The sequence below is a fragment of the Bacillota bacterium genome (assembly GCA_030019365.1).
In the GTDB taxonomy this organism is placed as follows: domain Bacteria; phylum Bacillota; class Sulfobacillia; order JACIYH01; family JACIYH01; genus JACIYH01.
On sequence record JASEFA010000003.1, the window covers coordinates 57,672 to 173,014 of the forward strand.

General features: G+C 67.6%; 103 protein-coding genes, 1 pseudogene and 2 riboswitches. Of the genes and pseudogenes, 99 read left to right on the forward strand and 5 right to left on the reverse strand.

Features of this window, described 5'->3' with window-relative positions; translation table 11 throughout:
• Positions 1-39: 39 nt before the first annotated feature.
• The 63 genes and pseudogenes from QME70_06445 to rfbD all read left to right on the forward strand — a co-directional run bounded on the left by QME70_06445 (position 40) and on the right by rfbD (position 66,590).
• Positions 40-2,412 carry an S-layer homology domain-containing protein gene (locus tag QME70_06445; protein ID MDI6894232.1) on the forward strand — a complete coding sequence of 791 codons (2,373 nt, stop codon included), beginning with the start codon at positions 40-42 and terminating at the stop codon, positions 2,410-2,412.
• 64 nt (positions 2,413-2,476) lie between these two features.
• Positions 2,477-3,892 carry a S41 family peptidase gene (locus QME70_06450; GenBank protein ID MDI6894233.1) on the forward strand — a complete coding sequence of 472 codons (1,416 nt, stop codon included), beginning with the start codon at positions 2,477-2,479 and terminating at the stop codon, positions 3,890-3,892.
• A 30-nt stretch (positions 3,893-3,922) separates the two neighbouring features.
• The gene (locus QME70_06455; GenBank protein MDI6894234.1) at positions 3,923-4,606 is read left to right on the forward strand and encodes a S41 family peptidase; all 684 of its coding nucleotides are present in this window, start codon (positions 3,923-3,925) and stop codon (positions 4,604-4,606) included.
• The gene (locus QME70_06460; GenBank protein ID MDI6894235.1) at positions 4,515-5,846 is read left to right on the forward strand and encodes a S41 family peptidase; all 1,332 of its coding nucleotides are present in this window, start codon (positions 4,515-4,517) and stop codon (positions 5,844-5,846) included. Before QME70_06455 ends, QME70_06460 begins: the two co-directional genes overlap by 92 nt.
• Positions 5,847-5,998: 152 nt before the next feature.
• Entirely contained in the window at positions 5,999-6,748 is a 750-nt protein-coding gene (locus tag QME70_06465) for an ABC transporter ATP-binding protein (GenBank protein ID MDI6894236.1), read from the forward strand.
• 3 nt (positions 6,749-6,751) lie between these two features.
• The gene (locus QME70_06470) at positions 6,752-8,401 is read left to right on the forward strand and encodes an efflux RND transporter periplasmic adaptor subunit (GenBank protein MDI6894237.1); all 1,650 of its coding nucleotides are present in this window, start codon (positions 6,752-6,754) and stop codon (positions 8,399-8,401) included.
• A 1-nt stretch (position 8,402) separates the two neighbouring features.
• A complete protein-coding gene (locus tag QME70_06475; protein ID MDI6894238.1) occupies positions 8,403-9,854 on the forward strand; it encodes an ABC transporter permease in 1,452 nt (483 codons plus the stop codon).
• A gap of 414 nt (positions 9,855-10,268) precedes the next feature.
• Entirely contained in the window at positions 10,269-11,597 is a 1,329-nt protein-coding gene (locus QME70_06480; GenBank protein MDI6894239.1) for a hypothetical protein, read from the forward strand.
• Positions 11,598-11,879: 282 nt separating this feature from the next.
• Entirely contained in the window at positions 11,880-13,547 is a 1,668-nt protein-coding gene (locus tag QME70_06485; protein MDI6894240.1) for an ATP-binding protein, read from the forward strand.
• Positions 13,548-13,703: 156 nt separating this feature from the next.
• Complete coding sequence (locus QME70_06490) at positions 13,704-14,765, forward strand: DUF4065 domain-containing protein (GenBank protein ID MDI6894241.1); 1,062 nt, start codon at positions 13,704-13,706, stop codon at positions 14,763-14,765.
• Between the two features lie 152 nt (positions 14,766-14,917).
• Positions 14,918-17,428, forward strand: coding sequence for a S8 family serine peptidase (locus QME70_06495; protein ID MDI6894242.1), 2,511 nt, complete (start codon positions 14,918-14,920; stop codon positions 17,426-17,428).
• Positions 17,429-17,568: 140 nt separating this feature from the next.
• Positions 17,569-19,470, forward strand: coding sequence for an S-layer homology domain-containing protein (locus QME70_06500; GenBank protein MDI6894243.1), 1,902 nt, complete (start codon positions 17,569-17,571; stop codon positions 19,468-19,470).
• A 430-nt stretch (positions 19,471-19,900) separates the two neighbouring features.
• Positions 19,901-24,697 (forward strand): S8 family serine peptidase, encoded by a 4,797-nt coding sequence (locus QME70_06505; GenBank protein ID MDI6894244.1) that lies wholly within the window; start codon positions 19,901-19,903, stop codon positions 24,695-24,697.
• A 14-nt stretch (positions 24,698-24,711) separates the two neighbouring features.
• Positions 24,712-25,377, forward strand: a complete 666-nt coding sequence (fsa, locus tag QME70_06510) for a fructose-6-phosphate aldolase (protein MDI6894245.1) — start codon at positions 24,712-24,714, stop codon at positions 25,375-25,377.
• A 95-nt stretch (positions 25,378-25,472) separates the two neighbouring features.
• Positions 25,473-26,369, forward strand: a complete 897-nt coding sequence (locus QME70_06515) for a sugar diacid recognition domain-containing protein (GenBank protein MDI6894246.1) — start codon at positions 25,473-25,475, stop codon at positions 26,367-26,369.
• A 36-nt stretch (positions 26,370-26,405) separates the two neighbouring features.
• Positions 26,406-27,128, forward strand: a complete 723-nt coding sequence (locus QME70_06520; protein ID MDI6894247.1) for a hypothetical protein — start codon at positions 26,406-26,408, stop codon at positions 27,126-27,128.
• A gap of 86 nt (positions 27,129-27,214) precedes the next feature.
• Complete coding sequence (rpmE, locus tag QME70_06525; GenBank protein MDI6894248.1) at positions 27,215-27,457, forward strand: 50S ribosomal protein L31; 243 nt, start codon at positions 27,215-27,217, stop codon at positions 27,455-27,457.
• A 77-nt stretch (positions 27,458-27,534) separates the two neighbouring features.
• Complete coding sequence (locus QME70_06530) at positions 27,535-28,485, forward strand: DUF1385 domain-containing protein (protein ID MDI6894249.1); 951 nt, start codon at positions 27,535-27,537, stop codon at positions 28,483-28,485.
• On the forward strand, positions 28,466-29,587 hold the full coding sequence (gene prfA / locus QME70_06535; protein MDI6894250.1) for a peptide chain release factor 1: 1,122 nt from the start codon (positions 28,466-28,468) through the stop codon (positions 29,585-29,587). The genes QME70_06530 and prfA overlap by 20 nt, the downstream gene beginning before the upstream one ends.
• A gap of 39 nt (positions 29,588-29,626) precedes the next feature.
• Entirely contained in the window at positions 29,627-30,514 is an 888-nt protein-coding gene (gene prmC, locus QME70_06540) for a peptide chain release factor N(5)-glutamine methyltransferase (GenBank protein MDI6894251.1), read from the forward strand.
• Positions 30,496-31,557 (forward strand): L-threonylcarbamoyladenylate synthase, encoded by a 1,062-nt coding sequence (locus QME70_06545; protein ID MDI6894252.1) that lies wholly within the window; start codon positions 30,496-30,498, stop codon positions 31,555-31,557. Before prmC ends, QME70_06545 begins: the two co-directional genes overlap by 19 nt.
• A gap of 91 nt (positions 31,558-31,648) precedes the next feature.
• On the forward strand, positions 31,649-32,707 hold the full coding sequence (locus QME70_06550; protein MDI6894253.1) for a hypothetical protein: 1,059 nt from the start codon (positions 31,649-31,651) through the stop codon (positions 32,705-32,707).
• A 4-nt stretch (positions 32,708-32,711) separates the two neighbouring features.
• Entirely contained in the window at positions 32,712-33,206 is a 495-nt protein-coding gene (locus tag QME70_06555; GenBank protein ID MDI6894254.1) for a low molecular weight protein arginine phosphatase, read from the forward strand.
• 33 nt (positions 33,207-33,239) lie between these two features.
• A pseudogene (gene rpiB / locus QME70_06560) lies at positions 33,240-33,671 on the forward strand (ribose 5-phosphate isomerase B).
• Positions 33,672-33,777: 106 nt separating this feature from the next.
• Positions 33,778-34,353, forward strand: a complete 576-nt coding sequence (locus QME70_06565) for a TIGR01440 family protein (protein MDI6894255.1) — start codon at positions 33,778-33,780, stop codon at positions 34,351-34,353.
• A 102-nt stretch (positions 34,354-34,455) separates the two neighbouring features.
• A complete protein-coding gene (locus QME70_06570; protein ID MDI6894256.1) occupies positions 34,456-34,989 on the forward strand; it encodes a dCMP deaminase family protein in 534 nt (177 codons plus the stop codon).
• Positions 34,937-35,263: a MazG-like family protein gene (locus QME70_06575; GenBank protein ID MDI6894257.1), complete on the forward strand. Its 327-nt coding sequence runs from the start codon at positions 34,937-34,939 to the stop codon at positions 35,261-35,263. Before QME70_06570 ends, QME70_06575 begins: the two co-directional genes overlap by 53 nt.
• 13 nt (positions 35,264-35,276) lie before the next feature.
• The gene (locus QME70_06580) at positions 35,277-36,305 is read left to right on the forward strand and encodes an MraY family glycosyltransferase (protein ID MDI6894258.1); all 1,029 of its coding nucleotides are present in this window, start codon (positions 35,277-35,279) and stop codon (positions 36,303-36,305) included.
• A 17-nt stretch (positions 36,306-36,322) separates the two neighbouring features.
• Positions 36,323-37,450, forward strand: coding sequence for a UDP-N-acetylglucosamine 2-epimerase (non-hydrolyzing) (wecB, locus tag QME70_06585; protein ID MDI6894259.1), 1,128 nt, complete (start codon positions 36,323-36,325; stop codon positions 37,448-37,450).
• Positions 37,451-37,495: 45 nt separating this feature from the next.
• Positions 37,496-37,750 carry an AtpZ/AtpI family protein gene (locus QME70_06590; protein MDI6894260.1) on the forward strand — a complete coding sequence of 85 codons (255 nt, stop codon included), beginning with the start codon at positions 37,496-37,498 and terminating at the stop codon, positions 37,748-37,750.
• A complete protein-coding gene (locus QME70_06595; GenBank protein MDI6894261.1) occupies positions 37,751-38,188 on the forward strand; it encodes a hypothetical protein in 438 nt (145 codons plus the stop codon).
• Entirely contained in the window at positions 38,185-38,988 is an 804-nt protein-coding gene (atpB, locus tag QME70_06600; GenBank protein ID MDI6894262.1) for a F0F1 ATP synthase subunit A, read from the forward strand. The genes QME70_06595 and atpB overlap by 4 nt, the downstream gene beginning before the upstream one ends.
• Positions 38,985-39,224, forward strand: a complete 240-nt coding sequence (locus tag QME70_06605) for an ATP synthase F0 subunit C (protein MDI6894263.1) — start codon at positions 38,985-38,987, stop codon at positions 39,222-39,224. The genes atpB and QME70_06605 overlap by 4 nt, the downstream gene beginning before the upstream one ends.
• Before the next feature lie 60 nt (positions 39,225-39,284).
• Positions 39,285-39,773 (forward strand): F0F1 ATP synthase subunit B, encoded by a 489-nt coding sequence (gene atpF / locus QME70_06610; GenBank protein MDI6894264.1) that lies wholly within the window; start codon positions 39,285-39,287, stop codon positions 39,771-39,773.
• Positions 39,770-40,315: an ATP synthase F1 subunit delta gene (gene atpH / locus QME70_06615; GenBank protein ID MDI6894265.1), complete on the forward strand. Its 546-nt coding sequence runs from the start codon at positions 39,770-39,772 to the stop codon at positions 40,313-40,315. The genes atpF and atpH overlap by 4 nt, the downstream gene beginning before the upstream one ends.
• Positions 40,316-40,416: 101 nt before the next feature.
• Positions 40,417-42,000, forward strand: a complete 1,584-nt coding sequence (gene atpA / locus QME70_06620) for a F0F1 ATP synthase subunit alpha (GenBank protein MDI6894266.1) — start codon at positions 40,417-40,419, stop codon at positions 41,998-42,000.
• Positions 42,001-42,055: 55 nt separating this feature from the next.
• Positions 42,056-42,907: an ATP synthase F1 subunit gamma gene (gene atpG, locus QME70_06625; protein ID MDI6894267.1), complete on the forward strand. Its 852-nt coding sequence runs from the start codon at positions 42,056-42,058 to the stop codon at positions 42,905-42,907.
• Between the two features lie 116 nt (positions 42,908-43,023).
• Positions 43,024-44,433, forward strand: a complete 1,410-nt coding sequence (atpD, locus tag QME70_06630; protein MDI6894268.1) for a F0F1 ATP synthase subunit beta — start codon at positions 43,024-43,026, stop codon at positions 44,431-44,433.
• 57 nt (positions 44,434-44,490) lie between these two features.
• Positions 44,491-44,919, forward strand: a complete 429-nt coding sequence (locus tag QME70_06635) for a F0F1 ATP synthase subunit epsilon (protein MDI6894269.1) — start codon at positions 44,491-44,493, stop codon at positions 44,917-44,919.
• A 95-nt stretch (positions 44,920-45,014) separates the two neighbouring features.
• Positions 45,015-46,268, forward strand: a complete 1,254-nt coding sequence (gene murA, locus QME70_06640) for a UDP-N-acetylglucosamine 1-carboxyvinyltransferase (protein ID MDI6894270.1) — start codon at positions 45,015-45,017, stop codon at positions 46,266-46,268.
• A gap of 111 nt (positions 46,269-46,379) precedes the next feature.
• The gene (gene spoIID / locus QME70_06645; GenBank protein MDI6894271.1) at positions 46,380-47,351 is read left to right on the forward strand and encodes a stage II sporulation protein D; all 972 of its coding nucleotides are present in this window, start codon (positions 46,380-46,382) and stop codon (positions 47,349-47,351) included.
• Positions 47,352-48,105: 754 nt separating this feature from the next.
• Positions 48,106-48,534: a M23 family metallopeptidase gene (locus tag QME70_06650; GenBank protein ID MDI6894272.1), complete on the forward strand. Its 429-nt coding sequence runs from the start codon at positions 48,106-48,108 to the stop codon at positions 48,532-48,534.
• Between the two features lie 190 nt (positions 48,535-48,724).
• Positions 48,725-48,979, forward strand: a complete 255-nt coding sequence (gene spoIIID / locus QME70_06655) for a sporulation transcriptional regulator SpoIIID (GenBank protein MDI6894273.1) — start codon at positions 48,725-48,727, stop codon at positions 48,977-48,979.
• Positions 48,980-49,051: 72 nt separating this feature from the next.
• Positions 49,052-50,071: a rod shape-determining protein MreB gene (gene mreB / locus QME70_06660; GenBank protein ID MDI6894274.1), complete on the forward strand. Its 1,020-nt coding sequence runs from the start codon at positions 49,052-49,054 to the stop codon at positions 50,069-50,071.
• A gap of 156 nt (positions 50,072-50,227) precedes the next feature.
• Positions 50,228-50,313, forward strand: a riboswitch (cyclic di-GMP riboswitch).
• 73 nt (positions 50,314-50,386) lie between these two features.
• A complete protein-coding gene (locus QME70_06665; GenBank protein MDI6894275.1) occupies positions 50,387-51,127 on the forward strand; it encodes a flagellar hook-basal body protein in 741 nt (246 codons plus the stop codon).
• 116 nt (positions 51,128-51,243) lie between these two features.
• Positions 51,244-51,996 carry a flagellar hook-basal body complex protein gene (locus tag QME70_06670; protein MDI6894276.1) on the forward strand — a complete coding sequence of 251 codons (753 nt, stop codon included), beginning with the start codon at positions 51,244-51,246 and terminating at the stop codon, positions 51,994-51,996.
• 109 nt (positions 51,997-52,105) lie between these two features.
• The gene (locus QME70_06675) at positions 52,106-52,402 is read left to right on the forward strand and encodes a hypothetical protein (GenBank protein MDI6894277.1); all 297 of its coding nucleotides are present in this window, start codon (positions 52,106-52,108) and stop codon (positions 52,400-52,402) included.
• A gap of 224 nt (positions 52,403-52,626) precedes the next feature.
• Positions 52,627-52,729: riboswitch (SAM riboswitch) on the forward strand.
• A 47-nt stretch (positions 52,730-52,776) separates the two neighbouring features.
• Positions 52,777-53,823, forward strand: coding sequence for a hypothetical protein (locus tag QME70_06680; GenBank protein ID MDI6894278.1), 1,047 nt, complete (start codon positions 52,777-52,779; stop codon positions 53,821-53,823).
• A gap of 133 nt (positions 53,824-53,956) precedes the next feature.
• The gene (metK, locus tag QME70_06685) at positions 53,957-55,213 is read left to right on the forward strand and encodes a methionine adenosyltransferase (protein MDI6894279.1); all 1,257 of its coding nucleotides are present in this window, start codon (positions 53,957-53,959) and stop codon (positions 55,211-55,213) included.
• A 118-nt stretch (positions 55,214-55,331) separates the two neighbouring features.
• Positions 55,332-55,796: a hypothetical protein gene (locus QME70_06690; GenBank protein MDI6894280.1), complete on the forward strand. Its 465-nt coding sequence runs from the start codon at positions 55,332-55,334 to the stop codon at positions 55,794-55,796.
• A 23-nt stretch (positions 55,797-55,819) separates the two neighbouring features.
• On the forward strand, positions 55,820-57,499 hold the full coding sequence (locus QME70_06695) for a sensor domain-containing diguanylate cyclase (protein MDI6894281.1): 1,680 nt from the start codon (positions 55,820-55,822) through the stop codon (positions 57,497-57,499).
• Complete coding sequence (locus QME70_06700; protein MDI6894282.1) at positions 57,487-58,323, forward strand: ComF family protein; 837 nt, start codon at positions 57,487-57,489, stop codon at positions 58,321-58,323. Before QME70_06695 ends, QME70_06700 begins: the two co-directional genes overlap by 13 nt.
• On the forward strand, positions 58,307-58,762 hold the full coding sequence (locus QME70_06705) for a hypothetical protein (GenBank protein MDI6894283.1): 456 nt from the start codon (positions 58,307-58,309) through the stop codon (positions 58,760-58,762). The genes QME70_06700 and QME70_06705 overlap by 17 nt, the downstream gene beginning before the upstream one ends.
• A 27-nt stretch (positions 58,763-58,789) precedes the next feature.
• On the forward strand, positions 58,790-59,095 hold the full coding sequence (gene flgM, locus QME70_06710; protein MDI6894284.1) for a flagellar biosynthesis anti-sigma factor FlgM: 306 nt from the start codon (positions 58,790-58,792) through the stop codon (positions 59,093-59,095).
• A 108-nt stretch (positions 59,096-59,203) separates the two neighbouring features.
• Positions 59,204-59,707, forward strand: coding sequence for a flagellar protein FlgN (locus QME70_06715; protein MDI6894285.1), 504 nt, complete (start codon positions 59,204-59,206; stop codon positions 59,705-59,707).
• A gap of 15 nt (positions 59,708-59,722) precedes the next feature.
• Positions 59,723-61,147, forward strand: a complete 1,425-nt coding sequence (gene flgK, locus QME70_06720) for a flagellar hook-associated protein FlgK (GenBank protein MDI6894286.1) — start codon at positions 59,723-59,725, stop codon at positions 61,145-61,147.
• A 136-nt stretch (positions 61,148-61,283) separates the two neighbouring features.
• Entirely contained in the window at positions 61,284-62,174 is an 891-nt protein-coding gene (gene flgL / locus QME70_06725; GenBank protein ID MDI6894287.1) for a flagellar hook-associated protein FlgL, read from the forward strand.
• 172 nt (positions 62,175-62,346) lie between these two features.
• Entirely contained in the window at positions 62,347-62,889 is a 543-nt protein-coding gene (locus QME70_06730; GenBank protein MDI6894288.1) for a flagellar assembly protein FliW, read from the forward strand.
• A complete protein-coding gene (csrA, locus tag QME70_06735; protein MDI6894289.1) occupies positions 62,829-63,113 on the forward strand; it encodes a carbon storage regulator CsrA in 285 nt (94 codons plus the stop codon). Before QME70_06730 ends, csrA begins: the two co-directional genes overlap by 61 nt.
• On the forward strand, positions 63,110-64,135 hold the full coding sequence (rfbB, locus tag QME70_06740) for a dTDP-glucose 4,6-dehydratase (protein MDI6894290.1): 1,026 nt from the start codon (positions 63,110-63,112) through the stop codon (positions 64,133-64,135). The genes csrA and rfbB overlap by 4 nt, the downstream gene beginning before the upstream one ends.
• Positions 64,132-65,199 carry a glucose-1-phosphate thymidylyltransferase gene (locus QME70_06745; GenBank protein ID MDI6894291.1) on the forward strand — a complete coding sequence of 356 codons (1,068 nt, stop codon included), beginning with the start codon at positions 64,132-64,134 and terminating at the stop codon, positions 65,197-65,199. The genes rfbB and QME70_06745 overlap by 4 nt, the downstream gene beginning before the upstream one ends.
• Positions 65,200-65,258: 59 nt before the next feature.
• Positions 65,259-65,714: a dTDP-4-dehydrorhamnose 3,5-epimerase family protein gene (locus tag QME70_06750; GenBank protein MDI6894292.1), complete on the forward strand. Its 456-nt coding sequence runs from the start codon at positions 65,259-65,261 to the stop codon at positions 65,712-65,714.
• A gap of 9 nt (positions 65,715-65,723) precedes the next feature.
• Complete coding sequence (rfbD, locus tag QME70_06755) at positions 65,724-66,590, forward strand: dTDP-4-dehydrorhamnose reductase (GenBank protein ID MDI6894293.1); 867 nt, start codon at positions 65,724-65,726, stop codon at positions 66,588-66,590.
• Here the strand turns inward: rfbD and QME70_06760 are convergent.
• The gene (locus QME70_06760; protein ID MDI6894294.1) at positions 66,555-67,805 is read right to left on the reverse strand and encodes a glycosyltransferase family 2 protein; all 1,251 of its coding nucleotides are present in this window, start codon (positions 67,803-67,805) and stop codon (positions 66,555-66,557) included. The genes rfbD and QME70_06760 overlap by 36 nt on opposite strands.
• A gap of 60 nt (positions 67,806-67,865) precedes the next feature.
• On the opposite strand from QME70_06760, the gene QME70_06765 reads away from it, so the two are divergent.
• The 25 genes from QME70_06765 to uvrB all read left to right on the forward strand — a co-directional run bounded on the left by QME70_06765 (position 67,866) and on the right by uvrB (position 97,966).
• Positions 67,866-69,827, forward strand: a complete 1,962-nt coding sequence (locus QME70_06765; protein MDI6894295.1) for a glycosyltransferase — start codon at positions 67,866-67,868, stop codon at positions 69,825-69,827.
• Between the two features lie 139 nt (positions 69,828-69,966).
• Positions 69,967-70,785 (forward strand): flagellin, encoded by an 819-nt coding sequence (locus QME70_06770; GenBank protein MDI6894296.1) that lies wholly within the window; start codon positions 69,967-69,969, stop codon positions 70,783-70,785.
• 92 nt (positions 70,786-70,877) lie between these two features.
• Entirely contained in the window at positions 70,878-73,403 is a 2,526-nt protein-coding gene (locus QME70_06775) for a glycosyltransferase (GenBank protein MDI6894297.1), read from the forward strand.
• Positions 73,400-74,761 carry a flagellar filament capping protein FliD gene (fliD, locus tag QME70_06780; GenBank protein MDI6894298.1) on the forward strand — a complete coding sequence of 454 codons (1,362 nt, stop codon included), beginning with the start codon at positions 73,400-73,402 and terminating at the stop codon, positions 74,759-74,761. Before QME70_06775 ends, fliD begins: the two co-directional genes overlap by 4 nt.
• A 95-nt stretch (positions 74,762-74,856) precedes the next feature.
• A complete protein-coding gene (gene fliS, locus QME70_06785; protein MDI6894299.1) occupies positions 74,857-75,252 on the forward strand; it encodes a flagellar export chaperone FliS in 396 nt (131 codons plus the stop codon).
• 42 nt (positions 75,253-75,294) lie between these two features.
• The gene (locus QME70_06790) at positions 75,295-75,825 is read left to right on the forward strand and encodes a collagen-like protein (GenBank protein MDI6894300.1); all 531 of its coding nucleotides are present in this window, start codon (positions 75,295-75,297) and stop codon (positions 75,823-75,825) included.
• 98 nt (positions 75,826-75,923) lie between these two features.
• Positions 75,924-76,472: a ribosome-associated translation inhibitor RaiA gene (raiA, locus tag QME70_06795; GenBank protein ID MDI6894301.1), complete on the forward strand. Its 549-nt coding sequence runs from the start codon at positions 75,924-75,926 to the stop codon at positions 76,470-76,472.
• A 1-nt stretch (position 76,473) separates the two neighbouring features.
• Complete coding sequence (locus tag QME70_06800; protein MDI6894302.1) at positions 76,474-77,730, forward strand: hypothetical protein; 1,257 nt, start codon at positions 76,474-76,476, stop codon at positions 77,728-77,730.
• 33 nt (positions 77,731-77,763) lie between these two features.
• A complete protein-coding gene (locus QME70_06805) occupies positions 77,764-78,405 on the forward strand; it encodes a hypothetical protein (protein MDI6894303.1) in 642 nt (213 codons plus the stop codon).
• Between the two features lie 212 nt (positions 78,406-78,617).
• Positions 78,618-79,925 carry an HD-GYP domain-containing protein gene (locus QME70_06810; GenBank protein MDI6894304.1) on the forward strand — a complete coding sequence of 436 codons (1,308 nt, stop codon included), beginning with the start codon at positions 78,618-78,620 and terminating at the stop codon, positions 79,923-79,925.
• Entirely contained in the window at positions 79,922-81,250 is a 1,329-nt protein-coding gene (locus QME70_06815; protein ID MDI6894305.1) for an HD domain-containing phosphohydrolase, read from the forward strand. Before QME70_06810 ends, QME70_06815 begins: the two co-directional genes overlap by 4 nt.
• Positions 81,210-81,773, forward strand: coding sequence for a DUF5317 domain-containing protein (locus QME70_06820; protein MDI6894306.1), 564 nt, complete (start codon positions 81,210-81,212; stop codon positions 81,771-81,773). The genes QME70_06815 and QME70_06820 overlap by 41 nt, the downstream gene beginning before the upstream one ends.
• 301 nt (positions 81,774-82,074) lie before the next feature.
• Positions 82,075-84,738: a preprotein translocase subunit SecA gene (gene secA / locus QME70_06825; protein MDI6894307.1), complete on the forward strand. Its 2,664-nt coding sequence runs from the start codon at positions 82,075-82,077 to the stop codon at positions 84,736-84,738.
• 50 nt (positions 84,739-84,788) lie between these two features.
• Positions 84,789-85,917, forward strand: a protein-coding gene (prfB, locus tag QME70_06830) for a peptide chain release factor 2 (GenBank protein MDI6894308.1) whose coding sequence is annotated in 2 segments (ribosomal slippage) — positions 84,789-84,857 and positions 84,859-85,917 — 1,128 coding nt in all. Because the reading frame shifts where the segments join, the coding sequence is not laid out codon by codon here.
• 133 nt (positions 85,918-86,050) lie between these two features.
• Positions 86,051-86,752, forward strand: a complete 702-nt coding sequence (locus tag QME70_06835) for a DUF2993 domain-containing protein (GenBank protein ID MDI6894309.1) — start codon at positions 86,051-86,053, stop codon at positions 86,750-86,752.
• Positions 86,749-87,228, forward strand: a complete 480-nt coding sequence (locus QME70_06840; GenBank protein MDI6894310.1) for a hypothetical protein — start codon at positions 86,749-86,751, stop codon at positions 87,226-87,228. Before QME70_06835 ends, QME70_06840 begins: the two co-directional genes overlap by 4 nt.
• 139 nt (positions 87,229-87,367) lie before the next feature.
• Positions 87,368-88,174 (forward strand): WecB/TagA/CpsF family glycosyltransferase, encoded by an 807-nt coding sequence (locus QME70_06845; GenBank protein ID MDI6894311.1) that lies wholly within the window; start codon positions 87,368-87,370, stop codon positions 88,172-88,174.
• Complete coding sequence (locus tag QME70_06850) at positions 88,161-88,997, forward strand: transketolase (protein ID MDI6894312.1); 837 nt, start codon at positions 88,161-88,163, stop codon at positions 88,995-88,997. Before QME70_06845 ends, QME70_06850 begins: the two co-directional genes overlap by 14 nt.
• Positions 88,994-89,983 (forward strand): transketolase family protein, encoded by a 990-nt coding sequence (locus QME70_06855; protein MDI6894313.1) that lies wholly within the window; start codon positions 88,994-88,996, stop codon positions 89,981-89,983. Before QME70_06850 ends, QME70_06855 begins: the two co-directional genes overlap by 4 nt.
• Before the next feature lie 229 nt (positions 89,984-90,212).
• The gene (gene ftsE, locus QME70_06860) at positions 90,213-90,899 is read left to right on the forward strand and encodes a cell division ATP-binding protein FtsE (protein ID MDI6894314.1); all 687 of its coding nucleotides are present in this window, start codon (positions 90,213-90,215) and stop codon (positions 90,897-90,899) included.
• Positions 90,889-91,908, forward strand: a complete 1,020-nt coding sequence (ftsX, locus tag QME70_06865; GenBank protein MDI6894315.1) for a permease-like cell division protein FtsX — start codon at positions 90,889-90,891, stop codon at positions 91,906-91,908. Before ftsE ends, ftsX begins: the two co-directional genes overlap by 11 nt.
• 56 nt (positions 91,909-91,964) lie before the next feature.
• Entirely contained in the window at positions 91,965-93,197 is a 1,233-nt protein-coding gene (locus QME70_06870) for a peptidoglycan DD-metalloendopeptidase family protein (protein MDI6894316.1), read from the forward strand.
• A 107-nt stretch (positions 93,198-93,304) separates the two neighbouring features.
• The gene (locus QME70_06875) at positions 93,305-94,561 is read left to right on the forward strand and encodes a S41 family peptidase (GenBank protein ID MDI6894317.1); all 1,257 of its coding nucleotides are present in this window, start codon (positions 93,305-93,307) and stop codon (positions 94,559-94,561) included.
• Positions 94,562-94,565: 4 nt separating this feature from the next.
• Positions 94,566-95,828, forward strand: a complete 1,263-nt coding sequence (locus QME70_06880; GenBank protein ID MDI6894318.1) for a PDZ domain-containing protein — start codon at positions 94,566-94,568, stop codon at positions 95,826-95,828.
• A 32-nt stretch (positions 95,829-95,860) separates the two neighbouring features.
• Positions 95,861-97,966: an excinuclease ABC subunit UvrB gene (gene uvrB, locus QME70_06885; protein ID MDI6894319.1), complete on the forward strand. Its 2,106-nt coding sequence runs from the start codon at positions 95,861-95,863 to the stop codon at positions 97,964-97,966.
• A gap of 65 nt (positions 97,967-98,031) precedes the next feature.
• Here the strand turns inward: uvrB and QME70_06890 are convergent, their stop codons facing one another.
• The 4 genes from QME70_06890 to QME70_06905 all read right to left on the reverse strand — a co-directional run bounded on the left by QME70_06890 (position 98,032) and on the right by QME70_06905 (position 102,163).
• Positions 98,032-98,385, reverse strand: coding sequence for an aspartyl protease family protein (locus QME70_06890; GenBank protein ID MDI6894320.1), 354 nt, complete (start codon positions 98,383-98,385; stop codon positions 98,032-98,034).
• A gap of 192 nt (positions 98,386-98,577) precedes the next feature.
• Complete coding sequence (locus QME70_06895) at positions 98,578-99,555, reverse strand: ABC transporter permease (GenBank protein ID MDI6894321.1); 978 nt, start codon at positions 99,553-99,555, stop codon at positions 98,578-98,580.
• Positions 99,521-100,525: an ABC transporter permease gene (locus tag QME70_06900; protein MDI6894322.1), complete on the reverse strand. Its 1,005-nt coding sequence runs from the start codon at positions 100,523-100,525 to the stop codon at positions 99,521-99,523. Before QME70_06900 ends, QME70_06895 begins: the two co-directional genes overlap by 35 nt.
• A gap of 57 nt (positions 100,526-100,582) precedes the next feature.
• On the reverse strand, positions 100,583-102,163 hold the full coding sequence (locus QME70_06905) for an ABC transporter substrate-binding protein (protein MDI6894323.1): 1,581 nt from the start codon (positions 102,161-102,163) through the stop codon (positions 100,583-100,585).
• A 205-nt stretch (positions 102,164-102,368) separates the two neighbouring features.
• Between QME70_06905 and uvrA the strand changes: the two genes are divergently transcribed.
• The 11 genes from uvrA (at position 102,369) to QME70_06960 (ending at position 115,123) form a co-directional block, all read left to right on the forward strand.
• Positions 102,369-105,308 carry an excinuclease ABC subunit UvrA gene (uvrA, locus tag QME70_06910; GenBank protein MDI6894324.1) on the forward strand — a complete coding sequence of 980 codons (2,940 nt, stop codon included), beginning with the start codon at positions 102,369-102,371 and terminating at the stop codon, positions 105,306-105,308.
• Positions 105,309-105,326: 18 nt separating this feature from the next.
• On the forward strand, positions 105,327-107,234 hold the full coding sequence (uvrC, locus tag QME70_06915; GenBank protein ID MDI6894325.1) for an excinuclease ABC subunit UvrC: 1,908 nt from the start codon (positions 105,327-105,329) through the stop codon (positions 107,232-107,234).
• A gap of 193 nt (positions 107,235-107,427) precedes the next feature.
• Positions 107,428-107,820 carry a DUF2089 domain-containing protein gene (locus QME70_06920; protein ID MDI6894326.1) on the forward strand — a complete coding sequence of 131 codons (393 nt, stop codon included), beginning with the start codon at positions 107,428-107,430 and terminating at the stop codon, positions 107,818-107,820.
• A 180-nt stretch (positions 107,821-108,000) separates the two neighbouring features.
• A complete protein-coding gene (locus QME70_06925) occupies positions 108,001-109,221 on the forward strand; it encodes a DUF4097 family beta strand repeat-containing protein (GenBank protein ID MDI6894327.1) in 1,221 nt (406 codons plus the stop codon).
• A 4-nt stretch (positions 109,222-109,225) separates the two neighbouring features.
• Positions 109,226-110,530 (forward strand): MFS transporter, encoded by a 1,305-nt coding sequence (locus tag QME70_06930; protein MDI6894328.1) that lies wholly within the window; start codon positions 109,226-109,228, stop codon positions 110,528-110,530.
• Positions 110,527-110,916: a hypothetical protein gene (locus QME70_06935; protein ID MDI6894329.1), complete on the forward strand. Its 390-nt coding sequence runs from the start codon at positions 110,527-110,529 to the stop codon at positions 110,914-110,916. Before QME70_06930 ends, QME70_06935 begins: the two co-directional genes overlap by 4 nt.
• 96 nt (positions 110,917-111,012) lie before the next feature.
• Positions 111,013-111,354 carry a phage holin family protein gene (locus QME70_06940; GenBank protein MDI6894330.1) on the forward strand — a complete coding sequence of 114 codons (342 nt, stop codon included), beginning with the start codon at positions 111,013-111,015 and terminating at the stop codon, positions 111,352-111,354.
• 165 nt (positions 111,355-111,519) lie between these two features.
• Positions 111,520-112,320 (forward strand): glucose-6-phosphate isomerase family protein, encoded by an 801-nt coding sequence (locus QME70_06945; protein ID MDI6894331.1) that lies wholly within the window; start codon positions 111,520-111,522, stop codon positions 112,318-112,320.
• The gene (locus tag QME70_06950) at positions 112,317-113,177 is read left to right on the forward strand and encodes a PHP domain-containing protein (protein MDI6894332.1); all 861 of its coding nucleotides are present in this window, start codon (positions 112,317-112,319) and stop codon (positions 113,175-113,177) included. The genes QME70_06945 and QME70_06950 overlap by 4 nt, the downstream gene beginning before the upstream one ends.
• Before the next feature lie 113 nt (positions 113,178-113,290).
• The gene (rapZ, locus tag QME70_06955) at positions 113,291-114,127 is read left to right on the forward strand and encodes an RNase adapter RapZ (GenBank protein ID MDI6894333.1); all 837 of its coding nucleotides are present in this window, start codon (positions 113,291-113,293) and stop codon (positions 114,125-114,127) included.
• A 3-nt stretch (positions 114,128-114,130) separates the two neighbouring features.
• Positions 114,131-115,123 (forward strand): YvcK family protein, encoded by a 993-nt coding sequence (locus QME70_06960; GenBank protein ID MDI6894334.1) that lies wholly within the window; start codon positions 114,131-114,133, stop codon positions 115,121-115,123.
• The last annotated feature ends 220 nt before the right edge of the window (positions 115,124-115,343 follow it).

The window sequence follows — 115,343 nt, forward strand, 5'->3', positions numbered from 1 at the left end:
CAGAGGACTCTCAATGACGTGTAAAGGAGGTTAGAAGACGTGAGAAAAGCCTTAGTGGCAGCCCTGGTACTTACCTTCGTACTCTCCATCGCTGCCACTGCCAGCGCGGCGGTGCTTACGCCGGCCAGCTTCCCCGATGTGAAGGGGCAGGCCTGCGCCGACGCCGTCGCCAAGCTGGAAGCCCTCGGCGTCGGCAAGGGCATCGACGGCCAGTGGATGCCTGAACTCCCCGTGAACCGGGCTCAGTTCGCCACTTTCGCGGTGCGCATCATGGGCCTGGAGCGTGTTGCGGCTTACCTGAAGGGCGCCACCAAGTTCGCCGATGTGCCAGCGGACCACTGGGCCAGCGGCTACATTAACGTAGCCGTGGCAAAGAAGCTGGTCCTCGGCTATCCGGACGGGACCTTCCACCCCGACGAGACCATCACGTTCGCCCAGGCGGCCACCATGCTGGGGCGTGTGGTGGGATACGTCGATCTGCCTGGGGACTGGCCGGCCAACTACATGATCGTGGCCAGTGAAAAGAACCTGTTCAGCGGGGTTACCTTCGGGGCCGGTGACGTCGTGAATCGCGGGGACATGGCCATTCTCCTGGCCAACGCCCTAGGCGCCACCAAGGTTAAGCCCTCGGCTGACTTCCCGGGCGTGTACGATGAGACCTCCACTGCCCTCATGAAGGCGTCCTTCAACCTTGACCTGCCGGCTACTGCCATTCTCAACGCCAACGCCGACGTCGACGCCTCGTTGACCGGGCAGGAGGTCCTGCTTGGGAGCACCAAGTACACCATGCCCGCGGGGGTTAACACCGCGGCGCTGCTCGGGCACGAGGTCAAGTTCATAGCCGACACCACCAGCTACAAGGTGCTCTATGCTGAAGATGTCACTGCAGCAAGCAACATCGTTACCGGAACGCTGAACGGCGATGCCGCTTCGACGTCCTTCAAGATCGGTGACATCTCGTACAATCTGGGCGCAGCGACCGTCTTCGTGAACAAGGCCAAGGTCAGTGGAGACGTCTACCTGGCCCTGAAGAACGGCATGGACGTCACGGCCTTCCTGGGTGCTGACGGCACGGTGCGCTTCGTGGTCGGCTTTGCGTACGACGTCAGCGACGCTAAAGTAGCTGCCGTCGACACCACGAACAAGACGATTACCGTTGGCGGCACGGCTTATGCAGTTAAGGCCAACACGACCATCACCAAGAACGGCAGTCCGGCCACCTTGAGTGACGTGCAGGCGGGGCAGATCATCTACATCGCCTGCGCCCGTGGCGCTAACGGTGCGGTCACCACAGACGCGCTTTACGTGGCCGTGTTCGACAAGACCGTATCCGGTACCGTAACCGGAGTTCGGGTGGCATCTGATGCGACATACGTGAAGCTGGGCGGCACCGACTACAAGGTGAGCGCCAAAGCTGAGGGTACACTCGACGGTACCAACCTGGACACGAACGGTAACGCCGGCCTGCAAGTCGACGAGCTGAGCAAGCTCTTTAGCTTCGCGGTGACTGCTACGCTTAACAAGGACGGAGCACTCAGAATCCTGGCCGGAAGCACCGTGGGAACGGTTGGGCTGTACGCCGATAAGGAAACCACTGCCGACGGTAAGACGCTCGTCAAGGTGGATGTCAAGGGCAACATCGTGAAGATCGAGGATGCCCGTACGAGCCCCACCTACCCGACACTCGTCGGGACGCCTGTCCTCGCCAAGACCAACGCGTCGGGCAAGCTGACCGATCTGGAGACGTTGGTGCTGGTACCCGGTGGTGCCAGCAACATAACCGTGGACGCGGTGAGCAGCGCTGCCCGGCAGTTGACCGCGGCCGGGAACGTGCTATCTGTCTCCGCGGACGCCTTCTTCAAGAAGGGAACGAGCTACGTCGCGCTGGACGGGGTCAAGGTAGGGGACAAGGTATCGCTGTATGCCGAGACCTCCGCCGGTGCGGTACTCTACGGTGAGTTGTTCCCGGTGGTGGTAGTGGCCGGGAATGCGTACGGCAAGTACCTCGGGTACTCCGTGGATGAGTCCGGTGCGGTCACTGCCTATGTGGACGTCAAGGGCAGCACGGTGAGCTACGAGGTGTACCTGAACCAGGCTCCGGCTGTCAGCGTGGGCGACTTCGTCTACGGTGAGGTCCGCAGCGATGGTAAGATCCAGAACGTCGGCAAGTTCACCGTGCCTGATTACGATGACGCAGAGATCCTGGCGATCAACGACGACGGTAGCCTCACCATCACGGGTGGGGTAGTTATCAGCCTGGCGAACGCCAGCCTGTACGACACCGACGCTGCTGGCAAGGTCGCGATTCAGGCCAGCGCCCTGAAGGTCGGCGACAAGGTCGACGTCTACAAGGGTACCGGTGCTGACGCCAGCAAGTACGTCGTGGTGCAGAGGGTGGCGCTCGCTCCGTAGTGCGTGGTAGGCCCTGGGGGGCGCGATGAGCGCCCCCCAATTGCTTTATATGGGGGGTTTGACGGTGAGGAGCACGCGCGGTCGCGGGGTTGCACTTGCCCTTGTCCTATTAACGGTGGTGGCATCTCTTGGCCTGATAGTGCAGGGTTCGCGTGTTGCTTCGGGCCAGGGCGAGGTTGGCGGCGGGCCTGGCGAGGCGGCCTTCCGGCAGGCAGTGGCCCTGGTGCAGGGTCTTGCATTGCGGCCGGTTCCGGTGGAACGTCTGTGGCGCGGCGCCCTCGAGGGCATGGTCAGGGCATTGGGAGACCAGTATTCGGCGTACCTGTCTCCAGAGGCGGTTAAGGCTTTCGTGCAGGGGGTGGATAGGACGTTTGAGGGGATCGGGGTGACCATCGAAGTCCGGGACAGTTACGTGACGGTGGTGTCCCCCATCCCTGGCTCGCCCGCGGAGAGAGTCGGTCTGCGGTCGGGAGATCGTATCTTGAAGGTCGATGGCGAAAGCGTCAGTGGGCTGGTCCTGGAGGAGGTGGGGTCCAGGATCCGGGGACCTGCCGGGACCAAGGTGGTGCTGGAGGTTGCCCGGCCGGGGACAGAGGGTGCGTTCCAGGTGGTTGTGGAGAGGGCTCAGGTGTCGCTCCCTAGCGTGGAGTGGCGGCCCCTAGGGAACGGGGTGGGGTACATCCGTGTCGTACAGTTCAGTTCCGGTTCCGGTCGGGACTTCGGGGAAGCACTGGCTGCCTTGCGCCGTGACCACAGGGTGCGCGGGCTGGTGCTGGACTTGCGCGACAATGCCGGGGGCATCGTAGGCGAAGCTAGCGAAGTGGCGTCGCTGCTGGTGCCTTCGGGCCCGATCGCGTTGCTGGTCCAAAGAATCGAGGGAGATAGGGTGTTGCGCGTCGACGGGTCTGGGCCCTCCCTGCCTGTGGCCGTGCTGGTCAACGGGGGCACGGCCAGCGCAGCCGAGCTGTTGGCGGGCGCGATCCGGGATCGCGGGTTGGGGGTGCTTGTAGGCTCCCGTACTTTTGGTAAGGGAACCATGCAGGGCCTGTACCCGCTGCCCGACGGGGGGGCCCTCAGGCTGACAGTGGCGGCCTATCTCACTCCCGGGGGGCATTACATCGAAGGCCAGGGACTCCGGCCAGATATCGAGATCCCCGAGGAGTCCACGCGGTTTCCCCGGAATCAGGCCTTGAATTGGCAAAGGGTGCTGAAGAGAGGGGCCATCGGGCTTGATGTCCTTTCATTGCAAGAGGCGCTCGAGGAGCTGGGGTTTGATTGTGGTGAACCCGACGGCATATTTGGGCCCAGGACCGAGAGGGCTGTGCGCGCCTTTCAAGCGGGCAGGGGCATGAGGCCTACCGGGGTGGTCGATGAAGCCACGCTGCGCGAAATCGGTCGACCACCGGCGCCGAACGGTCCAGATGTTGCTCTCGCCCGAGCAAAGGAGTGGGTGTTGGACAGGCTTGGTGGCGCCCGCTGAGGTTGGGACACCTGTGGGGGGCGGGCGCTGGTGCTCGAGCTGCGTGATAACGGGGGCGGGCTGGTGGATGAGGCGGTGACGGTGGCGCGGCAGCTGGTGCCGACGGGGCCGGTGGCGCACATCATCGGTAAACAGTCGAGCCAGGTGGTGAAGGCGGAGGGGCCGGGGCTGGGGCTGCCCATCGTGGTGCTGGCGAACAAGGGGACGGCCAGCGCCTCGGAGATCCTGGCGGGGGCCCTGGTGGATCGGTGCAAGGCGGTGCTGGTGGGGTCGCCCACCTTTGGCAAGGGATCGGTACAGGCGGTGATCCCCCTGGGCGGAGGGAGTGCGGTGAGGCTGACCACCGCCAGGTACCTGACGCCCAACGGGCACGTGCTAGAGGGGAACCCCCTGAAGCCCCAAATTCTGGTGGAGGAGGAAGATAGGGGGCCGAAGCCGAAGTTCTCCTGGCGGAGACCTCTAAAAGTGCTCACCGTAGGGCTGGATGTGCTGGCGGCGCAGGAACTGCTGCGGTGGCTGGGCTACCCCGTGGCGTTGGGGGAATTCGGTCGGGATGCGGGTGAAGAGGCGGGTCAGTGTTGCTCTGGCTTGCGTGGTGGGGGTCAGCCTGCTGGGGCTGGCCATGCTGGGGCCGTCGGGGCCGGGCGGGGCGCAGAGCCCCGGTTCCGATGGCCTGGCTGCCTTCCTGACCGCGGTGCAGTTGATCAGAGATAAGGCGGTATCGCCCTTCAACGAGCGCACGGCCTGGGATGTGCTGCTTGAGGCGCTGGTGAGGGCGCTGGGTGACCCTTATGCCGAGTACATACCCGCAGGGGAATATGCCGGGTTGCGGGATGCGGGTACAAGCGGCATCGGCATCATGGTGGACGTGGTACGGGGCGAGCCCACCGTGGTGGCGGTGGCGGCGGGGTCCAGCGCCGAGAGGGCGGGGATCGTCCCCGGCGACGTGATCCTGGAGGTGGCGGGGTGGCCGGCGTACGGGCTGTCCGCGGGGGAGATCGAACGGCTCACGCGGGGAGCGGCGGGGTCGCAGGTTACGCTCCTCCTGCGGCGTTCGTCGGGGGCGCTCAGCCGGGTGACGTTGCGGCGGCAGGAGATGCCCGCGCAGAGCCTGCGGCTGCAGATCCTGCCCGGTGACGTGGCGTATTTGCGCGTCTCCCGCTTCGAGGAGGGGACGGGTCGCGACTTCCGCGGGCTGGTGGACGTGCTGCGCGACTGGGGCATCCGCCGCTACGTCCTGGACCTGCGCAACAACCCGGGCGGGCTGGTTTCCGAGGCGGTGGAGGCGGCGCAGGCCTTCGTCCCCGCCGGCGTGGTGGGGTTCGCCATGGACCGGCGTGGCAAGCTGGAGGTCCTGCGCTCTTACTCCTCCCGTTGGGACTTCAACCTGGTGGTCCTGGTGGACCAGGACACGGCCAGCGCGGCGGAGCTGGTGGCGGGGGCGATCCAGGACCGGGGCGTGGGCAGGGTGGTCGGGACCCGCACCACGGGCAAGGCGGCCGTCCAGAACGTGTTCCCCCTCCCCAACGGGGGAGCCCTGCGCATTTCCGTGGCGCGTTACCTGACGCCCAGCGCCCGCTCCATATATGGGACGGGGATCACGCCCGACGTGGTGGTGGCGGGGCGGCGGCCCCTGGGCGATGAGGTGGAGTTGCCGCTTCTCCCCACGGGGACGACCCTCAGGTACGGTTCCCGCGGCTCGGGCGTGCGGGCGCTGCAGCAGTACCTGGCGGCTTTGGGGTTCGATCCCGGTCCCATCGACGGGATCTTCGGGCCCCGCACCCAGGGCGCGGTGGTGAGATTCCAGCGCTGGGAGGGCCTGTCACCCTCGGGGGTGGCGGACGCTGCCACCCTGGCCGCCCTCAGGCGCGCTCCGTTCGACTGGCCGCGGGTCCGCCCCGCGGGACAGGATCCCCAGCTTGACCGGGCGCTGGAGCTCCTGGGTGCCCGCTGAGCGGGTGACGATGCAACATTTGGCTCGGGATTGGCGTCATATACCGGGAATGGGGGACCGCGCCTGCGCCCGTTGCGGTGGCGTCAGCGGGCGCGCGGTAAGCGCGGGAGGCGGGCGCGTGCGGGCTGGCGGTGCGGGAGGGGGTGGGCATCATTCCGCTTGTGGTATTGCGGGAGGTGGAGAAGAGCTACCGCATCGGCAAGGTGGAGGTGCCGGCCCTGCGGGGGATCACGCTGGAGGTGGAGGAAGGCGAGTTCACCTCGGTGATGGGTCCCTCCGGGTCGGGTAAGTCCACGCTGCTGAACATCATTGGGTGCCTGGACCATCCCGGTCGGGGCACTTACATACTGGGCGGCAGGGAGGTCAACGGCCTGGGGGATGCCGCCCTGGCCGCCATCCGCAACCGCATGCTGGGGTTCGTGTTCCAGAGCTTTCACCTGCTGCCCCGCATGACGGCGCGGCAGAACGTGGAGCTTCCCCTGGTGTACCGGGGGGTGCCGCCGCGGAAAAGGCGGCTTCTGGCCGACGAGGCGCTGGCGGCCGTGGGCCTGGAGGCGGAGGCCGGGCGGCGTCCCACCGAGCTTTCCGGGGGCCAGCAGCAGCGGGTGGCCATCGCCCGGGCCCTGGTGGGCGAGCCGGCACTCCTCCTGGCCGATGAGCCCACCGGTAACCTGGACAGTCGCACCGGGGACGAGTTGATGGATCTGTTCTCCCGGCTGAACCGGGAGCGGGGGATCACCATCCTGCAGGTGACCCACGACGAGCGCATGGCGCGCCACAGCCGGCGCGTCGTGCGCCTGCAGGACGGCCAGGTAGTGTCGGACGGGCCGCCCGACGGCCACCCGGCACCGGCGGCAGGGGCGAGCACCGACCGTACTCCGGGATCGGGGCAGGAGGGGTAGATAATGTGGCGGCAGGCTGTCGGTTGGATTATAGTAGCAGTCATCCTGGTAGGGGGCGGGACAGTCGCCTACAAGAAGCTCCTGCCCAAGCCGGAGGAAGCGGCGGGGCCGGTGTATGCCACCGCCAGGGTAAAGCGGGGGGACCTCAAGGTCACCGTGGAGGGGACGGGACAGCTGCAACCCATCTTCCTGAGCGAACTCACGGCGGCCGCTGACGGCACCCTGGTTTCTCTTGAGGTACAGCGCGGCCAGCAGGTGGAGGCCGGGCAGCTGGTGGCCACCCTGCGTAACGACCAGATCGGCTACGAGTTGCAGGAGCTCATGTTCCAGGTAGAGCAGGCCCGGCTCGAGCTGGCCAGCGTCCTGGGGGTACCGCCGGAACAGGTGACCAGGGTAGACCCCAACCGGGGCGTGCAGATCACAGCCCCCATCGCGGGGCGGGTCAGCGAGCTCGAGCTGAAGAGCGGCGACACTGTGGAGGAGGGCGCCCTGGTGGCGCGCATCGTGGACGACGCCGCCGTGGTGTCCATCGCCGAGGTGAACCCGGGTGACGTCAAGTACATCAGCGTGGGCCAGAAGGCACAGCTGTGGTTCGAGGAGTTCGCCACCCCGGTGGACGGGGTGGTGACGGCGGTGGACGACACCCCGGTGCCCAGGGACAACTACCTGGTGTGCCGTGTTACCATTGAGGCCGAGAACAAGGGCCTGCTCAAGCCGGGGATGAAGTTCCGCCTCACCATCCTGGCGCCGCGCGGCCCCATCGAGGTGGGCGAGCCTCAGACCATCGACCGCTACAAGGCCGAGGATGTGGCGCGCAGCTCCGCCAGGGGGACCGTCACCCGCGTGCACGTCAAGGACATGCAGCGCGTGGAGAAGGGCGATCCCATCGTCAGCCTGGGGGGCGAGAGCACCCGCCGCTACATCGAGGCCAAGCAGCTGGAGATCCGCCAGAAGGAACTGCAGATCGCCCAGAAGGAAGACGTCCGTAACAAGCTGGAGATCCGCTCCGGCATCGCGGGCACGGTGGCCTGGATCTGGGGTAATCCGGGGATGCAGGTGCGGGCCGGGCAGAGCATCGGTTCCATCTTCGACAACAGCCGCATGAACCTCAACATCATGATTGACGAGCTGGACGTGGTGAACGTGAAGGAGGGCCAGGAGGCCACCATCACGGTGGAGGCGCTGCCCGGTAAGAGCTGGAAGGCCAAGGTCCTGCGGGTGGACATGATGGGCCACACCGAGGGTGGCTTTGCCCAGTACGGCTGCTTCCTGGAGGTGGGGGGCACCGACGAACTGAAGCCGGGCATGACCGCCAACGTGAGCATCTTCGTGGACGAGAAGAAGGAGATACTGCTCATCCCCATCGAGGCCGTGTTCGAGGAGGACGGCGAGGCCAAGGTGGATGTGCTGACGGACAAGGGTCCCGAGACCGTGCCGGTGAAGATCGGCCTCTGCAACGACCGCTGGGCCGAGGTGGTGGCTGGCCTGGAGGAAGGTCAGCCGGTGATCACGGGCAGCTCGCTGGAGCGCCTGGGTCCCCAGAAACCCTCCGAAGAGAAGGAGGGCCTGGTTCTCCCCGGCACCGGCAAGACCCCCGGCGGCAAGACGCCCGGCACCAAGCCTGCTACCCCGCCGCCCGGAGGTGGCAGGTAGCATGTCGCTCCAGCACTCGCCACCTTCCCCGCAACCGCCCCGCACGTGGGCAGGCCTGCGCGCGCGTCTGTCGCCGCGGGCGGTGTGGGGGGCGCTGAGGACGGGGTGGATGCGGCTCGCCTTCGGAGTGGGCACCGCCGTGGACGGCCTGGCCAGCCACCGCCTGCGTTCCGCCATCACCATGGTGGGGGTCACCATCGGGGTGGCCTCGGTGGTGAGCCTGGTGGCCATCGGCGAGGGTGCGCGCCTGGTCATCGTCCGCCAGTTCCAGAGCCTGGGCACCAACCTCATCAAGATCGAGAGCCACCACTACCGGGCCCTGCTGCGTCCCGAAGACGCCGTCGAGCTGGAGGCGCGGGTGCCCACGATTTCGGTGGCCATGCCGGTGGTAAAGGCCGATGCGGACGTCAAGTGGCGCCGCGTGCGCTCCCAGGTGAAGCTGCTCGGCGTCACCGAAGATTTTCCCTACCTGCGCGAGCATCCCATGGCCGCCGGGCACTTCTTCACCCACCTGCACGTGACCAACCGCCTGCGGGTGGCCGTGGTCGGCTACAACCTGGTGGACGACCTGTTCCAGGGCCGCAATCCCGTGGGACAGCGCCTTTACATCGGGTACCAGCGCTTCACCGTGATCGGCGTGCTCGCACCCAAGGGGGCGGGGATGGCCGACGACATCGACAATAAGATCGTGATCCCGGTGACGGCCGCGCAGCGGCTCACGCGGCAGTACCGCGTCAACGAGATCTGGTGCAAGGCGGTCAACAGGGACACCGTGGACGCGGCGGTGGCGCAGATCAGCCGCATCTACCGTAAGAAGTTCGGCATCACCGACAAGCAGCCGGCGGAGGGCGAGGAGGGTGGCGGCACGCCGTCTGAGGTGGTTATGAAGGGCGGTCGCGTGGTGATCGGTCGCCCCGTGGGGCCCTATGCGCCGCCGGTGCGTATGGAGCAGCCCCGGCCGCCGGGAGCACCTGACCAAGACGAAGAACAGCCCCAGGAGGTGCCGCCCACCGCCATCATGTCGGTGACCAGCCTCAATGAGCTGGTGCAGGAGGCGTCCAAGGCCAACCGGGTGATGACGCTGATGCTGGGTGCCATCGCCGGCGTGTCGTTGCTGGTCGGGGGCCTGGGCATCATGAACATCATGCTGGTTTCGGTCACCGAGCGCACCGCCGAGATCGGGCTGCGCAAGGCCTTGGGCGCACGCCGCACCGACCTCATCCTGCAGTTCCTGCTGGAAGCGTTCCTCATCAGCGTGGTGGGCGGCCTGGTGGGGGTTGCGGGGGGATGGCTGGGAACCGGGGTGATCCAGCGGTACGGCATCGAGACGGCCATGACCTGGACCGGTTCCTGGGCCGCGCTGGGCGCCGCCCTGCTGGTCGGCCTCATCTTCGGTGTCTACCCCGCCTACCAGGCATCGGGTCTCTCCCCCGCCGAAGCCCTCCGCAAGTAGCGGACGGGCCGATTGGCGCCCGATTGGGGGTCGATTGGGGCTCACGAGTCCCACTTCGGTGGCTGCTTGGGGCTCAGAGGTCCCAATCCACCGCCCGATCGGGGCCCATAGGTCCCAATCCACCGGCCGACCGGGGCCCAGAGGCCCAATCCGCCGACCGATGGGGCCCCGGGGTCCCATTCCGTCGGTGCTGAGCGGCCTCGTGGGAGGCGCAGGGCGCCGAGGAGGCTGCACGGGCGGAGTGGGCAGGACAGGAGGTGTGGGTCGGTGAAGCGGCGATGCTGTACGCGGGCGCTCGGCCTCGTTCTCTGCGGGGTTCTATTGCTGTCGGGGCTGGCCGTGGCAGGGGCGGGATGCGGGTGACCGCCACCTTCAAGGCCTGGTTCAGGCCCCGCACCAGGTGAGCCGGGAGTCGTGGAAGGCGGGCAGAGTGGGGTCGACCCCGGTCAGCCCGCGGTGGGCGAGGGTGGCCTGGGGATTGCGGTCGAGCGCCTGGCTATGAAGGTTTTGCACGAGGCCCCCTTCCCGCCGACATCGTACGGCCTGGTGGTTTCCCCCGGCGGGGGGCAAGTGGTCTTCTATCAGGCGGCGCTCGGGAGAGTGCCTTCCCTCGCAACAGTTCCCGAGGGCACCGCGCGAAGGCTCCCCAACAAAGGGAATGCGGGGCAGGCGGCCTGGTCCCCTGACGGGGAATACCTCGCCTACCTCAGCACGGACGAAGCCCAGCCCGAACAGTGGATGGAGATGTGGCTCTACTCCGTCAGCGGGGGGAAGCTGGTCGGTACGGTGCAGTTGGGGCGGCAGGACATAGGGTCGAGCCAGCGGGGCAAGGTCCTCGCCGATGCCCACCCTACCTGGACTGAGGACGGCAAGGAGCTTCACTACCTGACCCTGGCGGGGGTCTACCGCGTCGATCGGCGGGAGGTCGACGCCGCCGCTGGGCGGCAGCGCGATGCCCCCACGCAGGCGGGTTCCGCTGCCCTGCGCGGCCGGCTGGTTGCGAAGGCGGATGCCTTCCCCGGCGAGATGCAGTGGTTGACCCGCGGCCCGGTTGCGTGGGCTGGCGGCGGGCGGCTACTTGCCTTCTACAGTGAAGACCGGCGTGGCGACGGCGCCACCGATCAAATCCTATGGGTGGTCGATGAGGGCGGTGAACTGGTGGCCAGGGTGCCCACCCGCATCTCTGGTGAGGGGTGGCCGGGCGGCGACCTGCTCAGTTGGTGCCCCGACGGGCGAAGGCTGGCCTGGGTGAGTACGCCTGATGCCCATCAGGATCCAGAGGCAGGGACTCAGCCAAATGCCTGCTCAGACGCCGGTGTACAGGCAGCCGCCGATCGGCTGTCTATTCTCGATGTGGGATCGGGGCGGGTCGCCGGGTTCCTGAGCGGCCTGGGAGACCGGCGGGTGAGGCTGCAGGGCTGGTCGCCCGACGGCAGCCGGCTGGCTCTGCTGGTCTCGCCAGGCACGGGCGGAGGCTGGAACCTATGGCTGGTACGGGTGCCAGGGGCTACCGCCCCAGGGAGTCTGGCCCCTGCACCCGGCGGCAACCCCAACCCGCTCCCTGCGCCCGGCGGCGCCAGCGTCCCCTCCCCACCGACCGGCAGTGCTAGCGGGCCGTTCGAACCAATTGTGGCCCAGGTGTGGGACGACGAAAAGCTCCGGGAAGCCCGTTGGCTCGCCCCCGACCGACTTCTCGCCCTGACGGCGGACGACCGTCTTTTGGTCCTGCAGGTCGGGCAGTAGGCGGGGCCTACGCCCGGCGCCACCAAGGACGCGGACGCCCACATTACCTGCCCAACGCGGACGCCCACGCCCACATCGCTACCCCCACACTGGTGCCCGCGCCGGGATTGTGGTGGGACTCTGGCGCCCACGCCAAGGTTGGGGCGGAACTCTGGCGCCCGCGCCAGGATGTCGACCTCACCAAGCAGTGCGCAGACCCCGCAACCCCCAACATCGTAGTTGACAGTGGAGCTACATCGTAGTATGATGCTTGATAAGATGGTAGGTTGTGGGAGGTGTGCTGTGACCACCGGCGATCTCCTGGTGCTGCTCGATTCCCTGCGGAAGCTGGGCGCCGAGATTGGCGCCGTTGAGGTGAAACGGGCGGAGACGGAGTTGCCTGCGCGGCTGTGGGAGACCCTGTCGGCCTTTGCCAACACCCCTGGCGGCGGCGTACTCTTGTTGGGTGTTAGGGAGGATGGGTTCATCCCCGTGGGGGTGAAGGATCCCGGCAAGATTCAGGCGGACCTGGCCGCGCTCTGCCGCCAGATGGAGCCGGCGCTCAGACCTCTCATCACCGTCTACTCCCTTGCTGGAGCCAGCGTGGTGTGCGCGGAGGTGCCGGAGGCGGACTTCCGGCAGAAGCCCTGCTACTACCGGGGTGCAGGGCTGCTGGGGGGCACTTTTGTGCGGGTGGCGAACACGAACCGGCGCGCCACCCAGTATGAGGTGCAGTTGTTCCTGGACGGGCGCGGACAGCCGGCCTACGACGCCGAGCCGGTACCGGAGGCGGGGATGGACGAACTCGACGAGGGCCTGCTTGCCGAGTTCCTGGCCAGGTTGAGGCGGAAGCCGGGCGCGGTCTACCGGGATTGGCGGGACGAGGAAATCCTGCGCGCCTTCCGCGTCATCACCGACCAGCCGGGGTCGGCACAGGATCGGCCCTCGGTCGCGGCCGGGGGATGGGGCTCCGCCGCCGCCGGGCGCGCCCCCTCGCGTCAGGCGGTGCTTCCTACGCTGGCGGGGTACCTGTGCTTTGGCGGGTATCCTCAGGAGCGGTTCCCCGCCCTGCGCGTGGACGTGGTGACATATCCCACCCCGCGTGCGGGGGAACCGGGCGTAGCGGGGGAGCGCCTGTTGGATAGCGTGAAGGTGGAGGGGCCCCTCGGGCGCATGGTGGTGGGGGCCCTGGAAGCCATCGAGAGGAATCTGCCCCACCGGGCGGTCGTGGAGGGCCCCGGGCGCGTGGACGAGCCGCTTTATCCGGCTGCCGTCCTGCGCGAGGCGGTGGTAAACGCGCTGGGTCACCGTGACTATTCCCCGCTGGCCCGGGGCTCTGCCGTGCAGGTGAGGATCTTCCCTGACCGGCTGGAGGTCGAGAACCCCGGAGGCCTGTTTGGACCCGTCACTGTGGACAGGCTGGGTGAGGCGGGCGTGCAGGCGTCGCGCAACGGTTTCCTCATGAAGGTGCTCGAGGACCTCCCTCTGCCGGGAGGCCTGGGGGTGGCCTCCGAGAACCGGGGCACGGGGATCGTTGCCATGGTGGCCGCTCTGCGCCGGGTGGGGATGGCCCCGCCCATCTTCGATGACCGCCGCACCACCTTCCGGGTCACCCTGTTGCGGTACTTCCCGGTGGGTGTGTCCCGCGCCGACCCGGCGGCCAGGGTGCCAGTGTCGGACCTTCCCGGGTGGCCAGGGACCGGTCGGGTGGGCCGTCGCACACCTCGCGGCGACGAGCGGGAGTACATCCCGCGGCGGATCCGTGGCGATAGGCGGGAGGAGATCCTGCATATGCTGCGCGATCAGGGTCCCCTGTCGTGTGAAGATATCGCGCGCAGGCTGGGGCTCACTGAGGCGGCGGTCCACCGCTGGTTGCGTATCCTGCGCCAGGAGGGTCGGGTGGCTCCCACCACAGCCAGGGTCAAGAGCCCACACACTCGCTACACTGCTACCGCTCCCGACGACAGCTGAGGTTCGCCCCTATCGCCTCCGCCGGGCCGCGCCTGGGGTTCCCCGTGCAGCCCCGGGCACATGCTTCGGTCCAGGTTCCTCGTCTGTTTGGCGCTGGCCGTATCACCGGGCCGCAGCAGTCATCCGCAGTCATCATCGGGTGCGGAGAAGTCAGTGATGGAGGTGGGGGCAGTGGTCACGCGTTACTGCCCGTTCTGTGAGGCTGACACGGTTGCGGACGAGCGTGTCCGTGACGAGGTGTACACCGTGCGCGGTGAGAAGATCGGTGTCCGCGCTAGGGTACTGGTTTGCCGCCGTTGCGGTAACGACCTGTTCGATCTCGAGAGCGAAGAAGAAACGGCTCGCATGGTGTACCAGGAGTACCGCAGGCGCCGGGGGTTGCTCTCGCCTGAGGAAATCCGTCGTTTACGGGGCAGGTATGGTTTGTCCCAGCGGCAACTGGCCAGGCTCCTCGGGTGGGGGCTGGTAACGGTCCAGCGCTACGAGAAGGGAGCCCTGCAGGATGCGGCCCACGACCTGCTGCTGAGGCAGCTCGAAGATCCGGAGTTCGTCCTGCAGTTGGTAGCCTCCCCCCGCGCTGACCTGTCGCCGCGGGAACGTGAAGCTCTGCGAGCGCGAATTGCCGACGCACTGCATGACAAGCCCGTCAGCGTTCTCGCCGCAACTGTCGAACGCATGGTGCGCGCCGAGGCCCAGAGTGACCCGGCGCGCTCAGGATTCCGGACCTTCAGCTTGGACCGTTTCGGCCAAGCGGCGCAGGTCATACTGTCGCTACTCGGCGGCGACGCATTCAAAACCAGGTTGGCCAAGCCTTTGTGGTTAAGCGATTTCCTCCATTTCGCCGAAAACACCGTATCAATAACCGGGGCCGTGTACGCCCGGCTTCCCTACGGGCCGGCCCCCCATCACTTCCCTGCCATCCTGGCCTCGCTGGAGGAGTTGGGCATGATCGAGAGCCGGCCGCAGGAGGTAGGCGACTACGTGGGGGATGTAATCCGGGCGATCAATGTGCCCGTGGACTGGCCTTTCGATCCGCGGGAGTACGCCACTATCGAACGGGTGATGCGACGGTACGGGCACTTCTCTGGGTCGGCGCTGTCGGCGCTTTCCCACCAGGAACCTGCCTGGGTGGGGCGTCAAGATGGCGACATCATCCCTTATTCCGCCGCCCCTGACATGCAGGTCATTCGCGAACTGCGCTCCGCTCCTCCCCTGTGATGCCAGGCGCCGTGACGATGGGGCCCCCCTAATTGCGGGGGGACCCTGCGATATGTATGCTGTGGAGGGAGCGTCCCGTTGCAACAGGGATCGTGTTGCGCTGTCGAGCTGGGAGAATGCGGGGAGGGACGCCGGCTCGGGGAGTGAGTGGCGTGAGAGTCGGTAGGAAAGGTTTGGTGACGACCCGGGTTCTGGTCCTCGCGCTGATCGTGGTGCTGGTGCTCGCGGCGGGGATGGCCGTATCCTGGGGCGGGCCGGTGTCGGTGGCAGCGGCAGGGGCGGTCATCGACCCCGGGCTGCAGGCGGAGCTGGCGCAGGCGACCGATCCCGTGGAGGTCGTGGTCACGTTCTGGGGGGACGGACCCCCGACAACCGCTCAGGTCGATTTGCTCCGGCAGGTGGGGATCACCCAGGGTGTGACGTTCCGCTCCCTGCCCATGGCGGGGGTGCTGGCCACAGCCCCCCAGGTGGAAGCCCTGGCCTCTCGCCCGGAGGTGCGGTCGCTCTACTTCAACGCGCCCCTCCGGTACTTCAACTACGATGCCACGGCTCTCACCGGCGTTGACCGGGTGCGGGAAGATGCCACCATGACCGCCCGTAACGGCGGCATGCCAGTTTCGGGCCGGGGCGTGGGTGTGGTGGTCCACGACAGCGGTGTGGACGGCACGCACCGGGACATCGAGTTCGGCCGGCATCTCGAGCAGAATGTGCTGGCGTCCATCAACCTGCACGCGGTGTCCGACCTGCTGCCGGTGACATACGTGGAGAACGTGCCCAACACGGACAGCAACTCGGGGCACGGCACCCACGTGGCCGGGATCGTGGGGGGCACGGGCGCCATGTCCAACGGCAAATACGAAGGTGTGGCACCCGGCGCCACCCTGGTGGGTTACGGCTCGGGCGCGGCGCTGTTCATCCTGGATGCCATCGGGGGATTCGACTACGCCCTCACCCACCAGTTCGAATACGGCATCCGGGTCATCACCAACTCCTGGGGTACTTCGGGTAAGTTCGACCCCGAGAATCCCGTGAACATCGCCAGCTATCACGCATACAGGCGGAACATCGTGGTCACATTTGCCGCCGGCAACGAGGGCCCCGGCGAGGGTACCATGAACCCGTATGCCCTGGCGCCGTGGGTGATCGCGGTGGCGGCGGGAGACAAGCAGGGCAGGCTGGCGGAGTTCTCCTCGCGGGGAGTCAGGGATGAAAAGGGTACCTTTACCTTCGACGGGCGCACCTGGACCTGGGAGAACCGGCCCACCATCACCGCGCCCGGCGTGGACATCATCTCGACCCGAGTGCTGGCGCCCGTCTCCAGCCTGGGCGCCACCTCCGATGCGGAAATGATCGAACCGGCGTACCTTCCTTACTACACCGTCATGAGCGGGACCTCCATGGCCACACCCCACGTGGCCGGAATCGTGGCCCTGATGCTGGAGGTCAGTCCCGCCCTGGCACCGGACGACGTGAAGCAGATCCTGCAACTCACCGCCACCAACATGCCCGGGATGGAGCCCTGGGAGGTGGGCGCCGGGTATGTGAACGCCTACGCGGCGGTGGACCGCGCCTTCGCCGTGCGGGAATACGGCAGCACCGTCAACCTCTACCGCACGTTCAACAGCAGCGCCCTGGTGAAGGCGAACCGCACCCCCTTCACCGTCGACTACAACCCTGTGACCCTGGTGTCGGACAACGGGTTCGAGTTCGATGTGCCTGCCGGCCTCACCGAGCTGGTCGCCCGGGTGGACGCCCGCGGCGTGCTGGAGGCCACGGGCAACACCATCAATCTGGTGCTGATTGCCCCGGATGGCACGGAATACAGTTCGGGGGTGTATCTGCTGTTTCCGCTGTACACGGATCGCACCGTGTCGGTAACCTCTCCGCAGCCGGGCCGGTGGAGGCTGGAGCTGCGGGGTCTCCGGGGGACAACTGCCAACCCCAGCGACGGCGTGGCCCTGCCGGAGGAAGTGCACGGAGTGCTGGCCATGAAGACGGCCACCATCACCGGTGTGAATGACATCGCCGGGCACCCGGCGGAAGCTGCCATCAAGCTGGCGGTGGGAGAGCGTCTGGTGGATGGCTACCCCAACGGCACCTTCAAGCCCGACCAGGTCCTCATCCGCCGCGAGCTCGCCAGTTACCTGGTGATGGGGGCGGAGGTCCGGCAGTTCCTGCCCCTGGATGGCTCGCTGACGTTCAGCGACGTGAAGGACGAGGATGTCCCCTTTGCTGAGGCGGTAGCCGCGCGGGGCGCGGCCTTGCGTGACCGGTTCCAGAAATACCGCGGGGTGATGCTTCCCACCGGCCCCGGTACCTTCTCGCCCAAGGACCAGGTGCGCCGCGCCGACCTGGCTTACTCCCTCGTGCAGAGCCTGGGGCTGGAAGAAGAGGCGGTGGCGCGGAACGACGACCCGGTGACCGTGCAGTACGGGGAAAGCCGGCTGCCCATCGAGGACGCCGGAGACATCCCGGCCCCCTTGAGGGGATACGTGCAGCTCGCCCTTGACCTGAACATCCTGAACGCCTACTTCTACCTGACCCAGGGTCCCTACGACCTGGAGCCCGTGGTGCACGCCTGCTTCAAGCCCCTGCAGAAGATCACTCGCGGCGACTGCGCCGTGGCCATCACCCGCTTCTTCTCGGCCTACCTGGGCGACTGAACCCCGGCTCGCCTGTCTGGGGCGGCTGAGTGCCGGCTCCCTCGCGTCCCGGAGGGTGAGTGACCCCTCACCCCCCTAAACCGCGGGGGAGTCGCGATTATCTATAGGGAAAGCGTCCCAGGCAGAGAGGAGGGGAACGAATGAGATTCGCGACGATGCGGAGATGGCGCCCCGGCAGGATGATGGGGATGTTCCTGGTCCTGGTGCTGGCCGTCTCCGTGCTGCTGGGCACCATCCCGGGGCCGGTGCTGGCCGATGACGATGAGGACCAGGTCCGCGCCGGGGGTTCCGTCACGGTAGCCGGACGGCACGGGTTGCCCCCCGGGCTGGCCAAGAAGCTCGCCAAATGGAGCTTCGACGACGAGGACGAGGCGAGCTGGGGCCACGAATACATGGCCAAGATGCGGGCCAAGGAGCTGATCAAGGGGGTGGGCGGCAACCGCTTCGCCCCTGGCGCGAAGCTGACCTACGCCGAGGCCGCGACCATGGCGGTGCGGTTGATGGGGCTGGAGACCCAGGCCCAGGAGCGCACGACGGCCCAGCTCAGGTTCGCCAACGCGGCCCAGTTGCAACACCAGTATCCCTGGGCGTTGGGATACCTGGACGTGGCGGCCCGCAACGGTTTGCTCGACCGCCTCGTGGAGAATGGCCGGTTCCAGGCCAACAAGCCCGCCACCCGGCTGGATGTGGTGGTCCTGCTGGTGAAGGCCATGGGCCTTGAGGACGAGGCCCTGGCCGGCGCGGATGCGCAACTCGGGTTCCATGACCTGAGTGCGATACCTGCCGACCTGATCGGCTACGTGGCGGTGGCCTGCAAGTACGAGATCGTCAAGGGTTACGACGACCGTACGTTCAAGCCCAACAAGCCCGTCACGCGCCTGGAAATGGCAGCCCTGCTTGACCGCGCCGACTGGTGGCTGCCCCCGCGCTCGCCCTACCAGGTGGAGGGCAAGCTGGTGGCGGCCAGCGAGGCCAACAGCACCGTGACCCTGGAGGTGTATCAGCGCTGGTGGCCGCACATCCGCCCTGCGCTGGAGGGTAGCGCTGCTGTGAGCGGTCAGGCGGGCGCGGGTGCCGAGGCCACCGCCGCCGGCGTTACGGCCAGCGGCCAGTTCACCATCGAGGTGGACGCCCAGGGCAACGTGCGGGTGGTGCCGCCCATCGACGGGCCCGTGGTGACCCGCCAGGAGTACGAGGTCTCCGAGGACGCCCTCATCCTGCTGGACGGCAAGCCCGCCGGTCTGGGTGACCTGCCCGCCGGGGCCTGGACGCGCCTGGTGCTGAACACGGAGAAGGTGGCCGTGGTGGTGGATGCCCGCAGCACCGTGCGCGTACCGCCGCCTCCGCCGGCGGTAACCGAGCTGGAGGGTACGGTGACGGCCCTCGACACGGTGCAGAAAACCATCACCGTGCGCACGGAGGAGCAGAACCAGGTCACCGTGCGTCTCGCCGATCAGGTGCGGGTGCGCTACCGCGGTGAGGACGTGGCTCTGGGCGAAGTGAAGGTGGGCGACCAGGTCAACCTGCGCCTCGAGAACCACGTGGTGGTGCGCATCATCATCCAGGAGCGCGAGGAAGAAGAGGAGCTGCAGGAGTTCGCAGGCGCCATCACCGCCATCACCAAGGCGGCTGACGGCACCGTCACCCTCACCGTGTACGGCGACGATGATGAGACCCTCGTGGCCCGGGTGGCGGCCAACGCGGTGATCACCTACGAAGGCGAGCCGCTGCCAGTTGAGGACCTGCAGGTGGGCGACCGCGTCGAGCTGAAGCTGCAGGACGGGGTAATCGTCGAGATCAAGGTGGAGGAGCGCCCGGAGGCGACCCTCACCGCCCGGCTGAAGGCCATCACTGTCGCCGAGAACCGCTGGGTCATCACCTTGGAGGATGCGGCCGGCAACACCTTCACCTACCAACTCTCCTCCCGGGTCCAGATCCGCCTGCACGGGCAGGTGGTCGGGGTGACGGCGCTCAGGGTGGGTGACCAGGTCCAGGTCAGGGTAGCCGGCGGCCTGGTGTACCGCATCGAGATCCTGCGGTAGAGCTTAGGTCTTCCCGGCCCGCCGGTCCCTGTGAGAGGGCCGCTCCCCCGTCCCGGGACGGGTGGGGGCGGCCCTCGCGCACCCGTGCCGGGCTACGGCTCGCACCCCGTGCGGCTCCCGGTTGCCTGTGGCCGGGTTGCCGGGCACCAAATGTGGGACGGGACCCCCTAAAACCGAGAGCTGCTGCGAATACCTATATCAGCGTGGATAACTCCCGCACGCGCGGCTGCCGGTCCGCCGGTTCAAAAAGCCCGCTCCCGCCGGCTGGCAACCGGCAGCCCCGGACTCGGGCGCCTGACCTCAGGGCAGGCGCTCTTCTTTTTTCGGGCTCCCTTCTCTGGCTGCGACGTCTCGGCAGTGGGTGGTTCCTGGCGTGCAGCGACGAGGGATGCAGGCAGTGGGATGCAGGCAGTGGGATGCAGGCAGTGGGATGCAGGCAGGTTTGTCCTCGGGCGGCGCCGAACTGATAAACCAGGAGCGGTTGGAGATGAGTCGCCTGCGCAGGGGATTGGCCCTGCTTCTCATAACGGTGCTTGCGGCGGGAGCCGTTTCCCTGGCGCCCGCCGCGGGGGTCGCCCGGGCGGAAGCGCCGGGCGTACCCGCCCCATCTCTACCCGTCTTTGCCGACCTGGTGGGACACTGGGCCGAGCGCGACGCGACGCTGCTCTGGGCGCGGGGGGCAGCGGAGGCGGGGGTGGAGGGCCTGTTTCATCCCAATGTGGCCATCACCCGCGCGGAGTTTGCCCGCATGCTGGTGCTGGCCCTGGGCGAAGCCTCCCTCACCGAGAGGCTGCCGGCTCCCTTTGTGGACGTGGAACCGGAGCGCCCTGACGCCGTGTACATAGCCCACGCCGCCGAGCTCGGGCTGGTGAGGGGGTACGGGGATGGTACCTTTCACCCTGATGCACCCATCACCAGGGCGGAGATGGTGACCATCCTGGTGCGTGGGCTGGGCCGGACGGGGGGCGGGAATCCGCCAGCCCCTGACTTCCGCGATACGGACACCATTCCCTGGTGGGCGATCAGGCAGGTTGCGGAAGCGGTACGGCAGGGCCTGGTAGAGGGCTACGAGGATCATACTTTTCGCCCGTTCGCGCACACCTCGCGGGCCGAGGCGGCCGCCTTCATCGTCCGCATGTTGCAGGCGCGGGCCACACCCCTCGACTTCTTTGGCGTCTTCCTGGGGTGGGGCGAGGGCACGGTGCGGATCAGCCTGGGTCTCACCGACATGGCCGGTTCGGCCGCCTCTGCGGCGAGCGGCGAGCGCGGCGCCGCCGCTGGCGCGGGCAGCGGGCATATCGCGGACTTTCGACTGGCGCCGGGGGTGCAGACCTTCCGCAACGGTTTGCGCGCCCACCCGTCGGCCCTCCTTCCCGGGGACGAGGTCGGGGTGGTGCTGGATGCCCGCGGGCTGGTTGCGTTTGTGGATGCGCACCTGGTCGCCATGTCCGGGACCCTGGAAGCGGTGCGGTGGGCCGGGGCGGTGTACTCCCTCTCCATCAGCGGGCAGGAGGCGCCGGTGCCGGTGTTGCCGGGTGCTGCCGTCTTCCGCAATGGCAGGCCGGCGGCCCTGACCGAGCTGCAGCCGGGTGACCGGGTGTATGCGCTGCGCGCGTGGGCGTCCGGCTGGGTGCGCGCCCTGCTGGCGGTGCGGATAGACCTGCAGGGGGAGCTGAACGCGGGGGATGAGGGGGCCGTGGTGGTGGTTCCGCCGGAAGGGAAGCCGTCGCGGGTGGAGGTCGATCCGCGGGCGGCCATCTTCCTGGACGGCAGGGTTGCCACCCTGGCCGACCTGCAACCGGGAGATCAGGTGGGCCTGGCTCGCGACGGCAAGGGCAGGGCCGTCTACCTGGAAGCGTGGCGTCGTGTGCGCGGGCCGGCGGAGGCCGGCACGACCGGCGGTGCGGGGCGAGCCGCCGCCACCGCGGCGGCGCATCCGCTTCGCACGCCGGAGCAGGCGGGGGTGCCCGCGGCAGCAGCTAAACCGCGCCTGGCACGGGCAGCGACGGCCGCAGTGGAGGTGCCGCGGCCGGGACGGGTGGCGGCGGCGAGGGTGGAGGTGCCGCGGCCGGGGCAGCGCCCGGGACCGCTGGCGGACGAGAAGGAAGAGGCCCGGGTGAGCCTGGATCTGACCGTCCGGGGGCAGGAGGCCATCCGGCTGCAGGATTTCCTGGCCGGTTTCCCGCCCGCCGCGCGTCCGGACGGTACCGGCATCACCATAGCCATCATCGATACCGGGGTAGATCCCTCTCATCCCGACCTGCAGTCGTGCCCGGACGGGTCGCCCAAGCTGGTGGACTGGGTCGACTTCTCCGGGGAGGGACGGGTGGAGGTGACCGATGAAGGGCGCGGCGAAGGGGACCGCCTGGCTACGCCCCTGGGCACCTTCCACCTGGGAGACGTGCGCTCGGTGGGAGGCGTCTACCGCTGGGGCATCTTCCGCGAGGCAGAGGTGGACACGGGGGCGCCCCTGGAGCAGGACCTCAACCGCAACGGGCACAAGAGGGATGTCTTCCCCGTTTTCCTGGTGGACGCCGCGGTGGCGGGGCAGTACGACACGGTCCTGGTGGATACCGACCGCGATCAGGATCTGGGGGACGAGGTGGCCCTGGTGCCGGTGCGGGTCACGGCCGCCCGGGGTGAGATGCCGCCGGTGGCGTGGATCGGGGGCAAGGGCGGGGGCGTGCCCTTCGTGCTGGCCGACATCGATGCGGGCGGGGGCTGGGTCGACCTGGGATTTGACGGGCACGGGCATGGGACCCACGTGGCGGGCACCGCCGCTGCCTGGAATCCCGCGGGGCTCAAGGGGGTGGCGCCCGGAGCCCGGCTGATGGCGCTGAAGGCACTGAGGTCCTCGGGCGACGGGTCCTGGAGCACCATCGCCCGGGCCATGGTGTACGCTGCGGAGCACGGGGCCCAGGTGGTGGGGATCAGTGCAGGCGGCAAGGGGGATTCCAGCTGGCAGGGTTCCCCGGAGTCCGAGTTGATGTCCCAGCTGGCCGACCAGTATGGAATTACGTTCGTGGTGGCAGCGGGAAACAGCGGCCCCGGGCTGGGCACCTCCAGTCCCCCCGGGGACGGCCGCACGTCGCTCATCACGGGCGCGTACATGTCCCCGGCCATGTGGGAGGCGGAGTTCGGTTACCAGGTACCCCAGGAGGGGCTGTGGGACTTCAGCGGGGTGGGACCCCGCGCCGACGGTACCCTCGCGCCGGAGGTGGTGGCGCCGGGGAGTGCCACCTCGTGCGTGCCGCGCTGGCTGGCGGCCGGGGGATACCAGCCCATGGACGGGACCAGCGTGGCAGTGCCCTACCTGGCGGGGATGCTGGCTGTGATGCGTCAGGCGGCCGAGGCAGCCGGCTACCGGCTCGATCCTGCAGGCTGGCGAGAAGCTGTGATCGCGGGTGCGCGGCCTCTGCGCGGGTACACCCTCGTCGAGCAGGGGTACGGGGTGGTGGATGCCGTCCGCACCTGGGAGGAGGTGCGCCGCCTGGCGGGCCGTCCCGCCGTGCCTCCCGTTCGCATCTCGGCCTACCTCGATCCCGGCGTATGCGTGCTGGCCGACACTCCCCCGTACGCAGAGGTGGAGGGGGGGGTTTACGCGCGGCAGCTCCGGCCGGGCCGGGTGCAGGCCACCGCCGTGAACCAGGGTGAGGACGTGGTGGCCCTGGATCTCGTGAGCGACGCGGGCTGGGTGCAACCCACCCGGCAGTATCTTTTCCTGCATCCCCTGGAGGCGCGTAACTTCGGAATCGAGTACCGCATCCCGGACGTGCCTGGCCTGTACGCCGCCCGCCTGCACGGTTCCGATGGGCAGCAGGACCGGTTCGCCTTCCTGTCCACCCTGGTGGTGGCCGAGGCGCTGGGGGAGGACGGGGACGGTAACCCGGCTCCTTTGACCCGCGGGCAATCCGGGTCGCTGGCGGCGGGGGCGTGGAAGCGTTACTTCTTCCGGATACCAGCCGGCGCTGGCCTGCTCCGTCTGACCCTGGGTGTGCCCCGCGGGGATTGGGGATACCAGGGCCGGGTTCGCCTCCACCTGTACCGGCCCGATGGGGGTCGCCAGGCGGTGAGCGACTATGTGGGCGCGGGTGCCCCGGCACCTCAGGCCGATATCGAGGTGCCGTTCCCCCGGGCTGGCGTCTGGGAAGCCGTGGTGCAGAGCGCTCCCTCCCTGTCGTACTACGGCTCGGACCGCAGCCTGTATACCCTGCGGGCCGATCTGCAGGCGGTGCTCCTCAACCCGGGTGAGTTGCGGCTGTGGGTGCCGCCCGGACCGGAGACCGAGGTGCGCGTGCCGGTGGAAGCGGTCAACCAGTACAGCTCTTTCACGGGGCTTTTGCGGGGGATGGGTCTGGCCCGGGCGGGAGCGGCGACCGAGCAGGGACAGACCACGGCCCTCACCGCCAGCCGCGCCCAGCCGGCCGTATTCCCGCTGCCGGCTGTGCCGGACGACGCCGTCGAGATGTGGCTGCAGCTTTGCGACCTGGTGCCATCGGGAGCGGATCTGGACCTGTACCTGTACCGGCGCAATCCCGATTCAGGGGAGTGGGAGGAAGTGGCGTGCGCCATGTGCCCCGGGCTGGGGGAGGAGCGCATCACCCTGAACTTCCCCGCTCCCGGCGAGTACGTCGCCTACGTGGAAGTGCAGGACAGGGATGATCCCGTCAGCGTGCAGCTGTGCTACGGATTTCTCACCGATCAGGGCCAGGTTACCGTGGAAGACGAGCCCGCCCCCAGGGAACCGGGCCAGCCCTGGTCGGCTCAGCTGGTGGTCCGGGTTCCCGCCGAGGAGGGTTTCTACACGGGCCGGGTGGTGGTCTACGACACCGTGGCCGGGCGCGGCCTGGGTGCCGTTCCCCTCATAGTGCAGCGCGGCTATCCCACCCTCATTGCCCAGGCAGTACCGGGCGCCCTGCCCGTTTCCGGTGGCAGGGTGGCCATCCACGTGCGCGAGGCGGCCGGCCTGGGAAGGGTGGAGTTGAGGGCGTGGGTAAACGGTCGCGTGTATCAGGTGGTCGATGGTGAGGTGCTGGTGCCCGTCGCCGGTGAGCGGGACACGGTGCCGTTCGACGTTCGGCTGGAGAGTTGCTCCTATGCCCTGTGGGACGGAATCACGGTGCTCCCCGTGGTAGCGCCGGGCTACAGTTCCGGCGGGCCGGCGGGGTGGGACCGCCACCACCTCATCCTGCAGGATCTCCTGCGCATGGCTTTGCAGCCACGGTGAACGGAGGGATCGGAATGAAGCTTTTCCTGGACACGGCGGACGTGGAAGAAATCAGGAAGGGGGTGGCGCTGGGCGTGGTCTCGGGCGTGACCACCAACCCCACCCTGGTGGCGCGGGTGAAGCGGCCTCTTCCGGAGGTGGTGAAGGAGATATGCGCCCTGGTACCCGGCCCGGTATCGGCCGAGGTGCTGGCCCGTGACACCGCGGGGATGGTGGAAGAGGCCCGGCGCCTGGCCTCGCTTGCCCCCAACGTGGTGGTTAAGATCCCGGTCACAGAAGATGGTCTGCGGGCGGTGAAGATCCTCTCGGGGGAAGGGATTGCCACCAACGTCACCCTGGTGTTCTCTCCCAACCAGGCCCTGCTGGCCGCCCTGTCCGGCGCCACCTATGTGAGCCCCTTCGTGGGCAGGCTCGACGACGTGGGCGCCGACGGGATGGAGGTCGTGCGCACCACGGTATCCATATTCCGCCAGTATGGTTTCCCCACCCGGGTAATCGCTGCCAGCATCAGGCACCCCATGCACGTGGTGGCGGCCGCCCAGGCGGGAGCTCCCGTTGCCACCGTGCCGTACGGTGTGCTCATGCAGATGCTGCGTCACCCCCTCACCGACGCAGGCATAGAGCGCTTCCTGGCCGACTGGGCCAGGGTGCAGGCCGCCCTCGCCACCACTGGCCGCTGACGGCGATCGCCGCCTTTCTCCGGTGTCCCTCATGTTCGAATAATAGGGTGCATGGCCGGCTCGGGCGGCTGGCGATGGGTGCGGGGGGTAGATCCATGAACGCGGAGGTATCGCCCGAACTGGCCCAGCTGCTGGCGGATCTCATCACTGCCGCCACCGGGCACGAGGTCATTGTCTGCGCGGGCGAGGGAGTCATCATCGCTGCCACCCTGCGCGAGCGCATCGGGACCCGGCACGAGGGGGCCCGGCGCATCCTGGCCGGGGAGGTGGACGAGATCGCCATCACCCCCGAGGAGGAGAGACGCTGGCAGGGGGTGAGGCAGGGGTACAACTGCCCGGTGGAAATCGAAGGGCGGCGCGCATGCACGGTGGGCATCCGGGGCGACCCCCAGCTGGTGAAGCCCCTGGCCCGGGTGGCAGCTCGCATGATGGGGGCGGAGGTCGAGATCAGCCGCCAGGCCCAGGCGCTGCGGCAGGACATACTGGGACAGGTGAGGGAGGTGGTTACCGCTGCCCAGCAGATCGCGGTTGCCGCCCGCAGCCTGGAGTCCCTGGGGGGAGGGTTGCGCGATCAGGCGCGCATCGCCGGGGAGCACCTGGCCCAGACCAACCGGGTGCTGGAGTTCATCCGCACGGTGGCCGTGCGCACCAAGTTACTCGGGCTTAACGCCCTCATCGAGGCGGCCCACGCCGGCGAACAGGGGCGGGGATTCGCCGTGGTGGCGGAGGAGATCCGCAAGCTGGCGGACCACAGTGCCACCTCGGTGAAAGAGATCCTGGGCGTGCTGGAGAACATCGGCGGTACAGTGGAAGAGATGACCACGCGCATCGCCGAGGTGGCTGCCATTGCCACCCAGCAGTCGACCGCCACGGGGCAGATCGCCGAGCGCATGCGCCTGCTCGAGGAGGCGCTGGAGAGGCTCGCCGTCAGCCGCGCCCCGGCCGCGTCCCAGCCAGGCTCCGCGGCCGTTGACGGGGGCGGACCGGGGTGATAACATCGCCGTAAGAGAGACACGAGGAGAGGTACCGTGCAGCAGAGCGAAGGCGAATGGCTCACCGCCCGCCAGGCGGAGTTTCTGGAAGTGGTGCACGACCTGTCCCGCCGCGGCGAGGGGGTCCACTACAGCGAGGTGGCGGCCCGCCTGGGCGTGAGTCGCTGGACCGCGTACGACGTACTTTCCTACCTGGCGCGGAAGGGTTTTCTGCGGGTGGAAAGGGAGCAGCGCCCGGAGCCCTCCCTGGTCGGCCGCTGTCGGGTGCTTTTCCGTCCCGTGCCGGGGCAGGAGGCGGCCGGGGCCGCGGAGATGGGGGATTGGTGGGAGGACCGGCTGCTGCGGCTGCGGCAGGATATCCGCGAGAGGGGCGTGTGGGCCGTCCTGCAGGAGGTGGTGGGCGAGCTTACCCGGGCCACCCAGCCCGCGGTCTTCTGCGCTGCCCTTACCCTCTCCCTGGTGCTGGCGTTGCGCGCAGTGGTGCGCGGGGTGGAATCCTCCAGCGCCCTCAGTTCCCTCCTTTCCTGGCTCATGGGAGCCGATGCCGGCCTGGCCGTGTTTGCGGGTGCGGTGGCGGGGTTGCTGCTCCACCATGGTTTGCCGCGCGACCTGCATGGACAGTTGGTGGAAAGGTTGCCCACCTTCGAGCAGGAGGTGGGTGCCATGGGGCAGCAGGGCAAGGAAACCCTCCGTCATTTCACCCTGAGCGCCATACAGGAGGTGTGGGGCCAGGAGCTGTCCGCCCAGACACCTGGATAGCGGCATGTTTTTTGGGCGGGTTTTTGTGTTATAATGCCTTTGACCCGCGGCGTGCGGGCGTGTTTATGTGTGTTGAGAGGTGTGGTATGAAGCCCAAGATTCATCCCGAGTACCATGTGGCCACCATCACCTGTGCCTGTGGCGCCGTCTATCACGTCGGTTCCACCAGGAAGAGCATGAAGGTGGAAGTGTGCTCCCGGTGCCATCCCTTCTTCACGGGTGTCCACAAGCTGGTGGACACGGGTGGCAGGGTGGAGCGGTTCCTGCGCAAGTACGGGAAAACCGGAGGCCAGGGCGCCGGGACGGAGGATACGGCCGGGAAGGCCTAGTCCCCGAGCGCCAGGGCGGAAGACGCCGCCGGGAAAACGCAGGCCGGAGCGGCGCGCGAGGTCGGGCGGGGAGACCCTTGGAAAAGCCATCTTACGGCGGTCAGGCGGTCATAGAAGGCGTCATGATGCGGGGCCCGGGCCGAATAGCCGTGGCCCTGCGCCGTCCTGACGGGCAGGTGGGAGTGATAGCTCAGGATTTCGCGGGGTGGGCTCGGGGACGTCCGTACCTGAAGTGGCCCGTGGTGCGGGGAGCGATTGCCCTGGGCGAAGCTCTGGTGCTGGGGGTTTCCTCCCTGCTGCTCTCGGCGCAGGAGATGGCCGAGTCCGAGGGCCAGAAGGTCGGCAAGCTGGAGATGGCGGGGACCCTTGCCCTCAGCGTGGTGCTGGCGGTGGTGCTCTTCATCCTGGTGCCCACCTGGGCGGTGAGTCCCCTGACCCGGGCCGGGGCGCGGCCCTGGCTCCTCAACCTGGTGGAGGGCCTGGTGCGGGTGGTCATCCTGCTCGGGTACGTGGCCGGCATCTCCCGCATCGGGGAGATCCGCCGGGTGCTGGAGTATCACGGGGCAGAGCACAAGGTGATCTGGGCCTACGAATCAGGGGAGCCTTTGCTCGTGGAACGGGCCCGGTCCTGGCCCCGTCTTCATCCCCGTTGTGGTACGGCCTTCCTGCTGGTGGCGGTGGTGGTCAGTATCATCTGCTTTGCCTTCCTGGGATGGCCGGGCCTGTTGTGGCGGGTGACCTCGCGCCTTGCTCTGCTGCCGCTGGTGGCCGGGGTGGCGTACGAGGCCATCAAGTTCTCCGCCCGGCCGGGTGTTCTGGGGCGGGCCCTGGCCGCACCGGGGTTGTGGCTGCAGGGCTTCACCACCCGGGAGCCGGACGACAGCCAGATCGAGGTGGCCATCTCCGCCCTCCGGGCCGTGCTGGACGAAGACGGCCCCGCTGCCGGGGATGCGGGGATGGAGGAAGACGGGGAGCCAGGGCGGGCCGCATCTGATGGGGGCGACGGCGGTGACACGCTGGCAGGATAAACTCGCATCCGTAGAAGAGAGGTATGGCCAGCTGGAGGCTATGCTGGGCGACCCGGAGGTAATCCGCCGGGGGGACTGGCACCAGGTGGCGCGGGAGAGGGCGCGCCTCGAGCCTCTGGTGGAGAAATACCGGGAGTACCGCCGGGTGGAGGAGGAACGGGCTGGCCTGCAGGAGCTCCTGCGCACCGAGTCCGATCCCGAGCTGCGCCAGCTTGCCGGGTCCGAGCTGGAAGAGCTGGACAGGAGGCGAGAGGATCTCGACCAGGAGATCCGCATCCTGCTCCTGCCGCGCGACCCCAACGACGAGCGCAACGTGGTGGTGGAGATCCGGGCCGGCACGGGAGGGGAAGAGGCCGCCCTTTTTGCCGGCGACCTCTACCGCATGTACACCCGCTACGCCGAGGCCAGGGGGTGGCGGACCGAGATGCTCAGTGCCAGCCTCACCGACCTGGGCGGGTTCAAGGAAGCGGTGTTCGCGGTGGAAGGGAACGGCGCATACAGCCGGCTCAAGTACGAAAGCGGGGTCCACCGGGTGCAGCGTGTGCCGGTTACGGAGGCGGGCGGGCGCATCCATACCTCCACTGCCACCGTGGCCGTCCTCCCCGAGGCGGAAGAGGTGGACGTCCAGATCTCCCCCGAAGACCTGCACATCGATACCTTCTGTGCCGGCGGACCCGGCGGGCAGCACGTCAACAAGACCGAGTCGGCCGTGCGTATCATCCACCGGCCCACGGGGATTACGGTGACCTGCCAGGACGAGCGGTCCCAGCATAAGAACCGGGAGAAGGCCATGCGCGTGCTGCGGGCACGCCTGAAGGAGCTCTACCGCCAGCAGCAGGAGGAGGCGGTGGATGAGGAGAGGCGCGCTCAGGTGGGGACGGCGGAACGCTCCGAGCGCATCCGCACCTACAACTTCCCCCAGGCGCGGGTCACCGACCACCGTATCGGACTCACCCTGTACCGGCTGGGCGCCATCCTGGAAGGGAACCTGGACGAGATCATCGACGCCCTGGCCGCCCACTACCAGGCTGAGCGCCTGCGGGGCGAAGAGGCGGCGGCCGATGCCGGCCGGACGGCTACCCCCGCCGGCGGGGGGCGGTGACGCCGGCAGGTGGCGGAATCGGTGGGGGAGGCTCTGCCGGTGAGGGAAGCACTGGCCCGCAGTACGCAGCAGCTACGGGGCGCCGGGGTGCCGGAAGCGGCCCTGGATGCGGCAGTCCTCCTGGCCCGGGTCCTGGGGACTGACACCGCCGGAGTCTACGCCCGCCGCGACACGGAGCTGGGGTCCGCCCGGCTGGAGGAGTACTGGCGGCTGGTGGCCAGGCGGGCCGGGCGGGAGCCGCTTGCCTACATAACGGGGGAGCGCGAGTTCATGTCCCTGGCCTTCCTGGTCGACCGGCGGGTGCTCATTCCCCGGCCGGAGACGGAGATCCTGGTGGAGGAAGCCCTGGGCCGCCTGAGCACCCACGGGGCTCGCGTGCGGGTGGCCGACGTGGGAACCGGAAGCGGGGCCATCGCCGTTTCCATCGCCCGCTACCTGCCCGGCTGCGGGGTGGTCGCTTCGGACGTGTCGCCTGCTGCCCTGCAGGTGGCGGGGGAGAACGCGCGACGCCAGGGCGTGGCAGACCGGGTGAGGCTCGTCGCCGGGGAGGGTGCCGGACCTTTGCGGCCCTGGGCGCCTTATGGGGCCATCCTCTGCAACCCTCCCTATGTGGGAGAGGGGGAGGAGGTCGACCCCGAGGTCCGATACGAACCGCGCCAGGCGTGGTGCGCCGGTCCCGATCCGCTGGCCCCCTACCGCCGGCTGGCCCGGGAGGCGGCGGACCTCCTGGAGCCGGGTGGGTTTCTGGCGGTGGAAGTGGGGGCGGGGCGGGCGTCCGCCGTGGTGGAGATTCTCGGCCGTCACCTGGTGGACGTGACGGTGCGGCCCGACCTGTCCGGGATTCCGCGGGTGGTGATCGGCACGCGTGCGGGCTCACAGGCGAAGCACCGGGCGGAAGGGCGGGGGGGATGCCCGTGGCGACCGTAGTATTGCAGGTTGACCCCTTGCGGCCCGATCGTGCCCCGGTCGCCCGGGCGGCCCGGGTGATCAGGCGGGGCGGGCTGGTTGCGTTCCCTACCGAGACGGTGTACGGCCTGGGTGCCGATGGCCTGAATCCCGAGGCGGTGAAGAGGCTCTTTGCCGCCAAGGGCCGGCCGCAGGACAACCCCTTCATCCTGCACGTGGCCTCGGTGGAGCAGGCCTGGGTCCTGGTGGATTGGGAGCGGGGCCGGGGTGGGGCCCGGGAGGCGGCAGGCCAGCTGGCCGCCCGCTTTTGGCCCGGGCCCCTCACCCTGGTCCTGCCCGCGGCTCCCGTGGTTCCCCGCGAGGTCACCGCAGGGCTGGACACGGTGGCGATCCGCATGCCCGACCACGCGGTAGCCCTGGCCCTCATCGAGGAGGCCGGGTGCCCGCTGGCAGGTCCTTCCGCCAATGTCTCCGGGCGGCCCAGCCCCACGGCTGCCGAGCACGTCCTGGAGGACCTGGAAGGCCGTATCGAGATGATCCTGGACGCCGGTCCCACGGGCGTGGGGGTGGAATCCACCGTGCTGGATCTCACCCGGCGGCCGCCCGTCGTCCTGCGTCCGGGAGGGGTGACGGCGGAGACCCTGGCCGAGGTGGTGGGTGAGCTGAGGGAGCTGTCTCCCGGTGACATGGGGGAGGGGCCTGCGCCCTCACCGGGTACCAAGTACCGCCACTATGCCCCCCGCGCACCGCTCCTTCTGGCCACCCGGCTGCCGCCGGCAGGACTTGAACGCCTGCTGGCCGAGGGAAGGCGCCTGGAGGAGGCGGGCCGCCGGGTGGGAGTGCTGGTGGCCGACGAAGAGGCCCCCCTGATTCCGGCCGCCTGGCTGGTGCGCACGGTGGGGAGCCGGAACCACCCTCGCGAGGTGGCGGCGCGGTTGTTCGCTGCCATGCGCGACCTGGAAAGGCTGGGGGTGGACGTAATCCTGGCCTTGCCTTATGCTGAGGAGGGGTTGGGTAGGGCCATCATGAACCGGCTGCGCAAAGCGTCTTCGGGCCCGCTATAGACGCCCGACGCGCCCTCGGGGAAGGGCCTCCCCCAGGAAGGGCGGGAGCCGGGGGAGGCCACCCCACTTGCAGAAAGGAAGAGCTTCGCGGATGGAGACACTGCCCGACTGGCTGCAGGAACTGATGCGGCTACCGGAAGGGGAAGCGAGAAAGGCGATCGACGATCTCGTGGCCGAGAGGACTGCGGAGGCGGCCCAGCGGCTGCGGCTGGTGGAAGAGGCAGGGTCGCCGGCACTGCGCAAGGAGGCCCGGCGCGCCCTGTACCGGCTGCGGGCAGCCGGGGTGGAAATACCCCCGCCCCGGCCGGGTCAGGCGGCAGTTACCCCCACCCGGGCCCTGATCTCCTGGGTTGACCGGGATGGGTACCTCATGGTGGCCTGCGTGGTGGATCGCCCGTCCGGCGGGGCCCGGCTGGTCCAGGCGGTGGTGGGTGACGAGGGGATGGTGAGGGCCCAGGCGGGCGAGGTGAGTGCGGGCCAGTTGAGGCGGATCATGAGGGAGCTCCAGACCCGGCCGGGGATGGTGGAGTGCCCGGTGCCCTATGTGCAGCGGGTGGTGACCGAGGCAGCGTCACGGGGAATGCCCGACGATCCCGAGCAGCGGGCCCAGGCGGACGCGGTGGTGCGCACGGTGGGACGGCCGGCGGGCGAGGTTCCCCACCCGGCCTACGGGGTGCTGGACGCTCTGGCCGTCAAGTGGGATCCCGATCTCCTGGCCCAGACTCCCCGGTTGCTGGAGACCGAGGAGATGGCGGGATGGGCTCTGCCGGCGGAGGGCGTCGAAGGGTGGGGCAGGCGTTACGAAGAGACGGCCTCGAGCCCGCTGGTGCTCGATGCCGCCACCCAGCGGGCCAGGAACCGGGAGCTCATGCGGGATCTGGTGCGGGAGGTGTTCCCGCCCGAAGCCCTCCCGGCGTGGTGCCGGCGACTGGAAGACATGGCATACTACTTCTATCGGCGCCAGGAGGAGCGCAACGCCAGGCTGGCCCTGGCGGCCGCCCTGGCGCTGGGCGGAGGTCAGGACAGGCCCGCGGGGGAGGCGACCGACCATCCCTTTCTGCTTGCCCTGGCGGAAAAGACTCTGCGCGAGTGGCGCCAGCAGAAGGAAGCGGGGGAGGAAGGGGCGCGCATCGTCGTCCCCGGGAGGTGAGGTCGTGGCCGGGGAGGGAAAAGTCCTGTTCGTGTGCGCCGGAAACACCTGTCGCAGTCCCATGGCGGCGGCACTGTTCCGGCGTCTCATCGACGAGGAGTGGTCCGACCAGCTGGGGAAGCTCCAGGTGCTGTCGGCAGGGATATGTGCTCAGGAAGGGGACGCCGCTTCCCCCCAGGCCGTTTCCGTGATGGCCCGGCGGGGGCTGGATTTGACCTCCCATCGGGCCCGCAGGCTGCAGCCGGAGATGGTGCGGGAGGCAACCTGGGTACTCACCATGACCGGCGCGCAGCGGTACGAGCTGCTCAGGATGGTGCCGGAGGCGCGTGATCGCGTCTTCGTCCTGAAGTACTTCCCCCCCGGGGAAGACGAGCCCGGCCCCCAACACGATGTGGGCGACCCGGTGAGGAGGCCGGAAGAGGTTTACGAGGAGGTGGCCCGCGAGCTGGAACAGGCGCTGCGCCGGGTGGCCGGCTACCTGGCCGAGCAGGACTGCTGAAGCGGGAGTCCTTCGGGAGGCAAGGTGAGATCTTTGCGGGTGGCGGTCGGTGCTGACCACGGTGGGTTTCCCCTCAAGGGGATTCTGATTGAGGCTCTGCGGGAAGAAGGCGCGGAAGTCCTGGACTTCGGGACCGACTCGCCGGCGGCGTGCGATTACCCCGACCTGGCCCTGCCCGTGGCCCGGGCGGTGGCGGGGGGAGACGCCGACTGGGGCCTTCTCATATGCGGCACGGGCATCGGCATGTCCATGGCGGCCAACAAGGTGCGGGGGGTGCGGGCCGCCCTCTGCCACGATCCCTACTCTGCCCGCATGGCCCGCGAGCACAACGATGCCAACGTGCTCTGCCTGGGAGCGCGGGTGATAGGGCCGGGACTGGCCCGGGAGGTCCTGGGAGCGTTCATGGCGGCCCGGTTCGCCGGCAGCAGGCACGCCCGCCGGGTGGACAAGATCCGGGCCCTGGAAGGGGGCCAGGTGGCCCCGCCCGACAGCGGGAAGACAACCCCGGAGGATAGCGGACGGGCAGGCCGGGAGGAAAGTGGGGGGCGGGCAGGTGAGTGAGGAAAGCACTCTGGGATGGGAAGCAATCCGGGACAGCGTGGCCCGGGCTACCCTGGAACTGATCGAGGTGGCGGGGTTCGAGCCCGGATCCCTGCTGGTGGTAGGGTGCAGCACCAGCGAGGTACTGGGGTACCGCATCGGCAAGGGCTCCAGCCTGGAGGTGGGCCGGGTAATCGCCGGCACCCTCCTGGAGATCCTTCATCCCCGTGGCATGTACCTGGCCGCCCAGGGTTGCGAGCACATAAATCGGTCCCTGGTGGTGGAAAAAGAGTATCAGGAGAGGCACCACCTGGAAGAGGTCACGGTGTGGCCGGTGCCGCGGGCGGGCGGGGCCTTCGCCAGCGCCGCCATCGACCTCTTCCGGCACCCGGTCATGGTGCGGGCGGTGCAGGCCCAGGCGGGCATGGATATCGGCCACACTCTCATCGGGATGCACATCAAGCCGGTGGCGGTCCCGGTGCGGCTGGACGTCACCCATGTGGGGAAGGCCTGTCTGGTGCTGGCGCGCAGCCGTCCTCCCCTGGTGGGAGGAGAACGGGCCGTCTACCGGCGGCCGGGCACACCTGTGCCCCCTCCCGACAAGTAGGCCGGCGGTGCGGAACCGGGCGGCCGGGAGCGGAGTCTGTTATGTTGAGCGGGAAGTGATCGGTTGAGGAAGGAAGGGGAAGCCCCCTCCGGCGCCGAAGATATGGCCGGCACCCCGGACAGGCCCCCGGCTGTGAGGGACAGGCTCCCGCAGCGCCCGAGCTGGGACGAATACTTTATGCAGGTGGCCCGGGTGGTGGCGGGGCGGTCTACCTGCCTGCGGCGGCAGGTAGGGGCGGTGATCGTGCGGGACAAGCGCATCCTGGCCACGGGGTATAACGGTGCCCCCACCGGTCTGCCGCACTGCCTGGACATCGGGTGCCTGCGGGACCAGGTAGGAGCCCTGTCGGGGGAGCGCCAGGAGATCTGCCGCGCCTCCCATGCCGAGCAGAATGCCCTGGTGCAGGCGGCCCGGTACGGTATCGCGGTGGAAGGGGGCACCCTGTACTGCACGACCTTTCCCTGCTCCATCTGCGCCAAGATGCTGGTCAACGCCGGCATCCGGCGGGTGGTTTACGAAGAGGAATACCGGGATCCCCTGGCCCGGGAGATCCTGGACCTGGCGGGAGTGGAAGTGGTGCAACTTGAAGGTCCCCGCCTGCGAGACGAAGACCGTAGCCCTGCCCCGGCTGAATAACCTGCGTCCCACCCTGGAATCCACCGCCCTCAAGCTCATGGAGGAAGCGGGGGAGCTGGGGGCGGCCATCGGCAAGCTGCGGGGGATGAACGGAGAGCAGGTGACGGCCGCCGGGCCGACGGTGTACCGTGCCATCTGCCGGGAGCTTCTGGACGTGGCCCAGACCGCCATCACCATGATGTACGTGCTGGAGGAGCAACACGGGGTCGACATCGAACAGGCCCTGGCCGAGCACATCGAGAAGCTGCTGGCCAAGGGATACCTGAAGCTGTAACGGGGGGTCGGCATTGCGCACTGGGATGGTGTTCCTTTCCGCGCTGGTCCTTTGCCTGGTGTTGACACCTCTGGTAAGGAAGCTGGCCCTACACATGGGGGCGGTGGTCAAGCCCTCCGGGCGCAGCGTTCACCTCCGCCCCATACCCCACCTGGGCGGGGTGGCCATATACGTTTCCTTTGCCGTGGCTGTCCTTCTGGCGGGCGGCGCCGCCGCGCCGGTGGTGAGGGGGACGCTGCTCGCCGGCCTGTTCATCTGCCTCTGGGGGGTGTGGGACGATTTCTCCCCCATGCCGGCCTGGCGCAAGGTGCTAGGGCAGCTCCTGGCCGCCGGCATCCTGGTGGCCCACGGGCTCACCATCCCCTGGCTGGTCGGCCCGTGGGACCGGTACATCGACCTGGGCTGGCTGGAGATCCCCCTGACCGTGTTCTGGCTGGTGGCCATGATGAACGTGATCAACCTGGTGGACGGTCTGGACGGGCTGGCCGCAGGTATCAGCTGCATTGCCTCCTTCACCCTGTTCTTCGTGGCCCGGGGTCAGGGGGTACCGGAGGCCCTCCTCATGACCACCGCCCTGGCCGGGTGCACGGCAGGCTTCTTGCGTTACAACTTCAACCCCGCCCGCATCTTCATGGGTGATGCGGGGGCTCTCTTCCTGGGGCTCGCCCTGGGGTCGGTATCGGTGGCCGGTGCCATGAAGACGGCCACCGTCATCGCCGTCATCATCCCCCTGGTGGCCCTGGGTATCCCCGTCCTGGACACCGCCTTCGCCATCCTTCGCCGCCTGCGGGACGGCCGTCCCATCTACGAGGCGGACCGCGACCACCTGCACCACCGCCTGCTGGGGATGGGGCTCAGCCAGCGGCAGGCCGTGCTGGTGATGTACTTCCTCAGCCTGGTGTGCGGTGTGGTGGCGGTGAGCCTGAGCCGGGTGCGGGTTGAGCTGGGCCTGGGCATCGCGGCGGTCGCCGCCCTGGTCATTCTCCTGGGCGGGCGCTGGTTCGGTTTGCTCCACGCCCGAAACGGTCGCACCAGGCACTGATGGATGCCGTGCGGGTGATGGCGGTGTTCGGCACCCGGCCGGAGGCCATCAAGACGGCGCCGGTGGTCCTGGAGCTGCGCAAGGATGGCCGCTTTGCCGTGGAGGTGGCGGTCACCGCCCAGCACCGGGAGATGCTGGACCAGGTGCTGGAGCACTTCGGCATCGCGCCCGAATACGACCTGGACATCATGCTGCCCGGCCAGACCCTCACCCAGACCACCGTACGCGGCCTCGCCCGCCTGGAGAGGGTGCTGCGGCGGGCGCGTCCCGACCTGGTGCTGGTGCACGGGGACACGGTCACCACCATGGTGGGTGCGCTGGCGGCCTTCTACCAGCAGATCCCCGTCGGGCACGTGGAGGCCGGATTACGCACCCGTCACAAGTACGCTCCCTTCCCCGAGGAGATGTGCCGGCACCTCACCGGGGTGCTGGCCGATCTTCACTTCGCCCCCACCGCCCGTTCCCGGCAGAACCTGCTGGAAGAGGGGGTCCCCCCGCAGAGGATTTGCGTCACGGGCAATACCGTCATCGATGCCCTGTTGTGGACGGTGCGCCCCGATTACCGCTTCCGCCATCCCCGCCTTGCCGGGATGGACTTCCAGGGCGGGCGGGTGATCGCCGTGGACGTGCACCGGCGCGAGAACTTCGGGGCACCCATGCGCAGCATATTCCGGGGACTGCGCCGGCTGGTCCGGGAGCGCGCCGATGTCCTCCTGGTGGTCTCGGTGCACCGCAACCCCCAGGTGGTAGCGGTGGCCGAGGAGTTCCTGAGCGGAATCCCCCGCACCGAGCTCCTGGAGCCCCTGGATTACCCGGACTGGGCCAACCTGATGAACCGCTGCTACCTGGTCATCACCGACTCGGGTGGGTTGCAGGAAGAGGCACCGGCCCTGGGGAAGCCGGTGCTGGTGTTGCGCGAGGTGACCGAGCGCCCCGAGGCCCTGGAAGCCGGGACGGTGAAGCTGGTGGGCGCCGACGGCGACGCCCTTTTCCGGGAAGCGGTGCTGCTGCTGGATGACGCGGGAGCGTATGGCCGGATGGCAACCGCAAAGAACCCTTACGGGGACGGACGCGCGGCCTGGCGTATCGCCGCTGCGCTGAGGCATCATTTTCTGGGAGAAAATCCCCCGGTGGACTTCGTGTGACGGCAGGAGGAATCGGAGTCCGGGGGGAGAATAGAAGGGGAGGTTGTGCGCTACTCAGGGCTGGCATTATCGTTCGGCCTGCTCATGATCGTCCTGGCCGGACTGGGGTTCCTGGGGGGACAGGCTCTGGACAGGCGCCTGGGTACGTTCCCCCTGTTCGCCATCCTGGGGGTGCTGGCCGGCATAGGCCTGGCCTTTTACGACCTGTTGCGGGAGATCAGCATGGCAGACCGGCTGGAGAGACAGCGCCGGCGCGAACCCAAAGCCGGGAGGAAAGGTGACGGGCAGGAGGATGATTAGGTGACGGGGCTGGCAGCCATGGGGCCCTTCGCAGCGGACGTGGGGCAGGGTTTCGCCCTCTGCCTCACCGTGGCCGCTGTCTCCGATCTCATCCTGCTCCGCCGGTGGAGGCACCTCACCGGGCGTGCCGCTCGGCCGGGCGGCACGCGCCCACGTGCGGGCAGGCGCCCGGTGCAGTGGCGGGCCCTGATGGTCGTGAGCCTGGGGCGCCTGGCGGCGGACGCAGTCGGTCTCTTGCTGGTGTTCTTTCTCTTGCCCGGGGAATGGGCCCTCATCGGGGGTGCCCTGGGACTGGTGATCTGGCGGTTCCTCTGGGTCGCGCTGTCCACCCGCCGCCTGCCCCGCCCATCGGGTCTGGCGGTACCGGGGGGCGGCGAGCGGGGGACGGGCTGCGTTCCGGACTCCATGCCCGGCCGCCATGAGGAGGCAGTCAGTTGACCGCAGGCGATGCTGCCTGGTGGCTGGCCGAGGCGGAGCACGAGTCCGCAGCGGCCGCCGCCCACGGAGACACCCTGTTTCACATCGGTCCTCTTCCGGTGACTTCCGCCATCACCACGGCCTGGGCCATCATTGCCCTGCTGACACTCCTTTCTTACCTGGCCACCCGGCGCCTGGAAAAGGTGCCCGGTTCCCGCCTCCAGAACGCGCTTGAGGCGGTGGTCGAGTACCTGGAGGGACACTTCGGCTCCATCCTGGGGAAAGAGCGGGCCTGGCAGTACCTCCCCTTCCTCAGCACCTTCTTTCTGTTCATCATCATCTCCAACTACGCGGGCATCCTGCCCGGAGCCGGGCACCTGAAGGGGTTCGCCGCTCCCACCAGCCACCTGGGGTACAACGCGGGGATGGCGCTGGTGGTGTTCTTCTCGTACCACTATTTCGGGGTGCGCGCCCGGGGGATGGCCTACTTCAAGCACCTGGCCGATCCCCCCTACATGCTCCCCCTTAACCTGGTGGACGAGCTCGTGCGGCCGCTGTCGCTGTCCCTGCGTCTCTTTGGCAACATCTACGGGGGCGAGGCCGTGCTGGCCGTGATGCTCACCGTCCTTCCCTACTTCCTTCCCACTTTCATGATGGGGCTGGAGTTGATCTTCGGGTACATCCAGGCCCTCATTTTCACCACACTGGCTGCCATTTACATTGCCGGGGCCACCGAGCACCATGAGCTGGTGGCGGAGGACGAGCACCACCGTCACCGGGGCCCCGGTCCGCGCGCGCAGGGAAAGGAGGTGTTGCCGTGACTATCGGTGCGGGTCTTGTGGCTCTGGCCGCTGGCCTGGCGGTGGCCATCGCCGCCGTGGGGAGCGCCACCGCCCAGGGGAAGACGGCCGTGGCCGCTCTGGACGCCATCTGGAGGCAACCCGATGCGGCGGGTGATGTGCGGGGCGCCATGATGCTGGCCCTGGCCTTCCAGGAAGCGCTTACCATCTTCGTCATGCTGGTGGCGCTGATGCTGGCCCTCAAGGTGACGGCTTAACGCCGGCCCTGCAGGTTCCCGGAAGCTTGCTGGGCCGGCGCAGCCCGGGAGGTTCGTGGCGTGATCGAGTTTCGCTGGTACGAACTGGTCTGGGCGGTAATCAACTTCAGCATCCTCTTCTTCCTGCTCAGGAAGTTCCTCTTCGGACCGGTCATGGGCATGATGGAGAGGAGGCGGCAGGAGATTGCCGCCAACCTCAAGCAGGCCGAGGAGGCCCGCCAGGAGACCGCTCGTCTCCAGGCCGAGTACCGCGGGCAACTGGCGGCCGCCCAGCGGGAAGCCCAGGAGATCATGGACCGGGCGGTGCGGGCGGCGGATGAGGCCAGGGCCCGGCTGGTGAGCGAAGCCCAGACCGAGGCGGCCCGCCTGCGCGACCGGGCGGTGGAGGCCATCACCCAGGAGAAGGAGAGGGCCCTGGCCGAACTGCGGGACGAGGTGACCAGCCTGGCCATAGCCGCGGCCGGTCGCATCATCAGGCGGACCATGACCGAGGAAGACGAGCGTCGCCTGGTGGAGGAGTTCGCCCGCGAGATGGGTGAGTCGCGGTGACCGCAGGGCGGGTGCTGGCCCGCCGCTATGCCCGCGCCTTGTTCCTGGCCGCGCGGGCGGCGGGAAAGGTGGAAAAGGCAGAGGCCGACCTGGCGCAGGTACGGCAGGCGCTGGATCAGGTCCCCCAGCTCAGGCAGATCCTGGGGGGCGTGGCGGTGCCCCGCGCCCGCCAGCGAGAGCTCCTGCAGGGGATCTTCGCGGGCCGGGTGGACGGCCTGGTGATGAACCTGCTCCTCCTGCTTCTGGACGAGCGCCGGCTGCGGCTGCTCGACCAGATCGAGCGTGAGTTCCGCATCATGGCCGACGAGGCGCGGGGAATCACCCTGGTGGAGGTGATCTCCGCCCGGGCCCTGTCCGGTCCGGCCGAGGAAGCCCTGCGGCAGGGGCTGGAGCGGAAGCTGGGACGGCGGGTGCGTATGGAATGCACCGTGGATGCCGCCCTGGTGGGAGGGGTCCAGGTCAAGATCGGGGATACGCTCTATGACGGGAGCGTGCGTGGCCAGCTGGAGAGGTTGAAGGAGCGCATGGTGGCGCGCGCCTGACATGCGTGCGGGTCCGGCCGGTGCGGCGCCGCCGCGGGCAGGCGCAGCGCGAAGCGGGAGCGCGTTGGTGGGGGTGATGGGGCTTGAGCCTGGGAGCCGGAATCCGGCCGGAAGAGATAACGGCCATCATCAAGCAGCAGATCGAGGGATACCAGCCCGAAGTGGATGTGTCCCACGTGGGCCGGGTCATCTGGGTGGGGGACGGCATCGCCCGGGTGTGGGGCCTGGAGTCGGCCATGTACAACGAGCTCCTGGAGTTCCCGGGCGATACGTACGGGCTGGCCCTCAACCTGGAGCTGGACAACGTGGGGTGCGTCATCCTGGGACCCTACCGCCACATCAAGGAAGGGGACGAGGTACGGCGCACCGGGCGGATCGTGCAGGTGCCCGTGGGCGAGGCCCTGGTGGGCCGGGTGGTGAACGCCCTGGGTCAGCCGGTGGACGGTAAGGGACCCATCCAGACTCCCCACTTCCGGCCCGTGGAGCTCGTGGCCCCCGGTGTGGTCTTCCGGCAACCGGTTTCTCGGCCCGTGCAGACCGGGCTGAAGGCCATCGACTCCATGATCCCCATCGGGCGCGGGCAGCGCGAGCTCGTCATCGGCGACCGGCAGACGGGCAAAACCGCCCTGGCCGTGGATACCATCATCAATCAGAAGGGCGAGGGCGTCATCTGCATCTATGTGGCCATCGGCCAGAAGGCGTCCACGGTGGCGGGCGTGGTGCAGGCCCTTGAGGAGCACGGGGCTATGGACCACACCATCGTGGTGGCGGCCACGGCCTCGGAGCCGGCGCCGCTCCTTTACATCGCCCCGTACGCCGGCTGCGCCATGGGAGAGTACTTCACGTACACGGGCGGGGATGCCCTGCTGGTGTACGACGACCTCACCAAGCACGCCTGGGCCTATCGGGAGATGTCCCTGCTCCTGCGCCGCCCCCCCGGGCGCGAGGCATACCCCGGCGACGTGTTCTACCTCCACTCGCGCCTGCTGGAACGTGCCTGCTGCCTGGCACCCGAGCATGGAGGGGGTACCCTCACCGCCCTGCCCATCATCGAAACCCAGGCCGGCGACATCCATGCGTACATCCCCACCAACGTGATTTCCATTACCGATGGGCAGATTTTCCTGGAATCCGACCTCTTCTACGCCGGCGTGCGCCCGGCCATCGACGTGGGCCGGTCTGTTTCCCGGGTGGGGGGCAAGGCGCAGATCAAGGCCATGCGGCAGGTGGCGGGGAGCCTGCGCCTTGACCTGGCCCAGTACCGGGAGCTGGCGGCATTTGCCCAGTTCGGTTCCGAGCTGGACAAGGCCACCCAGGCCCGCCTGCGTCGCGGCGACCGGCTGGTGGAACTGCTCAAGCAGGGGCAGTACCAGCCCATGCCTGTCGAAGAGCAGGTGGTGGTAATCTACGCCGGGGTCAACGGGCATCTGGACGACCTCCCCGTAGAGAAGGCGCTGGCGTTCGAGGACGGCTTCCTCAAGTTCCTGCGCCGCGATCGGCCCCACATCCTGGGCGAGGTGCGGGAGAAGAAGGAGCTCAGCGACGAGACGGTGAGGCAACTCGAGGAGGCCATCTCCACCTTCAAAGAGGCCTTCACGGGCGAGCCCGGGGCCGCCGCTCCGGCTGTGGCACCGCCGGCGGCGGAGGCCTCCGCTTCGCAGGCACCGGCGGCCAGCGCCGGCTGAGCGGGGGCACCGGGCCGTTGTGGCGACCGACGTGGGACCGGGGACGGGGAGATAGATGGCAGGGATTCTGGAGATCCGCCGCCGGGTAAGGGCGGTGAACAATATCCAGCAGGTGACGCGTGCCATGCAGATGGTGGCTGCCGCCAAGCTGCGGCGCACCCAGGAGCGCCTGCTGGCGGCGCGGCCATACGCGGCTGCTCTGCAGGAGATCATCGCCGACCTGGCCCGCCGGGGACCGGTGCTGGATCATCCTTTCTTTCGGCCCCAGGGAGGCCCGGTGGCCTACCTGGTCGTGGGCGGGGATCGCGGTCTTTGCGGCGCGTACAACATGAACGTGGTGCGCCGAACCCTGGACGAGGTCACCGTACGGGGAGGCGACGCCATGGTGGTCACCGCCGGGCGCCGGGTCCGTGACTTCCTGCGCCGGCGGGGAGTTCCGGTGGAGGCAGAGTACGCCCCCCTGGGCGAGGAAATCGAGCTCAAGCTCGCCCGGGTGATGGCTGATCGCCTGGGTAGCGCCTTTGCGGACGGGCGCTGCCGGGAGTTGCGGGTCATCTTCACCCGCTACATCTCCACCGGCACCCAGCAGGTGGAGGAGCAGGTGCTGCTCCCCCTGGTGCCGCCGGGAGGCGAAGAGAAGAGGGCGGTGGTGGAGTACGACCTGGAGCCTTCCCCGCAGGTGGCGGCTCAGTTCCTCCTGCCCCGCTACCTGCAGGTGGAGGTGTACCGGCTGCTCCTGGAGGCCAAGACCTCCGAGCACGCCGCCCGCATGCGGGCCATGGCCAATGCCACCGACAATGCCGAGGAGATGATCACGGAGCTCACCATGGAGATGAACCGGGAGCGGCAGGCGGGCATTACCCGCGAGATCGCGGAAATCGTGGGCGGGGCCGAGGCGCTCAAGTGAGCCGGCCAGGCCGGCGCCTGCGGCCGAGGGCCTCAGGTGAGCCGGCCGGCCGCAGCGGGCCAGGCCCGCGCGCGGTGGCGGGCGAGGCGGGGGCACGAACTGGTAGGGGGATGGCTATGAACGAGGGACGCGTGGTGCAGGTCATCGGCGTGGTGGTGGACGTGGAGTTCCCGGAAGGAGAGCTTCCGCCCCTGTACAACGCCGTGCGCGTGGTGGGAGACTCCGAAAGCCAGGTCGACGTCATCATGGAGGTGGGCCAGCACCTGGGAGACAACGTGGTGCGGTGCGTCTCCATGCAACCGACGGACGGCCTCCGCCGCGGGATGCGGGCCGTGGACACGGGTGGTCCCATCACGGTGCCCGTGGGCCGGGAAGTGCTGGGCCGTATCTTCAACGTGCTGGGCCAGCCCGTGGACGGCGGGTCTCCCCCCGACGTGAAGGAGCGCTGGCCGATCCACCGTCCGCCCCCCGGGGTGGCAGCGGTTGACCCCGCCCGGATGATGCTGGAGACGGGTCTGAAAGTGGTCGACCTCCTGGAACCCTACCCCCGCGGCGGCAAGGTGGGGATGTTCGGCGGCGCCGGGGTGGGCAAGACAGTCATCCTTATGGAGCTCATCCACAACGTAGCCTACCAGCACGGGGGCTTTTCCGTATTCTCCGGGGTGGGTGAGCGTACCCGCGAGGGCAACGACCTCTGGCTGGAACTGAAGGAGTCGGGGGTACTGGACAAGACCGCGCTGGTCTTCGGCCAGATGAACGAGCCTCCCGGCGCGCGCCTGCGGGTCGGGCTGGCCGGCCTCACCATGGCCGAGTATTTCCGCGACGTGGAAGGCCAGGACATGCTCCTGTTCATCGACAACATCTTCCGCTTCACCCAGGCCGGGTCGGAAGTGTCGGCGCTGCTCGGGCGCATGCCCTCGGCGGTGGGATACCAGCCCACCCTGGCCACGGAGATGGGCCTGCTGCAGGAGCGCATCACCAGCACGCACAAGGGTTCCATCACTTCGGTGCAGGCCATCTACGTGCCCGCTGACGACTACACCGATCCCGCGCCCGTCACTACCTTCGCCCACCTGGACGCCGTCACCCGCCTGGAGCGCTGGATCGCGGAGATGGGCATCTACCCGGCCGTGGACCCGCTGGCTTCCACCTCCCGTCTCCTCGACCCGGCCGTGGTGGGCGAGGAACACTACCAGGTGGCCCGCGAGGTGCAGCGGGTGTTGCAGCGGTACAAGGACCTGCAGGACATCATCGCCATCCTGGGGATGGACGAGCTGTCGGAAGAGGACAAGATCGTCGTGCACCGGGCGCGGCGCATCCAGCGCTTCCTGTCCCAGCCCATGTTCGTCGCCGAGGCGTTCACGGGCCGGGCGGGCGTGTACGTCCCCGTCAAGGAGACGGTGCGCGGCTTCCGGGAGATCCTGGAAGGAAAGCACGATGATCTGCCCGAAGGGGCGTTCCACCTGGTGGGCACCATAGACGAGGCGGTGGAGAAGGGCCAGCGTATGCTGGCCGAGGCCCGCTGACCGCCGGTGCCGCGAGGCGGCTGGCCGAGGGGCTGCTGAGGAGGGCCGGGTGACGGCATGGCGGATAGGGTGGAAACCGGAGGTCCCGTAGTTCTGGAAGTGCTCACGCCCGCGCGGCGGGTGCTCAGGGATGCAGTGGAAGCGGTGGTCGTCCCCGGGCGCCAGGGCTTGCTGGGGGTCTTGCCCCGCCATTCGCCCATGCTGGTCATCCTGCGTGCCGGGGTGGTGCTTTTCCGGCGGGAAGGCAGGAAGGAGCGGTTGGCGGTGAGCGGGGGCGTGTGTCAGGTCCTGGAAGACCGGGTGCTGGTGCTGGCGGATGCCGCCGAACTGGCCCACGACATTGACGTGCTGCGGGCCCGCGCCGCCCGCGACCGGGCCCTGGCCCGGCTCCGTTCCCGTTCGGCCCAGGTCGACGAGGCGCGCGCGCGGGCTGCGTTCGAACGGGCCGTGGCCCGGCTGCGCGCGGCTGGCGCCGACAAATCGTAGCCAGTTTGCGAAGCATTTGAGCGAGTTGGGTTGCATACGCCCTTCGCCCCGACAGCCAAACTATGATAAGGAGATAGGCGGGGCGGAGGCAGGAAATGGAATCCAGGCTGGTAGTCAATGGGGGTAATCGGCTTTTCGGCGCGGTGCCCATAGAGGGGGCCAAGAACTCGGCCCTCCCCCTTCTGGCTGCGTCTTTGCTCGCCGAGGGCGGGGTGGTCCTGCACCAGGTGCCGCGGCTGGACGACGTCCGCACCATGGTGGAAGTGCTGCAGGTGTTGGGCGCCAGGGTGAGTGCCGACGGCCGCACGGTGATGGTCTCCGCAGGCCGGTTGGACGGTCATGAGGCCCCCTACGAGCAGGTGCGCAGGATGCGGGCCTCTCTCCTCGTCATGGGTCCCTTGCTGGCCCGGGTGGGCAAGGCCCGCATGGCCCTCCCCGGTGGATGCGCCATCGGTGTGCGACCCATCGACTTGCATATCAAGGGTCTCTCCGTGCTGGGGGCGCGCGTGGCGGCCCGGGCCGGGCAGGTGGACATCCGCGCCTCCGGCCTGCAGGGCGGGCGCGTGTACCTGGACTGGCCCTCCGTAGGTGCCACCGAGAACATCATGATGGCGGCAGTGCTCGCCCGGGGCACCACCTACATCGAAAATGCGGCCGAAGAGCCCGAGATCGTGGACCTCGCCAATTTCCTCAATGCCATGGGCGCGCGGGTGGTGGGGGCGGGGACCAACGTGATCAGGATAGATGGTGTGCCCCAGCTGGCCGGGGGCGAGCACACCATCATCCCCGACCGCATCGAGGCGGGCACCTACCTGGTGGCGGGCGCCATCACCGGGGGCGACGTGACGGTGGAAGGTGTGGTTCCCGAGCACCTCAAGGCGGTGGTGGCCAAGCTGCGGGAAGCGGGGGCGGTGGTGGAGGAGGACGCCACCCGCGTTCGCCTGCGGGCCCAGGGGCGGCCCCGTCCCACCGACGTGCGCACCATGCCCTACCCGGGTTTCCCCACTGACATGCAGGCTCAGATAATGGCGTTGCTTTCGGTGGCCGACGGATGCAGCGTGCTCACGGAGACGGTGTTCGAGAACCGCTTCATGCATGTGGAAGAGCTCAAGCGCATGGGGGCAAACATCAAGATCGAAGGCCGGAGCGCCGTGGTGAGGGGGGTGAAGAAGCTCACCGGGGCCCCGGTGAAGGCCAGCGACCTGCGGGCCGGTGCCGGGCTGGTGCTGGCCGCCCTGGCTGCAGACGGCGCTACTGAAGTGTCCGGCGTCAACCACCTGGATCGCGGTTACGTGGACCTGCACCTCAAGCTCCGTTCCCTGGGCGCCGCCGTAACCCGCACCGTGTAAGGCCGCCTGTGCCGGGCCTGCGTCGCGATCAAGGCGACGGCCATCCCTGCTCTGCAGCTGCGGCGGCATAGGCTCGCCAGAGCTGCCATAGAGTGGGCATTGGGTGGTGAGTTGAAGCGAGCTTTGCTTGCTCTGCTTGGCTTCCTGGTGCTGTTGCTGATTTTTCTTCCCGCCCTGCTGGTGGGCATAAAGCCGCGCCCCGTACCCCCCTCCGCCGGGTATGCCATCACGGTCAGGGTCCTGCGCCACGACAACGGACAGACCCTCGATCTGCCCCTGGAGGAATATGTGAAGGGTGTGGTGGCAGCCGAAATGCCGGCTGCCTTTCACCCCGAGGCCCTGAAGGCGCAGGCGGTACTGGCCCGAACTTACGTGGTGCGGCGGCTGCGGCTGTTCGGCGGACCAGGGGTGGCCGACGGGAGCGCCGATGTTTCCTCCGATCCCACGCAGGGACAGGCATGGTTGGACCAGCGGGCCCTGCGCCAGAAGTGGGGCCTGCTGGGCTACTACCGTTACTGGGGCAAAGTCTCCGCCGCAGTGGACACCACCAGCGGGCAGATCCTCACCTATCAGGGCGAGGTGGCCGACGGGCTTTACCACTCCACCTGTGGAGGGCACACGGAATCGGCCCGCGAGGTATGGGGAAACGACGTCCCCTACCTGACCGGAGTACCGTGCGATTACTGCCGCCAGTCGCCGCGCTACCGCACCCAGGTGTACGTCCCGCTGCGCACCCTCGGGCAGGCGGTGCCTTCCTCGGCGGGAGGGTCTTCTTCCGGGGCAAGCAAAACACCGGTACCTGAACTGCTGGAGTCCACCGTGACGGGGCGGGTCAGGTTGCTCCAGGTGGGGGGAGTGACCGTCAGGGGAACCGAGGCTCGTGAGCGCCTGGGCCTGCCCTCCACCTGGTTCTCCTGGCAGGTCGAAGGCGACCGCGTGCGTTTCGACGTCCGGGGCTGGGGGCACGGGGTGGGGATGTGCCAGTACGGCGCCGACGGCCAGGCCCGGCAGGGCCGCTCCTACCTGGAAATCCTGCAGTACTATTTCCCCGGCACCACCGTCCGCCTCATTTTCTCCGAATGACCGTCCCCGCAGGCGGTCGCACGCGCCATGCTCTGGCCCCCGGCAGTGGGGCGGCCGGCGCGTGCACGGGGGGCGTGGTCCTGTCGACGTGGGTCCGCCAGCGCCGGACGTGGACAGGCCTTCACCCAGGATATGCATAATCTGGTAGACCGCTGGAGAGCATACGGGTGGAGGTGAATTCGCCCTGACCCGTAACCTGAGCGGTGCGCCCCACGGCCATGGGCCCCACAGCGCACCGGATGCGGACAGACACGCGCAGCGCTCGCAACCTGCGGACAGGTCCCCGCTGCGCTCGCACCCGGCGGAGGAGTCGCCGCGCCGCTGGCGCGTGAAGGGAGCCGCCAGAGGGCGGCGGAACGGTGCGGACCGAAGGTGGGCTGGCCTCAGCGGCCGCCAGTGGGCCTACCTGGCGGTGGGAGTGTTCATGCTGGCCTGTCTCACCGTTCCCGGCCTCATGTGGTTGCTTTCACCGCGTGCGGGCATCCCTGCCTTTCCAGTCCCCACCGGCACCCTCAGCGGGACCGCCCCGACCCCTTCGGCCCCGGGAGAGTCCTCGGCACCCTCCAGCGCCGCCACGGCTGCTGGTGGTGCCTCTGCACCCGCCGGTGGCGCCGCTTCGGGAGGTACCGGAATGGTACCCCCAGCCCCTAAGGGTCCTGAGACGCCGGCGGGAGGGACGCAGCCGTCAACCACGAAGCAGGTCGGGGATCGGACAACGACCGGGCAGGCCGGGGATCGGGCGGTGGTCGCCGCTGTGGCGCCGCCGGAAGCGGCCGGGCCCGCACCGGGAGAACTGGCCTGGCCCCTGCCGGGGAAGGTGACCGCCGATTACGGCTTCGCCTACTCGGAGGTCCACGGGGATTGGAGATTGCACGCCGGGATCGATCTGGAAGGAGAGGGGGGCCGCGCCGTCACTGCGGCTGCCGGAGGCGTGGTGAAGCTGGTATCCCGTAACCCGAGGGACGGATGCGTGGTGGAAATCGACCACGGGGGCGGCATCGTGACCGCCTACCTGCACCTGGGGAAGGCCCTGGTGCGCAAGGACGACAGGGTGAACCGGGGGCAGGTCGTCGGTCACCTGGGCGAGCCGGGTGAAGGCGAGCCGGGCGGACCGCACCTGCACTTTGAGGTGAGGATGGACGGGAGCACCCGGAACCCCCTAGACTGGCTGTCCCCGCGTTAGGCGCCGCCGCGGCCCACCCCGGGCCGGGGCCACGCAGAGGCCCGCCCCGGGCCGGGGCCACGCAGAGGCCCGCCCCGGGCCGGGACCACGCAGAGGCCCGCCCCGGGCCGGGACCGGACAGGTGGGCTAGTCTTTTCCCGCTGGCTCCCACATATGATGTACCGCAGGCCGGTGCGAGGGGGGCCAGAGGGTGAACGACTTCATCTGGAGGCGTGTCTTGGACGTTTCCCAGTACATTTACCGCACCGGAGCCACGGTGAGGGACGCGGCCCGCCAGTTCGGGGTATCGAAGAGCACCGTCCACAAGGATGTATCCGAAAGACTACCGCACATCAACGTGGAACTGGCCGATCAGGTAAGAAAGGTCCTGGAGTTCAACAAGGCCCAGCGGCACATCCGGGGAGGAGAGGCGACCAGGCGTAAGTATCAGACGGTCACGCGCTAGCGGGCCCCGAAGGAAATCGCCCCATCTCGTGGAAGAAGAGGAGGGAAGCAGGGAAGACCGGGGGGATCTGGCTTGGCGACTGACGTGGGGGTGGACCTGGGGACCGCCAGCGTGCTCATTTTCGTGCGCGGCAAGGGAGTGGTCCTGCGGGAGCCTTCCGTGGTGGCGGTAGCAGCCGACACCGGGAGAGTCCTGGCGGTGGGTGAGGAGGCTCGCCGCATGCTGGGGCGCACCCCGGGGACCATCGTGGCGGTGCGTCCCCTGCGAGAAGGTGTGATCGCCGACTTCGACCTCACCGAAGCCATGCTTCAGCATTTCCTGGCCCGGGTGCTGGGCAGGCGGGCGATCCTGCGTCCCTCCGTGGTGGTGTGTATCCCCTCGGCCTGTACGGCGGTGGAGCGGCGGGCGGTGATCGAAGCGGCCATGCGTGCCGGAGCCAGCCGGGCCCTGGTCATCCAGGAACCCCTGGCTGCCGCCCTGGGGGCGGGGCTGGACATCACCCAGGCGCGGGGGCACCTGGTGTGCGACATCGGCGGCGGCACCACCGATGTGGCGGTCATATCCCTGGGAGGGGTGGTGACCGCCGGCAGTGTCAGGGTGGGCGGGGACAAGTGCGACGAGGCCATCGTCCGCTACCTGCGGCAGCGGCACAACCTGGGGGTGGGTGATCGCACCGCCGAGGAGCTGAAGATCGGCATCGGCACCGCTGCGCCGGACCTGCGGCATGACGAGATGGAGGTGCGGGGGCGAGACCTCGTGAGCGGGTTGCCCCGCAGCTTCATGGTGACGTCGATCGACCTGGCCGAGGCCATGGCCGAGCCCCTGTCGGAGATCCTGCACCTTATTCGCGGGGTCCTGGAGCGTACCCCTCCCGAACTGGCCGCTGACATCGCCGACCAGGGTGTGGTGTTGACCGGCGGAGGGGCGCTGCTGCACGGCATGGACGTGTTCATCTCCCGAGAAACGGGCCTCGCCGTGCACATACCCGACGATCCCATTTCCTGCGTGGCCCGGGGGACGGGCCGGGCCCTGGACTTCCTCGCCTGCCATCCGGACCACGTGGAGTTCATGCGCAAGCTGAGCGTGGTGTGAGATCCCCGGGACGGTGGCAGCCCGCTGCCGCTGCCCGCAGCCCTGCCTGACGCTGCCTGCACCGGCCCGGGCCTGAAGGCGTGGCCCGCTCCCAGCGCACTTCTTAAGAAGGATTTTCCGGACTGGTGGCGAATTACCGATACAGTGAAATAGATCCTCGCGAAACGGCAAACCCGTCGAAAGGCGGGGGCGCAAAGCCACGGGTCTAAAGCCTCGCGGGTCATGATGGCCGGGCTGCCGAACGAGGTCCTTCTGGTTTGTGAGGGCCTGCCCGGCGGCAGGCCCTCCCGTTTGGTGAGGATAGGGGGGCGGGCAATGCTGAGGGGCATCTATGCGGCCGCAAGCGGCATGGCCGCGGGACTCGACCAGCTGGATGCAATTGCGGACAATGCGGCCAATGCTCAGACGCCCGGCTTCAAGGGGCGCGTCCCCGTGGTCACGGGCTTTCGTTCCCTGATCCTTTCCCGCATAAGGGATGGCCCTGTGGCGGAGGTCGGTCCTCTCTCAACCGGGGCCGGAGTGGAAGCCCTGGTCACGGATTTCGGTGCCGGTCCTCTGCGACCGGCAGAAGATCCCCTGGCCGTGGCCATCACCGGGCCGGGTTTCTTCGTCGTCCAGGCGCCCGGCGGGGAGGCCTACACCCGCAACGGCATGTTTCGTCTGGACAGCCAGGGAAGGCTGGTCACCGGTACGGGCCATCTCGTGCTGGGAGAACAGGGTCCCATCGAAGCCGGACCCGATGCCTCGATTCTGGCCACCGGCGAGGTGGTGAGCGGGGGCCGGGTGGTGGATCGCCTCAGGGTGGTCGATTTCGCCCGGCGGGATGCACTGCAGCGCATCGGGGACGGGCTCTTTGTTGCCGGGCCGCAGGCGGGACTGCCGCGAGCGGTCGAGGCAGCACTCACGCCGGGATTTGTGGAGAGCGCCAACGTCAATCCGGTGACCGAAATGGTGAGGCTGATCGCCGTGCTCCGGGCTTACGAAGCCTGTCAGAAGGCCCTCCGGGTGCAGGACGATACCCTCGGGCAGGCGGTGCGGGAAGTCGGCCGCGTCTGACGTGCAGCCGCAGCGGCCCGGCCGCTGGTCGCTGCGGGGGGGCTGCGGCCCGTTGGGGCGGGGTGGCTCCTGAGACGGCCGCCGGGTCAGGCGGTCAGGGGAAGGGGGAGGTCGAGATGCTGAGGGCGTTGTGGGCGGCGGCATCGGGAATGGTGGCCCAGCAGACGGCGGTGGATGTCATTTCCCACAACCTGGCCAACGTCAACAGCCCCGGTTTCAAAGCCACTCGGGTCGAGTTCGGAGACGTGGTGGCGACTACAAATCCACCTCCGCCCACCGGGGAATCTCCGGTGGGGGCGGGGGTGAGGGTGGTGGCGACCATGCCCTCTTTCCTCCCGGGCCAGCTGGAGGAAACCGGCCAGCCCCTCGACCTGGCCATCCACGGGCCCGGATTCTTCCAGGTGGAGCTGGAAAACGGGGACATCCTGTACACGAGGTCGGGTTCGTTCCACATGGGGTCTGACAGGCGGATATACAACTCCGATGGACACCAGCTGGTGGTTTCTTCGTGGGACACGCTGGAAGGAGTCGATGCCGGGTCCATCCACGTCGATACCGGTGGGCGCATCCAGGCCCAGGCGGGTGGAGCGTCCCACGAGCTGGGGCAAGTCACTCTGGTGACGTTCCCCAACCCAGCCGGATTGCAGGCCGTGGGAGGGGGGCTCTACCGCCAGACGGATGCTTCGGGCGAGGCGGAAACGGACAGTGCACCGGGAGAGATCTGGCAGGGCTTTCTGGAGAGGGCGAATGTGCAGGTCGTCGAAGAGATGGTGGGGCTGATCATGGCCCAGCGCGCGTACGAGATGAACAGCAAGGTGGTGCAGGCCGCCGATGACATGCTCGGCATGGCCAACAACCTGCGCCGTTAATCGGGGGGTGGTCCCCGCGGCCGCCACGGCGAGCGATGAGCGGCATGGTGGGCAATCCGCCGCTCTCAGAGAGGCATGCGAGGGATTTGCCGCCATCCTGTGGGAGGAAGTGCTCAAGACCGTTGAGCGCGCCATGCTTCCCGGTATGGCTCGCGTAGCCGGTGGTTCCGTGTACTCGGGTCTGGCCCTGCAGGGCATGGCGCGGGAGATGGCAGGTCAGGCCGGGCTGGCTGACTTCCTGTACCGGGCCCTGTCTCAGGGTTCGTTGCCAGGCCGCCAGCTCCCGGCGGAGGCACCGGGCGACCCCACGCCGGCGTGTAAGGGGGGCCGGGCAGGGGGAGCGGGGCCGGTGCCCGGAAGGAAACCGGCTTCACCTGAATACAATATGGGTGGTCAGAACACATAGCGGTGGTGACGCCCGGTGGCTTCCGGGTCACCGGGCGTTTCCCGGAGGCGGGCCTCAATACTCCCGGCCCAGGCTAGGGGCCCGCCTTCTTATTGCCCGGTGGCGGCAGCCGGCCGGCTGCACCTCGGCCACGGCGCGCTGGCGGCAGTCGGTTGCGGGCGCGCCTTCTTATTGACAGGAACCCCCTGGTTATGGTAGCGTTGATGCGCAACCGAATAGCGTGGCTCTTATCAAGAGTGGTGGAGGGACGGCCCCGATGAAGCCCGGCAACCGGCCCCGGCGAGGCAGCGGTGCCAAGCGCCGCAGATTCTTTCTGAGGGATGAGAGGCGCGCAACGCCCCAAGCCTCTTCGGAAAGAAGGGGTTTTGCGTTTCATGAGGGAGCAAATGCAGCCCGGAGAGATGATGGCGACAGGGATCGGCAGCCTGCCCCACCGGCGGGCGGAAGATGGGGTGCAGGCCGTGGTGTCCGCGTTCCCCGACCTGCCTTACTGGCCGCAGCTCCCCCGGCGCGCGCCGGAGGAAAACATGTACCGCCAGTTCCTCACCGGGATGCCCGGCCTGGCGGAGCGGGATGGCTCCCCCGCCGTGCCCGACTGGGATGCGTTCTGGAGCGAGCTGGGCGACCTGCTGGGCAGGTATACGGCTGGCGACGATTCGGCCGGAGTCATCCCCCGGGAACGGGCGGCCGGCCTGTGGGCCCTCGCCGACCGGGCGCAGGAAGTGAGACATTCTGCCGCCGTCAAGGGGCAGGTGACCGGCCCGGTGAGCCTGGGGCTCTCCCTGCCCGGACCGGACGGTAGGCCCGTCCTGTACGATGCCCGGGTGATGGAGGCATTGCTGTCCTTGCTCGAGCTGAAGGTGCGCTGGCAGGAGCGGTTCCTGCGGGAGATCCACCCGGTCACTTTGATCTTCCTGGACGAACCATACCTGGGTACGGTGGGATCGGCATTCTACGCCTACGATGCCGGCCAGGCGCGCGACTGGCTGCAAAAGGTGCTCGGGGGGGCCCGCGGGTTGACCGGTATCCACTGCTGTGCCAACACGGACTGGGGCATGCTCCTGGGACTGGACATCGACGTGATATCGTTCGACGCATACTCCTACTTCGAAAGCTTCGCCCTGTACGTGCCCGCCCTGCGGGCGTTCCTGGAGCGGGGCGGGTGCATCGCCTGGGGAATCGTTCCCGCCGACGGGGAAGCCATCCGCCGGGAGTCAGCCGCATCGCTGGTGAAGCGCCTCGAAGAGGAGATCGCGGCCCTGGTGGCGGCGGGGCTACCCCGAGAGCGGCTGTTGCATCAGGCCCTCGTCACACCCTCGTGCGGGCTGGGTTCCCTGACGGTGGAAGACGCGGAAGAGGTGCTGCGGGTATGCCGGGAAGTATCGCGTTCGGCCAGGAATCGCTTTGCCCTGCACGGTTGATGACACGCGGGTGAGGGAATGGGGTCGGCGTGGGTCGGCGGGTAACGCCGGGCAGCCCGGCGACGGCGGACAGTTACGGAACAGCGGAGGTCGGCGCAACAGCGCCTGGCAAGCAGGGAAGGGAGGTCCGAAGGTGCCTCAGGGTCGTTATCTGTTCACTTCGGAGTCGGTGACGGAGGGGCATCCCGACAAGATCGCAGACCAGGTTTCCGATGCCATCCTGGATGCCATCCTGGCAAAGGACCCGGACGCCCGGGTGGCCTGCGAGACGGCTGTGAAGACCGGCCTGGTGCTCGTGTTCGGGGAGATCTCCACCGTTTGTTACGTGGACATGCCCCACATCATCAGGGAGACGCTCCGCCAGATCGGATACACGCGGGCCAAGTACGGCTTCGACTGCGACACCTGTGCCGTGCTGACCGCCATCGAGGAGCAGTCGCCCGACATTGCCCTGGGCGTCGATCGCGCCCTGGAGGTGAAGCAGGGAGGTTCGGGGGACGAACTTGACCTCACCGGGGCGGGCGACCAGGGCATGATGGTGGGCTACGCCTGCCGCGAGACTCCCGAACTCATGCCCCTGGCCATCTCCCTGGCCCACAAGCTGGCCCAGAGGCTGGCGCGGGTGCGTAAGGAGCGGGAGATCCCCTACCTGAGGCCGGACGGCAAGACCCAGGTGACCATCGAGTACGAGGACGGCGTCCCCCTGCGGGCCGACTGCATCGTGGTGTCGGCCCAGCACAGACCCGACGTTCCCCTGGCGGCCCTCAAGGAGGATGTCATCGAGCACGTGGTGCGCCCGGTGGTGCCAGCGCGCCTCCTGGACGACCGCACGCGCATCCTGGTCAATCCCACGGGGAGGTTCGTGGTGGGTGGCCCCCAGGGCGATGCAGGCCTGACGGGGCGCAAGATCATAGTGGACACCTACGGTGGATATGCCCGCCACGGCGGCGGTTGCTTCTCGGGCAAAGACCCCACCAAGGTGGACAGGTCGGGGTCCTACTACGCCCGGTACGTGGCCAAGAACATAGTGGCCGCCGGCCTGGCCGACAGGTGCGAGCTGCAGGTGGCTTACGCCATCGGGGTGGCCAGGCCCGTATCGCTCATGATCGATACCTTCGGCACCGCTGCCGTCCCCGAGAGCCGCATCCTGGAGCTGGTCGAGCGCCACTTCGACTTCCGCCCGGCGGCCATCATCTCGCAGCTAGATCTGCGGCGTCCCATCTATCGGCAGGTGGCCGCATACGGTCACTTCGGCCGGCCCGAGCTGGACCTGCCCTGGGAGCGCACCGACCGGGCCGCCCTGCTGCAGGCGGCAGCCGGCATCGCCGAAACCGCGTCCCTCCACGCCGCCGCGGCCGCCTCTGCCTCTGCCCACCCCGCCAGGCGGTAGAGGCCCGCGCCGGCGACCCCGCCGCTCCGGCCCGTCCTGCCTCCGACTCCCTAGCGGCATCGCGGTCGGTCGATGAACCTCTGGCGCATATAATGGCGGGTGCCAGGGGGGAGCGGGCTTGGGGTGGCTGGTGGCCGCGGGACTGGCGGTTTTTTCTCTGGTGTTCTGGCAGGCACTGGCGGGCTGGTGGCAGGCGAGGGGGAGGTCTGGTTTTCGCCATCCCCTGCTCATGGTGTTGATCCGCGATCAGGCTGAGGTGGTCGAGGGGCTGCTCAGGATTCTGCTGCGCCTGCTGGCCTGGTCGCCTGCCACGCGGGCCTGGGAAGTTATGGTGCTGGACGCAGGGTCCGGCGATGAGACTCCGCACATAGCGCGACGGTTGCTGGCCGGGGCAGGCGTGTCCTTCGTGCAGGCGGGGCCGGAGTGGTGCCGCATCGTGGAAGACTTCGCCTGGGGAGGTCGGCCCGTCTTGCTGGTGCCGCTGCTGACTGCGCAGGGGTCATCCCACCTTCCGGACGGGGTGGTCTACTTTCTTGGTGGAAAGAGCAGGATGACGTTTCCTGATGGCGAATTACCCGATTAATGTAATGCGGGGAGTGGGAGGGGTTGACGGGCCGGGAGCCGGGTTATCGGGTCTACGCGTGGGTGGTCGGGTTGCTGGGCATCGCCGCTGCCCTGGTCCTGTCGGCCCGGGGGGCGCAGACCGACCTGCGACCGCTGCTTCTCTTTTGCGCCATGGGCACCGTGGCCGAGTTCCTGGACGTCCGCCTGCCCACCGGGATTCGGCTGAGCCTCAATTTCGCCACTGTATTGCCGGCCTTCCTGGTCCTGGGGACGGTGGAGGCAACCTGGGTCAGCATGGCGTCTTCGCTGCTGGGCAACACCCTTCCCCGGCGGCGGCCGCTTTTCGTGGGTGTTTTCAACATGGGGCAGTATGCCCTGGCGTGTCTCGCCGCGGGCTCGGTTTACCAGGCTGCAGGTAACGGCATGGGTCCCGGGGTCCTGTTGCTGGTTCTCACCTACTTCGTCGTCAATCATCTTCTGGTCACCTGGTATGCCGGCTGGAGAGATGCGGGCGACATCAGGCGGGCCCCCCGCAAGGCCATGGAGGTCGTGCGTGGTTCCGTCTCCTGGGACGGACTGAACTACCTGGTAAGCGTGCCCCTGGGCGTCAGCATCGCCTTCACCTTCCGGCAGCAGGGTCCGCTCTGGGCCCTCCTGGTATTCATTCCGGTGCTGGCGGTGGCTTACATCCTGAGGCTGCACCTGGAATTGCAGGCCGTTCACCGCCGCCTCAGCGTGATCCAGCAGGTGGGGCAGGAGCTCAATGCCGCGCTCGAGCGGGAGCGCGTGCTGGACATGCTGACGCAGGCCATCCGCAGGCTGGTCACGTGCGACGTGTGTGCCATCTTCCTGCGCGACGGCGAGGACGGGACCCTGCGTCTGGCCCGCCTGGACCATCCCTATCCGGCGGGGTTCCCCCTATCTGCTTTGCGGCCGGGGGAGGGGGTGCTGGGGCGCCTGGTGGCCGAGCGGCGGGCTGCGGTAACCGCAGATGCCCTGGCGGCGGGCTGGGTGCAGCCCGCTCCGGAAGATCCGGCTCCGCCGCGGGGGGCGGCCATGGTGCCGCTCCTGATGGACGGGGGCCTTCTGGGCGTGCTGTGGGTTTCGTCGGCCCAGCCGGGTGCCTGCTCGCCCCAGGAGCTACAGGCCCTGCAGGTGCTGGGCACCCAGGCGGCGGTAGCGGTACAGAATGCCACTCTGTACCGCAGGGCGGAAGAGCTGTCCGTGACCGACGACCTGACCGGGCTTTACAATCACAGGTACTTCACCAGGCAGTTGCAGTACACCATCGGCCAGTGCCGCGCCCGGCGCGACAGCGTGGCCCTGGTGTACGTGGACCTGGACGGCCTGGGGGAGTACAACAATAAATACGGCCACGTGGTGGGAGACGAGTTGCTGCGCGAGTTCGGGCAGGCGCTGCGGTCGGCCGTGCGGGAGATAGACGTCCCCACCCGGTACGGGGGCGACGAGTTCGCCGTCATCCTGGCCGGGGCCTCCCGGGAGGAGGCCCTGGTGGTGGCGGAACGCATCCGGGCCCGGCTGGAGTCTCACGCCTTTCGGGGACCGGAAGGCCCCCTGCGCATCACCGCCAGCGTCGGGGTGGCCGTGTTTCCCGACGATGCCCGGGAGGCCACCGACCTGGTGCGGGAGGCCGACCAGGCCATGTACCGGGCTAAGACCATGGGTGGCAACCGGGTGATGCGCGCCCAGTGTTCAGCCTGATGGGCGGGCAGGGATTCGTATGCCCCCTTGGGGGTGGGTCGGGGCCGGGCCATCTGGGCCGGGGTGGGTGGGCGCTGGATCGTTTCATCCCGGTCGGGAGGTACGTCCTGGAGGGCATTGATCGCCTGGTGTTTCCCCTTCCCGGGGGATGTCCGGTGTGTGGCCGGGAAGGCATTTTCCCCACATACGTGTGTACTTCCTGTCTCCGGGAATGGCGCCGCGAGTTGCAGCGGTCGTGCCCGCGTTGCGGTCGTCCCGGCGCAGGCGGCCTCTGCCCCGAATGCGAGCACGGGACCGTCCCGTGGGGGCGGGTGCGGCCCGCAGGAGTATACCGGGGGGCCCTCCGGGAGCTCATCTGCCGGTTCAAGTATGGTGGGGAACGCTGGCTGGGTGCTCCCCTGGGGGAGATCGTGGCGGGCGTGGGTCTGGCGACCCTTCCCCGTCCCGATTCTGTGGTACCGGTTCCTCTCACGGCCGGCCGGTACCGGCAGCGGGGGTTCAATCAGGCGGAGGATCTGGCCCGGGCGGTGGGGCGGCACTGGCACGTCCCCGTGATCAGGGCGCTGGGCCGCCGGCGAACCGGACGTCGTCAGGCCGGGCTCAACCGGGCGGCCAGGTGGGAGAACCTGGCGGGGACGTTTGTACCCCTTTTGGATCTGCGCGGAGCGACGATTATCCTTGTGGACGACGTGATGACCACCGGTGCTACCCTGGCCTACTGCACCCTGGCTCTGCGCCAGGCGGGGGCCGCCCGGGTGGACGGGCTGGTCCTGGCCACCGTACCCGGCGACGAAAGGTGTCCGGCAGATGCAGGAGATGCGTAACTGTCCCAGGTGTGATCGCGTCTTTGTCTTCCGGGGCAGGGAGATCTGTCCCTCCTGTGTGGCGGAAGAGGAGGAGCAGTTCGAGCGGGTACGCCTTTTCCTGCGGCAATCGCCCGGAGCCACCCTCGAGGAGGTGGAGGAGGCAACGGGCGCGCCCTCGGAGCTCATCCTGTCTTTCCTTCGACAGGGTCGCCTCATGGCCACGGACGGCCTTAAGGGCGCTGTCGTCTGCCAGCGTTGCGGTGCGCCCGTGGACGGAGGATACCTCTGTGCCAGCTGCTCCCGCGAGCTGGCGCAGGAGGTGGGCCGGGCGTCGCAGAGGCCGAAGCAGGAGCCCCAGGATGAGGGTGCCCCCGAGGCTCAGAAGCCGGGCTCATCGCGGGGACGCATGTACGTGGCCGATCTGGTTAAGCGGCACCGGGAAAACGACGATGAATGAAGATAGAGATCTCTGGGAGGGTATCTCATGAAGATTTCCAACCGCCAGATCCAGAGCGTGATTGAGGCATATCAGAAGCGGCTCGAGGCGGTGGACTCCGGTCAGCGGGCAGGGGTGGCGCGCAGGTCGGGTTCCCGCAGCGACAGGGTGGAGTTTTCCGCCGACGCTCAGGAACTGGCCCGTCTGGCGCAAATGGTCAGGCAGATGCCCGAGGTGCGGGAGGACGTGGTGCGGCAACTGGCGGAGACCCTGAAAGACGGCAGCTATCACGTGCCCGCCCGGGACGTGGCCGAGAAGATGGTGGTCAGGTATCTGGCCGACCACCTGCAGTAGCGCCGGAGGGGAAGTGGCCCGCAGTACGGGTGGCCGGCCCGCTGCAGCACGGCGGGGGCCGGGTGCTCCCGGCCGGCGGGCAGCAGTTGGCCGAGGGGGCGGGGCGCCATGGATCGGAGCCTCATTACCAGTCTCATCGGGGTACTGGAAGCTCACGAAGAAGTTTACGGTGACCTTCTCAGCCTGGGTCGGAGGCAGAAGGAACTGGTGATGAAGGGAGACCTGCCCGGGCTGGAGGCGCTTCTGGAAGTCCAGCAGGCCCTGGTGCATCGCGCCGGCCACCTGGAGGGTGAGCGGTCCCAGGTGACGGATGGCCTCGCCCGCAGTTGGGGAATCCCCGTTGAGTCCCTCAGCCTGACCCGTATCCAGGAGCGCTGCCAGGAGAACAGCTGGCCGGAGGCGGCCCGGCTGGGGGAGTTGAGGACCTCTCTAGAGCGGCTGGTGGTTGACCTGCATGAAGTCAACCAGGAGAACGAGCGCCTGCTCAAGCGGGCCCTGGCCCTGGTGAGGCACACCCTGGACCTGGTGCTGCCGATGGAGGCGAGCCCCGGTTACAGCTCCAAAGGCCACCGGCGCCGGGATGTCCCCCGTGCGGTGGACCGCCATGCCTGACAGGGGGTGAGGGGGGTGCCCTCCACCTTTGACGGAATACATATTGCACTCTCGGCGCTGCGGGCGCAGCAGAGGGCCCTGGAGGTGGCGGCCCACAACGTGGCCAATGCCAACACCCCCGGTTTTTCCCGCCAGCAGCCCATCCTCGAACCGGCCCGGCCCGCCCTGGCGCCCGTGCCCGGGGCTTCGTGGGGCACCTACCTGGGGCGGGGCGTCCAGCTGGCCGAGGTCCGGCGCGTGCGCGATCTCTTCCTGGACGCCCAGGTGCGCTCCGACATGCAGCTCCTGGGCCGCTGGGAGGCGCGCCGTGATGCCCTCGCCAAGGTTGAATCCATCTTCAACGAGCCCTCCGACGCCGGCCTGCGCACCGTGTTGGACGAGTTCTGGGCCAGCTGGCAGGAGCTGGCCAACAACCCCGAGAGCCTGGCCGCCCGCGCTCTGGTCCGCCAGAAGGGGCAGGCCCTGGCCGACGTCTTCCGTCATCTTTACCGGCAGTTGTGGGACCTCCAGGCTGATCTGGATCGCTCCATCGCCATCAAGGTGGACGATCTGAACGACCTGGCGCGACAGGTGGCCGGCCTCAACGAGCAGATTGCCCTGGCCTCCGCCAACCGCCAGGTCCCCAACGACTTGCTCGACCGCCGCGACCTGCTCGTCGAGCAGATGGCCCGCCTGGCCGACCTGCAGGTGCAGGTCGACGATCAGGGCGTGGCCACCGTGGCCATTGCGGGTATGGTGCTGGTCGACCGCTTCCGGGTAGGGCGCATGGAGGTCCGTCCGCAGCCGGGTTCTCCCAACCAGGGCCGGGTGGTATGGGCGGACACGGGGCTGGACGTCGACCCGGGAGGCGGGGAGCTGGGGGGGTACCTGGAGGCACGGGACCAGATCGCCCCCGGCCTGATGGCCGACCTGGACCGGCTGGCGACTTCCCTCCGCGACGAGGTCAACCGCATCCACCGCGAGGGCTACGGTTTGCTCCTGCCGGGGGAAGCGGTGCCGCCCCAGCCGCCCGGCTATAATTTCTTCGATCCCGGCGCCACGGCTGCCAACATGGGCCTGGCGTACGAGATAAGGCAGGACGTGCGCAAGATAGCCGCGTCCAGATACGGGGCGCCCGGTGACGGGGAAAACGCCCTCCGGATAGCGGGCCTGCAGCGGGAGAAGGTCGTCGACCAGGGAACCATAGATGACTTCTTCCGCTCGGTGATCGGTGCGGTGGGCGTGATGTCTCGGGAGGCAGTGCGCCTGAGCGAGAACCAGGGCGTCCTCCTGCAGCAGATCGATCACCAGCGCCAGTCGGTGATGGGTGTCTCGCTGGACGAAGAGGTGACCAACCTGGTCAGGTATCAGCACGCTTACGCGGCGGCGGCCCGGGTAATCACCACCCTGGACGAAATGCTGCGGACCCTCATCGAGGGCACCGGCCTGGCCGGCCGGTAGGCCCCCGCCGCCCTGCCGCCCCGGTGGGCGTGCCAGGGGCGCGGCGCGCGGGTGCGACGCAGTGCGTCGGGCGATGCGCAGCCGCGACGCGGCGGGCTCCGGCGAGGTGGGAAGGGGAGCGAGGGGGGAGTCAGAGGTGCGCGTAACCACGGGGATGATGATAGACGGGGTGCTGGCGGACCTGCGCAGCACCTGGTCCCGCCTGTCCCGGTACGAGCGTGAGCTGTCGTCGGGGAAGAGGCTGCTTCAACCTTCCGACGATCCGGTGGGCGTGGTGCGCTCCCTGGGCCTCCGCAGCGAGCTGAACCGGATCAACCGGTATCTGGCCAACGTGGACGATGCCCGCAGCTGGGTCGGCATGACCGATATGGCCCTGGGCCAGGCCGGCGACGTCGTCCAGAGGGTGCGCGAGCTGGCCATCTCCACTGCCGGTACCGTACCCGTATCCACCCTGCAGGCTGCCCGGGCCGAAGTTTCCCGGCTGCTCGAGCAGCTGGTTGCCATCGGCAACAGTCAGTGCGGCGACCGGTATATCTTCGCCGGCCAGCAAACCCTCACCCTGCCCTTCGCTCTCACGGGGGACCCAGGCAATCCCGTCGTCTACAGCGGTGATACGCGGCCGATATGGCGTGAGGCGGGACCTGCCACGGCCATCCAGGTGAACCGGCCCGGCAGCGGTGCGTTGCAGCAGGCGATGGTCGCGACGGCCAACTACCTGAACGCGCTCGATGCCGCCATAAGCACCGGGGACACCGTGGCAGTGGGCGTGGTCAATGACCTCGACCAGGCCCTGGACGCGATTCTGGAAGAGAGGGCCCATGTGGGTGCAGACGGACACCGGCTTGAGGCGACCCGCTCCCGATTGCAGGACAGCGTGTATGAGATCACCGCCCTGCTTTCGGAAACGGAAGACGCCGACATGGCAGAAGTCATCGTTCACCTCACCAGCACGGAGGCCGCCTACCGCGCCGCCCTCGGGGTAGGCGCCCGCATCATCCAGCCAAGCCTGCTCGATTTCCTGCGCTGACGGTTTCAGTGCAGGCAGTAGGTCGTCGCGCCCTGTACTCCGGGGCGGCAGTCCTATACGGATGAGGGAAGCGGCCCGATACAGATTGAGGATCGGTCGGCCCCCAAGCGGGGGGAGGCCCCCGCGCCGGCCGGACAGCAGCAGGATCGCTGGCTCCGTGGAGTGATTGTGGATGCGAGTGCTGACCCGGAGGTTCGGTATCCTGAAAGTCCCCGACGAACTGGTGTGGCGGTGGCCGGTGGCCATGCCCGGCTTCCCCCGCTCGCGGGAGTTTGTCCTCATCGACGACGAGAGGGTGCGCCCCTTTCTGTGGCTGCAGTCCCTCAACGAGCCCGAAGTTGCCTTCGTAGTCGTGGACACCACGATGGTCGCCCCCGGCTACGACCCGGCCCTGCCCGAGGGGGAGCTCACCTGCCTGCGCCTCAATCCTGGAGTCAGGCCGGTGCTATACGCCATAGTGACAGTGCCGGAAGACCCCCGGCAGGCGTGGGTTAACCTGCGGGCTCCCGTGGTACTCAACGCGGGTGCCCGCCTGGGGCGCCAGGTGGTTCTCTCCGACGAGCGCTATTCGTTCCGCCATCCCCTTTGGGAGGCGGTGGAAATCCTGTCCCGGCACGACCAGGGATGGTGCGACAGCCAGGGAGGGCGATTGCTGTGCTGGTCCTTGCCCGCAAGCTCCACCAGAGCATCCTTATCGGCGACACGATCCGCGTAACCGTCCTGGAAGTGCGCGACGGCCAGGTCCGCCTGGGCATCGACGCCCCCCGGGGCATCTCCGTCTTGCGCGAGGAGATCCTGCACGTCGCAGCCGCCAGCAACCGAGAGGCCTGCCTGGGGCAGGTGGGGCGGGTCGACGTGGCAGGCGACGTGGCGGAGCTCGTGCGGTGCTGCCTGTCCGGCGATCGGGAAGGGGCCGGCAGGGGGGGCGGACGCCCATGAGGGTCCTTGTGACGGGTGGCGCCGGCTTCATAGGATCGAACTTCATCCGGTACTGCCTGAGGGAGCACCCGGACTGGCAGTTGCTGAACTTCGACAAGCTGACGTATGCGGGAAACCTGGAGAACCTGGCAGGAATTGACGAGGCGCGTTACTCGTTCGTGCGGGGGGACATAGGCGATCCCGTAGCAGTCGAAGCCGTGTTCAGGCAGCGGTGCGATGCGGTGGTCAATTTCGCCGCTGAGTCACACGTCGACCGCAGCATTCTGGATTCTGCTCCGTTCATGTGCACCAACGTGCTGGGCACCCAGGTGCTGCTGGACGCGGCCCGGAATCACGGCGTCGGTGTTTTCGTTCAGATTTCTACCGACGAGGTTTACGGATCCCTCGTTGAGGGCGATCCGCCGTCTAGAGAAGACAGTCCCCTGGCGCCCAACAGCCCTTACGCGGCCAGCAAGGCTTCGGCCGACATGCTGGCCCGGGCGTGGTGGAAGACCTACCGCGTGCCGGTGATAGTTACCCGTTGCTGCAACAACTTCGGGCCCTACCAGTTCCCCGAGAAGCTCATTCCCCTCGTTATCACGAATGCCATCCAGGATCTCCCCATACCGGTCTACGGGGATGGTAGGAACATCCGGGACTGGCTCCATGTGGAGGACCATTGTGGGGCCATTGACGCCGTCATCCAGCGGGGCCGGCCGGGCGAGGTGTACAACATCGGAGCGGGGTGCGAGTTACGGAACATCGACCTGGTCCGCCAGATACTTGTCCTGCTCGGGAAGGCCGACTCTCTGGTACGATTCGTGCCCGACCGGCCCGGTCACGACCGCCGCTACGCCATCGATTTCTCCCGGATCAGGAAGGAGCTGGGATGGGTCCCCACCCGTCCCCTGGCGGAGACCCTGCGCGAGGTAATCGACTGGTACGTGGCCAACGAGGGCTGGTGGAGGCGGGTGCGGAGCGGGGCTTACCGCGATTACTACGAGGCGGTGTACGCCCGCCAGTGGGGAGGGAGGGCGAAGTGAAGGCGCTGGTCCTGGCAGGGGGAAGGGGCACGAGGTTGCGGCCACTCACCTACACCATGCCCAAGCAGCTGGTGCCGGTGGCCAACAAGCCCATCCTGCACTTCGTTATGGCCCAGGTGGCAGACGCCGGCCTCATCGATGTGGGTGTGATAATCGCACCGGAGACGGGGGATGCCATCAGGGCTTACCTCGGGGATGGTTCGCACTGGGGGCTGCGGATCGCCTACATAGTACAGGAGCGTCCCGCCGGCCTCGCCCACGCCGTCAAGACCGCGGCCCCGTTCCTTGGGACCGATCCCTTCCTCATGTTCCTGGGTGACAATCTCATCCAGGGCGGGGTGGGGGAGCTCGTGCAAGAGTTCGCAGGCGCGGAGGGAGATGCGGCCTTGCTGTTGAAAGAGGTGTCGGACCCGCGTGCCTTCGGGGTGGCGGTTGTGGACGGAAGTGGCCGGGTTACTCGCCTGGTGGAGAAGCCGCGCGACCCGCTCAGCAACCTGGCTCTGGTGGGGGTATATGCGTTTTCCGCCCGCATCCACGAGGCTGTATCCCGTATCGTACCTTCGTGGCGGGGGGAACTGGAGATCACCGATGCCATCCAGGAACTGATCGCCCTGGGTGGGAAGGTGCGGGCCCGGATGCTCGAAGGGTGGTGGCTGGACACGGGCAAGAAGGATGACCTCCTGGAGGCCAACCGGGTGGTGCTGGACCACTATGCCTCCCGGCGCATTGAGGGCGACGTGGACGCCGAAAGCCAGGTGGTGGGTCGGGTGGAGGTCGGGCAAGGAGCGTGCATCCGGCGCAGTGTGGTGAGGGGTCCGGCGGTCATAGGCCGGCAGGCGCAGGTCGAGGACTGTCTCGTGGGGCCATTCACCGCCATCGGTGACGGGAGCAAGCTCCGGGGCGTGTCCATAGAGCACTCGGTGGTCCTGGATTCGTGCGAGCTGGACGACGTGGGGCCCATCGAGGACAGTCTCATCGGCAGGAACGTGCGGGTGGTGCGGGCCAACAGCCGGCACCGCGCACTCCGGCTCTTTCTGGGCGATGAAGCTCATGTGGCTGTGTGAGGGAATCGGCGCGCCGGGTCCCGCCACGCCGCCGGGGCATCCAGCGGAGGGAAGGCGGAATGATAGCAGGGGTTAAGGTCAAGCACTTGATCCGTCACCCGGACGACCGCGGATTCTTCCAGGAGATAGTGCGGGCCGATGAAGATCTGCTGCCCCGATTTGGCCAGCTTTCCATGGCCAAGACGTACCCGGGGGTGATCAAGGCCTTCCACTATCATGAGAAGCAGGACGACGTCTGGTTCTTTCCCGTGGGCAATGCCCAGGTGGTGCTGCACGACATCAGGCAGAATTCAGAGACGTATCGGGAAACCAACGTCTTCTACATGGGAGAGGATAACCCCACCGTCCTGTTCATACCTGCTGGCGTGGCTCACGGATACCGGACCCTGGGTGAGGTGCCGGCTCTCATCATTTACGTGACCACCGAGCCATACGACCGTGGGGATCCGGACGAAAAGAGGATCGCGTACGACGACCCGCAAATCGGGTTCGACTGGTCGACCAGGATGAGGTAGGGATTGTGCTTGGATAGGGTGACGGTGACGGGCGCGGGCGGTATGCTCGGTCGGGCGGTGGTGGCCGCGTTCCACGATGCGGGCTTTGAGGTTATCCCGCTGGATCACGCTGCTCTCGACGTGACCGACGTTGGTGCTGTTCGAAGGGTAACCGCTGAAGTGAGACCGCGCCTGGTGATCAACTGTGCCGCCTACACCGACGTAGATCGAGCGGAATCGGAGCCCGAGAAGGCCATGACCGTAAATGCCCTTGGGCCGCAAAACCTGGCCACCGCCAGTCTGGATCTCGGTGTGGAGCTGGTTCACATCAGCACCGACTACGTTTTTTCGGGCAGCAAGGGAGAGCCGTATAATGTGCGGGACCCCTGTGACCCAATCAACGCGTATGGCAAGAGCAAGGCCTGCGGGGAAAACTACGTCCGATCTCTCCTCAAGTGTTCTTACATCGTGCGTACGAGCTGGCTCTTTGGCCCGGGCGGGCGCAACTTTGTTGATACCGTCCTGGAACTGGGCCGTGACCGGGAACTAATCCCCGTGGTGGACGACCAGCGGGGGTGCCCCACATTCACAGAGGACCTGGCCAGTGCCCTTGTGGAGCTGGTCCGCACCAGGGCTTACGGCACCTACCACATCACCAATTCGGGGTCCGCGACCTGGTACCAGCTGGCCTGCCTGGCCGTCCGCCTTGCCGGCCTCCGGGTCAAGGTGGTGCCGGCGTCAAGCGATGCGTTTTCCCGACCGGCTCGCAGGCCGCGCAACTCCGTGCTTGACCCGTTTCCGCTCAAGGAGACCGTTGGCCACCTGCTTCCCCGCTGGGAAGACGCCGTCAGCCGGTACCTCTTACGCCGGTTTGCGACCGGAGCGGTCGAGGGCTAACACCCTGTAACCCCAACTTTCGACCCGCCGACCCATGCGTTCCTCCCAGTTTTCTGTGAGGAAGATATCCGCGACTGGACCTGCCAGTTCCGGCCGGAGGAGAAAGGCATCCGGGCCCTTGACCGCACCGACGTAGGGGGCCAGGGTAAGGTTGGCCAGAAGCTCGACCAATAAGCCGCCGTCCACGCTGCCCGGCCTGCCCCAGAACAGGACTCCATCGCATGCGCTGGAGATCTTCGAGAGGGTGGCACCCAGATTCCTGGCGGGCGGACTCTCGTCGAGGACGATCAGCTTCATTTGCGGGAAATGCCCGCCGGCGACCTGGCCCCGATGGGTGTCCGCGGAGGCGGAGCCCGCGGGAACTACCACCGGGACCGCTCGCAAATGATCGATGGACTTGCTCAGAGTACCTTGGTGCTCTTCGTAGCGCACCACCAGGCCGTCTTCGACATAGATGCGAGTTTCGTCCGGGGGTATGCGACCGAGCCATCTCGAGTTCAGAATCTCGAGGTTCTCCCTCGACTTGCGGAATCGCTCCGGTCCGCTGATGGACTCGTGGTGGATGAGTTTGGCGCGGGGGGTATAGATCACCCGGTGGCCCTCTTGTCGGACCCGAAAGCAGAGGTCGACATCCTCGTAGCCGTTGTAGTATCGCTCATCGAAGCCACCCAGTTCGGAGAACAGGTCTTTCGGGATGAGGAGACAGGCTCCGGTTACCGCCTGCAGATCACGTTGCCTGTTTACCAGTGGATCCAGCCCGTCAAATCGATAGTAGAGGTGGTAGGGGTGGAGTTGCCCGGTTATGGGGTCTAGGCCTACCACGACTCCGGCATGCTGAACGGTATCATCGGGAAACAACAGCTTGCAGCCTACTGCTCCGATTTGTGGCTCCGCCGCAGCTACTGCGAGGAGGTTGTTCAGCCAGCCTGGCAGGGGTTCGGTATCGTTGTTCAGAAAAAGCAGCAACCTGCCCTGTGCTACTTCTGCGCCTGCGTTGCAGGCTCGGGCGAATCCCTGGTTGAGCGGGTTGAGGAGAAGCCTAACGTCGCCCTCCAGGCTCTTGAGGAAGCCACGCGTGGCGTCGGTCGATCCGTTATCCACGATAATTACCTCGTAGAGATCGCCCGGAGTGTATGTTGCCAACGCCTCAAGGCAGCGTCTGGTGTAGTTGACCTTGTTATAGGTAGGGATGATAATCGAGACCTCGTACTTCACGTGTTTCCCCTTGCACTATATCGTCTCCTACGCCCGGGCCGATACTGACAGGGGTGATAGATGGTGGAGGCTGCCTACTACGGGAGTAGCAGGCCGGAAGTACGAAGGTTGGTGCCCAGCCATGCCAGATGCATACTCGATGTGGGTTGCGGGTGGGGACGGGTGGGAGCCGAGTTGAAAGCGTCCGTTCCGGGCCGTGAGGTCACGGGCGTGGAAGTGGTTCCCCAGGTGGCGGAGGTCGCAGCCCAGGCACTGGACCGTGTTCTCGTGGGAGATGTGGAGGACGTGGTTGACCGGCTGCCCCGGCGGCATTTCGACTGTGTGATCCTGGCAGATATCCTCGAGCACCTGCGAGATCCCTGGCTAACCCTGAAAAGACTGGGTGAGGCTATGCAGCCGGGGGCGGCTTTTGTGGCAAGCGTACCCAACATATCCCACTGGTCGATAATCCGGGGGCTCATTGAGGGGGAATGGCATTACCAGGATGAAGGGCTTCTGGATCGCACCCATCTCCGGTTTTTCACAAAAAGCACGATCAGGGACATGTTCGAGCAGGCGGGATGGAGGGTGCTGCGCGTCGAGGCAGTTTCAAAACAGGAGGGCGGTGGCGTGCCGCCTTCCTGGGTGGAGGAACTGCAACGCGCTGGAGTGAGAGCTCACCGTTTGGTGCAGGAAGCCTACGACTACCAGTACCTGATCCTGGGTTGCTATCCTGGCGATGCTTCGTGTCCTCTGCCCCGCGAGCTGGCCAGCATCGTCTTGCCGTGTTGCAACGGGGTCGGCTACACCCGGGCCTGTATCGAAAGTATCTTCGCCCACACCGACTGGCCCTTTGAACTGATAGTGGTGGACAACGGATCCAGGGACGGAACCGCCCGCTACCTCTGCGACCTGGCTGCTACTTATGAGAATGTGCGGGTGGTGACGAACAAGGACAACCTGGGCTTCGGGGTCGGGTGTAACCAGGGCATGGCCCTTGCGCGGGGCGAGTACGCGGTGCTGTTGAACAACGATACGGTTGTGACAGAAGGCTGGTTGCCGCGGCTTATCGCCCATGCCCAGGCCGATTCCCAGACAGGCATAGTCGGGCCTCGCTCGAACTGGGTGGCGGGATTACAGCTTGTTGCCCGGACCTCTTACGGGTCCGATCTCGCCGGGCTGGCTGACTTTGCGCACAGGTGGCAGAGAACGAATTACGGTCGGCGGCGATACGTGGACAGGATTACCGGCCTGTGCATGCTCGTTAAGCGAGAGGTTCTCCAGAGGCTGGGCGGATTTGACCCGCGTTTCGGAATCGGTAACTTCGAGGACGACGACTACTGCTTGCGGGCCCGGATGGCCGGATACAGCGTCTCCATCGCGGATGACGTCTTCATCCACCACTTCGGGCATCAGACCTTCATCGGCCAGAGGGTGGATTACAGCGCGCTCATGCAGCGCAACTGGCAGCGTTTCTGCCGAAAGTGGGGAATCGACCCCGCCTCACCACCCGGATGCTGCGCGGACGAGATCCTGTCACGGGCCGATCAGGAACTCCTGTACGTTCCCCTGGATTTGAGGCAGGCCCTGAGGTCCAACGGAGAGCCCCTGCCCTTGTGGCCACGGGACGCCTTCAGCTTTCTGGTGTTCCCGGATTGGTCCGACCCCTCCTCGCGGTGGCCTGTGATCTTGCGCAGTTTCTGTCGTGCGTTTGCGCCGGAGGATCGCGTTTGTCTGGTGCTCCGGGCGGACCCGACCGAGGTAGAATCCATGAAGTCGGTCGTCCGGGCCGTAACCGAGGAGATAGAGCATGCGGGTTTTGAGCCCAACCAGATCGCCGACGTTGTCATTTGCGACGACGGGCTCGGGTGGGAAGACTTGTGCCGGGCGTTCCGGGCCGCCTCCGCGTACGTACCATCGGGGGAGCTGGAAGAGGGCCTGCACAGGTACCAGGCTGCGCTTTATGGACTGCCCGAACCGCCCGGCGTTTCCCCGGACGCGTTGCGGCAGATGATACCGCCCGAGCTCCTGTCTTGCGCTTAACCCAGCACGGTTTTCACCCGATCACTAACCTGGAGTGCGCACTACCTTCCGTGCCGGGCGGCCACCGGCCGGAGCTGGGAGCGGGCGCGGAGACAGGGAAGTCCCGCCAACATTCAGGGAGGACGCTGAGGACATGGGTCTGAGAATCAACAGCAACATCGAGGCCCTCAACGCCCACAGGCATCTGACCACCGTATCCGCTCGACTCGCGAAATCGATGGAGCGCCTGTCGTCGGGCATGCGCATCAACCGGGCCTCGGATGACGCCGCGGGGCTGGCCATCGCGGAGAAGGTCTTGAGCCAGGTGAACGGCCTTAACCAGGCCAGCAGGAACGCCCAGGACGCCATCTCGCTGGTGCAGACGGCTGAGGGTGCCCTACAGGAGTCGCACGGTATCCTGCAACGGATGCGAGAGCTCGCAGTACAGGCTGCCAATGACACGCTCACCGACAGCGACAGGCAGGCCATTCAGGAGGAGATCACCAACCTTCTGGCGGAAATCGACCGCATAGCCGGCACTACCGAGTTCAACACCAGGAAGCTGCTCAACGGGTCGGTGGCCACGACCGCCTTGAGTTTCCAGGTGGGCGCCAACGCCAACCAGATCGTCACACTCACGATCGCTACGGCCGACAGCGCCGCGATGACACTTACTGGCCTCGACGTGAGCACTGCAGAGAATGCAAGCCAGGCCATAGTGAGCCTGGACGATGCTATCGAGTTCGTGTCCAACGTGCGGGCCAACCTGGGTGCCATGCAGAACAGGCTGGAGCATACCATTGCCAACCTGGGCGTGGCTTCCGAGAACCTGCAGGCCGCCCACTCACGCATTCGCGACGTCGATATGGCGGCAGAGATGATGGACTACACCAAGTTGCAGATCCTGCAGCAGGCGGGTACGGCCATGCTGGCTCAGGCCAACCTGGCTCCTCAGGCGGTGCTGAAGCTGCTCGGTTAGCGTCTAGGGGTCGCGGTGGCCTGAGAGTCTGTCAGGTCCTGTGGTGGCCGGCCGGCACCGCCGGCCGGCCACAACTATGGGAGGGCGGGGCAGTGCGGGTAGCGTACCTTACGGAGAAGGATGCGGCGGAGGAGTCCCTGGGGTCCGTGGTACTTGCTCAGTGCGCCGTGCTCGCTGCCCGGGGGCATCAGGTCCTGGTGGTTACGATGGGTGGTCAGCCCGCGTGGGCTCCGCCCGGTGTGGAATGGCACAAAGTGGAACGCCTGGTCTCCGCGCCGGTCCTTGAGCTTCTCGCCGGGTGCGATGCCGTGGTTGCCACGCATCATTCGCATGTGGCCGTCGCAACTGACGTGGGGACCGCGGCGCCTTTCCTTTTCGTGTCCTTCGATGCTTCTCCGGTCAACGGGCTGGCCGCCCGGGCAAAGCTGATAGAAGCGCTGAGAGGCGCACCGGTGGCGGTGTTGACAACTTCGGGTCTGGTTGCCTCCTATATCGGAGGCGCAGGCGGGGGCGGCCCCGTGTACGTCTGCGCAGTGAATGGTGCAGGGGTGCACGGCGGTCCGTTGGAGCTTGACGGTGAGACACTTGAGCGGGCGCTTCTCCGGGGGCTTGCTTGGCACCGGAGCCGTGTTCCCCGGACTTCAACTCTGGGTTTGGCCATGATCGTCCGTGACGAGGAAGAGAATGTGCGCCAGTGCCTGGCGACCGTAAAGCCGGTCGTGGACGAGATGGTGGTGGTGGATACCGGTTCGCGCGACAACACGGTCGCCGTGGCGGAGCAGATGGGCGCCAAGGTGGTGAAGCAGGAGTGGCGGGACGACTTCGCGGAAGCCCGCAACGTTTCTCTAGAACACCTTTCGACGGATTGGGTGCTCGTGCTGGATGCCGATGAGCGGCTGGCGCAATCCTCTCAGTCGGCCATTCGCAGGGCGATTCTGAATCCGGTGGTAGATGCTTTCCTGGTGGACATCATTAACGTGACCGGGGAAGTCCTGATCTCGGGAGCTTTGGCCCACAGCTCCGCAAGGCTGTTCCGCCGGCGCCCTGAGTACAGGTATGAGGGGTACTTGCACGAGCAAATCGCCCCGTGTATCGCCAGAACTGGCGGTCACGTTAGGCCGTTGCCCGGGGCATCGATCCTCCACTACGGTTACTTGGGAGCCGTGGTGGCGGCCCGCGACAAGAGCGAGCGCAACATGGCCATCGTTCGCCGACAGGTGGAGGAAGACCCACGCAATGGCTTTGCTCACTTCAACTTGGGGATGGAATACGTACGCCGGGGTGACCGTCAGAGGGCGATCAAGGCGTTTCAGCGGTCATTCCGCCTCCTGCCTGGCCTTAACGTGTCGTATGCCCCTGTCTTGCTGAAAAACCTGGCGGCCTGCCTGTTGGAAGACCAAAGGCACGAGGAAGCCCTGGCTCTTCTGGAGTTGGGCGAGCAGGTTTATCCGGACTATGTTGACCTTGCTTTGCTGCGGGGTATCGGCCTCAACCGTAGCCGACGTTATCGGGAAGCTCTAACCGTCTTGGAGGCGTGCGTTGAGAAGGGAGAGGCTCCCGCTTTCTACATGACGCAGGTAGGTGCGGGGAGCTTTCTGGCTCGCATGGCGATGGTGGAAAGCTACCTGGGGTTGGGCCGGTTTGACGAGGCTGCCGAAAGCTACAGGCTGGCAGCCAGGGAAATGGTCGAGCGACTGGGAGGCGCCGTGGCCTCAGCTTTGGCTAAGCACGCACCTGGCGCAGCGGCTCTCTGGGAGACCGCCGAGCACAGGGTGGAAAATGGCGACATCGCGGGAGCCGTGAAAGCATACCGCCAGCTGATGGATCCCGAAGTCCGGCGAGAGTTGCTGCCGACCCAGCTGGTCCCTCTCTGGCAGCGCAAGACCCTCCTCGAGGTGCTGGCCGGTGACCTTGATGCGGCGTACGAAGACATCCGCCTGCTGCAGGGCATCAACGCCAATGCTGCGGAAGCATGTCGGCTGCTGGTCGATGTGGTGGCCGAGAGCGACTCAACCGGTGATAAAGTGCTGCCTTTAGCCGGTAACGGAGGGGGCGCCGCCGACCCCGCCCACCCGGGGCACGTTGGCAGCAGGCTCTCCTGGCATGACGTAGCTGTTCCGCTGACCACGTTGCTGGACGCGGGGCGGGAGATGTGGTTTGCCAGGGCGTGCGAGTGGCTGGCCTCGGGGCCTGTGGAGGAGGCCGAGTTGGATCTGGAACTGGGCAAGCTCCTATTTCAGCGGGGCTGGTACGATGCGGCCGCCCGGCATCTTCTGGCCAGTGTCCGTGCCGGAGCCACTGACGCTGTCGCGCTCGGGCAGATGGGGGAGCTGGCTGCCCGAGGGGGGTTGCCGGCGGATGCACGGGCCTTCTACCGGCAGGCCATCAGGCTATCACCGAAGGTGCCCCGATACTGGGTTTCCCTGGCCGCCTCCTATCACGCGGCGGGCAATGATCGCGCGGGACTGCGGGTGCTCGACCTGGCGCGCCGCTGCACCGGGGGCGAGATTATCGAGGCTACTCGCATGGCGTTGGAGATCAGCAGTCGCTTGCGTTCAGATGGCCAGCACGCGCGTGGCCCTGCGTGCGGGAGTTTTTCGGGGGGGTGGCATCCATGAGCGTTCCGATCTTCAGTGTGTCGGGGCTGGCGACGGGGCTTGATTGGCGGAAGATCATCGATGAGCTTATGGCCGTCGAGAGACGGCCGATCCAGGTCCTGGAGCAGCGGAGGAGCGGCCTGGAAACGGTTAAGAACGCCTGGAGCGACCTGAAGCTGGCTCTTCAGGCCGTCGATACCAAGCTGGACCCGCTCTTGCTGAGCAGCACCTTCCAGGCGCGGGTGGCGGTGTCATCCAGTGAGGCAGTGGTGAAGGGTACGGCCTCGTCAGGAGCCTCCCTGGGCACCTACGCCATAGGCGTCCAGACGCTCGCGCAGGCTCAGGTGGTGGCTTCGGCGGCGCAATCCCAGGGTGCCCTGAGCTTGGCCGGCGACATCTATATCAACGGCAAGACCATCTCAGTGGTGACGACGGACGGGGTGGCCAGCATCCGGGACAAAATCAACGCCACGGCTGGAGTGGGTGTCACCGCTTCCGTGGTAGACACCATTGTGAGCGGCGTCACCAAGAGTATCCTGGTGCTGAAGAGCAACACCACGGGCACAGCCGGGGCCATGACCCTGTCCGAGGATGCCAACCAGGTCTTGACCAACCTGGGTGTACTGGTCAGCGGCAGCCCCAATGTTCAGGTGGCGGCGCAGGATGCCGAGCTCACAGTGGATGGCGTGGCCATAACCAGCGGGAGCAATACGGTAACCACCGCCGTGCCGGGGGTCACGCTGGAGCTTAAGGGTACCGGCTCAGCCACGCTGGAAGTGAAGGCCGATGTGGACAGCATGGTGGGCAAGATCAAGGACTTCGTGAACGCATACAACGGCGCCCTGTCTAAGCTGCGGATGTACCTCGCGAACGAGCCCAAGAGCGCAGGCCCTTTGGGAGGAGACCCCACCGCCCAGGGGATGGAGCGCCAGTTGCGTCAGCTGGCGTATGACTCGGTTTCCGGATTGCCTGCCGATATGGACAGCCTGTACGACATCGGCATCTCCACCTCGGACAAAACGGGGGCTCTCGCCATCGACGAGACCAAGCTCGGTGAAGCCCTGTCTGCCCGCGCGGGCGACGTGGCGAACCTCTTCTACTCGTCCGATCAAGCAGTGAAGAGCGTGGCGGAGAGACTCCGCGATGCCTTCCGGTTGTGGGTGCAGGCCGGTACCGGGGTTATCCCCACCCGGGAGTCCGGCCTGGACGATCTCATCGAGGACATGGCGGATCGCATGGAGGTCCTCGAGGAGCGTCTCAAGTTGCGGGAGCAAAGCCTGGTAGACCGGTTCGTCAACCTGGAGCGGAGCATGGCCGTGTTGCAGAGCCAGTCGGCCTGGCTGGAGCAGAAGCTGGCCGCCCTGCAGCCGGTGGAGTGAGCGGGCCCGGTGAGGGCAGGGGCTCCGCGAGTCCGACGCCGGCGGGACTGATGGGATGGCGAGGTGCGTCGACTGACGGCGAGGGAGGGAGACCGGTGAGCGTTTCCACGGTGCAGGAGGGGAGCAGATACTACCGGCAGACGCAGGTGCAGACCGCGAGTCCGGCCAAGCTGGTGTGGCTGATGCTGGACGGGGCGGCCCGCTTCAGCGCCCAGGCCCAGAAAGCAGCGCAGGCGGGAGATCTGGAGGAAGCGCACCGCAATATAGTACGGGTCCAGGACATCGTGGACGAGCTGGACTGCTCGCTCGACATGCGCGCCGGCGAAGTGGCCCAGGCGCTGGAGCGGGTATACGCCTTCGCGCGGAGCCGACTGGTGGAGGCCAACCTGCGCAAAGATCCGGAGTTGCTGGGTGTCCTCCGGGGGATGTTCGAAGAGTTACGGGCCACCTGGGAGCGGGCCATGCGCGCTGCACCTGCTGCGACGGTGTAGCCGCTGCTCAGGCGGTTGGGACGGCGTCCGGCGGGAGGCGAGGTGAGAGAATTGCCCGTGATGCGCGGGGAGCTGGTGCGTTACCGGCGTCTGCTGGAACTGGCGCGGGCGCAGCGGGACGCCGTCCTGGGCGGGCGCTTCGCCGATCTTCCTCAGATCCTCGCTGAGAGGCAGTCTCTCCTGCATGACCTTTCCGCCGTGGGTCGGGCCAGGGGGGTCGCAGGGGCCGGCGAGGTCGAACCGGGCGAGGCAGGAGCGGCTGGAGAGGTCGGGCAGGCCGGGGACACCGGAGAACCGGGAGAGGCACGAGCGGGCGGAGAGACCGGCCAGGCCGGGGACGCCGGTGAGGCCGGGGAAGCCGGGGACGACGGGGTCGAGCTGCCAGAGGAAGCGCGCGAGCTTCTTCGGGCCGTTCTGGAAGTGGATCGGGAGTGCCACGGTCTGGTATTGGAACGGTTGAAGCATGTGGAAGGGGATCTGGCGACCACCCGGGCGGCCCTGCAGGGTAGCCGGGCGTACCGGCTGTCCCTGGAGGCGGGCCGGGTCTCCCGGATACTCGACGAGGTGAAGTGACAGTCGCCGGGGCGGGGTCCCGCAGGACGGGCCGGGAGGAATCGGGTACCGGCCCGCTAATACTACTTATTGAGGGTGGGCGGGAAAGGGGAACAGGCATGGAGATCACGGTACGGGGGAAGAACCTGGAGGTCACTCCGGCACTGCGCCAGTATGCAGAGAAGCGGATGTCCAAGATCGAGCGGTTCTTCGACGACGTCCCCGTCAGCGCACACGCGGTGATCAGCACGGAGAGGGGCCGGTACATCGTCGAAGTTACGCTCTCCGTGAATGGCATCCTCCTGCGGGGGGAAGAATCGACGGGTGACGCCTTCGCCTCCATGGATCTGGTCCTGGAGAAACTCGAGAAGCAGATCGAGAAGTTCAAGACGCGCATCACCAGGCGGCTGCGGATGGCCCGCAAGGCGGCCGTGCGGGAGGAGATGCCGGCGCCCGTAGCCGGACCCGCCGAGGAGGAAGGTGATCGGCCTCGGGTCGTTCGGGTGAAGCGGTTCTCGTTCAAGCCCATGAGCGTGGAAGAAGCCATCCTGCAGATGGACCTGCTCGGCCACGACTTCTTCGTCTTCACCAACGCGGAAACCGATCAGGTAAGCGTGGTCTACCGGCGTCGCGACGGTGACTACGGTTTGATAGAGCCGGAGTTCTGACGTGGGCCTCCTCCACCAGCCCGTCTCGGTGGTGATCTTCGAAGGGGGGCGCCCGCGCTCCTCCATCGAGGAGGAGATGGCTGCCGCCCGCACGGCGGTGGTCCTGGACACCATCGAGACGATCGGCCGGGCGGGCGAGATCGACCAGGTCATTCTGTGCACCAACTTCTCGGATCTGGCGCACGAGGCAGCGTCCCTGGGGGCGGTGGTGGATTTCAAGACCCGGAAGTTTCGCTTCGGACGCCGCCTCCTGGACATTGTTGAGCGGCACCGGTTGAGCAACGTGGTCTACCTGGGGGGCCCGGCCGCACCGCTTCTTGAAGAGGACGACTGGCGTTTTGTCGCCCGCCAGTTGCGCCAGCGCAAGAACGTGGTATTGCAGAACAACGTACAGTCGCCCGACATCATCGCTTTCACCCCCGCGCAGGCGCTGGCGGCCATCCCGGAACCGGAGTCGGACAATGAGATGGGGTTTGCTCTGAGAGACCTAGGCCTGGAGCGCATCCTGTTACCCAACTCCGCACGCGTGAACTTCGACCTGGACACCCCCACGGACATGCTCATCCTGCGTGTCACCCGCAAAGGGGGCCGGCGCACCATGCGGGTGCTGGACGGGCTGTCCTGGGATGACTCCCGCATACGCAGCGTCCAGCGGGTGATGGTCACCCCGGGCGCCGAGCTGGTGGTGGCAGGGCGCGTGGGCCCCTCGGTGGTTACCTACCTCAACATGAATATTCCCCTGCGCGTACGGCTTTTTTCCGAGGAGCGGGGCATGAAGGCGTTGGGACGGCAGCGGCGGGGCGAGGTGGTGTCCCTGCTGGGGTTCCTTTACGAGCGCGTGGGAGCCGGGGAGTTCTTTTCTCTCCTTGCCCGATGCGGTCAGGCGGTGCTGCTGGACTCCCGGGTGCTCTTTGCCCACTGGAAGAAGGACTTCAGCGACTGGGACAGGTTCCAGTCGGACCTGGGCAGGTATGATCTGGTGAAGGATGACGCCCTGGCGGAATTCACGCGCGGCGCCCTGGAGAGTCCCATCCCCGTGGTGCTGGGGGGGCATTGCCTTGTGTCAGGAGGACTCTGGCTTCTGGCCGAGACGCTGGTGGATGCACAGGCGGCCTGCCATGCTCGGGGAGCAGGTGACCTCTGGCAGACCGCAATGGGGGGTTGTGGGCATGATTGCAGTGGCCTGCCACACCCGGGGAGCGGGGGAGAAGTTCGTGGTCAGGAAAAAGAAGGAGAAGTGGCCCCCAAGGTCGAATGACGTAACCGCGGGCCAGGGTTCGGGAAGGTGGCCATGAACCCGAATTGCGAAGAACGCCGTCGGATCCTGGAGGGGTTCGTGCGGCAGCTACGCGATGTCGTGGCGGCTCGGGTTGAAATCGACGAGGCCGAGAAGGTCACCGCCATCCGGGTCCTGGCCAGGGCCGGACGGAATCCCCGCCAGATCGTGCGGGACGTCCAGTCGGCGTTGTTAGGCCGCTTCGACATGGAGGTGGGATCGGAAGCCGTATCGGTGGCTCAGTTGAGCGACGAACTGGAAGACGAGCTTTCCCCCACGCGGTTCGTCCTGCGCCGGACTGCGCGCAGCGTATCGGGTGGCGTCGGCACCGTCCAGGTGGAGATGTCTCTCGCCGATGAGGTGGTTGAGGCAGGCGCGTCGGCCTCGGCCAGCCCGGGAGCACAGGCACGTGCGGCAGCGCAGGCTGCCCTGCAGGCCGTACATACGTTGCTCGGAGCCGATCTCTTCCACCTGGTGGACGTCAGGATCGTGGAAATGGCGGGCGGCAGGCTGGCGGTTGCGGCCCTGGGGCTGCTGGGGGAGGAACAAAAGGTGTACGCGGGCTGCTGCCCCGTGCGCCTGGACGAAGCAGAAGCAGCCGCTCGTGCCACCCTGGGTGCGCTCAACCGCCATCTCACCTGGTACAGGCAGGGATAAGGTTTGCGAGGGACACCAGCACCGTACCGACTGACCTCAAGCCCAGTGCGCCCGATTGAGAGCCTGTTCGGGTGCACGGTCGCCGTGTTTGATAATGAGCCGCGTACTGAGGATCATCCTGGCGCTGGTCACGTTGATCTTCGCCGTCGGTTCGACCCACCAGTTTGGTTAAGGTGCCGGTGTCCCGCTATTTGTGTGCAGGGTGATGGTCCATGAATCTTGCCCGTACCTGTCCTAAGTTCTTCATATACGCCTGCGTGGTGTTTCTGGTGGGTGCCGTTTGCCTGGGGTACTGGGCGTTCTCCCTTACCGCCTCCGACTGGGTCCAGGTGCTGGTTTTCGCAGTTCTAGCGGCCACGGTGGAGTTGGTGCCTACCCAAATTCCGAGGGAACCGGCCACGGTCGCGCCCGGCTTCGCCGTCATCTACGCTGCACTAGTAGCGTGTGGCGTTCCCCATGCGGCTTGGGTGGCAGCCATTGGTACCCTGCGGCTCCGGGACCTCAAGGGCCAGGTGCCCTGGCCCACCGTGCTGTTCAATCGTGGGCAGCTGGCCGTGTCGGCGTGCGGAGCGGGCGTGGCCTTTATCGCGGCGGGGGGGAGCCCCGGGGCAGTGAGACTCTCCGCGGACATACCTGCGCTGTTGCTCGCAGGGTTGGTGTTCTATGTGATGAACGTGTCGTTCGTAGTGGGGGCGTCAGCCCTGTTCCGCAACGTGCGGTTCTGGGCGACGTGGAAAGCCAACTACCGCTGGGATGTCCCCAGCTTTCTGGGGCTGATACCGCTGGGCGCCGTGCTGGCAGTCCTGTACTTGCAGGTCGGGTGGATCAGCCTTGTGTTGGGCGTGCTACCGCTGATCGTGAGCAAGCAGTCGTTTCAGCGGTATGTGGATGTGCGGGAAGCGTACGTGCAGACCATGGCGGCGCTGACGTCGGCACTGGATGCGAAGGATGCGTACACGCGGGGGCACTGCGATCGGGTGTCGGAGCTGGCTATGGCCATCGGGCGGGAGCTGCACCTGCCCGAGGATAAGCTGGAGCTGCTGGCGCACGTGGGCAGGCTGCACGACGTGGGCAAGATCGGCATCAGGGACGCCGTGCTGAAGAAGCCGGGGATATTCACTCCGGGAGAGTACGGCGAGATGCAGATGCACGCGGTGCTGGGCGCGGATATCGTGGACCGGATCAGCTTGCTGGGCGAGGGGACCAAGTGGGTGATGCACCACCACGAGCGGTTTGACGGCGCCGGGTTTCCCGCCGGGTTGCAGGGAGAAGCGATTCCGCTGGGGGCACGCATCATAGCAGTGGCTGACGCCTACGATGCCCTCACCTCGGACCGGCCATACAAGAAGGCCCTTGGCCGGGAGGAGGCGCTGGCGGAGCTGCGCAGGTGTGCGGGGAGGCAGTTTGACCCGCAGCTGGTGGACGTGCTGGCGAAGGTGGTGGGGGTGGCGCCAGCCCATGCCCGCGAGGAGGCGGAGGCGCAGGCGGCGGCCACCCGGTCGGGAGGCGAGGGGCCTTGAGGTGTGCGGGCTGGTTCCGGCACCTCTGGACCATATACAGTTGGGGAGCGGTGGCAGCTTTCGGGGCTGCCACCGTCTGGCTCCGGCATGACCTCACCACGTCCCGGGTGGTGATGGTCCTTTTCCTCTCGCTCCTGGCGATGATTGCCCGCCAGTTGCCGGTGATGAAGTGGGGGCTGGTGGCCTCCGCGGAGTGGGTGGCTTACTTCGCAGGCGCTCTCTACCTGCCGCCGGTGGCGGCGGGATGGGTACCTTTTCTGACCATCTTCGGCCTGCAGGCCATCGTCGTCCTGCAGCGCCGCAACCGGTTGCCCGGCCAGGTGAGGACCCTTCTGCAGGAGGCCGCCTTTGCGGCCTCCCGCCAGGGGTTGGGATTCATGGTTGCAGTGGGGCTGCTGCGTGACGGGTGGGAGGTCCTGGCTGCGGGATGGTCCGGTGGGGCGTGGTTGGTGCTCGTCTGCTGGGCGGGCTGCGCGGGGGCGACGGGTGTGCTGGAAGCCCTCGCGGGCGCGTTGCGCTATCGGGTGAATCCGGCGCGCGAGATAACCCGGTACCTGACGGAGACAGGTCCGGCCTGGTTGCTGGCTCTACCCCTTGGCTTTGTGCTCTACGTGCTGCTGTACTTTTACGGCACCACCACGGTGGCGGCCACCCTGGTGGTGCTCCTGATCATGCTGCTACTTTATACCCTGCTGGTGTTTGCCGACGTGCAGGGGGCGTACTGGGATACCGTGCATACCCTGGTGCGGACCATGGAATCTCGCGACCAGCTCAGCCCGGGCGAGGGAGAGAGAGGAGCCTGCCTGGCCGCGGCCATGGGGCGAAAGCTCCACCTGCCGGAGGCGGACGTCCGTGCCATATACCTGGGGGCCTTGCTGCGGGACATCGGCCTGGTGGGCCTGGACGAGCGCCTGGCCGGCCACAACGGGGTCCTGCGGGCGGCCGACTACTTCCGGATGTGGGAGCACGCCCTGATCGGAGGGCAAATCCTCGATCGGCTCCCCCGCATGCAGGGGGCAGCGCTCGCCATCCGGCATCATCACGAGCGCTGGGACGGTTCCGGGTATCCCGATGGCCTGGTGGGGACGGATATCCCCCTGGAGGCCCGCCTGGTGGCCCTGGCCGATGCGTACGTGGCCATGACTTCCGACCGCCCCTTCCGGCGCGCCATGCCGGGGCCGGAGGCGTGGGAGCAGATCTCGCGCGGCGAGGGCGTTCAGTTCGATCCCCGCCTGGTGCGGCTGTTCCGGCGGGTGGTAGGGGAGGAGGCGTGCTGGGGGCGAAATGCTTTTAGGCGCCATTATATGCTCCTTTCTGGTAGCTGAGCTGCGGGGCGGACGCATCCGCAATCTGGCGCGGGCCGATTTCCGCCGGCTGGAGTGGGTGCTGGTGGCGGGGTTGATCCACGTCGGCCTGCAGGTGGCGGGAGGGCGGGGCTGGATAGCCCCGGCGTGGTGGACGGGACTCCTGAACGTCCTGGGGTACTTCCTGGCCATGTTCGCCCTGGCCTCCAACCTCCGGTTGCCGGGCATGCGACTGGTGGGGGTTGGCTTGCTCTTGAACCTGGCAGTCATAGCCGCCAACGGGGGCAGGATGCCCGTCTCGGCTGCCGCCTTGCAGGCGGTGGGGCTGGGTCGGCTTGTGCCCGCACTGGCCAGTGGGGACGTGCCCACCCATACCCTGATGGGGGACCATACCAGACTGGCTTTCCTGGGGGATGTCTTCCGCCTGCCTCCGCCCTACTGGCGCCCGTGCGCCTTCAGCCTGGGCGATGCCGTGCTGGCCGTGGGTGCATTCCTGCTCATCCAGGGTTTGATGGGTGCCGGCCGCCCCAACCGGCCCGCGTGAAGGCACCGCCCCTTCTCTTCTTTCCCGTTGATGGTATAGTGTAGGGTGGATTGTGAAGGCGCCCCCGGGTTCCGCGGCAAGGTACGGGGCGCGCCACGAGGAGGGTCACACGGGTTGCCCGGCATGAAGGTGGGTGGGCAATGGAAGGCGAGGGAGTGCGACTTACGCTTTTTCCGTGACCTCGTGATGACGGCTTTTCTGGTTGCCCCAGAGAGTGGCGAACCGTTAAGGTTTGGGTGCGGGGCGCGCGGCGCGCGGGTGGGTTGAGTTGGGGGCGGTGCGGTGCTAGAATCTGTGTGGTATGGTGAAATTCCTGACCGAACTGGTGACCGGAAATACGAACGAGCGGGAACTGCGCCGCCTTCGCCGCCTGGTCGACCGCATCAATGCTCTGGAACCGGAGGTGGAGCGTCTCAGCGACCCGGAGTTGGCCGGGCGGACGCCTGAGTTCAGGCAGCGCCTGGCCAACGGTGAGGGCCTGGATGACATCCTGCCTGAGGCCTTTGCCGTGGTGCGGGAAGCGGCGCGCCGAAGCCTGGGGCTGCGGCACTTCGACGTGCAGCTCATGGGAGGTATTGTCCTTCACGAAGGTAACATCGCCGAGATGAAGACGGGCGAGGGCAAGACCCTGGTGGCCACCCTGGCCGCCTATGTGAACGCCCTGCCCGGCGAGGGTGTGCACATCGTCACCGTCAACGACTACCTGGCCCGGCGCGACGCCGAGTGGATGGGTCCCATCTACCGCATGCTGGGTCTCACCGTGGGCGTGGTGGTGCACGGGCTGGACTTCGCCGAACGGCGGGCCGCCTACCTGGCCGACATCACGTACGGCACCAACAGCGAGTGCGGTTTCGACTACCTCCGCGACAACATGGCGCTCAGCCTCAACGAGGTGGTGCAGCGACCGCTCAACTACGCCATCGTGGACGAGGTGGACAGCATCCTCATCGACGAGGCGCGTACCCCCCTCATCATTTCCGGCCCCGGCCCCCGGCCTTCCGACCTGTACTACCGGTTCGCCCGCGTGGTCAGGTACCTCAGGGAGGGCGAGGACTACCAGGTGGACGAGAAGGCCCACTCGGTGGCCCCCACCGAGCAGGGGGTGGCCAAAGCCGAGAAGCTGGCCGGGGTTAAGAACCTGTACGCCGAGGGCACCGACCTCTCCCATTACCTGGTGAACGCCCTCAAGGCGCATGCCCTCATGAAGAGGGACCGGGACTATGTGGTCAAGGACGGCCAGGTCATCATCGTGGACGAGTTCACGGGACGCCTCATGTTCGGGCGCCGGTACTCCGACGGGCTCCACCAGGCCATCGAGGCCAAGGAAGGCCTGCGCATCCAGCGGGAAAACCAGACCATTGCCAGCATCACGCTGCAGAACTACTTCCGCATGTACCGCAAGCTGGCAGGCATGACGGGTACGGCGTTCACCGAGGCCGAGGAGTTCCGCAAGATCTACGGCATGGATGTGGTGGTCATCCCCACCCACAAGCCCATGATCCGCGCCGACCATGCCGACGTGGTGTACAAGACCGAGCGGGCCAAGTTCGAGGCGGTGGCCAACGAGATCGAGGAGTGCTACCGCGGCGGGCAGCCCGTGCTGGTGGGCACCATCTCCATCGAGAAGTCCGAGCGCCTGAGCGACATGCTCAAACGCAGAGGCATCCCCCATCAGGTGCTCAACGCCAAGCATCACGAGAAGGAAGCCCAAATCATCGCCCGGGCCGGCCACAAAGGGCAGGTCACCATCGCCACCAACATGGCCGGGCGCGGTGTGGACATCGTCCTGGGCGAAGGCGTGGTGGACCTGGGCGGCCTGCACATCGTCGGCACCGAGCGCCATGAGGCCCGCCGCATCGACAACCAGCTGCGCGGGCGCTCGGGACGGCAGGGGGATCCCGGTTCTTCGCGGTTCTACCTGTCGTTGGAGGACGACCTCATGCGTCTCTTCGGCGGCGAGATGATCTCGGGCATCATGGATCGACTGCGCATCCCCGAAGACGAGGCCATCGACCATCCTATGATTTCCCGGGCAATAGAGCGCGCCCAGAAGCGGGTGGAAGCCCACAACTTCGAAATCCGGCGCCGCGTGCTGCAGTACGACGACGTCATGAACAAGCAGCGGGAGATCATCTACCGGCAGCGGCGGCAGGTGCTGGAGGGTGTCGACCTGCGCGACCAGGTCATGGAGATGGTGGGCGAGGTCGTGGACGAGCTGGTCGGCACTTTCGTGCCGGAACGGGTGCATCCGGAGGAATGGGACCTGGAGGGCCTGGCCGCGCAACTGGCGTCCCGCCTGGGGCTGGCCGGCCTGGAGCTGGAGGGCCGTAGCCGGGAAGAGTTAGTGGATTACGTGCTCGGGGAAGCGGAGGCCCTTTACGCCCGCATCGAAGAGGCCGTGGCGACGGAGCGCATGCGGGAGTTCGAGCGGCTGGTCTTGCTGCGGGTGGTCGACTACCACTGGATGGACCACCTGGCGGCCATGGACGACCTGCGGGAGGGCATCGGCCTGCGCGCTTATGCCCAGAAGGATCCCCTCATCGAGTACCAGCTGGAAGCGTTCGAGATGTTCAATGGCATGATCCACAGCATCCGCTCCCAGGTGGTGAGTATCCTCTTCCGGGCTGGCCTGGAACAGGTGCAGGTAGCTCGGGCGGGGGCCGCAGCAGTGGGGGTTGCCGGTGCAGCTGCCGCAGGGGGTGGTGCGACGAGCGGCGGTAGGCGTGCCATGCAGGCGGCCGGAGCCGTGGCAGTGGGTGGCGCGGCGGCCGGCGGTAGATCTGCCGCCGGCAGCGGGCATGCCGCCACCGCCGGGTCCGTCGGAGGTGGGACGGCTCCCGTTCGGGGCGGGTCAGGGCGGGGAGGCTTGCCGCCCGGGAACCTGCCCAGCAAGGTGGGGCGGAACGATCCCTGCCCCTGTGGCAGCGGCAAGAAGTACAAGAAATGCTGCGGTCGCACTGCTTGAGTGCAGGCGGAACAGCAGACCCGGCGCTCAACATGAAGGGAGAGAAAAGGATGTTCGCGGAAACGGAAAAGGTGCTGGCACAAGTGAAGGAGAAGGTCGCGGAAATGGGGGATTCCCTTTGACCTGGCGGGTAAGAAGACCCGCATAGCCCAGATCCAGGAGAAGCTGGCTCAGCCCGAAGTGTGGGCTGCGCCCGAACAGGCCCAGAGCCTGGGGAGGGAACTGGGCAGCCTGCAGGGGGTGGTGGAGAGGTTCGAGGGGATGAGCCGGGAGTGCGATGACCTGGGCGAGTTGCTGGATCTGGCCGCGGCCGACGGGGACGAGGCCATGGCGCAGCAGCTCTACCGGGATGCCCTGGGACTGGCCGAGCGGGTGGATCAGCTTCAGCTGGAGCTGCTGCTGGCGGGGGCCTACGACGCCCGTAACGCCATCCTGTCCATACATGCGGGCGCCGGGGGCACCGATGCCCAGGACTGGGCCAGCATGCTCCTGCGCCTTTACACGCGGTGGGCGGAGAATCGCGGCTTCCGCCTGCAGGTGGTGGACGTTCTCCCCGGCGAAGAGGCGGGGATCAAGAACGCCACCATGGTGGTCAGCGGGCCCTTCGCATATGGTTATCTGAAGGCCGAGAAGGGTGTCCACCGGCTGGTGCGCCATTCGCCCTTCGATGCTAGCGCCCGCCGCCACACCTCCTTTGCCCTGGTGGAGGTGCTCCCCGAGATCGAGGCCGAGGAAGACGTGGAGATCGACCCGGCCGATCTCAGGATCGACACTTTCCGGTCGAGCGGGGCGGGGGGCCAGCACGTCAACAAGACGGACTCCGCGGTGCGTATCACCCACCTGCCCACGGGCATCGTGGTTACCTGCCAGAACGAGCGGTCGCAGCATGCGAACCGGCTGACCGCCATGCGGGTACTCAAGTCCAGGCTGCTTGCCCTGAAGGAACAGGAGAGGCAGAAGGAAATCGCCGTCCTCAAGGGCGCCCACCAGGAGATCGCCTGGGGCAACCAGATCCGGTCCTACGTGCTCGATCCCTATACCCTGGTCAAAGATCACCGCACCGGCCATGAGAAGGGCAACGTGCAGGCCGTCCTGGATGGAGAAATCGATGACTTCATCTACTCTTACCTCCTTCACAGCGCCCGCGCGGGCAGCAAGTTGCCGGTTGGCGGCCCTTGAGTGGTCGCCTGCAGGAGCCGTTGCCCCGTCCGGCGAAAGCGGCAGCCCGGTCCGGTAGCACCCGCGGGCGGAGCGGAGAGGCCGGCCCCTGCGTGGGCAATCTAACAGGAGAAAACCTGTGGGGAGGATTGCCATGCGCAGGATGATGCTGGCCGCGGTCGGAGCTCTGGCGGGGGTGCTGGTGCTGGGGCAGTTGCTGATACCCCTCTTTCTGGCGCGCCGGGTGGAGGCGGCCCTGGAAAGCAGCCTGGGTATGCAGGGACTTAGGGTACACGTGGAGGTTTTCCCTTTCCTCAAGCTCATGGCGGGAGGAATAGACGCCCTGCGGGTCGAAGGGGAGAACCTGGCTGCCGGCGATTTGAACCTGGACCGGCTGGAAGCTGCCGTGACCTCGCTCCGCCTGAATGTACCCAGGCTGTGGCGGACGGGCACCCTGGCCTGGAGTGATCCCGGCCAGGCCCGCATGCGGATGGAGGTTTCCGAGGACAGCGTGAACCGCTTTCTCCAGTCCCACCTGGGGTCCGGGGTCAGGGCGGTGGTGACGGAGGGCAGGATGGAGATCGTATCCGCCCTGCTGATCGGTGGGCAGGAGGCTCCTGTCTCGGTGGCGGGGGTGCCCGTGGTGAACCCGGATGGGAGTGTGGGATTCCGGGTGGAGGAAGTGAGCGTGGCCGGGCAAGCCGTGCCCCAGGCGGTGCGGGACATGGCCCTGCGCTTCCTGGGGTTCCCCGGAGCCCGCGTCGAGGTGGGGGAGTTGCCCTGGCCGGTCAAACCGGAACAGATCATCCTTAAGGACCGGAAAATAGTGCTGGTAGCCGGGGGAGGTACGCCGTGAAGCTGACCAGGATGGTGCTGGGGTTCCTCCTGGCGTTTTGCCTGCTGGCCGGGGCGGCGGGTGGGTATGCGTGGGGCAGGCAGGCGCGCGCCCAGGCCCCGGAGCCGGGCACCGAGCAGGACCCGCTGGTGACCAGGAGTTATGTGGATGACAAGCTGCAGGCCCTGGCCGACAAGGGCTACGTGGATCAGTTAGTGACAGCCAGGGTGCAGCCTCTGAACCTGCAGGTGGTGGAGCTGCCCAAAGGGAAGCAGTTGGTGGCGGAAGGGGGCACCGAGATCGTCGTGCGGGCCGGCAGGGCCACCGTGGTGGGCAGCAACCTGGGGGGCCTGGCCGACGTGACGGTGGGCAGGGATCTCGCCAAAGGGGAAGCGCCCCTCAACCACCTGCTGGTGGTTCCCCGCAGCGACGGGCGTGGGCTCAAGGCCATCACCGACTGTGTGGTGCTGGTCCGGGGTGGCTACAGCGTCCGGTGAGGCCCCCCAGCAAGCATCTGGGGCCACCGGGCGGGCGTCCGGGGTGCCTGAGCAGGCGTCCGGCCGCGGCAGGGAATGGTCTGGCACGGGATTGCAGGCCGGGTCCGCGAGAGCGGCCGGGCGGGTGAAGGTGCTGGGCGTGAGGGTAAGGGTGCTGGGCGTGGGGTTTGATCCTGTCTCGCCCGAGGATGCCTTCTCCCTGGCCTTGCACTGGCTGGGAGAAGGAGGCGGCCTGCACCTCGTGGTTACCGCCAATCCGGAAACCGTTATGAAGGCGCAGCGGCTGCCCGAGCTCGCCCGCGCCATCGAGCGGGCCGACCTGGTGGTGGCGGACGGGGTGGGGGTGGTGTGGGCTTCCCGCCGCCTGGGGCGGCCGCTGCCGGGCAGGGTGGCCGGCATCGAGCTGGCCGAGCGGCTGCTGGAGCACTGTGCTGGCACCGGGCAGCCCGTCTTCCTGCTGGGGGGGCGGCCGGCCTCCCCCGGACAACCAGCCCTTGCCGGGAGGCCGGCTTCCGCAGGGAGGCGGGCTGCTGCCGGGAGGCGGGCGGTGGCAGAGGCGGCCGCGGGGGCCCTGGCCCGGCGCTGGCCCGGCCTGAGGGTATCCGGCACCTGGCACGGGTATTTCACCCGGGAAGATGAGCCCACTGTGCTGCAGGCGGTGTCCGCGGCCCGGCCGGTGCTGCTCCTGTGCGGGATGGGGTCCCCCCGCCAGGAACTGTGGCTGGCCCGCCACGCCGCCTTCCTCCGGGAATGCGGGGTGCGGGTGGCCATCGGAGTGGGTGGGGCCCTGGACGTGTGGTCGGGGGACGTGGGGCGCGCCCCCCCCCTGCTGCGGTGGGCCGGGCTGGAGTGGCTGTGGCGCCTGGGCCAGAGCCCCCGCAGGTTGGGACGGCAGCTGCAGCTGGTGAGGTTTGTGCTGGAGGTTCTCAGACATGGAGACAACTGAAGCGGTCCAGGAGCGGGAGCTGGAGGGCATTGCCCGCCGGGTGAGACACCACATCGTGCGGATGGTCGCTGAGGCGGGATCGGGGCATCCGGGAGGCTCTCTCTCCTGCGCGGACATACTGGTGGCCCTGTACTTCCGCGTGCTCCACGTGGATCCCAACCGTCCGGAGTGGCCCGAGCGCGATCGCTTCGTGCTCTCCAAGGGGCACGCCTGTCCGGCCCTGTATGCGGTGCTGGCCGAGCGGGGCTTCTTTCCCATCGAGGATCTGCGGACGCTGCGCCGGCTGGGGTCTCACCTGCAGGGGCATCCGGACATGCGCAAGACGCCCGGGGTGGAAGCTTCCACCGGTTCCCTGGGGCAGGGGCTTTCCATCGGGCTGGGAATGGCCCTGGCGGCCCGCCTGGATGCGGCGGCTTGGCGGGTGTACGTCCTTTTGGGCGACGGGGAGATCCAGGAGGGCCAGGTGTGGGAGGCGGCTATGGCGGCGGCCCATTACCGGGCGGACGGCCTCACTGCCATCCTGGACTGGAACGGGCTGCAGATCGACGGCCCCAACGATGAGGTCATGAGCGTGCGGCCGGTGGCCGAGAAGTGGCGGGGCTTCGGCTGGGAGGTTAGGGAGATCGACGGGCACCGGTTCCCCGAGATCCTGGATGCCCTCGCCTGGGCGCGCACGGTGCGGGGGCGGCCGGCCATCATCCTGGCCCGCACGGTGAAGGGCAGGGGAGTCTCTTTCATGGAGGGGCAGGTCGACTGGCACGGGAAGGCACCGTCGCCGCCCCAGGCGGAGCAGGCACTGGCGGAACTGGGGGGAGAAGGGTGAGCCAGACGACGCGGGCAGCACCGACGGGGGGGGCGACGCGGGCGGCACCGGCAAGCGAGGCGACGCGGGCCGCGTACGGGCAGGCCCTGGTGGAGCTGGGGCACCAGGACCCCCGGGTGGTGGTCCTGGACGCCGATCTTTCCAAGTCCACCCACACGGCCCTGTTCGCCCGGGAGTTTCCCCACCGCCACTTCAACATGGGGATCGCGGAGCAGAACATGATGGGGGTGGCAGCCGGCCTGGCGTCGGCGGGCAAGATTCCCTTCGCCTCTACCTTCGCCGTTTTCGCCAGCGGGCGCTGCTTCGACCAGTTGCGGGTATCCATCTGCTATCCGGGATTGAACGTGAAGATCGGCGCGTCCCACGCCGGCATCACCGTGGGCGAGGACGGAGCCTCCCACCAGGCCATCGAAGACGTGGCCCTCATGTCGGCGCTGCCCGGCATGACCGTGGTGGTGCCGGCCGACGGGCCGGAGACCCGGCAGGCGGTGTTCAGCGCTGCTGCCCGGCCGGGTCCCTGGTACCTGCGGCTGGGACGACCGCCCGTGCCCGTGGTGACACCCCCCGGCTACCGCTTCCAGGTGGGCAGGGGGTGCGTCCTGCGCCAGGGTCACGACGTAGCCATCATCGCCTGCGGGGTGATGGTGGCGCAGGCGCTGGCGGCGGCCGAAGAGCTGGCCCGAGATGGCGTGGACGCCACCGTGGTGAACATGTCCACCATCAAGCCGCTGGATGCGGAGATGGTCGTCCAGGTGGCGCGGGAGTGCGGGGCGGTGGTGACTGCCGAGGAGCACAGTGTGATCGGGGGCCTGGGGGCAGCGGTGGCTGCGGTGCTGGGAGAAGTGTACCCGGTGCCCCTGGAGCGGGTGGGGATCCGGGACCGCTTCGGGCAGTCGGGCAAACCCGACGAGCTGATGGCCGAATACGGCCTCACCGCTGACGACGTGGTCCGCGCCGCCCGGAAAGCCCTCGACCGGAAAGGGTAGCACCTCCAGCGCCAGTGCGGCCAGGACCGAGGCACCGGCGGGAGAGGACGAGAGCCGGGGAGTCGTCCGGCTGACACATGTTGGCGACTGAAGGCGCTGGCGGCTGAGGATGTTGGTTTTTCCTTCCTGGGCTGTGGGGGAAAAGGAATTTGCGGCTTTTTGTCGAAGGCCTGTGTGAGACAGGCCTTTCTGTTGTCCGCGGGGCGCTTCAACGGGAACGGTGTCGGCGGTGATCGAGTTCTACGGGGTAAGCAAGACCTTCCCTAACCAGGTGACGGCCCTTCGGGACATCGACTTGCAGGTGGGGAACGGCGAATTCGTCTTCGTGGTCGGGCCCAGCGGGGCGGGGAAGTCCACGCTCGTAAAGCTGGTTTACCGCGAGGAGATCCCCACCCGGGGGCGACTTCTGGTAGGGGGGCGCGATGTCACCGCCCTGCGGCCGGCTCAGGTATGCTACCTGAGAAGGACCATTGGGGTGGTGTTTCAGGATTTCCGCCTGCTGCCCAACAAAACCGTATTCGACAACGTGGCCTTTGCCATGCGCGTGGTGGAGGCGGGGCCACGAGAAATCAGGCGCCGCGTACCCCAGGTGCTGGAGTTGGTCGGCCTCTCCGACCGGGCCCGCGCCTGTCCCGACGAGCTTTCCGGCGGTGAGCAGCAGCGGGTGGGATTGGCGCGCGCGATCGTGAACAACCCTTCCGTCCTTCTCGCAGATGAGCCCACGGGGAATCTGGATCCCCGTACTTCCCTGGAGATCCTGCGCCTGCTCATGGATATCAACCGCATGGGGACCACCGTGATCATGGCTACTCATGCCCGCCACCTGGTGAATGTGGCTCGCCGCCGGGTGGTGGAGCTCGACGCCGGCCGCCTGGTCCGCGACGAGCTGCGGGGTGGCTACGGGCATGAAGGTTAGGACCTGGGGGTACCTGGTCAAAGAGGCGTGGGGTGGGATCCGCACCGGCAGGCTGATGGCGGTGGCCTCGGTGAGCACGGTGGCGGTATCCCTCCTCGTCCTGGGGTTGTTCCTGGCCCTGGTGCTGAACCTGGGACGGCTCATGGCGCAGGTGGAGTCGGAAGTCCAGATCCGGGCCTTCCTGGTGGACGGCACGGGAACGCCGGCAGGCGGTCAGGGCGGTGCGGGCATGTGGGGGACTTCCCCCGGGGGTTCTCCCGGCGGTTCTCCGGGCGGTTCGGGGGGCGGCACCGGCTCCTCCGGAAGCGCGGAGGGGCAGGGGCAACCGGGGCGGCCCGATGTGGCCCAACTGGAGGGGCAGATCAAGCAGTTCGAGGGGGTCACCGCGGTCCGGTTCGTGAGCAAGGAAGAAGCGCTGGAGCGCATGCGCCAGTCCTTCGGCGAGCGAGCGCCCGTCCTGGAGGCGGTGGACGACATCAATCCCCTGCCCGATTCCTTTGAGGTACAGGTGGCCCGTCCGGAACTGGTGAGGCCGGTGGCCGAAGCCATCGCCGCCCTGCCCGGGGTGGCGCAGGTGGATTACAAGCACGACACGGTGGACCGGCTCTTTCGCCTGACGGCAGTGATACGTGGCCTGGGGCTTGCGGTGGCGGTCTTCCTGGTGCTGGGGTCCACGGTGGTCATCTCGAATGCCGTCAGGCTTACTGTGTTCGCGCGGCGCCGGGAGGTGGCCATCATGAAGCTGGTGGGTGCCACCGACTGGTTCATACGCTGGCCCTTCGTACTCGAGGGTCTGGCCCTGGGCGTGGCCGGAGCCGCGCTGGCGGTGGGGGCCCTGGCGGGGGCGTACTGGTGGGCGGCGGGCGTGGCGGCCCGCACGCTACCCTTCCTGCCTCTGATCGCCCCCGAAAAGGTGCTGCGGTCCCTGGCGTGGCCCGTGCTGGGCCTGGGGGCACTGGTGGGCAGCCTGGGGAGCGCGGTTTCCCTCCGCCGCTTCCTGCATGTTTGACCGGCGCGGCGGATCGGGGTGCGGGTACGGGCGTTCCGATGGGGAGAGACGGAGCGGTGATCGGAGTGATGTGGTTGCTGGTGAAGCGACGAATGGGATGGTCGAGATCGACCTTCGCCCGGCGGGCGCGGGGGTACATAGCGGGCTGCCTGGCGCTGTTGCTGCTGGGAAGCGTGTGGGCGGCCGGGTGGCCACCCCCTCGGGCGGCTGCCGCCAGCGAGGCAGAGCTGCAGAAGAAGGAAGCCGAACTGCAGCAGCGGCTGAAGGAGATCGAGCGGAAGATTGCCGAGTACGAGCGCCTGCTCACCCAGTCCCGGGGGCAGGAGAAGGCGGTGCGCAACGAGCTCCTGCGGCTCGAGCGGCAGCTCGACCAGACCCGCAAGGACCTGGCCTACCTGCAGAACCGGCTCAAGGTGACCGGCCAGCAACTCGACCAGACCCGGGCCGAGCTGGAACGGACCCAGAAGGAGCTGGAGTGGCGCACGGACTTGCTGGGACGGCGACTGCGGGCGCTCTATGAGTCGGGGCCCGTGAGTTACCTGGAGGTCCTGCTGGGCGCCACCAGCTTCTCCGATTTCCTCACGCGAGTACAGTTCCTGCAGTTGATCACGACCAGGGATGTGGAGGTCATGGTCAGCGTGCAGCAGCTCCGTGACCAGGTGGCGGCCAAGAAAGGACGCCTGGAGAACCTGCAGGCCCAGTTGCAGGACCTGCATGCCCGCACTCAGGAGAAGGAAGCCGCCGTGCGGGCCCAGAGCGCCAGCCGCCAGAAGCTGCTGGCGACCATCCAGAACCGGGCCGACGAGTACGAGCGCGCCCTGGACGAGCTGGAGGCCCTGTCTCGCCAGCTGGAAAAGGAGATCGCCGCCATCCAGGCCCAGTACGGGCTGGGCAAACGCGACCTGCACATGATCCGGCCCGTGGAGGGAAAGCTGACTTCCCGGTTCGGCAACCGGTTCCACCCGATCATCCGCAAGTGGAGGATGCACACCGGGATCGACATCGGGGCGCCCTCGGGACGCTCCATCGTGGCAGCGGAGTCGGGGCGGGTGATGACGGCGGGCTGGCTGGGGGGATATGGAAAGGCGGTGACCATCGACCACGGGGGCGGGATTTCCACCCTGTACGCCCACATGTCCGAGATCCTGGTTTCCCCGGGGCAGATGGTGAGCAAGGGGCAGGCGATCGGAAGGGTGGGGGACACGGGGCTGGCGACCGGACCGCACCTGCATTTCGAGGTGCGCGTTTCCGGTAAGCCCGCCGACCCCCTGCGCTGGGTGCGTTACTAGCGATCGGTCGCGGGTCTTCTCGCGTGTTGAGCACAGGTCGGTCATATGCTAAACTAGGGCCGGGTGCTACCGGCCCCATCTTTTTGTCCCCGCGAGGAGAGTGGCCCATGGAACACAGGGCGACGGTATCGCGACAGAAAATCGTGGAAGGGTTGGCCCGGCGGCGGCGGCGGCAGACCCAGCGGGTGCTGCTGGGCGCCATCCTCCTGGTCATCCTCTCCAGCCTGGTCACTTACGCCGTTTTCGGCTCCGGCACCCCCGGCCTGGCGTCCGGCGCCGATCCGCGCATAAGCAAGCTCTGGACCATTATCCGGCTCGTCCAGGAGCAGTACGTCGACGGGCCCGTTGACGTCGACAAACTGGTTGAAGGTGCTTACGAGGGCATAGTGCGGGCCCTCGGGGATCCTCACTCCAACTACCTGACCAAAGAAGCTTACGATGAGTGGATGATCGATATCGGGGGGCGGTACGCCGGGGTGGGCATGACCATCATCGACCGCGATGGCGTGGTGGAGGTGGTGCGTCCCTTCCCGGGCACGCCTGCTCACAAGGCCGGGCTGCGGCCTGGTGATCGCATCATCAAGGTCGACGACCGCGATACCGCCGGTCTCACCGCCGATGACGTGGCCAACCTGGTGCGCGGCCAACCCGGTACCCGCGTCAAGCTAACCGTCGAGAGAGACGCCGACGGTTCCGTGCAGGTGCTTGATTTCGATCTGGTGCGGGCCAGCATCCAGGTCCCGGCGGTGGAAGCGGCGGGGGTCCTGCCGGGGGGCATCGGGTACATTCAACTGACCAGCTTCAACGAGAACGCCTACGATCAGACCCTTGCCGCCCTGGACTCGCTGCAGAAGCAGGGTATGCGCGCCCTCATCCTGGACCTGCGCCACAACGGCGGGGGAGCGCTCGACCAGGCGGTGAAGATCTCGGGCCTGCTGGTACCGCGCGGTGTGGTGGTCTCGGTGGTGGGACGGGACGGTCGTAAGGAAGAGTACCGTACTGAGGGGCCCGGCCTGGGGAAGCCCCTGGTGCTGCTGGTCGACGGTTATACGGCCAGTGCTTCCGAGATCGTGGCGGGTGCCGTGCGGGACTACGGCGTGGGCAAGCTGGTGGGCACCAAGACCTTCGGCAAGGGTTCGGTGCAGCACCTGTTCCCCCTGCCCGACGGATCCGGGGTGCGGGTGACGGTGGCCAAATACTACACGCCCGGCGGCACCTCCATCCACAAAGTAGGCTTCAAGCCCGATATCGAGGTGGCCCTCCCCCAGGGCGAAATGCCCCTGGCGCCGCTGGAGGGCAACAAGGTCGATGCCCAGGTGGCAAAGGCTCTGGAAGTGCTGAAGGGCCTCCTGGGAGAGCGGTGAGGCGATGCAACCATTTGTGGACCTGGGGCTGGCCATCCTGCGGGCCCTGCCCTCTGCTCTGCTGGACCCCACGTACGCCATAGCTTTCTGGCTGGTGGTGCTGCTCGTGTTCTTCCAGTACCGGCGGGTGGCAGGGATGGAGGAGCGCCTGTACGGCTTTGTCAAGAACCAGCCCGGCCACCAGACTATCCTGGCGGCCGCCCAGGGACTGGTGGGCGGGCTCATCGGAAGCTTCATCCTGGTATTCGTGGGGGTGTCGCTTTCGGGGGCCGGCGTGCAGTACCTGCTGCCGGTGGCCCTGCTGCTTTACCTGGTCAGCCCCCGCCTTATGTGCTTCTCGTACGCGGGCGGGATAATCTCCGTGCTGTACCTCTTGTTTGGTGTCCCGCGCGTGAGTGTGGGGGGCATCATGGCCCTGGTGGCCATTCTTCACCTCACCGAAAGCCTTCTTATCAGGCTGAGCGGGTACACCTGTGCCACCCCGGTGACGATCCGGAACGAGCGCCGGGAACTGGTGGGGGCGTTCACCCTGCAGAAGTTCTGGCCCGTTCCCATCGTGGTTCTGGTGCTGCTGGCGATGCCCGACCCCTCCCAGCTGGGAGGACTGATACAGATGCCCGACTGGTGGCCGCTTCTGCGCGCCGACCGGTTGGTGAACCCGGAGACGGCCGTGTACGCCCTGCTCCCGGTAATGGCGGCGGTGGGGTATGCCGAGGTGGCCATCACGGACGCGCCCCGGCAGGTGAGCCGGCGCACGGCGGTGCGCCTGGCGGGGTACAGCCTGGCCCTGCTGGTGCTGGCGGTGGCGGCCTCCCGTGCCCCCTGGATGGAGTGGCCCGCTGCCCTCTTCGGTCCCCTCGGCCACGAGGCAGTGGTGCGCAGGTCTCTGCGCAGGGAGATGGCGGGGGAACCGTGGTTGCGGCCCTCGGGGACGGGGGTGCGTATCCTCGACGTGATGCCGGGGTCGCCGGCAGCCCACATGGGAGTGGGACCGGGGGACACCCTGGTGGCCATCAACGGGGAGCCGGTGCATGCGGCTCATCACGTCGAGGAGATCCTGGGGCAACCTTACCTGTGGCTGGAGCTGACGGTGAGGCGGCCGGACGGCCGGCTGGAACGCCTGGTGTGGCGGAAGCAGGTGCAGCGCCTGGGCATCATCCCCCTGCCGGGCCCCGGTGAAGCGGGCGAGCCCCAGGTGCGACCCATCCGCTCGCCCCTGGTGGCCTGGCTGGAGGCATGGTGGCGCCGCCGCCACAGCCCGCGCTGACCGCGCCGGTTACAGGGGGCGCGCAAAGGGGGATGGGCGTGGGGTTCCGTCTGGTGTCGGATTTCAGGCCGCGGGGCGACCAGCCGGAGGCGATCGAGCGGCTGGTGGATGCTCTGCACCGGGGGTGCCGTCACCAGACCCTGCTGGGGATCACCGGCAGCGGCAAGACCTACGTCGCTTCCCAGGTGATCGCCCGGGTGCAGCGTCCCACCCTGGTGATCTCCCACAACAAGATCCTGGCCGCCCAGCTGTGCTCCGAGTTCAAACAGTTCTTCCCGGAAAACGCCGTCGAGTACTTCGTCAGCTACTACGACTACTATCAGCCCGAGGCGTACATCCCCCAGAGCGACACCTACATCGAGAAGGACACCCTCATCAACGACGAGATCGACAAGCTCCGCCACGCCGCCACCACCGCCCTGTTCGAGCGGCGGGACGTGATCGTGGTGGCGTCGGTGTCTTGCATCTACGGTTTGGGCGACCCCTCCGACTACCGCGACCTCTGCCTTTCCCTGCGGGTGGGGCAGCGGCGGAGCCGCGACGAGATCCTGCGCAAGCTGGTGGACATCCAGTACGACCGCAACGACATCAACTTCGTGCGGGGCAAGTTCCGGGTGCGGGGGGACGTGGTGGAGGTGTTCCCCGCTTCGTACACGGAGCGGGCCGTGCGCATCGAGCTCTTCGGGGACGAGATCGAGCGCATCACCGAGGTGGACGTGCTCACCGGTGAGGTACTGGGCGAGCGCTATCACGTGGCCATCTTCCCCGCCAGCCACTACGTAACCACCGACGAAAAGATGGAGCGGGCCATCGCCTCCATCGAGGCCGAGCTGGCCGGGCGCCTGGAGTACTTCCGGTCACGCGGCAAGCTCCTGGAGGCCCAGCGGCTGGAGCAGCGCACCCGCTACGACCTGGAGATGCTGCGGGAGGTGGGGTACTGTCCCGGCATCGAGAACTACTCGCGCCACCTCACGGGCCGCAAGCCGGGCGAGCCCCCCTACACCCTGCTGGACTTCTTCCCCGAGGACTACCTCCTCATCATCGACGAATCCCACGTCACCGTACCGCAAGTGCGGGCCATGTACCACGGCGACCGCACCCGCAAGGACTCCCTGGTGGAGTACGGCTTCCGCCTACCATCAGCCTATGACAACCGCCCCCTCACCTTCGACGAATTCGAGAAGCGGGTGGGCCAGGTCATTTACATGTCCGCCACCCCCGGGCCCTACGAGCTGGAGAAGTCGGACCAGGTGGTGGAGCTGGTGGTGCGTCCCACCGGGCTGGTGGACCCGGAGGTGGAGGTGCGCCCCGTCCGGGGCCAGGTAGACGACCTGCTCGCGGAAATCCGCAAGCGCGCGACGAAAGACCAGCGGGTGCTGGTGACCACCCTCACCAAGCGCATGGCCGAGGACCTCTCCGACTACCTGCGGGAGATGGGGGTGCGGGTGCGGTACATGCACTCCGAGGTGGACACCCTGGAGCGCATGGAGATCGTCCGCGACCTGCGGCTGGGCGCCTTCGACGTGCTGGTGGGCATCAACCTCCTGCGGGAGGGGCTCGACCTGCCCGAGGTCTCCCTGGTGGCCATCCTGGACGCCGACCAGGAGGGGTTCCTGCGCTCCGATACGTCCCTCATCCAGACCATCGGGCGGGCGGCCCGCAATGCCGAAGGCCGGGTGCTCATGTACGCCGACACGGTCACCGACTCCATGCGCCGGGCCATCGAGGAGACGGAGCGGCGCCGGCGCAAGCAGATGGAGTACAACCGGCGGCACGGCATCACCCCGCAGACGGTGAAGAAGGCCGTGCGCCAGGTCATCGAGGCCACCCGGGTGGCCCAGAAGGGTCCCGAATACCTGGCGGACAAAGACCTGCGCGAAGTCGCCCCCCGCGACATCCCCGCCCTGGTGGAGCGCCTCCAGAAGGAAATGAAGGAGGCCGCCCGCAAGCTGGAGTTCGAGCACGCCGCCACCCTGCGCGACATGATCTTCGAACTCGAGCAGCGTGCTTCGTCAGGTGCCTTGTTCTTGCGCACCGCTCCCCAGGCTGGTGGTCGCTCTACCCGTGCTGGCCACGCGCAGCGTAACCCTGGCGGACGTGCGCGGGGCAACCGTTCGGGGGGCCGGCCGAACAGGTGAGGCCAACGGCAGCGTGTACGGGGGCGGGGTTACGTTGCCAGGAGTTGTTCGCACAGCCCCCTCGATCAGATGAGTAACATCCTCATGGGCTGCAAAGTCCGGCTGAAGGGGTTGAACACGAGGCCCAGGATCTCAAGGGTAACCACGCCCAAGAGGGCTTCGTCGTCCTTCTCTCCAAGAATAACCGGAGTGTGGCCTTCTCCCTGTTGGAGTGAGATGTGGCACTCGGACACGTACCTCTCCACACTGCTGCCATCGGCAAGAGTAAAGGTCATCTTGCGCTTGGGTCCGAGCTCGATGGACTGCCACACGGAGAGCGGCACCAGAGAGTACGTTGCCCCGCTGTCGACCAGGAATCTGACTTTCTCCTGCTTCCCTGTTGGACCCGTGACAATACCTTCCACGTACGTGATCCCCATGAACTCACCTCCGATCAGGCGGTCCCGTGGCAGAGTTCTTCCCGGGTAGTTTCCGGACCGGGTTGGCCTCAACAAGATGTTGCGATCGCTCGATGCGCCGCAACCGTGATGGGTCTTGTGGTATCCCATATATTGTACCATGTTCCGCCCGGCGTTGTTTGCCGCGGGGGACGTACGCGGGCGGCAGAAAAATCAGGTGCGGAGACGGGGGTCGAGGGCGTCGCGCAGGCCGTCACCGAACAGGTTGAAGCCGAGCACCACCACCATGATGGCCAGGCCGGGATAGGTGCACACATGGGGGTGGGTGGTCAGGAAGCGACGGCCGTCGGCCAGCATGAGACCCCATTCCGGCTGGGGACGCTGGGCCCCCAATCCGAGGAATCCCAGCGCCGCCGCCTCCAGGATGGCGCTGCCCACGCCCAGGGTGGCCTGCACGATGAGGGGGGCCAGGGTGTTGGGGAGCACGTGGCGGGCCAGCACGCGTGGCTCCCGATTGCCCACCGCGCGAGCCGCCTGTACGTACTCTGTTTCCTTGATGGCCAGGATGGAGCCCCGCACCAGGCGTGCATAGGTGGGAACGCCGACGATGCCTACGGCGATCATGCAGTTGACCAGGCCGGGTCCCATCATGGCCATGATGGCGATGGCGAGCAGGATACTGGGGAAGGCCAGCATGACGTCCATGATGCGCATGATGATGGAGTCGGCCCGGCCCCCGTAGAACCCGGCGACGGAGCCCAGCACCATTCCGATGCCCAGGCCGATGCCCACGGCTATCACGCCCACCTGCAGGGTGATGCGCGTGCCGTAGATGATGCGGCTCAGGATGTCGCGACCCAGGTCGTCGGTCCCCAGCAGATGGCGGGAGCTGGGTCCCTGGAGCTGTTCGGGCATGTTCCCCGCCGTGGGAGAGTAAGGTGCCAGCCAGGGTGCGAATATGGCGGTGACGATAAGCAGGATGGCGATCCCCAGGCCGGCCATGGCGGCGCGGTTCCGGCGCAGTCTCCTCCACACGTCCGAACCGCGCTTTACCCTCCCCGGCGGCAGGCCGTCTCCCGCGTGGGCGGCGGTGCTGCCGGAAGGCAGGCCTGCTCCCGCATGGGCGGGGGTGCTGCCGGAGGGCAGGCCGGCGCCGCTATTGATACCGGATGCGGGGGTCGAGGAAGACATAGATCACATCCACCAGCAGATTCACCAGCACGAAGCCGGCAGCGATGAGCAGGACCACCCCCTGCACCTGGGGATAGTCGCGGGCGTAGATGGCGTCCACGGCGAACTTGCCCAGGCCGGGCCACGAAAAGATGGTTTCCGTCAGTACCGCGCCGCCCAGGAGCCGGCCCACGGTGAGACCCACCACGGTCACCACGGGGATGAGGGCGTTCTTGAGGGCGTGCTTGTAGATGACCACGCGCTCCGCCAGGCCCTTGGACCGGGCGGTGCGGATGTAATCCTGCCTGATTACCTCCAGCATGCTGGAACGGGTCATGCGGGCGATGATGGCCATCTGGATGGCCCCCAGGGCCACGCTGGGGAGCACCAGGTGCCGGAGGGCATCCCAGAAGGCGGCCGCGTTGCCGGTGAGAAGGGCGTCCACAAGGTGCAGTCCGGTGATGCGGGCGAGGTGGACCTCCACGGACAGGCGTGCCGAGATGGGCAGCCAGGTTAGAGCCACCCCGAAGAGGAAGATGAGCATGAGCCCCAGCCAGAACACGGGCATGGATACCCCGGCTACCGCCACCACCATGCTGAGGTTGTCCCATACCGAATACTGGCGTACGGCGGCGATTACACCGAACAGCACCCCCGTTGCCACGGCCAGGAACAGGGCGCACATGGTGAGCTCCAGGGTGGCGGGGAAGCGCACCGCTATCTCCCGCGTGACCATCTCCTGGGTGCGGATGGACCGTCCCAGGTCGCCCTGGAGCGCGCGTAGCAGGAAGCGACCGTACTGCACGTGCAGGGGGTCGTAGAGCCCGAGGGCCCGGCGCAGTTCCTCCGCCCGTTCGGGAGAAGCCTTTTCCCCCAGCATGACCAGCACGGGGTCACCCGGGATGAGGTGCATGATGAGGAAGACTATGATGGATATCCCCAGCAAAACGGGGAGTATGGCGACCAGGCGGCGTGCGATGTAACTCGTCATTTCCAGCCCCGTGGTTTGGGAGGGGGCCGGACCTCCCCGGCCCGGCCCCCCGTCCCCTTACTGCGGCAGCGCTACGTCCTTGAGGAAGAACAACGTGAGCGGGCTCTGGGTGAAGCCGGTCACGCCCTTGCGGAGCACCACCATGTCCTGGGTGTGGGTGATGAACACCCAGGGGGCGTCCTTCACGATCAGGTCCACCGCCTGGCGGTACAGGTCGGCACGGGCGGCTTCGTCCGTGGTCTTCTGGGCCTTGAGCAGCAGATCGTCCACCTGCGCGTTGGAGTAGCGGGCCCGGTTGCCGCCCGGGATGTTGTCCGTGGAGAGCAGGGCGTACAGGAAGTTGTCTACGTCGCCGTTGTCACCCATCCAGCCGAGGAAGAAGGGCCCGTCGAAGCCCTTCTCCGACTTGCTCTGGGCCAGATACGAGGTCCACTCCATGGTCTGGATGGTGCAGGTGATGCCCACCTTCTCCAGGTCGGCGGCCACCGCTTCGGCCAGCTTGGCTCCCACCGGGTTGTAGGCGCGCGGGTTGGGGTAGCACCACAGGCTCATCTTCATACCCTTGGCGAAGCCGGCCTGCTTGAGGAGCTCCTTTGCCTTCTCGGGATCGTAGGGATAGCCGGGCACGTCGTAGTCCAGGATAGTCTTGGGCACCGGGCCGGTGGCGACTATGGCGGCCGCCTTATACAGGTAGTTGACGATGTTCTCCTTGTTGATGGCGTAGGAGATGGCCTGACGCACCCTGACGTCCGAGAACGGCTTGAGCCGGGTGGGGAAGCAGAGGTAGTTGATGTTGAGGCCGGGCTGCTTCATGAGGGCGAGGTTGGTGTCCTTCTCCACGGTGGCGATGTCGTTGGGGTCCAGGCCGTCCATCAGGTGGATGTTGCCCGCCTGCAGCTCGGCCAGGCGCACCGAGTTCTCCGGGATCACCCGGAAGATGACCTGGTCCACCTTGGGGGCCCCGCCCCAGTACTCCTTGTTGGCCTCCAGCACGATCTGGCTGTCGCGGTCCCACTTCACGAACTTGAAAGGACCGGTCCCCACCGGGTTCTTGAAGAAGTCGTCGCCGAACTTCTCCAAGGCGGCCGGGCTGACGATGGCGTTGCAGAACATGGCGATGTTACGCAGGAAGGGACCGAAGGGGTGATTGAGGACGAACTTCACCGTGTACTCGTCGACCTTGACGACCTCCTTGACCACCCCCAGGGTCATCTCGGCGTATTCCATGTCCTCATAGTAGTACTTGTGGTTATTGTCCATCTGGCGCTGGAAGGAAAAGAGCACGGCGTCGGCGTTGAACGGGGTGCCATCGTGGAACTTCACCCCCTGGCGCAGGTGGAAGGTCCACTCCGTCCCGTCGGCGGAGGGCTCGTACTTCTCCGCCAGGGCGGGCTCCACGTCCGTGCTTCCGGGCTTGAACTGGACCAGGGTGTCGAAGATGTTGAGGGTGATCTTGACCGACTCGCCGCTGGTGGTGCGGGCGGGGTCGAGGCGATCGGCATCGGCTCCGCGTCCGAACACCAGGATGACGGGCTTCTTCTCCTCGGCAGCAGGCTTCTGCTGCTGCGCACAGGCGGCCAGACTCGCCAGCATGAGGCAGGCCAACACCAGCGCAATCCACTTTGCCTTCTGTCTCACCGGTAACCCCCTCCTTTCCTGACGCTTATTCGCGGTCGTATGGGAAACTTCCTCCAATCCTGCCAACATAATGAATGGCGGAGAGCTTTGGTGGGAGGGCCGGGCTGGTGTGCTATAATCCCCCCAGGAGGGGAGGGCGTACTGGCCACGTCACCCGCGCGGCAGGCGGGGCGAGCCCGGGGGCCGGGGCGCTGCAGCTTGAAGGATGCGTGAGATTTCCAGGGGGCGCGACACCATCCTGGTGCGCGGCGCCCGCGAGCACAACCTGAAGGATATCGACGTCGAGATCCCCCGCAACCAGCTGGTGGTGATCACGGGGGTGTCGGGGAGCGGCAAGAGCAGCCTGGCCATCGACACCCTGTTCGCCGAGGGGCAGCGGCGGTATGTGGAGTCGCTGTCGGCGTATGCCCGCCAGTTCCTGGGGCAACTGAACAAGCCCGACGTAGACCTCATCGAGGGGCTGTCGCCGGCCATCTGCATCGACCAGAAGGCGGCCAGCCGCAACCCCCGCTCCACGGTGGGGACGGTCACCGAAGTGTACGACTACCTCCGCCTGCTCTTTGCCCGCATTGGCAAGCCCCACTGCCCCCGCTGTGGGCGGCCCATCACCTCCATGACCGTGGATCAGATGGTGGACAGGGTGCTGGCCCAGCCCGAGGGTACCCGGCTGCTGGTACTGGCACCCATGGTGCGGGGGCGCAAGGGTGAGCACCAGAAGGTACTGGAGGACCTGCGCCGGGCCGGGTACGTAAGGGTACGGGTGGATGGCGAGGTTAGGGAACTCTCCGAGGACATCCAGCTCGAGAAGTACAAGCGGCACACCATTGAGGCGGTGGTGGACCGCATCGTGGTCCGTCCGGACGTGGGCAGCCGCCTGGCGGATTCCCTGGAGAAGGCGGTGGAGCTTTCCGGCGGGCTGGCCGTGGTACAGGTGGTGGACGGGGAGGAGATGCTCTTCTCCCAGGAGATGGCCTGCCCCGACTGCGGCATTTCCCTGGGTGAGCTGCAGCCCCGCCTGTTCTCCTTTAACAGCCCTTATGGGGCGTGCCCCGAGTGCGACGGGCTGGGCACCAGCATGGAGATCGACCCCGACCTGGTGCTGGATCGCTCCCGTTCTCTTTCCGAGGGTGCGGTGGTGGCCTGGTTCCGGGGCAACGGTACGTACTACCCGCAGTTGCTGGAGGCGGTGGCCGAGCACTTCGGTATCGACACGGAGGTGCCGGTGGCCGACCTGCCCGAGCGCCATGTACACATCATCCTCTACGGGGCGCCGGGGGAGCGCGTCCGGTTCCGCTACGTCAACCCCTACGGGCGGGTGCGGGTGCATGACATCCACTTCGACGGGGTGATCGCCAACCTGGAGCGTCGCCACAGGGAGGCTCAGACCGACGCCCAGCGCATGGAGATCGAGGAGTTCATGTCCAGCCGTCCCTGTTCCGCCTGCAAGGGGGCTCGCCTGCGCCCGGAGGCTCTGGCGGTAAAGGTGGGGGGACTGTCCGTGGCCGAGGTGACCGCCATGTCGGTCGCGCGGGCGCGGGAGTTCTTCTCCCGCCTGGAACTCACCCCGCGCGAGCACCTCATCGCCGACCGCATCCTCAAGGAGATCGGGGCCCGGCTGGGCTTCATGGTGAACGTGGGGCTGGAATACCTCACCCTGGACCGGCCCACGGGGACGCTGGCCGGGGGTGAGGCCCAGCGCATCCGCCTGGCCACCCAGATCGGCTCCGGACTCATGGGGGTGCTGTACATCCTGGATGAGCCCAGCATCGGCCTGCACCAGCGGGACAACGCCCGCCTCATCGCCACCCTCAAGCGGTTGCGCGGCCTGGGCAACACCGTCCTGGTGGTGGAGCACGATGAGGAAATGATGCGGGCAGCGGACTGGGTCATCGACATGGGCCCCGGTGCCGGTGCCCACGGCGGTGAGGTGGTGGTGGCCGGCACCGTGGACGAGGTGGCCTCCTGCCCGCGTTCCCTCACCGGGAAGTACCTCTCTGGGGAGGCGGCCATCGCCGTACCCCTGGCGCGCCGCCCGGGCCACAGTAGGACCCTCGCCGTGCGGGGGGCACGGGAGCACAACCTGAAGGACATCGACATCTCGTTCCCCCTGGGTGCCTTCGTGTGCGTCACCGGGGTGTCGGGCTCGGGCAAGAGCACCCTGGTGAACGAGATCCTCTACCGCCGACTGGCGGTGGAGTTGCACGGTGCCCGGCTCCGGGCCGGTGAGCATCGGGGGATCGAGGGCGTCGAACACCTGGACAAGGTGATCGAGATCGACCAGTCGCCCATCGGCCGGACGCCCCGTTCCAACCCGGCCACCTACATTGGGGCCTTCGACTTCGTGCGCGAGGCGTTTGCGGCCACGCCGGAGGCGCGCATGCGGGGTTACCGCCCGGGTCGCTTCAGCTTCAACGTGCGGGGCGGCCGCTGCGAGGCGTGTCGCGGCGACGGCATCATCAAGATCGAGATGCACTTCTTGCCGGATATCTACGTGCCCTGTGAGGTATGCAAAGGCAAGCGCTACAACCGGGAGACCCTGGAGGTCCGCTACCGGGGGCGCAGCATCGCCGAAGTTCTGGACATGACCGTGGAGGAGGCCCTGGAGTTCTTCTCTGCTCTGCCCCGCCTGCGCCGCAAGCTGGAGACCCTGTACGACGTGGGGCTGGGCTACATCAAGCTGGGGCAGCCCGCCACCACCCTGTCGGGCGGCGAAGCCCAGCGGGTGAAGCTGGCGGCGGAGCTCTCGCGGCGGGCCACGGGGCGCACCATGTACATCCTGGACGAGCCCACCACCGGGCTGCACTTCGATGACGTCAGGAAGCTGCTCTCCGTCCTGCACCGGCTGGTGGATGCGGGCAACACCGTGGTGGTCATCGAGCACAACATGGACGTGGTCAAGACCGCCGACTGGATCATCGACCTGGGTCCGGAGGGCGGCGACGCCGGTGGCCGGGTGGTGGCCGAGGGCACTCCCGAGGAAGTTGCCCGTACCGACACCCACACCGGTCGCTTCCTCCGCCGCTGGCTGGCATCCCGCGGCGGCCCCGCGGCCGACACGAGAGTTGCGCCCGAGCCCCTCTCACGCGCCCGTACGGTGGCCGCGGAGGCCGCGTCGGGAGCACGTGCGGCCGATGGCGGGGGATAGAGGGGCCGGCGACCTTCCGTGGAGCAGGAACACTGGCGTGAATTGCTCAAGGGTTTACCCGATCGGCCGGGGGTGTACCTGTTCAAGGACGCGGCCGGGCAGGTGGTCTACGTGGGCAAGGCCCTCTCCCTGCGTAACCGGGTGCGCTCGTACTTCCACTCCTCGGCGGGATTGAACCAGCGCACCATGGCCATGCTCAGTCGGGCGGCGGGCCTGGACTGGATCGTCACCGATACCGAGCTGGAAGCACTCACCCTGGAGTCCAACCTGGTGAAGCGGCACCGGCCCCGGTACAACGTGATGCTCAAGGACGACAAGCATTACCCCTACCTGCGGGTCACCACCGAGGACCGCTGGCCCCGGCTGGTGGTCGCCCGGCGGGCGCGCCGGGATGGTTCCCGCTACTTCGGGCCCTATTACCCGGCGTCCGTGGTGCACGAGACCATGCGTCTGTGCCGGCGCCTCTTCCCCCTGCGCACCTGTTCGGACCGGGCGCTGGGGAACACCGAGCGGCCCTGTCTCAACTACCACATCGGCCGCTGCCTGGGCCCGTGCACGGGCCAGGTGGACGCGGACGAGTACCGCCAGGTGGTGCGGGACCTGTGCCTGTTCCTGGGCGGGCGGGGCGAGGAGGTGCGCCAGCGCCTGCGGGCCCGTATGGAGGAAGCCGCCGGGCGCCTGGAGTTCGAGAAGGCGGCCCGCCTGCGCGACCAGATCCAGGCCCTGGACCGCCTCATCGAGGAGCAGAAGATGGTGTCCACCGGCCTGGAGGACCAGGACGTGGTGGGACTGGCCCGGGCGGGAGGGGACGTGTGCTTGCAGGTGTTCTTCATGCGCGCGGGTAAGGTGGTGGGCCGCCGCCACTACTTCCTCCCCGCGGCGTCGCTCGCCCTCGCCCCCGGTGCCTCCGAGGGCACTGGCGCCGGCACTGCCCACGACGCTCCTGGGGGCGGGAATGGGAGGGTCCAGGACGCCGAGATCCTGGCTGCTTTTCTGAAACAGCACTACGCGGATACCGAGGATATCCCCGCGCAAATCCTGCTTCCTTCGGCGCCGGAGGAGTCAGACCTCATCGGGGAGTGGCTCACCCGCCAGGCTGGCCACCGCGTGTCCCTGGTGGTTCCCAGGAAGGGCGAGAAGAGGCGGCTGGTGGAACTGGTCACCGAGAACGCCAGGCAGGTACTCAACGAGATCAAACCGGAGGAAGAGCGCCGGCGTGAGATGGGGCGGGAAGCGGCCCGGGTGCTGGGGGAACTGGCCGGACTGGTCGGTCCCGTACACCGGCTGGAGGGCTACGACATCTCCAACCTGCAGGGTCGTCAGGCGGTAGGGTCGCTGGTGGTGTTCGAAGATGGCGTACCCCGGAAGGAGCATTACCGGCTGTTCCGCCTGCGCACTCCCGGACCCGACGACTACGCCATGATGCAGGAAGTGCTGTTCCGCCGTTTCCGGCGGGGGCTGCAGGAGGCGGGGAGCGGATCGTCCTGGGCCACCATGCCCGACCTGGTGCTGGTGGACGGCGGCCGCGGCCAGCTCAATGCCGCGCTGGAAGTGCTGCGCGCCCTCGACCTCGAGCGTATCCCCGCCATGGGGCTGGCCAAGGAGCAGGAACTCCTCTTCCTGCCCGACAGGCCCGAGGCGGTGGAGTTGCCGCGGGACTCGGCGGCCCTGCACCTGGTGCAGTGGCTGCGTGACGAGGCCCACCGCTTCGCCCTCGGTCACCACCGCCGGGCCCGCAAACGGGAAGGCCTGCGTTCCCTGCTGGATGAGGTGCCCGGGATCGGTCCCCGTCGCAAGAAGGAACTGCTCCGCCACTTCGGCTCCCTGGAGAAGCTGGTCGCCGCCTCGGTGGAAGAGCTGGCTGCCGTGCCCGGCATGAACCGGGCCGCCGCCCGCCGCCTCAAAGAGTATCTCGGGGAAGCCTAGGTCAGGCTCGCCGCATCGGTGCCCGGGGACGACGGGAGATTCTCCTGGGCGGCAGGTGACCCGCCGGCCAGAGTTTTTCTGGGTAGGGGCTGGCCTTCAGGTCGAGTTGCCAGCAGCGGCCGGCGGGAGTTTTACTTGACGCCTTGACATCGTCAAGGTTCTCCCTTATACTTCCCCAAGGGAGGGATCTGCAGTGGAGGAGCGTGTGGTACCGGGCCGGTGCCCCGTGTGCGGTGAGCCCTTGCGGGCCGTGCGCCTTTACTGCCCGTCCTGCACCACGGCCATGGAGGGGCGGTTCCGGCTGTGTCGCTTCTGCCTGCTCACCCAGGAGCAGCGGGACTTCGTGGAGGTGTTCCTGCGCGCCCGCGGCAACCTGCGGGAGGTCGAGCGGGAACTGGGGATCTCCTATCCCACCGTAAGGGGGCGCCTGGAAGCGGTGCTTGCCGCCCTGGGCCTGGCCCCGTCGCGCGGCGCGGACGAGGAGGAACAGGCCGAGCGGGCCCGTCGGCGGCAGGAAGTGCTGGATGCCCTGGACAAGGGCAAGATCACCGCGGCCGAGGCGGCGCGGCTGCTGGCCTCCCTCTGATCCGTAGAGCGACTGGGCCATCTCATCGCAAGGTAGCGGGGGCGAGATCCACAGAGGACTCGGACTGGGGGCAGGCACCGGTGGCGGCCAAGGCGTGCAGGCGGCGGCTACCGGCGGCGGGCGTCAGGTAGGCGCCGAAGGCTGGTGGATTCAGCGCGGGGATCGAGGGAGGGAAGGGTGATGGGGGAAGAAGAGCGGCGTTTGATCCTCCAGATGGTGGCGGAGGGGAGAGTCACCCCCGAGGAGGCCGTGCGCCTGCTGGAGGCCCTTGAGGGAGCGGCTGGGCAAGGCGAACGCCCGGTCACGGTGGGGAAGGCGGGGGATCGGCCCCCGTCGCCAGCTAGAGCGGAGCCCCAGGATACAGGGGAGGGGGAACGCCAGGGGCGGGGGGCCCGCCGCGCCCCTGGCAGTGAGTCAGGCGAGAGGGTGGCGGGCGGGGCAGCGGAGCCGGGGGCGAACGCGGCCGGCGTGGGGCCCGAGCTCGGCGAGGGAATGGCGCGCATGGGAGCGGAACTCGGGGACAGGATGGCGCGCATGGGGTCGGAGATGGGGGAGAAAATGGCCGACATGGGCTCCGGCATCGCCGAAGGGGTGATGAAGCTCCTGGAGATATTCCCGTGGGCCGGAGCCGAGTTCAGGGATCACCTGAGCCGTGAGGGGGAATTCCTGGGGGATGAGCCGCGGCAAGTGAGTGTGGAACTCGCCAACGGCCGCCTGATCGTGGAGGGATGGGACGGCCCCGGCTGGCGGCTCGAGGTGGACACCCAGGCGCGGGGGCGCCAGGCCCACAAGGCCGCCGACCTGGTGACCGTGGAGGCGGACGAGAAATCGCTCAAGGTGCGCTCGGCGCGGTTTTTCGGGGGAAACTACTCGGTTTCGGGAGTGCTCAGGCTGCCCCCGGGTGAGTATCACCTGCGGGGTGCGACCTCCAACGGACGTATCAGCGCGCGGGGCTTGTGCTGCCGGGTCCTGGACCTGGAGACGTCCAACGGGCGCATCGAGGTGGAGGACATTGAGGGCGACCGGGTGGAGCTGGATACCTCCAACGGTGCCATCGTGGCCTGGCTCTCGGCCCGGAGGCTCCAGGCCACCACGTCCAACGGCAGCATCAGGGTCGAGGCCCGGGCGATCAGGCAGGACACATACGAACTGAGGACCTCCAACGGCAGCATCAGGCTGATCTGTCCCGATCCCGAAGCCGGCTACCGCGTGGATGCCAGCACATCCCTGGGTGGCATTGTGGTGGACCTGCCCGGGATGCCCCGCCAGTCGGCCAAAGGAGCTGCGGCCCGTGCCCAGCTCCAGGTGGCCACGCCTGGCTTCGAGGGTAAGGAATGCCGCCTTGATGCCAGGTTACGTACGTCCTGCGGCTCCATAACGGTATCGACACAGGAGGAATGAGGCCGTGCGGCGGGGACTCTGGACCTACTGGGGCCTCGTCCAGGCCGGCTATTCCGTGATGGGAGCGGTGGTCATCCCCTACCTGCGCACCCTGGGCCTGGACCCGGGACGGATCGGGCTGTACCAGTCCGTGACCGGGGTGGCGGGGGCGGCGGGATCCCTGGGCGGGGGAGTGGTGGGCGACCGCTGGGGGCGACGGGAAGCCATCATGCTGGCCCGGCTCCTGCATCTGACCTCGGTCCTCGTGCTGCTGGTAGCCAGGCGCTGGGAGGCAGTGCTGGCGGTGGCGGTCCTGAGCGGCCTCGCCCAGATGGCCGGGCCGGCGTTCTCGGCCCTGGTGGCGGGGGAGAGTGGCGGCTCCTCCCGAGCCACCTTCTTCGGGGGGCTGCAGACGGTGGCCTGGGTGATGGGTGCTGCTTTACCCCTGGCGGGCGGTTTCCTGGCGGACCGCTGGGGGGCCCGGGTAACCATCGCGGTTTCGCTGCCCTTCTTCGTGGCGGCCCTGGCCGTGGCCGCTGCGCTGGGTAAACCCCGCCCTGCGGGTGCTCCGAACGCTACGGTGCCTGCACCGGGCGCCCTCTCCGGTGCTGCGCCCGCTGAGAGGGTGTGGGCAGTCGCGCCGGGCTCCCCGGAGCCGCGGGGGGCGGCGCGGTGGCGGGCGGCCTGGGAGGGTATGTGGGTTCCCGGCATGCGCTCCACCGTGGTGGGCCTCACCGCTGGCCAGCTGGTCAACGCGGTCGCCAACGGCATCATCAACCTGGCCCTGCCCCTGTGGGTGCAGGATTACCTGGGGGGAGGGTATGCGGAGATCGCCGGGGCGAGCAGTGCGGTGGCCGTGGGGTCGGCCGTCACCATCTACCTGGGGGGCAGGCTGGCCGATCGATACGGCCGCAAGAGGATGGGGACCTTCTGCCTGCTCTGGGCCGGCCTGGTATTCGCCGCCGCCCCCCTGGTCAGGACCGTCTGGCATCTTTACGTCCTGCTGTTCCTGCTCTGTCTGGTTGCCAACGCGGTTGGCCCCGCCCTGAGCGCGGTCAGCGCGGAGTGTGTCCGTCTGTCCGTGCGCGCCACCTTCTCCGGTCTGCTCCAGGGTCTCTGGTGGGGTGGCCTGGCCGCGGGCAGTGCCTTGGGCGGCCTCCTTTACACCCGCGGTTCCGCCTGGGTGTGGATGGCGATCATGGTGGGTGGAGTGCTGCAAGTCCTGATCTGGCAGGTGCTGGTCCGGGAAACACTGGGACGCGAAGTGCCCGAACCCGAGGCGGTGGCCCCGGCGGCGGCACTCGCGCCCGCGAGGGGGACAGAATCATGAGCGAGGAAAAACTGCGCATCCTGCGCATGCTGCAGGAGGGAAAGATCACCGCGGACGAGGCGGCGCGGCTACTGGCCGCGCTGGGAACGCCGGGGAAGGAGGAAGCACCGGGTGCCGCCGGAGCGACCGCGGCTCGCGGCAGGACTCCCTGGTTACGCATCAAGGTCTCCAACCGGGAGACCGGCCGGACCATGGTCAATGTCAACCTGCCCCTCAGTCTCCTCAGCGTGGGACTGGGCATCGCCAAGCGGTTCGCCGGCATCCCCGAACTGGAGAAGATCGATCTGGATGAAATCCTGGCTGCGGTCAGGGAAGGAAGCCCTGGCAAGATCATAGAAGTCGAAGACGAAGACGACGAGGAGAGGGTGGAGATCTCCATCGAGTAGGGCCCGTTGGGCCGCGTGCCGCGGGTTGTCTGCGCCGGGACGTGGGGTGTCCCTCGCAGGCCAGGGGCTGGCGCGGCGGGTGAAGGAGGGAGGAGGTTGAAGTCGTTGCTGAGGCGGTGGCTGATCAACGCCCTGGGATTGCTCATCCTGCCCTACATCGTGACGGGCATCGTGGTGCGGGGCGTATGGGCGGCGCTACTGGCGGCCCTGGTGCTGGGCCTGGCCAACGCCCTCATCCGTCCCTTTCTCCTGCTGGTGTTCCTCCCCCTCAACCTGCTCACCCTGGGGCTCTTCACCCTGGTGGTCAACGCCCTGCTGCTCTGGTTGGTGGCGGCCCTGGTGCCCGGTTTCAGCGTGGCCGGGTTCCTGGCGGCGCTGGCGGGTGCCCTGGTGCTCACGCTGGTAAGCGGGCTGACCTCGTGGCTGATCACCCGCTGACACCGCGGCCTCCCTCGTCGGCCGTCCGGGTGAGACTCCCGGGGCGAGGTCCCCTGTTGCCTGCCCCTGAGGGCAAATACAGGTCCGGAAGGAGGCCGAATCCTGGTCTGGGGACCGATCTACCCGAAGGTGGAATCGGGTGGATTTCTTGAACCAGGTCTCGAAGTGGGAGAAGTGAATCTGGAGAACACAGGCCTGCCCGTGCGGCTTGAGGATGGCGTGCGGCTGCTCTTCGCCGAGGGGTTGCCCCCAGCGGAGCCGTCCCTGCGACCCTGGGAGGAACTGCACCCGGTCCTGAAGGACGCGGCGAGGTCCCCCCGGGGCACCGCCTATCTGATGTACCGGGACATCTGCTGGCCGCAACACCGGGGATCCCTGAAGGAGCACCGGCTGCGTTACGACCTCACTGTGATACCGGCGGCGCGGGCGGGGAGGGAGCCGGTGCGCACCCACGGCCACTACCACGCCACGGTACCAGGGAGCGACCTCACCTATCCAGAGCTGTATCACGTGGTGTACGGGAACGCCTGGTTCCTGCTGCAGAGGCCAGGCCCGACGGGGGCGCGGGAGGTGGTGGTGCTGCGCGGGCGGCCGGGCCAGTACGTGCTGGTGCCGCCTGGTTACGGTCACGTGACCGTCAATGTGGGGAAGTCCACCCTGGTGATCGCCAACTGGGTGGAGCGACACTTCCCTTCCTCCTTCTCCGAGATGCGGGCCCAGGGAGGGGCGGCATATCACGTGCTGGACGGGCCCGCGGGCCTGGAACTGGTCCCCAACCCTGCCTACGGCGAGCCGGTACCCGCCCGCGTGCGCGACGCTTTCCCCCTGCGTGCCCTGGGCCTGGCGGAGGGGCAGCCCTCCTACCCGGTGGGTGTGCGCGAGCCGGGGCGACTCGGGTTTCTGGTGGACCCGGGGTCGTGGCAGGAGGTCCTCAGCAGGGCCTGGCAGGAGGGTGGCCTCGCTTGAGCCACGGGTCACGGGACGGTTTTGCGGGCACGGGGGTTGCGCGGGAGGGTTGGCCGGGCGACCTGGCATCATGGGATGGTTGGCGCCTGGCAGCCGACTACCACACCCACACCCGGTTCAGTCACGGACGGGGGAGCATCGCCGACAATGTGGCGGCAGCCGCCCGCGCCGGACTGGCCGAGGTGGGGATATGCGACCACGGACCGGCCCTGCTGCTCATCGGCCTGCGGTCCGAAGAACGGCTGGCCGAGATGCGCCGCCAGGTGGAGGAGGCGCAGGCTCACTTTCCCTCGGTCCGGGTCCTCCTGGGCGTGGAGGCCAACGTCATCTCCCCGGACGGTGACCTGGACATTTCCGCAGAGGCCATCGCCGCCCTGGATCTCCTGCTGGTAGGGCTTCATCCCCAGATTCGGCCGTCGCTGTGGCAGGGGGCCTGGCCGCTGGTGTGGAAGAATGCACGGGCGCGGTTGGGCCGGACGCTGGGGAAGGCGCGGGCGGCGGCGGAGGCGCGGCGGCTCAACACGACGGCCCTGGTGCGGGCGGTCGAGCGCTATCGGGTGCTGGCCGTCACCCACGCCGGTCTGAAGATGCATGTGGACACGGAGGAGCTGGCGGCGGTGTGCGCCCGGCGGGGCACGGCCATCGAGATCAACAGCCTGCACGGGTACCCGCGCGAGGACGATCTGGCGGTGGCGCTGCGGTGTGGCGCCCGGTTCATCGTCTCGTCGGATGCCCACCATCCCGCCCGGGTGGGGTGGCTCGACGCCGGGCGGGAGCGGGCGCAGCGGGCGGGCATCCCTCCCCACCTGGTCCTGAACGCGCGGAAGGAGCAGGCGCCATTCCCCGGTTCTGAGTAGACAGGGAGCGGGTATCGCTCACCGGCGCTTTCCGAGCGAGCAGGTCGGGCCCGGCGGCGGGCCCGTGAGAGGGGGCGGACCGGATCGCGACCGAAGAGCGGGACGGCCGGCTGGTGATCATCACCGGGCTCTCCGGGGCGGGCAAGTCGCTGGCCGTGCGGGCCCTGGAAGACCTGGGCTTCTTCTGCGTCGACAACCTGCCGCCCGAGCTGATCCCCAAGTTCGCCGAGCTGTGCCAGCAGGGCAGGATCCAGCGGGTGGCCCTGGTGGTGGACATCCGGGGAGGGGAGTTCTTCGGCGAGGTATTCTCCGCGCTCGAGCACCTGGAGTCGGTGGGCTTCCCCTATCAGATCCTCTTCCTGGAGGCGTCGGACGAGGTCCTCGTGCGGCGCTACAAGGAAACCCGGCGGCTGCATCCCCTGGCCCCGCACGGCGGCGTGCTGGAGGGTATCCAGGAGGAGCGCAGGCGCCTGCAGGAACTGCGCGGCAAGGCCCATATCGTGCTGGACACGTCGGACCTGTCTCCTCAGAAGCTCCGCGAAGAGATCACCCATCTATTTACGGGGAGGCGGCGGGGTCTTATCGTGGTGATCCGCACCTTCGGCTACAAGCACGGCGTGCCCCGCGATGCCGACCTGGTGTTTGATGTGCGCTTCCTGCCCAATCCCAACTACGTGGAAGACCTGCGCCCCCTGGATGGCGCCGACCCCCGGGTACGGGACTATGTGCTGCGCTGGCCTGTCTCGCGGCGCTTTCTGCGGCTCCTGGGGGGCCTCCTCCGCTTCCTTTTGCCCCAGTACGTGGCGGAAGGCAAGACCCAACTCACGCTGGCGGTGGGGTGTACGGGGGGCCGGCACCGCTCCGTGGTGGTGGCCGAGTACCTGGCCGACTTCATCCGCCGGCTGGGGCATACCGTGCTTACGGAACACCGCGACATCGAGGAGGAGTGAAGTTTGCCTCTCGGTCGCCGGCCGCGCATCGTGGCCATAGGCGGAGGTACGGGGCTGTCCACGCTCCTGCGCGGTCTCAAGGCGTATCCGGCGGACATAACCGCCATCGTCACGGTCTCCGACGACGGGGGCAGCTCCGGGCGGCTGCGCGGGCAACTGGGGGTTCCGCCCCCGGGAGACGTGCGCAACTGCCTGGTGGCGCTGGCGGAAGCAGAGCCCCTCATGCAGCAGCTTTTCCAGTATCGGTTCCCCTCCGGTTCCGAACTGGAGGGACACAGCCTGGGGAACCTCCTGCTGGCCGCCCTGACCCAGTTGACGGGAGATTTCGAGCAGGCGGTGGCCCTGTGCAGCGGTGTCCTGAAAATCAGGGGACAGGTGCTCCCTGCCACCCGTGACCCCGTGGTCCTGGGTGCGGTACTCGATGACGGCACCGTGGTGCGCGGAGAGACCGCGGTGACCGCCTGCGGACCGCGGGCGCGCCGCCTGTTCCTGGAGCCGCCCGACCCCGAGGCGCTTCCGCAGGCGCTGGAGGCGCTGGAGCAGGCGGACGCCGTCGTCATGGGGCCGGGCAGCCTGTACACCAGCGTGATCCCGCCCCTGCTGGTGCCGGGTGTGCGCCGGCACGTGTGCCAGGGCCGCAACCTGCGCATTTACGTGTGCAACCTGATGACCCAGCCGGGGGAAACGGACGGCTACACCGCCTCGCGCCACGTGGAGGTGCTCTTCGACCAGCTGGAAGCCCGTATGGTGGACGCGGCCGTGGTGAACTCGCAACTCCCCCGTCCCGGTGTGCTGGCCCGCTACCGGGAACAGGGTGCCGAGCCCGTGCTCCCCGATCTCGAGCGCCTGCGTGCCGTGAAGGTTAGGGTGGTGAAGCGTCGGCTGCTGGACCGGGGCGCCTGGGTGCGGCACCACCCCGGGCTCCTGGCCCGCGTGGTGATGGACCTGGTGGACCCCACCTGCCGCGTCCCGCCCACTCCCGCTGGCACGGGCTAGCGCTGAGACCGGCCCGACTCCCCACGACCCCTGCTGTGGATGTCTGCCCTGTTCGACGAACCGTACCCATGCTCCGCAGCAAGGGCGATCGTGACCGGCCTACGAGATCTGAATATAGCTGGCTTTGCGGAAGTACCTGGGTTATGCACCTGCAGGTATTGCACACCATCCTGCCTGGCTGCGGCCCGGGGCAGGGTGCCACGGTGCCCCCGCGGATGAG

Coding starts and splice junctions, on each gene's coding strand:
- rfbB (MDI6894290.1), top strand. CDS start 63,110: ATGAGGGTCCTTGTGACGGGTGGCGCCGGCTTCATAGGATCGAACTTC.
- QME70_06850 (MDI6894312.1), top strand. CDS start 88,161: ATGGAGACAACTGAAGCGGTCCAGGAGCGGGAGCTGGAGGGCATTGCC.
- fsa (MDI6894245.1), top strand. CDS start 24,712: ATGAAGCTTTTCCTGGACACGGCGGACGTGGAAGAAATCAGGAAGGGG.
- atpD (MDI6894268.1), top strand. CDS start 43,024: ATGAACGAGGGACGCGTGGTGCAGGTCATCGGCGTGGTGGTGGACGTG.
- ftsX (MDI6894315.1), top strand. CDS start 90,889: ATGAAGGTTAGGACCTGGGGGTACCTGGTCAAAGAGGCGTGGGGTGGG.
- QME70_06470 (MDI6894237.1), top strand. CDS start 6,752: ATGTGGCGGCAGGCTGTCGGTTGGATTATAGTAGCAGTCATCCTGGTA.
- atpG (MDI6894267.1), top strand. CDS start 42,056: ATGGCAGGGATTCTGGAGATCCGCCGCCGGGTAAGGGCGGTGAACAAT.
- QME70_06475 (MDI6894238.1), top strand. CDS start 8,403: ATGTCGCTCCAGCACTCGCCACCTTCCCCGCAACCGCCCCGCACGTGG.
- QME70_06810 (MDI6894304.1), top strand. CDS start 78,618: ATGAATCTTGCCCGTACCTGTCCTAAGTTCTTCATATACGCCTGCGTG.
- QME70_06935 (MDI6894329.1), top strand. CDS start 110,527: ATGAGCGAGGAAAAACTGCGCATCCTGCGCATGCTGCAGGAGGGAAAG.
- QME70_06670 (MDI6894276.1), top strand. CDS start 51,244: ATGCTGAGGGCGTTGTGGGCGGCGGCATCGGGAATGGTGGCCCAGCAG.
- QME70_06820 (MDI6894306.1), top strand. CDS start 81,210: ATGCTTTTAGGCGCCATTATATGCTCCTTTCTGGTAGCTGAGCTGCGG.
- QME70_06730 (MDI6894288.1), top strand. CDS start 62,347: ATGCGAGTGCTGACCCGGAGGTTCGGTATCCTGAAAGTCCCCGACGAA.
- QME70_06635 (MDI6894269.1), top strand. CDS start 44,491: ATGGCGGATAGGGTGGAAACCGGAGGTCCCGTAGTTCTGGAAGTGCTC.
- QME70_06880 (MDI6894318.1), top strand. CDS start 94,566: ATGCAACCATTTGTGGACCTGGGGCTGGCCATCCTGCGGGCCCTGCCC.
- QME70_06705 (MDI6894283.1), top strand. CDS start 58,307: ATGCAGGAGATGCGTAACTGTCCCAGGTGTGATCGCGTCTTTGTCTTC.
- murA (MDI6894270.1), top strand. CDS start 45,015: ATGGAATCCAGGCTGGTAGTCAATGGGGGTAATCGGCTTTTCGGCGCG.
- uvrB (MDI6894319.1), top strand. CDS start 95,861: ATGGGCGTGGGGTTCCGTCTGGTGTCGGATTTCAGGCCGCGGGGCGAC.
- rpmE (MDI6894248.1), top strand. CDS start 27,215: ATGAAGCCCAAGATTCATCCCGAGTACCATGTGGCCACCATCACCTGT.
- QME70_06875 (MDI6894317.1), top strand. CDS start 93,305: ATGGAACACAGGGCGACGGTATCGCGACAGAAAATCGTGGAAGGGTTG.
- QME70_06500 (MDI6894243.1), top strand. CDS start 17,569: ATGAGATTCGCGACGATGCGGAGATGGCGCCCCGGCAGGATGATGGGG.
- raiA (MDI6894301.1), top strand. CDS start 75,924: ATGGAGATCACGGTACGGGGGAAGAACCTGGAGGTCACTCCGGCACTG.
- QME70_06805 (MDI6894303.1), top strand. CDS start 77,764: ATGAACCCGAATTGCGAAGAACGCCGTCGGATCCTGGAGGGGTTCGTG.
- QME70_06570 (MDI6894256.1), top strand. CDS start 34,456: ATGGCCGGCACCCCGGACAGGCCCCCGGCTGTGAGGGACAGGCTCCCG.
- QME70_06890 (MDI6894320.1), bottom strand. CDS start 98,385: ATGGGGATCACGTACGTGGAAGGTATTGTCACGGGTCCAACAGGGAAG.
- QME70_06490 (MDI6894241.1), top strand. CDS start 13,704: ATGGAGGTGGGGGCAGTGGTCACGCGTTACTGCCCGTTCTGTGAGGCT.
- QME70_06505 (MDI6894244.1), top strand. CDS start 19,901: ATGCAGGCAGGTTTGTCCTCGGGCGGCGCCGAACTGATAAACCAGGAG.
- QME70_06750 (MDI6894292.1), top strand. CDS start 65,259: ATGATAGCAGGGGTTAAGGTCAAGCACTTGATCCGTCACCCGGACGAC.
- QME70_06515 (MDI6894246.1), top strand. CDS start 25,473: ATGAACGCGGAGGTATCGCCCGAACTGGCCCAGCTGCTGGCGGATCTC.
- QME70_06715 (MDI6894285.1), top strand. CDS start 59,204: ATGGATCGGAGCCTCATTACCAGTCTCATCGGGGTACTGGAAGCTCAC.
- QME70_06835 (MDI6894309.1), top strand. CDS start 86,051: ATGCGCAGGATGATGCTGGCCGCGGTCGGAGCTCTGGCGGGGGTGCTG.
- QME70_06925 (MDI6894327.1), top strand. CDS start 108,001: ATGGGGGAAGAAGAGCGGCGTTTGATCCTCCAGATGGTGGCGGAGGGG.
- QME70_06665 (MDI6894275.1), top strand. CDS start 50,387: ATGCTGAGGGGCATCTATGCGGCCGCAAGCGGCATGGCCGCGGGACTC.
- QME70_06460 (MDI6894235.1), top strand. CDS start 4,515: ATGCTGGGGCCGTCGGGGCCGGGCGGGGCGCAGAGCCCCGGTTCCGAT.
- QME70_06550 (MDI6894253.1), top strand. CDS start 31,649: ATGGAGACACTGCCCGACTGGCTGCAGGAACTGATGCGGCTACCGGAA.
- wecB (MDI6894259.1), top strand. CDS start 36,323: ATGGCGGTGTTCGGCACCCGGCCGGAGGCCATCAAGACGGCGCCGGTG.
- secA (MDI6894307.1), top strand. CDS start 82,075: ATGGTGAAATTCCTGACCGAACTGGTGACCGGAAATACGAACGAGCGG.
- QME70_06545 (MDI6894252.1), top strand. CDS start 30,496: ATGCCCGTGGCGACCGTAGTATTGCAGGTTGACCCCTTGCGGCCCGAT.
- QME70_06765 (MDI6894295.1), top strand. CDS start 67,866: ATGGTGGAGGCTGCCTACTACGGGAGTAGCAGGCCGGAAGTACGAAGG.
- QME70_06680 (MDI6894278.1), top strand. CDS start 52,777: ATGAGGGAGCAAATGCAGCCCGGAGAGATGATGGCGACAGGGATCGGC.
- QME70_06900 (MDI6894322.1), bottom strand. CDS start 100,525: ATGACGAGTTACATCGCACGCCGCCTGGTCGCCATACTCCCCGTTTTG.
- fliD (MDI6894298.1), top strand. CDS start 73,400: ATGAGCGTTCCGATCTTCAGTGTGTCGGGGCTGGCGACGGGGCTTGAT.
- uvrA (MDI6894324.1), top strand. CDS start 102,369: ATGCGTGAGATTTCCAGGGGGCGCGACACCATCCTGGTGCGCGGCGCC.
- flgM (MDI6894284.1), top strand. CDS start 58,790: ATGAAGATTTCCAACCGCCAGATCCAGAGCGTGATTGAGGCATATCAG.
- QME70_06895 (MDI6894321.1), bottom strand. CDS start 99,555: ATGTCTTCCTCGACCCCCGCATCCGGTATCAATAGCGGCGCCGGCCTG.